Raw genomic sequence first — 114,028 nt, forward strand, 5'->3', positions numbered from 1 at the left:
AGATTTCCCATAGCGTAAGCTAGTAAGATCCCTGAAAGATGATCAGGTTGATAGGTTCGAGGTGGAAGCATGGTGACATGTGGAGCTGACGAATACTAATAGATCGAGGACTTAACCATATAATATGAAGCAATGTTATCTAGTTTTGAAAGAATATAAAAAACTTGTTGACTTTCAAAGTTAAATAAGTTACAATGATTCTTGTCTTAAATGAATACAGTCTGGTAATGATGGCAGAGAGGCCACACCCGTTCCCATACCGAACACGGAAGTTAAGCTCTCTAGCGCCGATGGTAGTTGGGACCTTGTCCCTGTGAGAGTAGGACGTTGCCAGGCAATTCGGAGGATTAGCTCAGCTGGGAGAGCACCTGCCTTACAAGCAGGGGGTCGGCGGTTCGATCCCGTCATCCTCCACCATATATGTCGGAGGGGTAGCGAAGTGGCTAAACGCGGCGGACTGTAAATCCGCTCCTTCGGGTTCGGCAGTTCGAATCTGCCCCCCTCCACCATTCTTAATTAATGGGCTATAGCCAAGCGGTAAGGCAACGGACTTTGACTCCGTCATGCGCTGGTTCGAATCCAGCTAGCCCAGCCATTAAGAGCCATTAGCTCAGTTGGTAGAGCATCTGACTTTTAATCAGAGGGTCGAAGGTTCGAGTCCTTCATGGCTCACCATTTTAACAAAATATGCGGGTGTGGCGGAATTGGCAGACGCACTAGACTTAGGATCTAGCGCCTTTGGCGTGGGGGTTCGACTCCCTTCACCCGCACTTTTAATAAAATAACTCATACATGTCTTGCGGAAGTAGTTCAGTGGTAGAATACAACCTTGCCAAGGTTGGGGTCGCGGGTTCGAATCCCGTCTTCCGCTCCAATTTTCAATATGACATGCCGGGGTGGCGGAACAGGCAGACGCACAGGACTTAAAATCCTGCGGTGGGTGACCACCGTGCGGGTTCGACCCCCGCCCTCGGCACCATATGCGCCCGTAGCTCAATTGGATAGAGCGTTTGACTACGGATCAAGAGGTTAGGGGTTCGACTCCTCTCGGGCGCGCTTTTATTAACGGGAAGTGGCTCAGCTTGGTAGAGCACCTGGTTTGGGACCAGGGGGTCGCAGGTTCAAATCCTGTCTTCCCGATATTCCCAAAAAACATGGGGCCTTAGCTCAGCTGGGAGAGCGCCTGCCTTGCACGCAGGAGGTCAGCGGTTCGATCCCGCTAGGCTCCACTTTATTTATTATATGTCTCGGAGGTATACCCAAGTTCGGCTGAAGGGATCGGTCTTGAAAACCGACAGGCGGTGAGAATCGCGCGGGGGTTCGAATCCCTCTACCTCCTCCATTTTCTTTTTAAGTGGTTTAGACATAAATAATAAAATATTTCTTTTTTCCTTCATGGAGGTATACCCAAGTTCGGCTGAAGGGATCGGTCTTGAAAACCGACAGGCGGCGAGAGTCGCGCGGGGGTTCGAATCCCTCTACCTCCTCCATTTTTTAAATTTTATATTGTCGCGGGGTGGAGCAGCACGGTAGCTCGTCGGGCTCATAACCCGAAGGTCGCAGGTTCAAATCCTGTCCCCGCAACCAAAATGGTCCCGTGGTGTAGTGGTTAACATGCCTGCCTGTCACGCAGGAGATCGCCGGTTCGACCCCGGTCGGGACCGCCATTTATGTTGGCTCGGTAGCTCAGTCGGTAGAGCAGAGGACTGAAAATCCTCGTGTCGGCGGTTCGATTCCGTCCCGAGCCACCATTTTTTTATGCCGGCTTAGCTCAATTGGTAGAGCAACTGACTTGTAATCAGTAGGTTGGGGGTTCAAGTCCTCTAGCCGGCATCCTTTAGGGGCATAGTTTAAAGGTAGAACTGAGGTCTCCAAAACCTCCAGTGTGGGTTCGATTCCTACTGCCCCTGTAAAGTATATGGGCCTATAGCTCAGCTGGTTAGAGCGCACGCCTGATAAGCGTGAGGTCGATGGTTCGAGTCCATTTAGGCCCACCATATATTATTCCGCAGTAGCTCAGTGGTAGAGCTATCGGCTGTTAACCGATCGGTCGTAGGTTCGAGTCCTACCTGCGGAGCCATGGCCCGTTGGTCAAGTGGTTAAGACACCGCCCTTTCACGGCGGTAACACGGGTTCGAATCCCGTACGGGTCATAAAAAAGAGTCAGCACATTGCTGACTCTTTTTTATTGTGCGTGAATCCTCCTTTATCAACTGATTTTCTTGAAATAAATAAAGGGATTTAGGAAAAGCTATGGTATGTATAAAAAGGAGGAGACAAAATGACACGAGTGAGAGACGTTATGAGTACTCATATTGTACAGTGTACAACGCTAGATAATGTATATGAGGCTGCTGTAAAGATGAAAGAAGAATCAATTGGATTGATTCCGGTTGTTGAAAATGAACAAGTTGTTGGGCTTGTTACGGACCGAGACTTAGTTGTTCGAGGAATTGCTGAGAAACATCCTGGATCTAATAAAATTACAAATGTAATGACAACAAACATTATTTCAGTTTCTCCAGACGATTCTATTGAAAAAGCTACAGAGTTAATGGCCCAGCATCAAATTAGACGATTACCAGTCGTTGAGAGTGATCAACTTGTTGGGATGTTAGCGCTAGGTGATTTAGCTATAAGAGAATCAGCAGATGATCAAGCTGGATTTGCTTTAAGTGAAATCTCGGAGCATACGGAATAAAGCAAGACTTTAATTAGTGGGATAAGTTACGTATAAAAATCAGATGCATTATACTAGTATATAGAATTAAGCTAATATGTTAGCATGATGTATCTGAGACATTATATAATAAGTATACAGTTAGTAATTTCGACAGTTTATTTAAATTTGTCATTCCTAATTTTAAATAAGAGAAAAAATGATATACTGATAGATATAAGTATTATGTTAGATTTCGAATATAACAATATTTATTATTAATGATGTAATAATGGATTAATATCTCCTATGTAGACAAAAGGGAAGGGGAATTATATGAAGGCTGTACAGCGCGATCCAAATTGGAATTTGGTTACAGATACATATATAGAGCCAAATAATTTCGCTGAATTATTTTCTTTGCTTGTACCTTGTCACCCAAAAGGTGAAGGGAAAGAACGAACTATATTAGTGTGGAAAGAAAAAGAATTTTATAAAGAAGAAAATTTAGCGGCATTTATCGTATATGGAATGAATAAAGCAAAGAATTTACCGCAGTTTCATAAAGATGAAATTCCAACTTTAGTACGTATTCTTCGCTTATGCCAAGAGATTGGTTGGTATGAAGAAGCAAATACTTTTATGGTAAATCAAGGACTAGCTGAGTTTGTTCACACTTCATTGGAATATGAAACGTGGGATCTTTTGACGCAGGCGGTTGCTTTAAACTATTTAATTATTAAATATCGTATTGGTGAATTAACTGATGGGGATGTAGAAATTTGGGATAGAGTTAAATTTAATGAGAAATGTATAACAGACTGTAAGCATTTATTATCCCATAAAGAAGTATTAGAATTTACATTCTTTTATATGTGTAAGAGAGCTAAGTCACTATCAAAAGAGCAATTAAATAGTGACATGATGAGTCTAGCGATGTATTGTAACACTTTTGTGTATGACTTATATACATATGATTTATTACGGAAGTATCGTAAGTGTACAGATTTTCTATCATATTATGGACCTAGTCAAGCGGTGTTAGCTTGCCAAAGAGCTGTACTTTCTCAAATTTCAGATCGATTAGACCCACTCAAGACTACTCATGTAGATGATTATTTATATGTAATGAAAGATATGATGGAGCATATGACGATAGGAATAATGGATCGATATGATCATTTTATCGGAAAGTTATTATCATATGTGCCATTTTTCGAAATGATCCAAGTTCCACAACATGCATATTATTGTGAAGAATTATTGTATATTTGTAAGGGCATTGCATATAAAGAAGAAATATTACGCAATTATTTATTTATACAATTACATGATTGTTTACCATCATTCTTTAAACTATTTCTTAAAAATAAGCGTTATGCAACGATTCATGATATTCTATTTTATTGGTGCGATGATGAACAGAGAATGAGCTTAGAGAGAAAATATAATCTTAGCTTTATTTATGAAAAATATGCTTGTGGGTAAAGAGCATTTTCTATATAAATAAAAAAGGATCTCACATAAACGTGAGATCCTTTTTTTGTTAGTAAAGCAAGGAGAATGTGATTAAGACGAGAAATAACATTCCATAAAGGAGAGATTGTGCCGTATAGCTTCCTTGTATACCAAAAAAAGTATTTATTTTTTTATATAAATTCAATATATATTTTAGCGGATTATCTTTGAAAGATTGGTACACAGTGTCTCCTCTTTCTAAGCTTCTTGTTCGTGTTTTTTGTTATTAGGGACATGAATGTACCTAGCTATGAATAATAAAATAGCCATAAAGAATACGGGAAATACGGTAGTTAAATAAAAACCATTACTAATAATATTTGTTATTAGCGCACTTAATAGAAAGATTGCATTATAAATATGGGCAATTTTTTGTTTTAGTTGAACTTGAAAGGCTTCCATCATAATTTCTAAAGCAACAAAAGCAATGATAATAGATAAAAATAAAGTATTTGTATTGTAAATGATTAAACAACAGATTAAGCCTAAAAAGGCTAAGTATTCAATTAAGAGAGGTATATTGCGTGGCATACAATTTACCTAACTAAATATGGCAGTGGGTTTACTGCATTTGTCTTTTCAAAATTCCATTCTCCATTGTGCAATTCAAAATGAAGATGTTGCCCGTATGAATGACCTGTGTTTCCCATATGACCTACTAATTGTCCAGCTTGTACTTGATCACCAGCTTGTACAGTGCGATCTTTCATGTGAGCATAGACTGTTGTATATAATTTCCCGTTTATTTGATGGGCGATGAACACAACATTGCCATAGCTAGCTGAATAATATGATTTCACGACTTTACCTGCAGCCGCTGCCTGGATAGAGACATTACCTGGAGCTGCGATATCTATACCATAATGCATTTGTTCCCAGCGCATATCAAAGGTTGAGCTAATTCTTCCTTGAGTAGGGAATTTGAAAACTGCTGGAATGGAAGTAGGTTGAGCTGTTTGAGTTTGTGATTGCGTTTGATTTTGCACCACATAATGCTTTGCCACATATCCGTATCCTGTGCCAAAACGAATTTTATACCAAGTTCCTACAGTTTCCACTACTTGTAATTGTGTACCATTTTGTAATGAACCAAGTAGTGCGCTACTTGTACTAGCGTTGCTACGTACATTAAGTTTAGGTGTTGCAACTGTGTATTTCGTATTATTTTGAACTGTGATGCCTTTTACTAAAGGCTGTGAACCATTGGATACGAATGCTTTTTGTACGTAACCTGCTTTGCCATTATGTGAAATTTTATACCACTCGCCTTGTTCTTCTTGAATGGTAACGAATTTCCCATTTGGTAATACATCTAAAATTGAAGATTCTAAATTAGGTTCAGAACGAACGTTTAATGCATTGGCATTGACGATATATTGATTATTAGATTGAAGTTTGTTTTTTAGTAGAATAGAATCTTTTTGTACGTAACCTACTTTATTATTAACAGATACTTTATACCAGCCATTAGTTGTTTCAAGTATATTCACTTTCGTATTAAAGCGAATTGTATCAATTGATGAGCTATTTGCGTTATCTTTTGTATGTAAGGCTACTTGATCGACTTTGACATATCCAGTTTTCACATTAGATAATTGTTCAGCGTTGGCTGTTTGTACATTTGTTTCTCCCATAGAAGGAAGTAAAGAAGCAATTGCGACAGTAGTTGCTGTTAAAGCAGTAGCTTTCATATTCATATAATAGAGACCTCCTCTAGTTGTATAGTTGTAATTTTATTATAGTATAAAGATATAATATAGTGGGTGTATTCACATAAATGTAATATGAAATCAATATAAAAATAAATTTTTTGAGGATAATGATTCCTTTTTATCCAATTTATTAGGATAATAATTTCTAAGATAGAATATAAGTATTATATGACTTAGTGATTTTGTTGACAATTGAGAAAATTAAAACAGTTGATGATGTCTTATTACGGTGTTATACTGACAGTGATAATTTTATAGTTTGCTAGGAGAGCTGGTGTTGCCAGCTGAGAGTAAGACCTTAAGTCTTTGATCCTTTTTATTACCTGATCTAGATTATGCTAGCGTAGGGAAGCAATTCGGACACTAATAATGAGTCCCCGTTTCTTTGCGTATAGAAACGGGGCTTTTTTATTTGAAAATTTCATATTGAAACCACTAGGGGTGCTTGTTGTGCTGAGAGAGGAATAATCCTTAACCCTTATAACACCTGATCTAGGTAATACTAGCGAAGGGAAGTGGAACAACGAATAAATTATAATTTTATTTGCTGTAACCACTTCTTATATAAAGAAGTGGTTTTTTATTTATATACACATACCGGAAGGGGATAGAGAAATGAAATTTTGCGATAGATTATTAGAAACTGTACAACCAGTTTGGGAGATGAGTCATAATCATCCGTTTGTAGTAGGTATGGGGGATGGTACGTTAGAAAAAGATAAGTTTCAGTATTATATTATTCAAGATTATTTATATCTGCTAGATTATGCAAAGCTATATGCTATTGGCGTTGTAAAGGCAACGAATCCACAAGTAATGGGGAAATTTGCTGAACAAATTGATGGAATATTAAATGGAGAAATGACAATCCATAAACAGTATGCAAAAAGACTTGGAATTTCTATAGAGGAGATAGAGTCTGCAAAGCCATCTGCTAAAAATTTAGCTTATACAAATTACATGATGTCTGTATCTCAAAATGGCACACTTGCAGAATTAATAGCAGCACTTCTTCCGTGTATGTGGAGCTACTGGGAAATTGGAAAGCGTTTAAATGATATTCCTGGAGCAAGGGATCATGAATTTTTTGGTGAGTGGATTCAAGGATATAGTTCTGAAGAGTACGGCAACCTCTGTATTTGGTTAATCGATTTATTAAATGAAATGGCAGTTGGAAAGTCTGAAAAAGAGCTAGACCGATTAGAGGAGATTTTCCTATATTCCAGTCGATTTGAATATTTATTCTGGGATATGTCCTATCGTAAGGAGATGTGGGGATTTGAGGAGCAAGAACATACTACAGTTTCATAATGTTTCTTTTCATTATGATGAGAAGCCAATCATCAATGAATTAAATGCTTCTATACAAGATAAAGAGTTTGTAAGTATTATCGGACCGAGTGGTTGCGGAAAAAGTACTTTATTTCGCCTTATTACAGGTTTGGAAGAAGCAAGTACGGGACAGATAGAGCTGACAGAAACAAAGAGCCACCCTGTAGGGTATATGCCCCAAAAAGATATGCTCTTGCCGTGGAGAACGATTATTGAGAATGCTGCCTTGCCGCTAGAGTGCCAAGGTGTACAGAAGAAAGAAGCACAAATAAAGGCAAAGGAACTGTTACAGAAATTTGGTTTACAAGGGTATGAGACAAAATATCCGAAAGATTTATCTGGTGGTATGAGACAACGCGTATCTTTTATTCGAACTTTATTAACAGGTGGAGAGATATTGCTCTTAGATGAACCGTTTAGCGCATTGGATGCTTTAACGAAGGCATCTTTGCAGGAATGGCTGTTTGAACAATGGAAAGAGTGGGAAAAAACAATTTTATTTATCACTCATGATGTGGAAGAAGCATTGTTTCTTTCTAATCGAATTTTCGTTGTAGAAAATCAACCGATAACTACTTTAACCGAGAGGATTGTACCGCTTGATCGTAATCGGACAAGAAAAGATTTATATAAGCCTGAAGTGTTAGCGCTTAAAGATGAGCTACTTAGTATGTTACAAAGGCAGGTACTTGTATAATGAGCCGTTTGAAAGAATTAATTCCTGCCCTTACGCTTTCTAGTATTTTACTTACTATGTGGGAAGTAGGAGCAAGAATTGTAGATGAAATGTACATTTTACCGTCACCATCTGCAATTGTAATGAAAATATGGAAACTAAAAGATATATTATTTACGGTTCATTTGCCGGCAACATTATATGTCGTTTTAATAGGTGTTGTTATTTCTGTTGTATTAGGTGTAGGGCTAGCGATGTTAATGAATGCGAGTTCATGGATGGAGAGAGCATTTTATCCATTATTAGTTGCTTCACAAACGATTCCTATTACAGCGCTCGCTCCGCTTTTCGTTTTATGGTTTGGATATACGATTTGGAGTAAGGTCGTTGTTACAGTTTTAATTACGTTTTTCCCAATTGCGGTCAATACGTATGACGGGCTACGCAGTACGAAAAAAGAATGGGAAGAGCTTTTAGTTACGTACGGGGCAACGAAAAAAGATGTTTTTCTTAAATTAAAATTGCCGTCTGCTCTTCCTTATTTTTTCTCAGCTTTAAAAATTGCAGTTCCGCTTAGTGTAATTGGGGCAGCAATTGGTGAATGGCTAGGAGCACAAGCGGGGCTAGGATATTTCAGTAAGAGAATGATGACACAGTTAGACGGAGCAGGTGTATTTGCACCCATTGTATTGTTATCATTATTAGCTATTTTCTTCGTCATCCTTATTTCGGTATTAGAAAAGAAATTCATTAGTTGGAGGAAGCATTCATGAAATTTTTAAAACGCATCTTTGTGTTTACATTATTAGTTGCAATGATTACTGGATGTTCTAGTAATTCAGCATCAGATAAGAGTAAAAAAGAAAAAGAAATAACGGTCATGCTGGATTGGTACCCAAATGCGGTACATAGCTTTATTTATGCAGCAATTGAAAAAGGTTACTTTAAAGAAGAAGGAGTAAAGGTGAATATTAAATTCCCTTCCAATCCGACTGACCCATTAACGTTAGCAGCTGCAGGAAAAGTAACGGTTGGCTTATATTATCAGCCAGATGTTGTTATGGCAAAAGCAAACGAACAAATTCCGGTGAAATCAATTGGAGCTGTCGTACGTTCCCCATTAAATCATGTTGTATCGCTGAAGTCTGCAGGCATTCAATCGCCAAAAGATTTAGAGGGGAAAACAGTTGGATATTCTGGAACACCTTTAAGTGAGATGTATTTAAAAACGATGGTAAAAGAAGCTGGGGGTAATCCAGATACAGTGAAAGTAGTCGATGTTGGCTTTGATTTAGTACCAGCATTAATTACGAAAAAAGTGGATGCGGTAACAGGGGCATACATTAACCATGAAGTACCTGTTATGCGTCATGAAGGTCATGAACCAGCATACTTTAATCCAGCAGATTATGGTGTACCGAATTATCATGAGCTTGTATTTGTAACGGGTGATAAAACGTTGAAAAAAGATAAAGAAGCGTTGCAAGCTTTCTTACGTGGTGCGAAAAAAGGTTATGATTTCATGAAGAAAAATCCAGATGAAGCATTAAATATTTTATTAAATCATCAAGAAAAAGAAAACTTCCCACTTGTACCAGAAGTTGAAAAAGAAAGCATGAAAATTTTATTAGAGAAGATGGAAACGAAAGATGAGCCATTCTTATCAGATTCAAAAGAGTCATGGGAGAAACAAAATAAATGGTTGAAAGACAAAGGAATGACGAAAGAAATCGTTCCAGCCAATGAGCTATTCGAAAACATTTTAAAGTAGGCGAATGAATATGAAAAATGAGCTTCATGTAATCTCAAATGGTCACATGTCATTCGAAGAGTTAGTGAGTGTAGCGATGCAAATCGAGAGCCAGATTGATTATTTGCATATTCGTGAGCGTGAAAAAAGTACGAAGGAATTGTATGAAGGGGTGGAAAGCCTTTTGAAAAAAGGCTTTCCAGCATCAAAGCTTGTTATCAATGATCGAATTGATATTGCTATTTTATTAAATATCCCGCGTGTACAGTTAGGGTACCGAAGCACAGATGTAAGGTCAGTGAAAGAAAAGTTTTCTTATTTGCATGTCGGTTATTCCGTACATTCTTTAGAAGAGGCGATAGAGGCTTTTAAGAACGGGGCTGATTCGCTCGTTTATGGTCATGTATTCCCGACAGAGTGTAAAAAAGGTGTGCCAGCGAGAGGGTTAGAGGAAATTTCGGACATTGCAAGGAGCTTATCGATACCAATTATAGCTATTGGAGGGATTACTCCTGAAAACACAAAGGATATTTTGGCAAGTGAAGTAAGTGGAATTGCTGTTATGTCTGGAATTGTAAGTAGTAGTAACCCATATAGCAAAGCGAAGTCTTATAAGGAATCAATAAGAAAGTGGGCGGAAAAACATGTGTAAGAAGTATGATGTAGCGATTATTGGCGGAGGTGTAATTGGTAGTTCAGTTGCACATTTTCTAGCAGAAAGAGGACATAAAGTAGCGATTGTAGAGAAGCAACAGATTGCATCTGAAGCCTCGAAAGCAGCTGCTGGTCTACTTGGTGTTCAGGCAGAATGGGATGCATATGATCCACTATTTGATCTTGCTAGAGAAAGCCGTGCTATATTTCCACAACTTGCAGCAGTTTTACGTGAAAAAACAGGTATCGATATTGGGTATGAAGAGAAAGGTATTTACCGCATTGCTCAAAATGAAGCGGAGAGAGAAAGAATTCTTCATATTATGGATTGGCAGCAGAAAACAGGTGAAGATTCTTACTTTCTAACGGGAGATCGTTTACGAGAGCAAGAGCCGTATCTATCTGAGTCAATTATAGGTGCTGTATATTATCCAAAAGATGGCCATGTTATTGCGCCAGAGCTTACGAAAGCATTTGCGCATTCTGCGGCAATTTCCGGTGCAGATATATATGAGCAAACAGAAGTGTTTGATATTCGTATTGAAAATAAGAAAGTGATTGGGATTGTTACAAGTGAAGGTATGATCTCGTGCGAGAAAGTTGTTATTGCCGGTGGTTCATGGAGCACGAAGTTACTAGGTTATTTTCACCGCGAATGGGGTACATATCCAGTTAAAGGAGAAGTAGTAGCAGTAAAAAGTAGAAAACAACTTTTAAAAGCACCTATTTTCCAAGAAAGATTTTACATTGCCCCAAAACGCGGCGGACGTTACGTAATTGGAGCAACGATGAAGCCACATACGTTCAATAAAACTGTGCACCCAGAAAGTATTACTTCTATATTAGAGCGTGCTTATACAATATTACCAGCTTTAAAAGAAGCAGAATGGGAAAGTACGTGGGCAGGGCTAAGACCACAATCGAATCATGAAGCTCCTTATATGGGAGAGCATGAAGAAATAAAAGGTTTATATGCTTGCACCGGCCATTATCGAAACGGTATTTTATTAAGTCCTGTTTCTGGTCAATATATGGCTGATTTAATAGAAGGAAAGCAAGAGAATCACTTGCTAGATTCATTGCTTTCTAAAACGGTTTAGAAAGGGGATGGAAGTTTGAATTTGAAAATTAATGGTAATCAAATTGAAGTGCCAGAGAGTGTAAAAACAGTAGCCGAGCTACTTACACATTTAGAGTTAGATAACAGAATTGTTGTAGTAGAGCGTAATAAAGATATTTTACAAAAAGATGATCATACAGATACATCTGTTTTTGATGGAGACCAAATTGAGATTGTAACTTTCGTAGGAGGCGGTTGATTATGTTAAACATTGGACCATTTTCATTTCATTCTAGACTTTTATTAGGAACAGGAAAATTCCCTGATTTTGATGTACAGCAAAAGGCAATTGATGTATCTGAGGCTGAAGTTTTAACCTTTGCAGTACGTCGTATGGATATATTTGATGCAAAGCAGCCTAATTTATTAGAGAAACTTGATGTGAAAAAATATACGTTATTACCGAATACAGCCGGAGCAAAAAATGCTGAAGAAGCAGTTCGTATTGCAAAATTAGCAAAAGCTTCAGGGCTTTGTGACATGATTAAAGTTGAAGTTATTGGTGATGATAGAACGTTATTACCTGATCCGGTAGAAACGTTAAAGGCATCTGAAATGTTACTAGAAGAAGGATTTATCGTACTTCCGTATACATCTGATGATGTTGTATTAGCACGTAAATTACAAGAACTTGGTGTGCATGCGATTATGCCAGGAGCATCACCAATCGGTTCAGGGCTTGGTATTGTAAATCCATTAAATTTAAGTTTTATTATTGAACAAGCGACAGTGCCAGTTATCGTTGACGCTGGTATCGGTAGCCCAGCTGATGCGGCATTTGCAATGGAATTAGGAGCGGATGGTGTGTTATTAAATACGGCTGTGTCAGGAGCAAAAGATCCCATTAAGATGGCACAAGCAATGAAATTAAGCATTGAGGCAGGACGTTTAGGCTTTGAAGCAGGTCGTATTGCACGTAAACGTTGTGCAACAGCAAGTAGTCCTTTAGAAGGAATGAGCGTAGTTGAATAATCGATATTCTCGCCAAGAATTATTTTCTCCGATTGGGGAGGAAGGCCAGCAAAAGATAAGAGAAAAGCATGTACTCATTATCGGCGCAGGCGCACTAGGTAGTGCAAATGCAGAAATGTTTGTAAGAGCAGGTGTTGGCACAGTAACAATTGTTGACCGTGATTATGTCGATTGGAGTAATTTACAAAGGCAGCAATTGTATGCAGAGAGTGATGTGGAAAATAATCTTCCGAAGGCTGTAGCAGCAAAGAAGCGTCTAGAAGAGATTAATAGTGAAGTAAGAGTAAAAGCGCTCGTTCAAGATGTAACAGCTGAGGAATTAGAAGAGCTTGTTACAAACGTTAATGTAATGATTGATGCAACTGATAATTTTGAAACGCGTTTCATTGTGAATGATATAGCACAAAAATATTCTATTCCATGGATTTACGGAGCATGTGTAGGGAGTTACGGCCTTTCTTACACAATCCTTCCTAGTAAAACGCCATGTTTATCTTGTTTATTACAATCGATTCCGCTTGGCGGGGCGACATGTGATACAGCGGGGATTATATCGCCTGCTGTATCTCTCGTCGTTTCTCATCAAGTAACGGAAGCTCTTAAACTATTAGTGGAAGATTACGAATCACTTCGAGATGGACTTGTATCGTTTGATGTATGGAAGAATGAATATTCATGTATGAATGTGCAAAAGCTTCGTAAACATAATTGCCCTTCGTGCGGAGAGAATGCATTATATCCTTATTTAAACAAAGAAAATACATCGAAAACAGCAGTTTTATGCGGGAGAAATACAGTTCAAATTAGACCACCTTATAAAGAGGAAATGGATTTTGAACGATACAAAGAGCTGCTGAATGATCGTGTAAATGATTTAAATGTAAATCCATATTTATTATCATTTTCTGTGGAAGAAAAGAGATTAGTTGCTTTTAAAGATGGTCGCGTACTTGTACATGGAACGAAAGATATAAGTGAAGCAAAAACAGTTTATCATCGTTATTTTGGATAGAAAAGGATGAGTGGGATGAAAGTAAATAAAGCTTTAACAATTGCAGGATCTGATAGCGGTGGCGGTGCCGGCATTCAAGCAGATTTAAAAACATTTCAAGAGCTTGGCGTGTATGGGATGACGGCTATTACGGCAATTACTGCTCAAAATACGCTTGGCGTTCAAGGGGTATATCCAGTTTCGTTAGAAGGTATTACGGAACAGTTGAATTCAATTGGTACGGATTTAACACCAGATGCTGTAAAAATAGGTATGTTATTTAGCAGCGAAATTATTCAAATTGTAGCAGAATATATTAATAAATTTGGCTGGAATAATATTGTACTAGACCCTGTTATGATTGCTAAGGGCGGAGCATCATTATTACAACAAGAAGCAGTACAAGCATTAAAAGAATATTTATTACCGGTAGCAACTGTTATCACACCGAATGTTCCAGAAGCAGAAGTGTTAACGGGGCTGGAAATTCATAACATTGAAGATAGTAAAGAAGCTGCAAAAGTACTGCATGAATTAGGTGCGAAATATGTACTTATGAAGGGCGGACATGCAGAATATCAAGGTAATGAAGTAATTGATTTACTCTTTGATGGAGAAAAGTTTATTGAATTTAGAAGTGAGCGAATTCCTTCAAAGCAAACACACGGAAGCGGCTGTACATTTGCTTCAGCAGTTACAGCAGGGCTTGCGAAAGGCTACTCAATGGAAGAGGCAGTTCAAGAGGCAAAACGATTTATTAGTATAGCAATTGAAGAGCCGTTGCATATTGGTAGTGGTCATGGACCGACGAATCATTTTGCATACAAAATGAATAAAGCACAAGTGTAAAGAAAAGAAAGTCAGTTTTATAACTGGCTTTTTTTCTGTTTACTTTTTCCAAATACAGGAGTAATATATCAGCCAGAATATATTTTTTGTAATACGCTGAGTCCAATTATATGGAGCGGAGGAACCAATTTGTGCAGTGTCACTCGGGGTGAATCTTTCAATTTTGAAAGTAGGGCTACTCTCAAAGTCCGAATCCGACAGCTAACTTCGTAAGCGTCTTGAGAGAGGACGGTGCCATGATGGATACATCACTTCATCGATCTGATTAGTATAGGGGAATATCAATCTACGTTTGAGTTCTTTTATGCTAAGGAGGATGAGGTACATGGAACTAACACTTATTTGTGTTGGAGAAGAAAGCAAGGTAAATAGTTTAATAGATTTAGTAGCATATCAACATGAGTTAATTATTGTCACAGCAAATGAAGAGATAGCGGCCGAAGTGAGGAATTGTGGATTTGATTGGACGTATAGTTGTAGTAAGGAGCAAGATTTTACTAGTATTTGTGAGTGTATTAAGAAGGTAATTTTACTAGGGGATGAGCTTCCAATCGTTAGCTTCTTCACAGAACACATTCGCTTTTCTTTTCAAGCACCTATTACTGTTGTTACAAGGAATAAACGATATCCAGCGAGGCTCTATGAAACAATTGGAGCTGCATTTGTCGTGTTTACGAATTGTGATAATATATCTTTTTTATTTTTTGAATAGGGTGGGTGAAAAGAAGATGAAGGTGTTGTTACTAGGAGATATAGCGAATCGTTGGGCGGTATCGGTAGAGCGAGTTCAAGAACTGGTGATGCTCGACCCCATTTTTCCAAAGCCCTATATCATACTGCCATCAAAAGACGCTTTATATTTAAAAACAGATGTTATCGAATATGAGCAACTACATGCAGAATTGTCACAAGTTTATATTCGCGGGAGAAATTTACGTACTTTTTTACGAGGAGAATAAATAGTGAAAAAAAAGAGCGAATGTTAAGTGCAACAAGCGATGCACTTCATGTCATTCGCTCTTTTTATTTCGTATTTAAAAGATCATTTCTATGAAAAAGCAAGAAAAGACGAGAAAATAGATGGAATAATATTAATAATACTTAATGTAAGCGTTTAAATAGATGGATATTTTCTTATTTTCAGTAATTTAGCTCTTTACAAGTGAAATATAGAGGAGTATATTTACTCTCATAAATCATTCATAAAATTTCCAAAAAAACCTAAAATCGCTGAGTTCCAGAAATGGAGCGGGGGAACCAATTTTGTGCATCGTCACTTGGGGTGAATCTTTCAGTTTTGAAAGTAGGGCTACTCTTTAGGCCCGAATCCGACAGCTAACCTCGTAAGCGTTTAGAGAGGAGGTTTACTTTTTGTTGTTCATTTTTTGAACACTGAGTAGAGCTCAGTGTTCTTTTTTAATATTTTTATGGTAAATTTTAACAATTAGAAATGAGGGATAGCTATGTTAGATGTTGTAATGATCGGGATTTTTGTTGTGTTAGTTGCATCAATGGTAAGTCTTGCAAGTTGGTCAGATAAAGTTGTGAAAGAAGGGAAGCAATCATGATGATTGCTTTATCGGTTATTGTTGCAGCAATTACGGTTTACTTAGTTTATGCATTATTAAATCCGGAAAAGTTTTAATTAGGAGGAGTCATTCATTATGATCTGGGTTGCAGTCGTTATTACAATGTTATTGTTTATTCTTGTGGCAAAGCCAACGGGAATTTATTTAGAGAAAGCTTTTCAAGGTAGTAAAAAGCTAGATAAAGTATTCGGGCCTTTTGAAAAACTTATTTTTAAAATTACAGGTGTAAAAGAATACAATCAAACGTGGAAACAGTACGCATTATCATTAGTTTTATTAAACGGATTTATGATTGTTGTCGTATATTTCATTTTCAGACTACAAGGAGTATTGCCATTAAATCCAGCGCATATTGAGGGAATGGAGCCTACGCTCGCTTTTAATACAGCAATTAGTTTTATGACTGATACAAACTTACAGCATTATAGCGGTGAAAATGGTTTATCTTATTTATCACAATTAATCGGAATTACATTTTTAATGTTTGCGGCACCGGCAACGACTTTAGCGCTCGTTATGGCATTTATAAGAGGACTTGCTGGAAAAGAACTCGGTAACTTTTTCGTAGATTTTACGAGAGCGTTAACGAGGGTGTTTCTACCTATCGCCTTTGTTACAGCGCTAGTCTTTGTTGCACTTGGTGTCCCACAAACGTTAGATGGGGCAGTGACAGCACAAACGATTGATGGTGTGAAGCAAAGTATAGTACGTGGGCCTGTTGCATCATTCGTGTCTATTAAGGAACTTGGGAATAACGGAGGTGGCTTCTTCGGGACAAACTCTACACATCCTTTTGAAAACCCAGGACAAATGAGCAATATTTTGCAAATGATGCTTATGATGTTATTGCCAACAGCACTTCCGTTTACGTACGGAAGAATGGTAGGAAATAAAAAACAAGGTCGCATCCTTTTCGTTTCACTATTCATGGTGTTTTTACTAGGATTTATAACGATTACGACATCTGAACTAAACGGGAATCCGGCATTAAATGCAATGGGTATTGAACATGTACAAGGAAGTACAGAAGGAAAAGAAGTAAGGTTCGGAACAGTATTTTCTTCACTATACGCAACAGTAACGACAGCTGCTGAAACCGGAGCCGTGAATACGATGCATGATACGTTAACACCAATTGGCGGTCTAGTCCCGCTCGTAAATATGATGTTAAATACAGTATACGGCGGCGTTGGAGCAGGCTTTGTGAACATTATTACGTATGCCATTATCGCAGTCTTTATATCTGGATTAATGGTTGGACGGACGCCAGAGTTTTTAGGTAAGAAAATTGAAGGTAAGGAAATGAAATTAATTGCAGTAACGATACTATTTCATCCACTGCTCATTTTAGGATTTTCAGCATTAGCTCTTTCAACAAGTTTAGGGACGGATGCGATCTCTAATTTAGGTTTCCATGGTTTAACGCAAGTTGTATACGAGTATACATCGTCAGCTGTGAATAATGGGTCTGGATTTGAAGGATTAGGGGATGCTACTACATTTTGGAATATTACGACCGGTTTAGTTATGTTTTTAGGACGTTATTTCAGTTTAGTTACGATGCTAGCTGTGGCAGCTTCGCTAAAAGAGAAGACGGTTGTACCAGAAACAGTTGGAACGTTCCGGACAGATAATGGTTTATTTGGAGGCATCTTTATTGGGACGATTGTAATTGTTGGTGCGTTAACATTCTTCCCAATGTTAGTATTAGGCCCAATTGCAGAATTTCTTACATTGAAGTAATGGAGGGTAAATGATGAGACCGGTAGTAGTAAAAGAAAAAAGAGTAAATGAGTCACACATACATGCGGTAGAAGATGAGGTTAGACAAGCGAAAACGATGGATCGTGATATCGTGAAACATGCGATGAAACAATCCGTTGCGAAATTGAATCCGAAAGTTATGATAAAGAATCCGATTATGTTCGTTGTAGAAATCGGGTTTGTCATTACGTTCATTTTATCGTTTTTTCCAAGTCATTCTAGTAGTATACCAGGATGGTTTAATATAACAGTTTCTCTCATTCTATTATTTACAGTTTTATTTGCGAACTTTGCAGAAGCGTTAGCAGAAGGTCGTGGTAAAGCGCAAGCTGATTCTTTAAAGCAGTCGAAGAAAGATGTGTTTGCAAATGTTGTAAAAGAAAATGGAGAAATCGTTCAAGTTTCAGCAACTGACCTTAGAAAAGATGACGTTGTTATTGTAAAGCAAGGTGAGATGATTCCAAGTGATGGTGAAGTCATTAAAGGATTAGCGTCTGTTGATGAATCTGCGATTACAGGGGAATCAGCACCTGTAATAAAAGAAGCGGGCGGTGATTTTTGTTCCGTAACAGGCGGTACGATGGTTGTAAGTGATGAGATTACGATTGTCATTACGAGTAATCCTGGTGAATCCTTTATTGATAAAATGATTTCGTTAGTAGAAGGAGCTGCTCGTCAAAAAACGCCGAATGAGATTGCTTTAAATACAGTATTAACGAGCTTAACTCTTATTTTCTTAATCGTTGTTGTGACGCTGCCAATTTTTACAAATTATTTAGGATTTCAAATTGATATAGCTGTACTTGTCGCGTTGTTAGTTTGTTTAATTCCAACGACAATTGGTGGGTTATTATCGGCAATTGGTATTGCCGGGATGGACCGCGTGACAAAGTTTAATGTGTTAGCGATGTCGGGTAAAGCAGTGGAAGCTGCGGGTGATATTAATACAATTATTTTAGATAAAACGGGTACGATTACTTTCGGGAATCGAATGGCTCATACATTATTACCTGTAGGAAATGAAACGATTGAGCAAGTTGGAAAGTGGGCCGCTATTAGTTCTGTTTTAGATGAAACACCAGAAGGTCGATCTGTAATTGAGCATGTGCAGGCGAAATCTATATCATATAATAAAGAACTTGCGGAACAAGGCGAGTTCATTCCATTTAAAGCAGAAACGAGAATGAGTGGTGTTGATTTACAGGACGGAACGAAAGTGAGAAAAGGTGCTGTAGGTAGCGTGATTGAATGGGTTAAATCACAAGGCGGAACAATTCCGAAAGATGTAAATCAAAAAGCAGATTTCATTTCAAAAGAGGGCGGAACACCACTTGTAGTTGCAGTAGATAATCGTATTTACGGTTTAATTTATTTAAAGGATACAGTAAAACCAGGTATGCGTGAGCGTTTTGAACAGTTGCGTCAAATGGGGATTAAAACGGTTATGTGTACAGGGGATAACCCATTAACAGCAGCAACGATTGCAAAAGAAGCAGGGGTAGATGAATTTGTTGCTGAGTGTAAGCCAGAAGATAAAATTGCGGTTATTAAAGCAGAGCAAGATAAAGGGAAACTTGTAGCGATGACAGGTGATGGTACAAATGATGCACCGGCATTAGCGCAAGCTGACGTTGGATTAGCAATGAATAGTGGTACGACAGCTGCGAAAGAAGCAGCGAATATGATTGATTTAGATTCGAACCCGACAAAAATTATTGAGGTTGTAGGAATCGGTAAGCAATTATTAATGACACGCGGTGCGTTAACGACGTTTAGTATTGCGAATGATATCGCAAAATATTTCGCTATCATTCCAGCGATGTTTACACTTGCGATTCCGCAAATGGAAGCATTGAACATTATGAAACTAACATCACCGCTGTCAGCGATTTTATCAGCATTACTATTTAATGCAGTTATTATTCCGTTACTCATTCCGTTAGCGATGAAGGGTATCGCATATAAACCGATGAGTTCAAATGCACTACTTGGCCGAAACCTACTTATTTATGGGCTTGGCGGAGTGATTGTACCGTTCATTGGAATTAAAGTAATTGATATCATTGTCGGATTGTTCATATAAGGAAGAGGGGAAAAAGATGGCGAAGAAACAAAGTATACTGTCACCAATCATCCGTATTACTTTTACATTTTTAGTTTTGTGCGGCCTTGTATACCCACTTATTGTTACTGGTATTGCACAAGCGGTAATGAAGGATAATGCGGATGGAAGTCTAATATATAATGATAAAAATGAAGTGATTGGTTCTACATTAATCGGTCAAAATTTCACAGATCCACGTTATTTTCATGGGCGTGTTTCTAGTATTGAATATAAGGCAGAAGCATCTGGTTCAAATAACTATGCACCGTCTAATCCAGATTTAGAGAAACGAGTAGAGAAAAGTATTGAAGAGTGGAAGAAACAAAACCCATCTGTTCCAGTTACAGAAGTGCCGATCGATTTAGTGACAAATTCAGGTTCAGGGCTAGATCCTGATATTAGTCCGAAGGCAGCTTCTGTACAGGTAGAGCGTATCTCGAAATTAACGAATATCCCGAAAGAAACGCTAGATCAATTGATTAAAGATCAAACGGAAGGTGCGGCACTTGGTTTATTTGGAGAGACCCGCGTAAATGTCTTAAAGTTAAATTTAGAGTTACAGAAAATAATGAAATAGTAACAGTGCTACCTCAATCTAATGGATTGAGGTAGTGTTGTTTCGAAAGAAAGGTTGTGTGTGTTTTGTATGCGGATGACTATAAACCGACGTTTCAAAGGCGAACGCCAGAGGAATATTTAGAATATATTCGTCAGCAAAATCGTGGGAAGTTAAAGCTATATGTAGGGGCTGCTCCAGGAGTAGGGAAAAGTTATAAAATGCTCTATGATGCTAGAGAGATGAAAAAGGACGGTATGGATATTGTAATTGGTTTAATTGAAACGCACGGGAGAAAAGAGACGGAAGAAGCAATTGCTGATTTAGAAAAAGTTCCTTTGAAAGAAATACAGTATAAAGGAAAAGTATTTTATGAGCTTGATGTGGAAGGCATTATAAAACGTGCACCGCAAGTTGTTGTGGTGGATGAACTTGCGCATAGTAATGTTCCTGGATCTAAAAATAAGAAACGCTATATGGATGTACAGGAATTGATAGATGCCGGTATATCCGTATTATCAGCGTTTAACATCCAACATTTAGAAAGCGTTCATGACATTGTAGCTCAAATTACAAATGTGAAAGTAAGAGAACGTATTCCAGATTTTATTTTGCAAAATGCGAATGAAATTCAGCTAGTTGATGCAACGCCGGAAGTACTTCGGAAGAGGTTAATAGACGGAAAGATATATAAAGAAGAAAAAATTCAGCAAAGCTTACAAAATTTCTTTACGCTTAATAATTTAGGAGCACTAAGAGAACTATCGCTTCGTGAAGTGGCCGATGACATGGACGAAAAGATTAGTCAGACAGTAATAGAACCGATCGGAGTAAAAGAAAAAATTCTCGTTTGTGTACAGTATAGTTCAACAGCAGGGAAGTTAATAAGACGGGGATGGCGCATGGCTGATCGGTTAAATGCTGAATTGTATGTATTAAATGTTGAAAGAGAAAATATAGACTCTCTTTCAGCTAGTAAAAAGCAAACGATTGAAGATTGGAAGGAGCTCACGAATCAATTTGATGCAAGATTTGTGTTAGAAGAAGCAAAAGGGAGAAAGCCAGCAGACGTTATTATTGAAGTCGCGAAAAGATTGCAAGTAACACAAATTTTACTTGGGCAATCAGCGAGAACGCGGTGGGAAGAAATTCGAAAAGGTTCGATTGTAAATGAAATTATGAGACAGACGAAACATATTGATATTCATATCGTTGCGGATCAAAGAGTTTAAAATAGAGCCGACCTTTCGGGGGCTCTATTTTGCTTTTTGTAAAGCATGAAAATGTAGCATTTTCATTGCGTATAAAATGATAAGTAGAAACATAATTGCACCTAGGAAGAAAATCCAAAAGTAGTTTTGGTTAAATAAAAGAAATCCACCTACAATAGGTCCAGTCCCCATACCGAGATAGCGGATGAAGTTGTACATGCCGATAGCTGTTGCGCGTTCTTGTACGAATTCTTCTGTTAATAAAGTAGTGTGAGTTGGCATAGAAAGTCCCATACTAAAACCGTACAAAGATGTAACGATAATGATGAATGGGATATTGATGCTATATGTGAAAGAGAATAAAACGACACATATAATATTGAAGAAACTCGTAATGAATAAAGCTTGCTTTGTTGTGAGTCGTTTTTGCAAAAACTTGTAGTAATAACTTCCTATCATAATAGAAAGAGACATTGGTACAAACATAAGACCAATTTCACTTGCAGCTAGATGAAATGAATTTGCTAAAATGCTCGGTAAAAAAACGAGAAAGCAAAAGTAAATACAAAATTGAATGAAACCAATAAGTGTAATAGAATATCCAGTTTTATTTTTTAAGATAAGCCAGTAATTCTTTTTTGTTTGTGGTTGTTTCATTACAGTTGGTTTTGTTTCTGGAAGTAGTGAAGTGTTTATAATTAATAAGAGAATGCCAAGTATAGATAAAAACAGAAATACGGATAAGTGGCCATTTATACTGCCGAGATAACCACCTATGAGAGGACCAATCGCAGGTGCGAGAGCAAGTAACATTTGATAGAGGCTCATTGCTTCTCCGAGTTCTTTTCCTTCAAACAAATCACCAATAATCGTTGCTGAAACTACAGGTATAGCCGCTATTCCTATAGCTTGAACAGCTCTAAAAAAGAGAAATAAATAAATGTTTGCCGAAAAAGCACATCCTATTGAACCAATTGTACTAATAATTAAACTAGGGATAAGGACAGACTTTCTTCCTTTTGTATCAATTAAAGGTCCATATATGAGCTGCATAATCGCAAGAACAAATGTGAAAAGTGAAACTGTTACATTTACAAGATAAAGAGAAGTGTGAAAAGAATTTTGAATCATCGGTAAGATAGGTGTGTAAATATTTTGAGCGAAGGAACCGAGTAGGGCACTCATACAGACAACATATAAAATGAAAGTTAGTTTAGATTTTTTCATCTTGTTAACCTCCTTGTGTTTTTGTTTCCTTGGAAACTAAATTTATTTTAACATGATTTTCTCACTTGTAAAGATGAAAAAATGGTTTTAAAATGGTATATAGTTAAATTGTTTCTTTGGAAACTTAGGAGGCGAACGGATTGAAGCGTGCAATGAAGCAAATGGAAATACTTTCGGACATTCGTACACTTTTGCATAAAAAAGAAGAACATTTAAAACGACAAAACGAGAAGTTTCTTTATGAGACGGGTGTAAGTAGTATGTCTTTATCTGAGTTACATGTAATCGAATGTATCGGAAAAAATGGTTTGATGAATGTAACGGCAATTACGACAGAAATGGGTATGACGAAGGGAGCAATCTCTAAAATTTGTACAAAGTTGTTTCAAAAGCAATTTGTTGAGAAGATGCAAATGTTAGATAATCAAAAAGAAATTTTCTTCCGCTTAACGGAAAGTGGAAATGAAATATATAAAGCTCATGAGAAATTGCATAAACAAGCTGAAGAAAAGTGGCTGTTACTTTTAGATAGATACACGAAAGAAGAACAAGATTTTATTCAAAGGTTCGTAAAGGATGTCTCCGATCATTTGGAAATATAATTGGAAGAAAAAATTCCATTTTCTCAAGTCTTTTAAATATAATTTCTGAAAGAACTCATATATAATAGAAAAAGATACTTAACATGGTGAATAATTAAAGAGTCAATATATATAGAGGAGAGAGTAACATGCTTGAAAATACAGGGTTAGTATTAGAAGGCGGCGGTATGCGTGGTGTATATACGGGCGGGATATTAGAATACTTTATGGAACAAGATTTATATTTTCCATATGTAATCGGTGTATCAGCGGGTGCTTGTCATGCAGCGTCGTATCTTTCCAGACAAAGAAATAGAAATAAAACGGTCAATATTGATTATGCATCACATCCAAAATATTTATCGTATAAAAATTTATGGAGAAAACGTCAGCTATTTGATATGGATTTCATTTTTCATGAAATTCCAGAAAAGCATGTGCCGTTTGATTTTGAAACATACTTTAATAGCCCAGAACGTTTTCTCGTAGGAACGACGGATTGTGAAACAGGACAGTCTGTTTATTTTGAAAAAGAAGGAACGAATGATGATGCACTAAATTTATTACAAGCGTCTAGTTCATTGCCTTTCATTGCACCAGTAGTAAATTATCGTGGTAAGCAACTGTTAGATGGTGGGATTTCTGATCCAATTCCAGTTCGTAAAGCACAGGAAGATGGATTTAAAAAATCAGTCGTAATTTTAACAAGAAATCACGGTTACGCGAAGAAAAAATCAAGATTTGGGTGGGTTGCCGCGAAAGCTTATAAAAAATATCCGAACCTTGTGAATACGATGCTAAATCGTTATGAAGTGTATAATGAAACACTTCACTACATTGAAAAAGAAGAACAGGCAGGTAATTTATTTGTTATTCGTCCAGAAGTACCGCTTCAAGTAGATCGTATGGAAAAGGATACGGCTAAATTACAAAGTTTATATGAGCAAGGCTATGAAGATGCAAAGAGACAGTTTGCAGATTTAAAGGCGTTCTTGCAAAAATAATAATTAGGCTGTGGAGATGGGATTCTCTGCAGTCTTTTTTATTATTGGTTTCGATACCGAATGTTGGTTATACACGTTTTTAGATTATGGTATAATATGGATAAAAGTATGTGGAGAGGTGATACATATGGAAAATGTATATAAAGGACTTAGACATACTGGTTTTACTATGATGTTTATTTTTGGTGGCGTATTTCTACTACGTTGGTTCATTCATGATGAAATGCTACTGGATCAGCTTATTGGGTGTAGTGTAGGGATGGTAATGGTTATGTCTTCAGTTTTCATTCAGAAGTATCGTAAAGAATTACAGGTAGAGGAGAAATATTAAAATGTTATAAGCTTCTTCATGTTTTGGAAGGAGCGTTATAGTTTGAATGATTGTTATAAAAGAAAAGTAGAGCATCGGATTTCGATGCTCTACTTTTTTAATGTGGTAAGAAAATCAATTGATAAGCAAACAAAATTCCAAATACATATACAAGTGGGTGAACAGCACGGAATTTACCTTTTGCTACTTTCATAAGTGGGTATGAAATAAATCCAAGTGCGATACCTGTTGCGATACTTGATGTCAGTGGCATGCTTAAGATTACTAAGAATGCTGGGAATGCTTCATCAAATGCGTCCCAATCGATGTGGCGAACTGAACCCATCATAAGGCTACCAACGATAATTAATGATGGTGCAGTAATAGCTGATACACCAGAAACGGCACTTACTAAAGGTCCAAAGAATGCTGCTAGAGCGAATAGAACAGCTACTGTAACAGTTGTTAAACCAGTACGACCACCAGCTGCAACGCCAGCAGAAGATTCAATGTAAGCTGTTGATGGTGTTGTTCCGAACATAGAACCAATTGTTGCTGAGAATGAGTCAGATAGAAGAGCTCGTCCAGCTTTTGGAAGCTTTCCGTCTTTCATAAATCCACCTTGTTGAGCAACACCAAGTAATGTACCTGTTGTATCGAATAGTGTAACAAGGAAGAATGAGAATACAACGCCGTATAATCCGTAGTTAATTACGTCAGATACAGCAGTAATTGGATTGGAAACGATAATTCCTTCTGGTAATCCAGGCATTGATGTAACGCCGTTTGAGAATGTTAATTGTCCTGTGAAGAAAGCAATAATACCAGTTAATAGCATACCGATAAATAGTGCGCCATTTACATTTAAAGACATAAGAACAATCGTAATTCCAAGTCCAGCTAATGCTAGTAGTACTGGAGCAGAGTGAAGATCACCAAGTCCAACTAAGTTTGCTTCATTTTTTGTAACGATACCTGTTAAACGTAAACCGATAAAGGCGATGAAAAGACCAATACCAGCAGTAATTGCATGTTTTAAGTTTTCAGGAATTGCTTCCATTAATTTTGTACGGAAAGATGTGAATGATAACAAAATTAAAATCATACCTGCTACGAATACAGCAGAGAATGCAATTGCGAAAGTCATGCCTTCATGAGCTTTTACAACAGAGTAAGAGAAGTAAGCATTTAATCCCATACCTGGTGCAATTGCGATTGGTAAGTTTGTAAAGATCGCCATAAATAATGTTCCGACAACAGCAGCGATAATGGTTGCTGTAAATGCTTGTTCGAATGGAACTCCTGCATCCCCAAGGATGACAGGGTTTACGACAATGATATATGCCATTGTTAAGAAGGTAATAATACCTGCCATAATTTCAGTTTTAATAGAAGTTTTATGTTTTGAAAGGTTAAACATATAAACATCCTTTCTGTTTACGAATAATTTTCACAACAGTTATATATAATATTCGTTTTTTAACTATTTTGCAATAGTTTTGCATAAAAAGTTTACAACAATTCATATTTTGTGTCTTAAATTCGAATATTAATCGTAATATGATGTGCGAATTTCAGTTTTTATTATGCACATTATAAGAAAAAGGAGTTGAAAGAAACTATGCCGCAGCAAAAAAACTTTGTAACAATGCCAGCGCAACATCAAAACAAACAGCCTGGCATTGAATCATTAATGAATCCTCTACCGCAGTTTGAAGATCCAAATTATAAAGGAAGCGAAAAGTTAAAAGGAAAGAATGTATTAATTACAGGTGGAGATAGCGGAATTGGACGAGCTGTTTCCATCGCTTTTGCGAAAGAGGGAGCAAATATTGCGATTGCGTATTTAGATGAGGAGGGAGATGCAAATGAGACGAAACAATATGTTGAGAAAGAAGGCGTAAAGTGTGTATTGTTGCCAGGTGATTTAAGTGATGAACAGCATTGTAAAGATATTGTACAAGAGACTGTCCGGCAGCTAGGTAGTTTAAATATTTTAGTAAATAATGTCGCGCAGCAATATCCGCAGCAAGGACTAGAGTATATTACAGCAGAACAGTTAGAAAAGACTTTTCGTATTAATATTTTTTCTTATTTTCATGTTACGAAAGCGGCACTTTCTCATTTAAAGCAAGGGGATGTCATTATAAATACGGCATCTATCGTTGCATATGAAGGAAATGAAACGTTAATTGATTATTCCGCAACGAAAGGAGCTATCGTTGCTTTCACAAGATCACTTTCTCAATCGTTAGTGCAAAAAGGGATTCGTGTAAATGGTGTTGCGCCAGGACCAATTTGGACACCACTTATTCCATCAAGCTTTGATGAGAAAAAAGTATCACAGTTTGGGAGCAATGTTCCGATGCAAAGACCTGGTCAACCATATGAATTAGCGCCAGCATATGTATATTTAGCGTCTAGTGATTCATCCTATGTTACCGGACAAATGATACATGTAAATGGGGGCGTTATTGTAAATGGATAGTTTTCATTTATAAGAGCAAAGTAAAGTTAATTCCACTTATTATAGTGAGCGCTAGGGGGGATATAGATGAAAAAAATTTGTTTCGTCATACTATTATTTTTCATCCTACCGGTTAGTGCTTTTGCTAATACAGATCATTTAATATTAGTGAATCTTACGACAAATCAGTTGTCTTTTTTTGAAAATGGAAATTATACAAAAACATTCCCCGTAACAACTGGAAGAGATCGTACACCTACACCTGAAGGTAATTTTTGTATTATAAATAAATATAAAAATAAAGAATACCATCGAAAAAAAATAGCTGGGGGTGCACCGAATAACCCTCTTGGTACGAGATGGCTTGGCCTAGATAAAAATGAATATGCGATTCATGGGACAAATCGGGAATGGACGATTGGAAGTAGGGAATCAAATGGGTGTATTCGCATGCATGACAGGGATATACAGTGGTTATATGATCGAGTCCATTTACAAACAAAAGTAATCATTTCTCGTTTTCATACGAGCCCCGAATATGAAGCGAATAAACTTGGTTACCGCGTTGTGAGTTGGAATGGTCGTAAAATAGAAGAAGAACAAATTGGTATACTTACGTTAGTAGACCGCGTGGATATATATTGGCAAGAACCAAATGGGCAGTTAACGAAAGTGAAAACGGTATTGCCAAACGAAAGATATGCAGTGTACTCAAAACGAAAAGATGGAATATATTATATAGGAAACAATTTGTATATTGTGGATGAAACAGGAGAAAAAATTCGTTATGAGCAAATTCCTTCTTCTATTTTAAGTAATATATATAAAAGGAAATATAATGTTCCGTAATGGCTACCGTATTATAGACGGTAGCTTATTTCTACTTTGAGTTTAACTGCAACTATTGTATTTTGCTGAATATAATACAGTACGGATAGGGGGGCGGTTACATTATGAAAAGTGAATTTGCATTTAAAGTTTTCTTAGTAACGACCTGTTTATTTATCGTGTATTTGTATGCGTTTCTCGTCTTTTCGTTTTATGTTCCATATGTTGATTTAATATTGTTCTTCGGATTTATTTGGGCGTTTGTTAAGGCGAGGGAAGGGGAGAAGAGTATCTATCGGCGTATTACCTTATGCGGGACGGCAGTTCTCGTTATTTTGTACTTTTTTATTATGCATGATTTTTGGAGGGGAATGTAAAAAAGCATACGAGTAATCGTATGCTTTTTATGTTTAATATTTTGGTTTAAAAGTATGACAACAAGTTTCTACACTCGTTGCTACAGAACTTTCTAGCGTCTCATTTGTTAAAACTGCATTTGTATACGAATTATTTTCAGTTTGACCCGATTCATCGGCATCTGGCTGAACGATAATCGCACTGGCTTGACAAAAGTTACCTTGTCCCCAAAATGAGCAATTGGAAACAGAGCATCTTACTTCTGGCATAAAACCCCCTCCTTATACATTAGTTTGGGGTTTTACACGCATTTCATGTATAGAAGGAGTTTCCTTTTCTCGTTATTTCTTTGTTTGTTCAAACCATTCTTTGAATTTGTCTTTTGATTGTTCTCCACTAATACGGCTTACTTCTTTACCGTCTTTAAAATGAATAATTGTCGGTGTTCCTTGGATATTGTATTTATCCCAAGGCTCGTTTAAATTTTCAATATCAATTACTTTCATATCAACATTTAAATCTTTCGCTAAAGGTACGACAATAGGAGAGACCTTTTGACAATGAACGCAAGAGGTTTGATAGAAGTAAATCGTTTGTTCTTTTTTATCTTCTATATTTTTATTGAGATCTTCAAGAGAAATTTTATTTGAGTAGTAACCTTTTTCATCTGTCGATGCATTTTTCTTTTCCATTTGTGTTACAGCAAAGATTGCCGCAAATAAGACGATAATAATACCGCCAAATATAAGCATTTTTTTCATTCTTTCATCTCCTTATTTGTTTTTGATGACAATAAAGCTACAAACAGCGATTGTAATAAAGCCGATAAGTGCTAAAAACGGGATTGTCACAAAGCCGAACCAGTTTATGTATTCTCCCGTACATGGTACGCGGCCGCAAGCTGCCCCTGCAGCTGAAAATGCTGCGACTTTTTGAATTGCATAGTGATATAAAGAAATACAAGCACCAATACTTGCGATTGGTAAAGAATAACTTGCGATGCGATAATCTTTTTTTACTACAGCGATACCGAGCCATAAAACGAATGGATACATGAAAATACGTTGATACCAACAAAGGACACAAGGTTCAAATTTCATGATTTCGGAAAAGTACAGACTTCCTAGTGTCGCAATAAAAGAAGCTCCCCACGCGGTAAATAAAGCATATTCTTGCTTTTTTTCTCGTTCCATATTTTATACCTCTCTTATAATAGTTACATACTAAATTATAGTATGAAGTGGTACAGAAAAGAAAGAAAAAATATGTTTATCAATAAAAGTTTTATAAGGGGAAACTTTTATTGATATGAACATTTTAAAAAAGCGCTATCCTCCAGAAGAGGATAGCGCTATATTTTACATTTGAATTTGCTCTACTTCTTCTATATGTGACTTTTGGGATGCGTGGTCAATATATTGAAATAGGAGCTGCAATTGTTTATCAACTTCTGGCAGTTCTTTACTGTATTGATAAGCGTGTAAAAAATGCTCAATACGCTTAGAAAATAATTGATCGTTCGTTTGAACCATAAGAACGAGTAATTTATCCCAATTACAGCAATACGTGTAATAGAGAGCTTTATCATAGTCATTATATGTTTGCACTGTGTACCCTCCTTACCGAGAGTTATATATAGTGTGTGATAAGTAAGGAGAAATACACTTGAAAGAATTTGTTAAGAAAAAAAGTGAATGAAAAAAAACGAGGTGTTTCCTCGTTTTTTAAGCTTTTGGCATTGGCGTAGGTGTTGGTTTTCCGTATCCTTCTTTATATTTATTGTCGATATAGTTACGAATTTCAAGCGTTGATTTTCCTTTTTGTTTCATCGAAGCCGATTCAACTGCAATTTCTAGGCAATTGACGCAAGTCGTTGCATGGGAATCCCAAACAACTTCACCATTCTTTTTAATTTCACGAATAAAGCAATTTTTATTATTTTTATGTCCTACACTTTCACCGCAACCGCAGTAACATGGAATCCAATCTAATAGCTCTGCATTTTGTCCAGCGACAGTGTAGATATCTTTCATTTGTGGATCAAGCTTGTCTAGGAAGGTAGGGAGTGTGTCGACTCCTTTTGTTTTCTCTTGAATGTCAGCTTGCTGAGTGTGCGATGCATGGTCGTGCTCTTCTTTTGATTCAGATGATTTTTTTTCATTAGTACTAGTAGCTCCGCATCCAGCAAGAATTAAACTCAGTACTGCAAGTAAAGAAAATACATATTTCTTCATACGCTTGTCCCCTTTACAAATGTATTAATCAAATTGTATCAGAGATTATGGTGTGTCGGGTGAAGATTTTTTTGACCGATTTTTGAAATGCCATCGTAGTGAATGGAATACAAATAAAATCGGGATATAAGCGTATACAATATATAAGCCAGCTTGAGATAGGACTGTGTTTAATGTGTTGATACCTTCACGGTTTGTGAAAAACAAGGATGAAATAAATATAGCAGCGATAAAAAATGGTAATGTAATTTTAAATGGTATATGAAAAGACTTTTTACTAATGCAACAAGAAGACCAAATTGTTAAACAAATATTAGGTAAAATAATAAGATACCATAGGAAAATAATAATGTACTCAAACCTTTGGATAAAAGGAACTTTAATGATTTTTAGCATCGTTAATGTTGGCCAAATTGTATGATGGAGTTGCCCTGGGCTATAGTACATAAGGGAAACGATGGCTAGTATTACGTATAGAATTGTCGTAAAAGCAATACCACCATGTGCCCATTTATTTAACGATTTTCCTTTTTTAATAAATGGATAAAAAACAAGGATTGCTTCAAATCCAAGAAATTCTAATGCAGATGCTTTGGCTGAAGTTAGAATTTCTAAAGGTGAATGATTTAGAATTGGGAAAATGTTACGGACATGTGCATATTTCATCGGAAAAACTAAGAATAACAGGACGAAAATCGGTATGATAACGCCCCAAAAACAAATTCCAGTTACAGAACGAAAACCGCCCCTAATTATGTAATAAGCTACAAGTAAAAATAGTAAAGTTAATTTCCACGGTTTAATTGTAGGAAAGACCCAAACTTGAATAACTTCAATATACGTACGAAGAACAGTAAGGCAAAATAATAAAAGGTATGCGGCAAAGCATATGGAAAAAATTTTTCCAATCCATTTTCCGAAACATGTCGTATGAATATTCATTAAATCATTATCTTTTTCTAACATTTTAAGCATACAAAATAAAACGATATGAGTTGCAATACCGGCGATAATAAGAGAAATCCAAGCATCATAACCGGCAAATTGCGCAATTATCCTTTGGTATCCCAACACTCCTACTCCAATTTGAAGGGAGTGTAATAGAAGGAATGTGAAATAAGGGGAAACAGTATGTGTTTTATCTTGTCCAGCCATGATAGCACCTCACTATTCGCCGATACCAGATTGTACGACATTAATTTTTACATTAACAGCAATGTCTACGTTAGGATACATATCTTGAATTTGTTTCATGCTCCATTTTCTTGAATGACTACGAATTTCTTCACGTATTCCTATTGGATCGATTTTATTTTCTTGGAATTGTTTTATTAATTCGTTTAAATCCTTTTCAAGCATTTTTTCTATATGTCTTTTTACGTAAGTTACATTTTTACCCTTTGATAAATCAAGCCAGCTAGGGGCATTTTTTACAAGTCCATTTAACTTTAAGTGTATGTTAACTTTCGGAATATCACCGTTTGACGAAAGAGAGCATACACTATTTCCAGATAAGTTTTGAGTAGCAATTACTCCTTTATGTTTACCTTGACGTATCGGAACTTCGTAACGTCCATTTTTCGTTGGATTAATGAGTAATTTAAATAAAAAAGACCTTTTCCTATCCGTATACATAGCGACTTTATCTTTTTTTAAAAAAGCGAGCCCTTTAATAGAAGCAGATTTGTCTTCTGATACTTGAATGTAAGGAAGAAATGGATCACATCCAGATGAATAGAAGTTATATAAAAAAATATTTAAAGCTGTCCGAGGGATTGTCTCGGTTTTTATATTTTGTTCCAGTAATTCAGATAGATATAGAGATCCATTTGTTCTCACATGTTTCAGTAATTCTTCTGATGAACCATCTACAAGTGCTAGTTGTACATCACGGCCAATGTTAGGATCACGTTGTAAGTTGTTAATAACATCCCCAAGTCCATGTTCGCCAAATGCTTTTCCAAATAGGACAACACGCATTTGACCTACAGCAATCGTATGTGGAGATTTGGCGTTTAGAAGGGAAGAGATTGTTTCAATTGTACCTGCATGAGTGGATTGAGTTTCGGGTTTAGATTGTACGCCTTTTGTGTAATCCGGATATAAAATTGTTCCGCGAAATTTTTTGTTTTTTGTTATATCGAATCCACCTACGTGAATCATTCGCTGTGTATCAACTATATGAGCTTCTGTACAACCAGATTGGAAAATTAAAATGATAATGAAAAAGCATAAAAAAATATTTTTCATTTTTCCTCACCGTCACGTTTTTCTTTCGCTTTGTTTGGATCATAGCGCCATTTCTTTTTGGGCCTTAAAAAAGAAGCGCGTTCAGCAGTTTGACTAAATGGAAGACGAAGGAGTCCTTCAGCTGTACCTAAACCGCGAAATGGGTATAAAGGTAATAAATAAGGTGATCCAAGTGATTTTAAGTGAATTAAATGAGCTAATATGAATACAAATCCGACGATAAGACCTACACCACCAAATGCTCCAGCTAAAATGATGAGAGGGAATCGTAATATCCGGATTGTAGAAGACATTTTTACTGTCGGTGTTGTAAAAGAGGCTAGTGCAGACAACGCAACAGCAATTAATAAGATGGTGCTCGTTAAAGCAGCTTCAACAGATGCTTGCCCAATTACAATTCCACCAACAATACCAATCGTTTGGCCGACTTTAGTCGGTAAACGGGCCCCAGCTTCGCGCAGTAATTCGATTGTAATTTCTAAAAAAAGTGCCTCTAAAACAGGTGGAAATGGTACATTGGCTCGGGAATAAATAATCGGTCCAAGTAAATCAGCTGGAATCATTTGATAGTGATACGTTAATACAGCTGTATAAATAGCTGATGAAAATAAAGAGAATGCTGCTCCGAAAAAGCGAACTAATCTAAGAAATGAGCCAGCTATCCATGGTAAATAATAATCTTCTGGAGAGACGAAGAAATCGAGTAATGTCGCTGGTCCAGCTAATGCATAGGGTGAACCGTCTGTTAAAATGACAACTCCTCCATTCAGTAATGCATAAACGGAGCGATCTAAACGCTCTGTAGGTAGTAAAACAGGGAAGGGAGAGTTGCTATTATCACTAATAAGCTGTTCAACTAGAGTTGCATCAAAAGGGTAATCAAAATCAATATCTTGTAGACGTTGCATTGCGGTGTTAATATGCTGTTCATTTGTAATTCCTTCGATGTAAGCAACTACGATTTTGGTTTTTGACATAGAACCAATGCTAACTTCCTTGAAAATTAATTGCTCGGTTACGATATTTCGGCGTAATAAATGTATATTTATATCAACATTTTCAACAAAACCAACTTTAGGGCCAATAACACTATATTCATTTTCTGTGTCATTTACTAAACGAGTTCCTAAAACGGTACTCTCGGCGCGTAGAAGTGCATACGCTGCTTGCCCTGAACCTTTTTTTAGTTGTAATAATACGTATCCACCTAATAATTTCTCACGAATATCATCAATGGACGGATTGATGAGGATGTCTTCAATAGATACGACATTTAAGATGTCATCAATATGTTGAATCTCGTCTAATTTATTTTTTATAGGTGCTAAAATGAATCGCTTAATAATAAGTGATTCTACTGTAGATTTATAATAAAACAAACATAATGTCCCATCTTCTATAATGTTATAAGAAGAAAAGTCGCTTGATTTTTTCATCGCATGGATAAAATCTGGAATAGAACAGAAGGTTTGTTTTTTCTTTTTAGATGATAAATGAAACATTTTCCCACCCCCTAACGTATATCATTTACTTGTGTTAGTTTTTGGGAAAGACGGGAATTTATACTTAAAAATTGAAAGTTCATAAACAAAAGGAAGAGTATAAAAAACTCTTCCTTTTGTTGTATTAATTTGTTTTCTTTTCTTTAATCGACTTTACTAATTTAATCATTTCAGCTCGTATATCTTCTTTTTTTACATTTAATTTTTCGGCAATTTGTTTCATATCCATTCCGTCTTTTTTCATTTTTAGCACATCATCAAGGGGAGTATTACTTTTTTGAGAGATGATTGTTAATACCGTGAGCTGACGTAAACCGATATTATATTCTTTCATTTTTTGCTTTAGTCCGTCTGGTGTTGATTTTTGCATATTTGCTAATTGTTGCAGTAGTGCTTTTTTTGTTTCTTTATTCATATGATGCTTTTTCAACTTACTTGGATCTACCCCGAAATGCTCGGCTGTTTTCTCCCAAGAATTATTTTGCTTATAGTAAGCTAAAACGTCTTTTATTTCTTTTTTACTCATTTTTGCAATGTGGGCAGCTTTCCAAATTTCATGTTTGTTATAGCCGAGTTTTTCGAGCGACTGCATTTCTTCTTCTGAAATTGGTTTATGATGATGCAATGTTACTTCTTTTGGCGTAGCAGCGGAAGCAGGGAAGGTAGATATCCCGCATAATAATGCTGCCATAGTCATACTTACTACGATTTTTTTGTACATGTAAACTCCTCCTAGATGGATAATGTGGAAAACTTTACACATATCATTTCCATAAAATATGAAATACTTGTGAACAAATCAAGTTTTTTTATTCACAGTATGAACTGAAGTTTTTGGAAGTTTTCCAACATAAAACATTGATTAATAGTAAAAAACTAAGGTATAATCGAAATTGAAAATCAATATCAATAATAAATGTATACATATAGATAAAAATAAGGGAGAGAAAAATATGACTACATATACTTCCATCGCAAATGTAATTAAAGAAAGACGTTCTGTTCGTACATTTACAGATAAAGCAGTAGACAAAGAGTTATTAATTGAACTATTAAACGACGCAACATGGGCACCGAATCATAAACACCGTGAACCATGGAATTGTAAATTATACATTGGAGAAGGCCGTCAGAAATTAGTAGACGCAGTATTAAATTCTTTCACAGAAGAAGAAAGAGCAAAACGCGGTAAAATTTTATCGGATCGTTTCTTAAGCACACCTGCACAAATTGTTGTATATATAAATGAAGATCCACGTCAAATTCAACGTGATGAAGATTACGCTGCAACATGTGCATTTATGCAAAACTTCCAACTTCTTGCTTGGGAACGTGGATTAGGTTGTGTTTGGAAATCAGGCGGATTAAACTACAATCCACTATTTATAGAAGGACTCGGTTTAACTAGAGGTCAACGCATCGTTGGAATTCTTCACCTTGGCTATTTTGATAAAGCACCAGAAGGAAAAGCTCGTACGCCAATTACGGAGAAGATGGAGATTATTGAAGGTTAATAGATGAGACATTCTCGTTTTTTATGAGGGTGTCTTTTTATTATGCAATCAATCCTCATGAAAGCTTGTTCTCAATCATACACTTTCTTAAGGGAAAGTGTAAGGAGGGAAAATAATGAGAGCAAGTGACGATAAAGCACTGCAATATGCGATAGCGGAAATTACGGAAATTGCGACTGGATTTGGGCTTGATTTTTATCCGATGCGTTATGAAATATGTCCAGCGGAAATTATTTATACATTTGGTGCATATGGGATGCCGACGCGTTTTTCACATTGGAGTTTTGGAAAACAGTTTTTCAGAATGAAATTACAATACGATTTAGGTCTTAGCAAAATATACGAACTCGTTATTAACTCTGATCCATGTTATGCCTTTTTATTAGATACGAACTCGTTAATTCAAAATAAATTAATCGTAGCACACGTGTTAGCGCACTGTGATTTCTTTAAAAATAACATTCGTTTTTCAAATACGAAGCGAGATATGGTAGAAAGTATGTCAGCAACAGCTGAACGGGTGAAAGCATATGAGCATAAGTACGGAAAAGAAGAGGTAGAAACATTTTTAGATGCCGTACTTGCTATTCAAGAGCATATTGATCCGTCGCTTATGCGTCCAAAACTTGCGTGGAGTATTGATGATTTAGAAGAGGAAGAAGTAGAAAAGAAAAAGGCATCGCAATACGATGATTTATGGAATTTAGATAATCGAAATAAAAAACAGGAACGCTCCAATGTACGTAAAAAGAAGAAAATCCCACCGCAACCAGAAAAAGATTTACTCCTCTTTATTGAAGAATATAGCCGTGAGTTAGAAGATTGGCAGCGAGACATATTAACGATGATGCGTGAAGAAATGTTATATTTCTGGCCGCAGCTTGAAACAAAGATCATGAACGAAGGCTGGGCGTCCTTCTGGCATCAACGTATACTTCGTGAAATGGACTTAACATCTGATGAAGCAATTGAATTTGCGAAATTAAATGCAGGCGTTGTACAGCCATCAAAAACGAGCATTAATCCATACTACCTCGGTATTAAAATGTTTGAAGATATTGAAGAACGTTACAACAACCCGACAGAAGAAATGAAGCGACGAGGTGTCAAACCAGGATCTGGTCGAGACAAAATCTTTGAAGTACGCGAAATCGAATGGGACGTATCGTTTTTAAGAAACTACTTAAATAAAGATCTCGTAATGAGAGAAGATATGTACTTATTCCAGCGCCAAGGAAAAGAATATAAAGTAATAGATAAAGAGTGGGAACATGTACGTGATCAGCTCGTAAATATGCGTACAAATGGTGGCTTCCCGTACTTAGTAGTAGAAGACGGAGACTACTTAAAGAACGGAGAATTGTATATTAAACATAGTTACGAAGGAATCGAGCTCGATTTAAAATACTTAGAAAAGGTATTACCATATCTGCATCAACTGTGGGGAAGAACAGTGCATATGGAGTCGATTGTGGAGAGTAAGGGTGTTGTGTTTTCTTATGATGGGAAGATGGTGCATCGGAAGTATGTGTGAAGGAAAGAACGGACATAGAATGCTATGTCCGTTCTTTTTTATTTGGAACAAAGTCAAATATGCTATTCTTGAAAAAGGGAGTTACATAGAGAAATGGAGAGATTCAAATGAGCAAAGTAGGGGTATGCAAGGTGGATATTACGCCGCCTATAGGTATTGATTTTGTCGGATACCATAGAGAAACAGGAATAAATAATATTGAAGAACATATTTATGGGACGGTTTTTGTATTTGAAAAAGATGAAATGAAAACTGTGTTTATAAGTATTGATAATATTGGAATGTTAGTAGAAGATACGAATATGATTCGCGAGCGAGTAGCAAGTAGGCTTCATGTTCCATTTGAGCGAATAACAGTTGTTTATACACATACACACTCTGGTCCCGAAACTGTTGGTGAGCAACCTTTAGTAAGGTCGTATAAAACGATTTTAGTAAATACTGTGGTGCAAGGTGCTGTTACTGCGAATAACAACTTGAAGCAATGTGAAGTGGGCTGGGGTGTTACGGCAGGTGATATTGGAGTAAACCGAAGAGAGAGAACATCTGATGGAAGAGCAAAGATGGGAACAAATATAGGGGGTGTTGTAGATAAACGAATTGGGATGTTAGCGATAAGGGATGCTAAAACGAGGGGTTTATCTGGAATTATAGTATTTTGTACTGCACATCCGAATGTTTTAAAAGGTGATAGTGATGTATTATCAGCAGATTATCCGGGAATGACGAGAGAGATTCTTGAGAAAATTGTAAACTGTCCTGTTATTATTGTGCAAGGTGCTGCTGGAAATGTGAATGCGAAATATCGCGGTTCAAGAGAAGCATTAAAGAAAATGGCTTACACACTTAGTGGACATGTATTAACGATGTTGCCAACAGTTACATACAGCCCAATTGTAAATGTAAGAACAGTTTCGAGTACGATGCAAATGAAGTTGAAAGATATTCCTGAAATGAATGAGATACGAAGCATGGCTCAATTAGCTGAGAAACAGTGGGGTGTGAATACGGATGAATGGCTTACTATCGTTTTAGAGAAATATAAGCAAGGTATTCGGCAGTTACGTATTGATTTAGAAGTGCAACTGTTTCAAATTAATGATGGTATATTCTCTGGTATACCGATGGAACCTTTTTCAGAGACTGCGTTAGAAATGAAAGAGAGTCTTCAAAATGAACTAGCTTTCTTTGGTGGATATACGAACGGATATATTGGTTACTTACCAACGAAGGAAGAATTCGCATATGGTGGATATGAAGTGGAATTAAGCCCTGTAGTGTATGGACCGGTTACGAATTTATTGATGCCACTGGAGGAAAATACTGCGGAGCTGATTGTGAAGAAGGTTACGGGTTTATGTAATAAAGTGAACCTTTAATGAGACAGATTTTTGAACGCAGAGTAAAGAATATGATAATTGTGTGATTTTGTTAAGTCAACGTAATTAATAATGATTATCATTATTAATTACGTTGACTTCTAAAAAAAGAAAAACTAGAATTTATAAAGGGATCTTCAATTGTTTGCTATCATTTGTATAGGAGGTAAGTTATGTTGGATAGCTTTATTTCTATAAGATGTAGGTTGGCTCTTTATAGTTTTGGTGTTCTTTTTATCTTTTTTTGTACAGTATTTTTGCTGAATCAGAAGGTGTATGCAGAAGATATATCGTGGACATCAGTTTCAAATGAGGGAGAACGTGTACTTTTTCAAGAACAATCTTTGTATAGTAATGATCGAAGGGGAGAAGATCTTGTTTCACCTTCATTTGAAGGGCGTAAACATGGTGGGGAAGAGTCGGAGCCTTTTCGGAAATCGAATAACAGACAATGTGTTTAATAATCTTAAAAAATGGTCTGAATAAATATAATAAGCTTTTATGGATTTTATGTTGTGTATTGGTCATCATCATAATGTCTAGTTCTATAGCAAATAATGAAAAGAAGTTTAGTAAGGTTGTTAATTCTGTAACTTTTCATGTGAAAAATAAAGAAAAACAGCCAATAAAAGATTTTGAAATTATACTTATGAAAGACGAATCACCTCAGCCCAGTAGAGAAATTGGGATCTCAATAGGGAAAACAGACGAAGAAGGAAAAGTTATTTGGAGGAATGTGAGAACGGGAAAATATATCGTATTTTTGCCAAATAAAGAGACGCAGATGGTTATGATTAATGACAGAGATGAAACGAAAAAAATAAACATATCATTGTAGAAAACGAATACGTTGGGATCCGTTTTTTCAGGTTGTGACATTAAAGAATTTTACGTGGAATGGATCTATCCTTATGTGAAGAAGCTATTGATTTTGAAAATTTAAATACAGGTGTATTTCAGTTATTAAAAACGTGTATTTATACATTGGTTTAGTCGTACAGAGAGTTATAGAACTATACGTAAAAGAACTTGGAGATATCTAAGTTCTTTTTTATCTTGCTATTTACCGGGCAGTAAGCCCCCACCTCAAAATTCAGCGGAAGCACAGAAGTTAGGTGGGGGATCAACTGTCCGTAAAAGCCCGATTGGTGAGGGCTGATTAAAGTTTCACTTTATTTGTTTCAAATTTGTGAAAAAAAGACATATTAATTGAAATTAAATTTTTTATAATTTATTATATACCCATACAGGTATAGGTTTTTCGTATGTGATACATGAGAAAATTAAATAATAAATAATATGGAGGTTTAAAATATGTCCAGAAAAATAGTTGTAGTAGGCGGAGTTGCCGGTGGAGCCTCAGTAGCTGCAAGGCTTCGTCGATTAAGTGAAGAAGATGAAATTATTATGGTGGAGCGCGGTGAGTATATTTCATTCGCAAATTGTGGATTACCATACTATATTGGCGGTGTCATTACAGAAAGACAAAAGTTATTAGTACAAACTGTTGAAAGAATGTCGAAGCGTTTTAATTTGGATATACGTGTATTGAGTGAAGTAGTAAAGATTAATAAAGAAGAAAAAACAATTACGATAAAGAATGTAACGACAAATGAAACATATAACGAGGCATACGATGTGTTAATTCTTTCACCAGGGGCAAAACCAATTGTTCCATCTATTCCAGGGATTGAAGAAGCGAAAGCACTGTTTACGTTACGAAATGTACCGGATACTGATCGTATTAAAGCGTATATTGATGAGAAGAAACCACGTCATGCGACGGTGATTGGTGGCGGATTTATTGGAGTGGAAATGGTTGAAAACTTAAGAGAACGAGGAATTGATGTTACTCTCGTAGAGATGGCGAATCAAGTAATGCCACCAATCGATTATGAAATGGCAGCATATGTGCATGAGCATATGAAAAATCACGATGTTGAGCTTGTTTTTGAAGATGGTGTAGATGCGTTAGAAGAGAGCGGGGCTGTTGTACGTTTAAAAAGTGGCTCAGTTATACAAACAGATATGCTTATTTTAGCAATTGGTGTACAACCAGAGAGTAGTTTAGCGAAGGGTGCAGGGTTAGCACTAGGAGTTAGAGGAACGATAAAGGTAAATGAGAAATTTCAAACGTCTGACCCACATATATATGCCATTGGTGATGCGATTGAAGTAAAAGATTTTGTTACTGAAACAGAAACGATGATTCCTTTAGCGTGGCCGGCTAATCGTCAAGGTCGTATGTTAGCAGATATTATTCATGGTCATACGGATTCTTTATATAAAGGTACGCTCGGAACTTCTGTAGCTAAAGTTTTTGATCTAACAGTTGCTACGACTGGAGTAAATGAGAAAATATTAAAACGATTAAATATACCCTATGAGGTAGTACATGTGCAGGCAAATTCTCATGCGGGATACTACCCGAATGCTACGCCAGTGCTAATAAAATTAATTTTTAATAAAGATAGCGGAAAAATTTATGGAGCACAGGCGTTAGGACGTGACGGTGTAGATAAGCGTATGGATGTTATCGCAACGGCAATAAAAGCAAATTTAACTGTACTTGATTTGCCAGATTTAGAATTATCATATGCCCCGCCATATTCTTCTGCAAAAGACCCAGTAAACATGGTAGGGTATGCAGCAAGTAATATAGTAGATGGTTTTGTGGACACAGTACAATGGCATGAGATAGATCGTATTGTTGAAAATGGTGGATATCTTATTGATGTTCGAGAGCCTAATGAACTAAAGCAAGGAATGATTAAAGGCTCTATTAATATTCCGTTAGATGAATTACGTGATCGTTTGGATGAAGTGCCAGTAGATAAAGATATATATATTACTTGCCAACTCGGTATGAGAGGGTATGTTGCAGCACGCATGTTAATGGAAAAAGGATATAAGGTAAAGAATGTAGATGGTGGTTTTAAATTGTATGGGACAGTATTACCAGAACGTATTGCATATTGATATTTTTTCATCTTCCATTTCAAAATTTGGTGGAAGATGAAAGCCTATAGATGAAGGTTTCGCTTTGTGTTTTGTGAATGTATAAAATAAAATTTTAAAATAGGGGTTTACAAAATACCCTACAGGGTATAATATATTGTCATAAGTTATAAATAGTGACATAATGGTAATGAGGTGATTATACAATGGAATATAATCAAGATATGAAAAATAGATTGAAACGTATTGAAGGTCAAGTTCGTGGCGTGCTTCGTATGATGGAAGAAGGAAAAGATTGCCGAGAGGTTATTACACAGTTAACGGCATCTCGTTCTGCACTTGATCGTACAATTGGCCTCGTTGTTGGAACAAATTTAGAGCAATGTTTACGTGAACAGTTTGAAAGTGGTAATGGTTCAAATGAAGAATTAATTAAAGAAGCTGTTCAATTACTTGTAAAAAGCCGATAATCTGTCAAACGTAAGTGTTGACAGATTTTCAAAAACATTTTATTATACCCCTACAGGTATATGTATATAAGTTGTGGAGGAATCGACTATGAGTATAAAAGTGGATATGAGTTTAGATTGCAAAGGTTTGGCTTGTCCGATGCCGATTGTGAAAACGAAGAAGGCGATAGAAGGATTAGCATCAGGGCAAGTGATTGAAGTTAAGGCAACAGATAAAGGGTCTACTGTAGATATAAAAAGTTGGGCCAATAAAGTAGGGCATCAATATATCGGTACAAAACACGAGGGCGATATTTTGATGCATTACGTTAGAAAAGCACATGAGCATGAAGTGAATGAAGTTGTGAAATATCCTCATACAATTACGAATACAGAGTTGGAAGAGATATTAGTAAGTGGTGAAGAGTGTACTGTATTAGATGTTCGTGAAGCAGCGGAATTCGCTTTTGGTCATATTCCATCTGCTACTTCGATGCCGTTAGGTGAACTAGAAAGTCTAGTCTTAGATAAGACGAAGAAAATTTATGTTGTTTGCCGAACTGGTAATCGCAGTGATGTAGCTTGCCAAATGTTGAAAGAGAAAGGTTATACAAATGTGAAAAATGTTATTCCCGGTATGATAGAGTGGCAAGGGAATATAGAGAATTAAATTTTTTTAAATAAAAATATACCTCAGGGGGTAAGAAGATGGAAGTTAAATCATTACAAGCAAAAGATGTTGCAGAGAAAGTTTTATTCGGAGAGTTGTTTATTTTAGATGTTCGTAATGAGACGGATTATGAAGATTGGAAAATTGAAGGGAAACAAATCTCATCTATAAATAAACCGTATTTTGATTTGTTAGATGGTGTAGATTATATTGTAAGTGAATTACCTAAAGATAAAGATGTTTTAGTAGTATGTGCAAAAGAAGGGTCTTCTATATTTGTGGCAGAGCAATTAACAGAGGCTGGATTAGAAAATATTTATTATTTAGCTGGTGGTATGAAGGCTTGGAGTGAATATGTAAAGCCTATAAAAGTTGGAGATTTAAAAAATGGCGGAAGTATGTACCAGTTTAACCGCCTTGGAAAAGGCTGTTTATCTTATATGGTCGTTTCAAACGGTGAAGCAGCAGTTATTGATGCAATAAGAACAGTTGAAGCGTATGAACAATTTGCGAAAGAGAATGACGTTACGATTACGAATGTAATGGATACACATTTACATGCAGACCATATTTCTGGAGGACGTAAGTTAGCGGAAAAAGTAGGGGGTACGTATTGGTTACCGCCAAAAGATGCGGAGGAAGTTGTTTTCTCATATGAACCGCTCGTTGAAGGATCTGTTATTACGGTGGGGGGTACTAAAATTGAAATTGATGCATTATACTCACCGGGGCATACGATTGGAAGTACGTCATTTATTGTAGATGATTCCTATTTATTATCAGGCGATATTTTATTTGTAGATTCCATCGGGCGTCCAGATCTTGCTGGGAAGGCTGAAGATTGGGTAAGTGATTTACGTAATACTTTATATAGCCGATATAAAGAACTATCTCAAAGTTTAATTGTGTTACCGGCTCATTATTCAAAAATAAGTGAAATGGACGAAAGTGGTATTGTTAGTGCAAAATTAAAAGATTTATTTGAGCATAATGCAGGATTAAATATTGAGGATGAGGGAGAGTTCCGTAAAGTTGTAACAGAAAACTTACCACCTCAGCCAAATGCATATGAAGAAATCCGTCAAACGAATATGGGTAAAATTCACCCGAGTGTGGATGAAGAGCGTGAAATGGAGATTGGTCCAAATCGCTGTGCAGTTCACAAATAAATAAATAAATAAATAAACGAATGAATGAAAAATGGAGGAATAGATGATGAATGTAAAACAAGTATTAGATGCGAAAGATTTAGCATGTCCAATGCCGATTGTAAGAACGAAGAAGGCAATGGAAGCATTACAATCGGGGGAAGTATTAGAAGTACACGTAACAGATAAAGGTGCGATTAAAGATATTCCAGCATGGTCACAAAAAGGCGGTCATGAAGTGTTAAAACACACGGAAGAAGATGGTGAATTAAAGTTCTGGATCAAGAAAGCATAGCATCTCAATAATAGGCGGAGGAGCACATCATCTGCTTATTATTGAAAGTAAAGAGGATAATCATATATGTTCTATATAGTTATACCCCTAATAGTATTGGTACTGGGAAGTTTAGTAAAACGTTACATTCCCGTTTTAAATGTTGCATATATTTCGTTAGAACAAGTAAGGAAAATTGAAAGTGTTATTGTAGATGTACGAAATTATACAGAGAGCGACAGTGATAACAATTCTAGAATTATGTGTATACCATATGCGTATTTAAAACGGTATTATCATGAAATACCAAATAAGCCTTTGCATCTTATTGTTCATAATAAAGTGGATCGGAATTTAAGTATACGCTTTTTAAGAAAGAAGGGGTTCCATATTCAAAGTTATAGTATGTATTTGGATAGGAAAAAAGTATAGAAGGAGTTTGAATAGCTTTATGGATGTGAAGACAATATTGAATATAGTCTTAATTGTACTTGTATCGTGGTTTATTATTTCTCGCTTCTTACCAGTTAGAGGAGTAAAAAATATTTCAGGGAAAGAATTAAAACGTATGATGGGGCAAAAGAATAAACAATTTATTGATGTGCGAACAGCTGGTGAGTATAGAGGGAACAATATTAAAGGGTTTCGGAATATCCCATTAAATGAACTAGCTAATAAGGCGCAACAATTAGATAAACAGAAAGAAGTTATTGTTCTTTGTCAAAGCGGAATGAGAAGTAAACAAGCAGCGAAAATGTTAAAAAAATTAGGATTTCAGCATGTTATCAATGTTTCAGGCGGGATGAATGGTTTGTGAGGAGGAAATGTAAAATGAAAGAAATGACAGCAAAAGAATTAGAAGAAAAATTGTTACGTAAAGAAGCGGTAAATATCGTAGACGTACGTGAAGTAGAAGAAGTAGCTGAAGGGAAAATCCCAGAAGCGTGTAACATTCCACTAGGACTGTTAGAATTTCGTATGCATGAGTTGGATAAAAAGAAAGAGTATATTATCGTTTGTCGTTCTGGCGGAAGAAGTGCAAGGGCAGTTCAGTTTTTAGAAGGTTACGGTTTTCGAGTGATTAATATGGTAGGTGGTATGTTAGCGTGGGAAGGTAAAGTAGAATAGGGCGAGACGATTTTTTATAAAAATAAAAATACCCCTATAGGTAATTGGAGGGAGAACAACATGGAACAACAGAAGAAAACAACAATCGTTTTATTTAGCGGAGATTATGATAAAGCGATGGCTGCTTATATTATTGCAAATGGTGCAGCTGCTTATGATCAAGAGGTAACTATTTTTCATACTTTCTGGGGATTAAATGCTTTAAGGAAAGATGAACATGTAGAGGTAAAGAAAACTTTCATAGAAAAAGTGTTTGGAAAGATGATGCCACGCGGCGCTGATAAGATGGGATTATCAAAAATGAATTTTGCAGGTATGGGACCAAAGATGATTAAAGGTATTATGAAAAAACATAATGCGATGCCATTACCAGATTTAATTGATTTGGCGAAAGAACAGGGGATCAAACTTGTAGCTTGTCAAATGACAGTAGATTTATTAGGGTTAAAAGAGGAAGAGATTATGGAAGGGGTAGAGTTTGCAGGAGTAGGAGCTTATTTAGCAGATGCTTCGGATGGGAATGTGAACTTATTCATTTAAATCACCTTCTTTTTAGAAGGCGGGGGATATAAGATGAGTTTAGTCGTATTACTTTTTATAATTGGGTTTATAGGATCGTTTATATCAGGAATGGTTGGAATTGGCGGTGCGATTATTAATTATCCGATGATTTTATACATTCCGGTATTACTAGGATTTACTGGCTATACTGCACATGAAGTGAGTGGTATTACAGCGGTGCAAGTATTCTTTGCAACTTTTGCAGGGGCATGGGCTTATCGGAAAAGTAATGATATGGATAAAACGCTCGTTGTGTATATGGGAGCTAGTATATTAATAGGAAGTTTTATAGGTAGTTTTGGTGCTAATGCATTAGAGGAACATACGGTCAATGTTGTTTATGCAGCGTTAGCAACAATTGCTGCTATTATGATGTTCGTACCGAAACGAAATAATGGTGATGAACTGAAATATAATAAATGGTTAGCAAGCTTGTTAGCGTTTATTGTAGGTGGAGCATCAGGTATTATAGGTGCTGGAGGTTCGTTCCTTTTAGTTCCAATTATGCTAGTCATTTTAAAATTGCCAATACGTAGAACAATAGCAACATCTATTGCTATTACGTTTATTTCCTCAGTAGGGATTACAACTGGAAAAGTAATAACTGGGCAAGTAGTTGTAATGCCAGCTCTTATTATTGCGATTGCAAGTATCTTTGCTGCGCCGCTTGGAGCGCGAGTTGGGAAAAGGATCAATCAAAAAGCACTACAATATATGTTATCGATTTTGATTGTAGGAACTGCTGTTAAAATGTGGATTGATATGATATCGAAATAAAAGGATGGTGCTGCTTGCAGCCCATCCTTTTATTTATGCCCAAATCACTTTCATTAAGTTTTTGTATTCGTCATTTGCTAATTTATATAGCATTCTCGTATGTTCAAAGACAAGCGCTGGATTAAAGTTTGGTTCTGAGAATGCAAGAGATGTTGAAATATCAATTGCATTTTGCTTGTTTAATGTGAATTTTGCAAATCGATAAGATGTGTTTAATTCATTAATAACGTGCAAAATATCATTTGTTGCTGTTGCATCAGGTACGTGAGCAACATTGAAGCAGTATATATCTACAGTAGGATGTTCGTTTTGGAAAGCAGCGATAAGTTGAATTTTTGCGCCAGCTTCTGTCTCTAACCCTACTGAAAAATGAACAGAACCATCATTTTCATCTATATTTTCTTCCATGTATATATCGTTGGATTTTAAGTAGTCTTTAAAATCTGAGATGTTATGTTTTACTGCAGCTTTCATATGTATGAGCCCCCTGATAATTGGAATAGATTGCTACTATTTATTATAATTTAAAAATATTAAAAAAGATAGTTAGAAAGTTCTGATTTTTAATTGTGAAGAAATAAAAAGAAGCAGTACTCTACCTCCATAGAGAACTGCTTCTTTATTATTCATTGTCGTTAGACGATGTTTCTTTGTCTTCATTGCTATTTTTTGATTCATTGTTACTTGATTCGCGTTCACTTGAATTTTCAGACTTAGATTCTTTTGTTTTCTCTGTACTTGTTTTTTTCGAATCAGAGTCTGTTTTTGTATATGCAGGTAATCCAAGATGAGTACGAAGATCATTTGTAACTTTTGCTAATTCTTTTTTATCTGGGTTGTAGAAATATGTTCGGCCGCCACCAGCAGATTTGCTACATGTATCGTCGCCTTTTTCCATATAGCAGTCGTCACCTTGGATTTGTAATTTCTCAATTGAAGAATCCGCCCCATATTTATAGAATGAAAGCATATCATCAAATGTTAAGTTTGTAACGAATTGTCCGTTAATATCATCAATGATATTACCAACTTTTGTTACAGATCCAACGCTTGTTAGTTTCTCTAAAATTGCTTCAATAACGAGCTGTTGGCGTTGTCCACGCATTGCATCACTATCGATGTGGCGCGTTCTAGCAAGAGCAAGAGCTTCTTCACTATTTAGTTTTTGAACGCCTTTCTTCAGGTGAATTGCATCAGCGTTATCATTACTATCTTGTTCAGTAAATTCAACTGGTACATCAACTTCAATACCGCCTAAATCGTCGACAATTTTCATAAATGATTTGAAGTTAAACTTTACAAAGTAATCAACAGGAACATTTAGTAATTTTTCAACTGCATCAATACTCGCTTGTGGTCCACCATCTTTTCCGTTTTTAGTAGAACCATATGCATGAGCGTGTGTAATTTTATCTTTTTTCTTTTCCACTGGAATATACGTATATGTATCTCGTGGAATACTTAATAGTTTTACAGTTTTGCTATCTTTATTAAACGTTGCAAGCAATAGTGCGTCCGTTCTTATAGCTTCACCATATTCTTTTCCTCGGACATCGCTTTCATCAACACCCATTACTAAGACAGAGACATTGTTTGTAATAGGTTTTACAGCTTTATCACGTAAATCAGATTTATCACCGCGTGCTAAATCGTGTGCGGCATTTCGAACAGCAGAAGATGCTTTATTTACTAAAAACCAAGTATAACCGCCACCTACTATTAAAAAGAATAGAATAACGCTTATAATAATTTTTATTTTTTTCTTACTTTTTTTCGGTTTACTGCGTGTATTTTCTTGCAAAGATGGGTTTTGCTCCATTTCCTGTACTCCTTCATTTGGATTGAAATACGACACTCATATCCACTTATTATAATGAAATTTAGCGAAAAAAAACATTACAAAACATTTACATTTCGTAAAAATTCAATATATTTATAAAAAGTCAGATATTCTATATTATATTTTTCAGATGTAGAATAAGTATAAGTTGTTTTAGTAGAAATGAAAATATGTATTGTGAGAAAGTGATAGAGAAGTAAGATTTGTTGAAATATAGCCAAGAAGAAACGAGTAGGTTTACTTATTTCTTCTATATAATAAAGAAGAAATTTACGGATAAAGGAGAGAGCATAATGAATCATACATCATTCCGAGCAATTGTTGTGAACGAAACAGAAAGTAAGCAGTTTGTAAGAAACGTTGTAGCGAGAGAAGTAAGTAGTTTACCTGAAGGGGACGTATTCATACAGGTTCATTATTCCTCATTAAATTATAAAGATGCTCTTTCAGCCACAGGTAATAAAGGTGTTACGAGAATATATCCTCATACGCCAGGAATTGATGCAGCAGGAGTGGTTGTGAGTAGTAAAGATGCTACCATTAAGGCAGGAGATCAAGTCATTGTAACGGGATATGATTTAGGGATGAATACTTCTGGTGGTTTCGGAGAGTATATTCGCGTGCCGGCGTCTTGGATTGTTCCTTTACCAGAGGAAATGTCATTAAAAGAAAGTATGATGTACGGGACAGCAGGTTTTACAGCTGCTTTATCAGTATATAAGCTTATTGGAGCAGGTATAACGCCAAGTATGGGAGATGTACTAGTAACGGGTGCTACAGGGGGCGTAGGGAGTGTAGCTGTTAGTATTTTAAGTAAATTAGGATTTAACGTAGTAGGAGCGACAGGGAAAATGGAAGAGGAAGAGATGCTACTACGTCTAGGAGCGAAAAAAGTGATTCATCGCGCGGAATTGAATGATGAATCAGGAAGACCAATGCTTCAAGGAATATACGCTGGGGTTATCGATACTGTAGGTGGACATATGTTAGGAACAGCTTTAAAAACGGTAAAGTATGGTGGTTGTGTAACGACGTGCGGTAATGTGGCAGGACAGGAATTACAAACGACGGTATATCCGTTTATTTTGCGAGGTATAAGCCTGTTAGGAATAGATTCTGTGCAATGTCCAGTCGATGTGAGAAGAGATGTGTGGACGCTCTTAGCAAATGAATGGGGAAATAAAGAGTTACGATCTTATACAGAAGAATGTACATTAGAAGAGTTAGATGAAAAGTTTACACTTATATTGCAAGGAAGGTTAAAAGGAAGAACAGTTATAAATATGAAATGAAAAAAGAGACGCTTACATTAGCGTCTCTTTCCTATTATAATGATTGTTTTAAATTGATTTTACCTTGTTCACCTAAAACACCATCAGCAATATTTACAGCGTGATCACCAATACGCTCTAAGTTGCTTACCATATCAACGTAGATGATACTTGCATCACCTGAACAGCTACGTTCGTTTAGACGTAATACGTGACGTTTACGAAGAACACGTTCCATTTGGTCAATTTTACGTTCTTTTGCAATAACCGTTTGAGCTAGTTCAGTGTCGAAGTTTGTTAAAGCATTAATTGCATCTTGTAATGTTGAGATTGTTAACTCAAGCATTTCATTTAATTCAGCTAGTGCTTCGTTTGATAGGGAAACACGGTTTGAAATTTGGAAATCAACAAGTTCTACAAGGTTTTCTACATGATCACCGACACGTTCAATATCGCCAACAACACCTGCTAGAACTGAATGCTTCTCAGAGTCTGTTGGTGAAAGTGGCTTTTCTGATAGTAAAACTAAATACTCGGTAATTTTTTTATCTAAATTGTTAATAGCTCCTTCTAATTGAGTAGCCATGTCAGCGTGTTTTTTATCTTGTGTGTTTAAAAATTGGTTTGCTTCTTTTAATCCATGTAATGAAAACTCAGCCATACGAATAATCTCTTTTTGTGCTTCAGTTAAAGCGATAGCTGGAGATTGTTCAATAAAGATTGGATTTAAATGTTGCGGTTTGAAATCAATAGCAGCATCTTCCCCGCGAATAATTTTCGTTACAATCCATGCTAATACAGCGATGAATGGGAACTGAATAATTGTATTCGTTACGTTAAATGTTCCGTGTGCAAATGCAATTGTCATTTCTGGATTTAAGTTTAATGACGTTTGGAAGTATTGAATTAAATTTGTAAAAGGTATTAATAAAATTGTAAAGATGATTGTACCGACAATATTAAAGATAACGTGAACTAATGCTGCGCGTCTTGCAGCAATTGAAGTACCGATTGCTGCTAATACAGCTGTAATTGTTGTACCGATGTTATCACCAAATAATACAGGAAGGGCAGCTTGTAAATCGATTGCACCTTGACCGAATAGTTCTTGTAAAATACCGATTGTTGCACTTGAGCTTTGTACAATTAAAGTGAAGACTGTACCAACAACAATACCTAGAATTGGATTATCACTCATGCTAACCGTTAATTCTTGGAATGATTCTAAAGAGCGAAGAGGCTTCATACCTGTGCTCATTAGTTCTAAACCGAAGAATAACATACCAAAACCGAATATAACTTGACCTAAAGAATGTACTTTTTTATTTTTAAAGAAGAATAGTAAGATAGCTCCAACTGCCATAATTGGAAGAGCATATTCTCCGATTTTAATTCCGATAATAAATGCAGTAACTGTCGTTCCGATGTTCGCACCCATAATAACACCAATTGCTTGTCTTAATGTCATAAATCCGGCACTTACAAGTCCGACTGTTAAAGCGGTTGTTCCTGAACTTGATTGGATTAATACGGTAACTAACATACCTGCTAGTACACCCATCAGTGGGTTTGTTGTAAAGCGATCTAGAATATCGCGAAGACGATCTCCAGCTGCTTGTTGCAGTCCATCGCCCATGTATTTAATTCCGAATAAGAAAATACCTAATCCACCAATGAACTGGAAGATCATATCTTGAACATTGTATTCCACGCATTCCACTCCTTAAATTTCATGTACGATGTAATTATTAACTAAACCGTGAGCCACTGTAAACGATTTATCAGTAAAATTTACACTAAATTTACAAAGGGATAAAAAGTTTACAATTCTTTAAAGAAACAGCTGTATTTTATTGGTTTTTATCTTTTGTAAATCGTATTTTTGTAAAAAAATCACACTTTTTAGAAAAGTGATGTTCGGTTGAATATCAAAGAAAGTGTCTGCGAGTTCATCGTATATTTTTTGATGAAAGTTAAAAAAATATGTAGGGAAATGCATGTAGTTTTATAACGTCAAAAATACGTAAAAAAGCCACTGGAATTATCCAGCAGCTTTTTCCGTATTTTTATCACCATGCTTTTGTTTTTTTACACTTGTAATGTAAATGAACAGGAAAGCAATAAGTAGTAGAGAGGAATAACGATATACAGTTGCGTAGTTTGTAAAATGTGCAATGAATCCAAAAATAATCGCGCCAGCACCAATGCCAAGGTCAAATGCTGAGAAGAATGTAGCTGTTGCGACTCCTCGTCGGTGCGGTGCTACTCGGTCGATCATCCACGCTTGTAGTGCAGGTTGAATGGCTCCGAAACCACTTCCGTAGCATGCTGCTGCAATAATTAAGCTTGGAATGGTAGTTGTATACGATAATAAAATAATCCCTGCAAACGTAATAATAACTCCTGGAATAATTACGAATGAATGACCTTTCGCATCATATAGCTTTCCGGAAAATGGACGAGTAACAGCGATTGCAAGTGCATTAAATAAGAAGAAGAGGCTTATATCAGCAATGCCGACTTCCGTAGCAAATAACGTAATAAAGCTTCCGATTCCCCCGTACATTAATGTAATACATAATATTAATAATGAAGGAAGTAAAGCTTTGCGCTCAATAAATCCATCGAGAAAGGTACCAGATGTTTGCTTTGGTGGTTGTGGTGATTTTTTAATTTGAAGTAGTTTCGTTAATATTAATGAAACAATTGTACAGGAAAGTGCACATAAAAAAAGAATCGTGAAGTTATATGTTTGCATAAGCCAAAGTCCGATAAGTGGGCCGAGCGCCATTGCAATCGTTCCAGAAAGGCCGAAATATCCCATGCCCTCACCGCGGCGAGCTTGCGGAATTAAATCGGAAACGACAGTTCCATATGTAGTCGTTGTAATACCAAAACCGGCTCCGTGTAAAATTCGAACGGCAAGCAATAGGAAAACCGTTGAAGCGAAAAGATAACTACCCATAGCGAGTAAACAAATAGCAGTGCCAATCATTAAAATGATTTTTTTGCTGAATTTTTGTAAGGCATTTCCAGTTAGCGGTCTAACAAAAAGTGCCGCAACAGTAAACATACCGACAACAAATCCAATATTGGAACTTGTACCTCCAATTTCTTTCACATAAACAGGTAAAGTCGGAATTAACATTTGAAATCCTAAAAACATACATAAGTTTGCTAGAATTAGCGCGACAAATTCTTTCGTCCATAACGGTTCTCGTTTTACGAGTATTGCTTCTCCCATATATTCATCCCCTATATAAAAATTTCTCTTTTCTTTCGAGTATATGTATTGGCCAATGTAACAGTCAAGGAAGGTGCCTTGAAAACGTACAACAATTTTCGAGGTAAAAAACTGACAAATTTGTGGAAAGACTACACAACTATGAAAAAAAGATGTAAAGTATAGATGTATAGACTGGTAGTTGTTATGAATGATAGAAATTGTTTTTTCTTTAACGAAAGCGGATTCAAAAAGTAGTGAATGAGAAGGGGATATATACTTTTTCACTACATATATTTGAAAAGGTTTACAATATGATGAAGAAAGAGGCGTGTACATATGAGACGATTAGGTATTTCTATTTATCCAGAACATTCAACAGTAGAGAAAGATAAAGAGTATTTAACATTAGCAAGTAAATATGGATTTAATCGTGTATTCACATGTTTATTATCTGTAGATGGTGAAAAAGAAAAAATTATAGAAGAGTTTAAAGAAACGATTTCTCATGCAAATGCATTAGGATTCCAAGTGTTAGTTGATATTAGTCCAGCTGTTTTTGAGCAATTAGGTATTTCATATAACGATTTATCGTTTTTCCATGAACTAGGTGCGTACGGTATTCGTTTAGATGTTGGTTTCTCAGGATTAGAAGAATCAATTATGACTTACAATCCGTATGGCTTAAAAATTGAGATTAATATGAGTAACGGTACGAAGTATGTAGATAATATTATGAGCCATAGACCAAATCGTGAAAATTTAATTGGGTGCCATAATTTTTATCCGCATCGTTATTCTGGATTATCATACAATCATTTCATTACATGCTCGAAACAATTTAAAGATTACGGTATGAGAACAGCTGCTTTTATTTCATCATTTGATGCAACATATGGACCTTGGCCAGTAACAGAAGGATTATGTACGTTAGAGCAGCATCGTGAATTACCAATGACAACACAAGCGAAGCATTTATTTGCAACAGAATTAATTGATGATGTTATTATTGCGAACGCTTATGCATCAGAAGAAGAATTACAAGCACTAGGTGCATTAAATAAAGAGAAACAAACATTTGATATAGAGTTATATGATACAACGACAGAACTAGAAAGAATTATCGTATTAGACGAACCTCATTTTTATCGCGGGGATGTATCTGAATATATGATTCGCTCTACACAAAGCCGTGTGAAATATAAAAAAGAAGAGTTTAAACCTCATAATACACGTGAAATTAAGCGCGGCGATCTTCTAATTGATAATGAGCAATATGGCCAATATAAAGGTGAATTGCAAATTGCATTAAAAGATATGGTGAATACAGGAAAAACAAATGTAGTTGGTCGAATTGTAGAAGAAGAGATTTTCTTATTAGATTATTTACAAGCATGGGATAAATTCGGATTTACATTAAAGAGATAGATAAAATAAAAGGGAAAAACTACTGACTTCAGCAGCTTTTTCCTTTTTATATATATAGTGAGAGGAAGAGCTATGACAAAGGTGCATCAGCGATTAATTTCTATTTTAGAGGAGTTTTTAGAAGAGAAATCGATGTTAAATCGAGCTTTTTTAGCGAGCCGTTTACATGTATCAACGAAGACGATTCAAAAAGATATAAAATTATTAAATGATATATTGGAAGAAAACGGAGCGAAAATTGAATCGCAAAGAGGGACTGGATACGAGCTAGAAATTATACAAACGAAGAAGTTTGAAGAGTTTTGTGTGAGTCTATTTCAAAAACAGACGGAAAAAATCCCAACTTCTTATGAAGAAAGGATAGCGTACATTCTGCAACGTATTTTAACCACCGAGGGATATGTGAAGCTTTCACAGTTAGCAGAGGAGATTTATGTAAGTAAATCGACTGTAAATTTAATTATGAAAGATGTTACAGATATATGTGGGCGCTATCAATTACAAATTGAAAAGAGACCGTATTATGGTATACGTATTGTGGGAGAGGAGTTTCATATTCGTTCTTGTTTATCACAATATGGTTTACCGCGTTATGACCATACTCCGTTTCATGAGCAATTTGAGCAGAGTGATACATATGTATCGTTACCTCATATACCGCTTATCCGTTCGGTTATATTAAAGTATATCGAGGGAGGGACGATATATTTATCAGATATAGAAATTGATAATTTAGTCATTCATATTGCAATTGCATTAAAGCGTTGTGAAGATCAGCATTATATGAAAGGACTAAATGAGGAACAAGCTGAACTTATAATAAAGAAAGAATATGCAATTGCGAAACAGATTGTAGGGGATTTAGAGAAAGAGTTGCATCTTTCATTTCCAGAAGAAGAAGTTTTATATGTGACAATGCATTTATTAAGTACTGCTGTCACATCGAAAGATCGTTATGAAAATGTGGAAGAACTATTAGGGAAAGATTTATATGCATTCATGCAACATATTCTTTTTAAAGTAGCGGAAGAACGGAATCTTGTTTTTTATTATGATGAAGAATTATTATTTGGATTTGGTGTTCATTTAAAAACGTTATTAAACCGTTTGAAGTATAAGTTAAATACGAGAAACCCTCTTTTGGCAGAAGTGAAAAAGAATTATCCGTATGCTTTTGAAATTGCGGTTCTCGTTGGGGATATAATTGGTGAATATACAGGTGAGTCGATTCCGGAAAGTGAAATTGGTTATATTGCCATTCACTTCGGCGGAGCAATGAGCCGTTTACAGGAACAAAATCAAAAGAAGAGATGTTTATTAGTTTGTGCGACTGGTCAAGGAAGCGCCCAGCTATTGAAATATAAAATTTTATCACAGTTCCGAGATAAATTAGAAATTGTAGGGATTACAGGTTACTATCAATTGAAAGTGGAAGATCTGTATAAAGAAAAGATAGATTGTATTATTAGTACGATTCATATACCAAGTGGTTTACCTGTACCTATTATAAAAGTAAACTCAATATTTGATGATAAAGAGATTAAGTCAATTGGTCAGCAGTTGTTTACGCATGTGAATAATAGTGTACAGCAATATATGAAGGAAGATTTAATCTTTTTAAATCATAGTGCTTCTACGAAGGAAGAGGTTATCCAATTTTTATGTGAGAAAGCTGCTGAGAAAAACTATGTGCCAGAACACTTTTATGACTCTGTTATGGAAAGAGAGAATACATCTCCTACAGCGGTTGGAAATTTAGTTGCAATTCCACATCCGATGCAGTTATTAAGTGCGGAAACATTTTTGATGTTTTGTACACTTGAAAAAGCTGTTGATTGGGGAGATAAGAAAGTACAAGTTATTATTTTATTTAGTGTAAAGCGCAATAATAATGAGGATTTACAACGTCTTTATGATTTTTTATATGATATTATGTCTAGTCAAAGTACGATAGAGAAATTAACGCATGCTGAAGGTATTGAAGATTTCCAAGAGGTATTACTATCTATATAAGAAAAGTATGTAAAAACTTCCGTTACACAACGGAAGTTTTTTATGTTTAATTGTATGCGTTTTCATAATAAGGTAAAAGCATAGAAAAAAGATAGCTTGGGGGAATTTAAAATGGCTGATATGCAAACTCCATTTGCATTAATTTTACATGGTGGCAACGCGAGAAGTGCAGCGCTTGAAGCAATTGCTTTTGCAAGACAAGGAGATTTTGAGAATGCGAGTGAAAAGATGACACTTGCTAGTGAAGAAATTTCAGCAGCTCATCGCATTCAAACGGACTTAATTCAAGAAGAAGCAAGAGGAAATCATGCAGAAATCAGTTTACTGTTAGTACATGCACAAGATCATTTAATGAATGCAATTACAGTGAAAGAACTTGCGGAAGAATTTATTACTCTTCATAAACGAATGGAAGAGAAAGTGATAGCATAAGATGTACATTTTACTATGTTGTGCAGCAGGCATGTCAACGAGTATGGTCGTAAGAAAAATGCAAGAAGAAGCAAACAAGCAAGGAAAGAATTATAAAATTAAGGCGGTTGATTCAGAACTAGTGAAGCTTGAAATTAAGGAAGCTGATGTTGTTTTGATCGGGCCGCAAGTGAAATATTTATTTCCAGCCGTACAGTTTCTTGCAAATTCATACGATATACCAGTTGCAATTATAGACCAACGAGATTATGGCATGTGTGATGGTTTGAAAGTACTGAAACAAGCAGAACAATTAGTTTTAGCATAATTATATTTTTTTAAATATAAACATTATAATGTTATAACTTTATTTCGTTCTTTCATAGAAAAGAGAAAGAGGAGGGGTTTTGATGAATGGTTTTATGAGTTTTATGGAACAAAAGATTATGCCAACAACGCAAAAGATTGCCGGACAGCGACATTTATTAGCAATTCGAAACGGGGTTATTTCTACATTACCGTTAACGATTGTCGGATCATTTTTCGTTATCTTTTTAAACTTACCAATTGATGCATATATGGAGTGGATTGCACCGTTTCGCCATATTTTAGATATTCCATTCCGATTTACAGTAGGACTAATGGCGTTATACGCAGCATTTGGGGTAGGGGCTTCGCTCGCGAACTTTTATCAGCTCAATCAGTTAAGTGCAGGGTTATTATCTGTACTCGCCTTTTTACTAGCATCGGTTGAACCAATTCAAATTACGAAAGCTGTACCAGGTGTTATTGATGCAGGTAGATATATTTCAGTAGGAACATTAAGTGCGACATCTTTATTTGGCGCAATTGTTACAGCTTTAATTGCAGTAGAAATTTATCACTTTATGATTAAGCATAATATCTCAATTAAATTACCAGATAGTGTACCACCAGCAGTTTCAAATTCGTTTGCAGCATTAATTCCAACGTTAGCAGTTATTCTTTTATTCTGGGGCATTCGCTACGGTTTGAAATTTGATGTAAATACAACAATCACATATTTAATCGCACCACTAAAATCAGTATTAGTAGGAAATAATTTATTCGGCGGTTTATTAACAGTATTCTTAATCGTATTCTTCTGGTCATTCGGTATACATGGCCCTGCGATTTTAGGACCGATCATTCGTCCGATGTGGGATTCAGCAATTCTTGAAAATATGGAAGTATTCACAGCTACAGGAAATGCACATCAATTACCAAACTTATTTACAGAGCAATTTATTCAATGGTTCGTATGGATTGGCGGATCAGGCTCAACGTTAGCTTTAGTAATTATGTTTATGTTCTCTAAATCTAAGTTCCTAAAAGAATTAGGTAGATTATCATTTGTGCCAGGTTTATTCAATATTAACGAACCGATTATTTTCGGGGCACCAATTGTAATGAATCCAATCTTAATTATTCCGTTCGTTATTACACCGTTAGTGACAACGACAGTATCATATTTCGCAGTTGTTTCAGGTATGATTCCATTGATGATGGCGAAACTGCCATTTACGATGTTAGCACCAATTGCAGCGGTTATTAGTACGGACTGGACAATTATGGCTGGTGTACTTGTACTTGTTAACTTTGTTATCTCATTCGTTATTTACTATCCGTTCTTCAAAATGTATGAGAAACAACAATTAGCAGGAGAGGAGAAAGAAAAATGCTCGGAGCAATTATCATCTTAATTACATTTGTAGCAGGGCAGTGTATTGCACATTATTCAAAATGGGTACAAAGTAAATCGTTATTAGTTTTACTATTAGTATCAATTGTATTTATCGGTTGTTCAATGGGTGCATATGTAATGTTAGGATTGCAATCACCGTACGTAATTATTGTACCGACAATTTTATGTGCAACATGTTTATCTGCAAAATATAGATTTACGAGCATGGCATTAATACAACGTGTGAAGGAGATGCAAAAGCATGGAGCGTAAATTAGGAATTTCACTTTATCCAGAGCATTCAACGAAAGAAAAAGATATGGCATACATTTCGGCAGCGGCACGCCACGGTTTTTCAAGAATATTCACATGCCTATTGTCTGTGAATCGTCCGAAAGAAGAAATTGTAGCTGAATTTAAAGAAATTATTCATCATGCGAAAGATAACAATATGGAAGTTATTTTAGATGTAGCTCCGGCAGTATTTGATCAACTTGGTATTAGTTATAGTGATCTATCATTCTTCGCAGAGTTAGGTGCAGACGGTATTCGATTAGATTTAGGATTTGACGGATTAACTGAAGCGAAAATGACAAATAACCCGTACGGCTTAAAAATTGAGCTAAACGTAAGTAACGATATTGCATACTTAGAAAATATTCTTTCGCATCAAGCGAATAAGTCAGCTTTAATCGGTTGTCATAACTTCTATCCGCAAAAATTTACTGGACTTCCATACGAATATTTCATTCGCTGTAGTGAACGCTTTAAAAAACATGGTATTCGCACGGCAGCGTTTATTACGTCACATGCAGCTAACATCGGCCCATGGGATATTAACGACGGATTATGTACATTAGAAGAGCATCGTAACTTACCGATTGAAGTACAAGCGAAACATTTATGGGCGACAGGGCTTATTGATGACGTTATTATCGGAAATGCTTATGCGAGTGAAGAAGAGTTAGAGAAACTAGGAAACTTAAATCGTTACATGTTACAGTTAAAGGTACACTTTGTAGACGAGGTGACTGAAGTAGAGAAGAGAGCCACGCTGCAAGAATTACACGTAAGACGCGGTGACATAACAGAATATATGGTACGTTCTACAGAAGTACGTAAAAAGTATAAAGACTATGACTTCCCAGTGCGCAAAAGTGTACTACAGGAAAGAGGGCAAGTTGTAATTGGTAACAACTCATTTGGTAAGTATAAAGGCGAACTACAAATCATTCTAAAAGAAATGCCGATAGATGAAAGGAAAAATATTGTCGGTACAATTGCGGAAGAAGAGTTATTCTTACTAGATTATGTAGGAGCTTGGACGCAGTTTACTTGTGTGGAATAGGGGAGTATAGGAGGCTGTCCAAATTTTGGGCAGCCTTTTTATCATAAAGTACTTTTTAATGTCAAAGTTTGTCGGTAAATCGACATTTCTTGTTTAATCGTTGATATATTATAAGTTACGATAGATATATTCGAAAAATCGTTGATATATTGTAGGTTACGATAGATATATTTGAAAAATCGTTGATATAATTTCAGATAGAAGTATATTTTCTTTAGAAGGAGCGCAAAAAGAGTCAGCCTCAATGAGACTGACTCTTTTTATACGAACTAGTTTAATACTTTAACTGTAACTGTTTTACGTCCCCAGTTACTTGATGTACCTTTGTCTGGCATTAAAACGTCGATTTTGTTTCCTTTAATAGCTCCACCAGTATCACCAGCGATTGCTACTCCGTAACCTTCAACCCATACTTTTGAACCTAATGGAATGACACTTGGATCAACTGCGATTAGTTTCATGTTTGGATTAGCTGTTAAGTTGTGACCTAAAGCTGATTTTACTTGGTCGCCTGCTTTATAACCATTTTCAAGTGGATCTGCTGTGTAAGCTGTTGCTACAACGCGTAACTCACGAGAAGATGATGGTGCACTTGTTTCAGTTTTTTTTGCAACAGGTTGTTGTGTAGCTGGTTTTTGAGCTTTAGCCGCTTCACGAGCTTTAGCTGCTTCTTGAGCCTCAGCTGCTTCTTGAGCTTTAGCTGCTTCTTGAGCTTTAGCTGCTTCACGAGCTTTAGCTGCCTCTTGAGCTTTAGCCGCTGCTTGAGCTTCAGCTGCTTCTTGAGCTTTAGCTGCTTCACGAGCTTTAGCTGCTTCTTGAGCCTTAGCTTCTGCTTGAGCTTCAGCTGCTTCTTGAGCTTTAGCTTCTGCCTGAGCTTTAGCTGCCTCTTGAGCCTTAGCTGCTTCACGAGCTTTAGCCGCTGCTTGAGCTTCAGCTGCTTCGCGAGCTTTAGTTGCTTCCTCCGCTTTAGCTTTTGCTTGCGTTTCAGCTACTTCACGAGCTTTAGTTGTTGCCACGGCTTTAGCTGTATCTTGAACTGTAGTTGTTTTTTCAGCTTTAACTACTGGTTGAACTTTAACTGGAGCTTTACCTGTTAAGTAAGGAACGTGAACGTAAGCTGTTTTTCCGTTATATTCAAATTGGATCCAACCATTTTCAACTTGGTGTGTTGTTTCGATTACGTCATCTTGTTTCAATTTCCCAAGAATCTCTGAGTCTGTGTTTGCACCAGCACGTACGTTTAATACGTTAGCTGTTACGTAGTAAGTGTCTTTTGTGTAGTCAGCGCTAATGAAAGCTTCTTTACCGCTATTCAATTTCACTTTTGACCATCCGTTTTCTGTATGTAAAACGTTAACTTTATATCCATCTAATAATTTTCCTACAACTTTTGATTCAGTAGTTGGGTTTTCTCGTACATTTAGTACATCAGTCGTTACGATTGTTTCTGCTTTAGCAGATGTTGTGAAAATCCCAAGACCAAAAACCGCTGCTGTTGCTATACCCATAAATTTTTTCATAATAGCCTCCATTGCATTTGTTTTCGTTGACCTCATTATAGCAACCATTATTTTCTTATTTGCGAAAAACATAGAATTACAAAGCTTTCGTAACGGGGCATTAATATTCTGTAATAATTCCAGTAATATCCTAAAAGCGCTTTCTTATAGTTTTTAGGGGAGGTTTGAGCATATAATGCATAAAAAAGGTAGTATTTCAATTTCTGATAGGTTAATATTATTTCTATAGTGTTACGTAATTGTTTCGTAACTATTACAAAAATGACGTATTTTGCTGTTGGAACAGAAAAGTAGTTATGCAAAAATAACTATTTTAGTTGTGGAGAAATAGAAATGAGGTAAAATTTAATAAAATATCGCTATAATTGTTACAAAATAAGTCGAGGTATGGAAAAAATTACGCCTTGATTTTCGACTTTCACATAGTATTTTTGCAATAATAGGATTCTATAATAGATTTAGTAGGTTAAAATAATTAAAGGTGTTTATAACGTGAAACATATATAATAGAAGAAACACGATTTAATAGATAAATAAAAAACGTAGGAGTGTAAACTCCTACGTTTTTGTTTATTCATATCGTAAACATTCAATTGGATCCAGTTTTGCAGCTTTGTTAGCTGGCAGTAAACCGAATATAATACCGATTAACATGGAGATACCTACTGCAAGAAGTCCAAGTTCTTTTGAGACAACGAGTGGCCATCCAGCAAAGATTGAGACGATCCAAGCGAAGAAGATACCGAGCATGAAACCGATGAAACCACCGAGTCCTGTTAAAATACAAGATTCAATTAAGAATTGTGTTAATACTTTACCACGCGTTGCACCAAGAGCTTTACGAATACCGATTTCACGTGTGCGTTCTGTTACAGATACAAGCATGATGTTCATTACACCGATACCACCGACAAGTAAGGAGATAGCGGCAATACCACCGAATACCATCTTCATCATACCGATTGATTCATCTAATTGCTTCGTAAATTCACCTAAGTCTTGTGCTTCGAATTTGTGCTCAAATTTAGGAGCTTTCATTTCGTTTAAAACAGAAACGGCTTGTTTTTCTACACTTTTGCGCTCTGTCGGAGAGGTCATTGTTAATCTTACAGAGTCATACTCAGTTACTCCCGAAATGACAGGGGCATTTTCAAGTGATGTATAACCTTCAGGCATAGGCATTCCGAAGTCGTTTTTCGTTTGGTATACACCGACTATTTTATACGGCTTTCCTTTTATATCTGTGTATTGATTTGATTCCCAACCACTAAATAATTTGTTGAAAGCTTCTTCATTTAATATAACAGCAGGGATTGCTTGGTTTAACTCACTGTCGTTTAATTCACGACCGTGAACTAATTTTATTTTCGAATCTGTCATAAAGGCGCCTGTTCCACCTTTTAAATCAAGATTTACATCTTTTGAACCAGCAGATGCTTTTACTTTCATACTTACATCTGGATACACATCTTTAACGCCTGGTACAGTTTGCAGGCGGTTTAGCATATCAGCTGTAATTTTGGCATTATCTGTTCCATAGTCAGGATTGTTATAGTAAATCGTTACTTCGTTATCTTTTCCTTGGCCTAACTCTTTTTTAAACTTTGCATTTGTACCATCACCCATTGAAATGATAGTAATAATGGCACTAATACCGATAATAATACCTAACATCGTTAAAATAGAGCGCATTTTATGAGCAAAGATAGAGGAAAGGGCCATGCGTATATTTTCACTCGTGTTCAAAATTAACCTCTCCAATCTTGGACGATATTTCCGTCACGAATTACAATTTGGCGCGCTGCTGCTTCCCCAATTTCACGATCGTGGGTAATCATAATGATTGTTGAGCCTTGTTTATTTAATTCGTAAAAGAGGTCCATAATTTGTGTACTTGTTTTCGTATCAAGTGCCCCCGTCGGTTCATCGGCTAAGATAAATTTCGGGTTATTTACGATTGCGCGTGCAACAGCGACACGCTGTTTTTGTCCACCTGATAGTTCGTTCGGCAGGTGAGTAGCACGATCAGCTAAACCTACTTTTGTTAAAGCAGCTAATGAGCGCTCGCGCCTTTCTTTTTTATCGACTCCAGCGTAAATAAGAGGGAGCTCTACATTTTGAAGTGCTGAAAGTCTCGGTAATAACATAAAGTTTTGGAATACGAATCCGATTTCTTTATTACGAACATGTGCAAGTTCTGTTTCAGACATGTTTGAAATGTTTTGCCCAGCTAGTTCGTACGTACCTGTCGTTGGTTTATCTAAACAACCGATAATGTTCATTAATGTTGATTTACCAGAACCAGATGGTCCCATAATAGAAGTGAATTCTCCTTGGTTCAGTGTTACGTCAATTCCGTGTAATATTTGAACGGACTCTGCACCATTTTGGAAGGATTTCGTGATGCCTTTTAAGTTAATCATTCAACGACAACCTCCATACCATCTTTTAAGTCTTTTTCCGGTTTAGAGATAATTTGTTCTCCTTTTTTCACTCCAGAAACTTTTGCTTCGCTATCTGTCTCGAATTCAACAGTAACTGCTTGTTCTTTCGCTTTACCGTCTTTTATGACGAAGACAACATTTTTGTCACCTTTTTTCAAGATGCTGCTTTTCGGAACAATTGTACCAGTTGCTTCGCCAGATTTACTCGTTACGTAAACGTGGAAGCCGTTTTGTAATTCTTCACTATTATCTAATGTGACAGTGAATTGATAGTTAGAAACTGTTTTGTTTTCGTCCATGCTCTTTAATGGTGTAGAACCGATTTCTGTTACTTTTCCTGTCCAAGTCTTACCAGCGACCGTTTTTGAAGAAACAGTTACTTCTTGCCCAACTTTCATACTAGCAAGCTCATATTCAGAAAGTTGACCTTTTACTTTAAATGGGCCAGCGTGACGAAGTGTAATACCGCTCATACCTGTTTTTTCATCAGCAATTTTTACGATATCATCAATTACGCCATCAGCAGGACTCGTTACAGAAAGTGTGTTTACTCTCTCTTTTGCAGCTTTAATCATTTCATCAGATTTTTCAACTTCAAACTTTTTCATTTCAAGCTGTGATTCTAATTGTTGTACCTCGATTTCTGATGCTTTTAATGCTTCAGCCGGAAGACCTGCATTTTTATCTTTTTGCAGTTTTTGTTTCGCTGCATCAATTTGTTTTTGGAACAATGTTACTTCTTTTTGTGCAATTTTCTTTTGCATTTCTGCTTCTGTTACACCTTGTTTAGCAGCAGGGTCATTGTATTTAAAAAGAAGTTGCCCTTTTTTTACTTCATCGCCTTTTTTTACAGCTAATTCATACGTTCCTTTTGTTGGATCAAATGAAATTGTTTCGATGCCGTTTGGAATAACTTCACCGCCAAATTTTTGCGCGTTTTCAATTTGTTTTTCTGTTACTTTATATCCGCTATATGCCATTGCTACTTCTGAACCGCCGCCAGCAAATGCAAAGTATGATCCAGCTGCAATTCCGATTGCTACTACACTAGTAATTAACACTTTATTTTTCTTCTTCATCTATTTATCACCTTTTCGTTCGTTTTAGTATCTACATTCAGTATAGAAGAGGTGAAGAATCTGACAAATCGTTTTAGCTTACAATAACCTTACAGTTTTGTAAGGTATGAATATGTAAATGTAAGGTAGAGGTTGTCTTATTGTAAGCAAATGAATTGACGCGTGTTTTTTTCTTACAATAATATTGTATGAAGGAGAGGAGGAAGGAAGATGGAAGCTTATTTTAGTGCGCATCCATTAAAACCGTTTATTCCCTACTCAAGGCAACATGCCATTATATTATTTATTATGTTGGTGGGAATCGTTTTTTTATATCAATACCAAGATGTATTACGTCAAAATGAGTGGAATATAACGGTTCGATATGCGATTGCAATTTTATTTATAGGGAGTGAAATTGGACTGCATATGTGGGAGTGGAAAGCAGGGATTTTTGAGCTAGCCACTTCATTACCGTTTGAGTTATGTACGATTAGTTTATTATTAGCGTCGATTATGATCGTAACGAAAAGTTACCGCATATATGAGATTGTATTTTTCACGGGAATTATTGGTGCATCACAAGCTATTTTAACGCCAAACTTGCAGTATGCTTTTCCGCATTTTCGTTTCATTGAATATTTTATCGCGCATATATTGCTCATTTGGGCACCACTCTTTATGACTTGGGTGGAAGGATATCGTCCGACAGTACAATCTATTAAACGCACAATGATATTTTTAAACATATTGATTCCAATTGTTTCGTTTGTAAATTATAAAACAGGCGGTAATTATATGTTTTTAGCTCATAAGCCAGAAACAGCTTCATTACTTGATATGTTAGGACCGCATCCTTACTATATTATTTCATTAGAACTCGCAGCGCTTATTGGATGTTTTATTTTGTATATGCCGTTTGCGAAAAGAGAAGGGCATACGCATAAAGAATCACTAGGATCATAACCTAGTGATTTTTTTGTGTGAATATTTACAATTCAGAAAATTAAGAATAAAATTAGAGAGTAAATTATATAAAGAGAGAAGGGAAAACGTGGTCAAAAAAGTTTTTCTGAATGGGATGGAAGTGACGATTCAATTTCTTATTTCGATTTTGGGGATTATTATGTTAGGGGCTCTGCCGAAATTGTTTTATGGATTTAAGCTGGATGTATCAAAGTACATACAGAGTTTAAAAGAAGTGTTTGTGAACTTAATGGATATTTCTAATTTGCAATATGTGAGAGGTAAATTTTTATTTCCGCAGCTGTTCGTCCATTATAAAGAAACGATTATTATTTTTTTAGCTGCTTTTTTTATTTCATTATTTGTAGCATTTTGTATTGTTTATGTAATTATGAGTAGTTCACCGCGTATACAACATCGAATTAAATCATTTCTTATCTTTCTAGAATCCATTCCAGATATCCTTCTTATTTTAGTATCACAAATTTTAGTTGTATGGTTTTTTAAACAAACAGGTTTTTTACCTTTTCAAATTGCTTCAATTGGCGGCGAGTCGATTAGGGGGTTGCCAATATTGTGTTTGAGCATCCCGACTACGATTATGTTTGTAAAAATGGTCGTGCTTCGTTTTGAAAATGAACTAGAAAAAGATTATGTACTATTTGCTAAGGCGAAAGGGCTGGGGCGCTTTCATATTTTAAATCGTCATATTTTACGAAATGTGTTGCTTAGTACATTATTCTTTGCGAAAACGAATATTTTTTTTATGTTATCTAATTTATATATTATAGAATGGATTTTTAATACGGGTGGTATTTTTATGTTTTTGAAATCGTATGAGGGTATTAGAGTTGAAGTTTTTATCGTGAGTGTACTGCTTATTTATATTCCGATTTTTATTTTATTTAAATTGTTTCATTATCTCATTCCGGCTGCGATGAAGGAGAGATTATAATATGTGGACGTATATAAAACGTGATAAAAGATTTTGGATAAGCATTGGGTTTCTTCTCCTATTAGTTCTTTTGAGCATCGGAAATACGTTATGGAATGATGGACATATTAGACAAGTTACATTGCAATATGACGCGGATGAAAATCCACAAGTGCCACCTTTTTCACCTTCATTACAATTTTTACTTGGGACAGATCGGAAAGGGTATGACCTGTTACATTTAGTCATTGAAGGCGCGAAATGGACGATTGGTATATCTATTTTAATTGCGGCACTTAGAATGGTAATAGGTGTATTTTTCGGTGTCGTGCTCGGAGCGTACATAAAAAGAGGATTTTCAAAAATTGAGTCTTTTTTTGATAGTTTTACAGTTATTCCGACAGTTATGATTGCGTATTTTTTTCTTCAATTTGCAAGTACATTTGGAAGTGGGGAGGAAACGACAACCTTTTTTGAAAGGGCTTCGTTTCAAGTTGTCTTACTTGTAATGCTTGTAATGCCAGTTATTGCACTGTATGTTGCGAAGGAAGTTCGTAAATTGCGAACGGAGGAATTTGTTGATGCCGCGCGCATATTAGGTGGATCGAGAAGACATATTGTTATAAAGCATCTTTTCCCGCATCTTTATATGACGTTTATACTTGTATTTTTTCAGCAGTTTACGCAGACTCTTACTATTTTACTGCACTTAGGGTTACTAGAAATATTCTTTGGCGGAACGGTTAAGTTTTTAGGACCGATAGAAGAAATAGAATCTTACACACATGAATGGTCAGGGTTAATTGGAGTCTATTTTAGATCATTAACAGTGAATCCGTGGATCCCTCTCGTTCCGATTACATTTTTTGGACTTACTATTTTTTCAGGAAATATGATTGTAAAAAGTATCGAAGAGGCGATGATGAAAGTAAGGTTGGGAGGAGAGCTAAAGAAGGATGTTGCAGAAGGGGAACAATCTGTTGTGCAGTCGAAAGAAGAGTTATTTACTTTTAAGCATACGATGTGAAAATAAAAAGCAGCAAGCATGTATCTCATGCTTGCTGCTTTTCTTTATTTTGTAGAAACTTCGCCTTCAGCTTCTGTTTGCGGAATAAAGTATCCAATTATACCACCGATGATGGCTGGGATAATCCAGCCAATTCCTAAATTATAAAAAGGAATGGTGTGTACAATATTAGCAATAAAGTTTGGTATCATTCCCACATTATCAAGTGCATGAATACAACTAATAAGGAATGCTGCGATCATTGCCCCGATGTAGACAGAAGGTTTACGTTTCGTATATTTATCGATAAATGATACGAAAATTAAAATGATTGTAATTGGATATAGAATAATTAATACAGGCAAAGTAATTTTAATTAGTAAACTTAATCCTAAGTTTGAAATAATGAAGCTAAAAATACAAACGTATAGTACGAGCTTTTTGTAAGAAACATTTGTTAATACTGTTGCAAAATAGTTGGCAAATGCACTTACAACACCAATTGCTGTCGTTAAACAAGCGAAGATAATGGCGATGCTTAATAAAACATTACCGCTTGTCCCAAAGAAGCGGTACATAACAGTCGCTAATAGTTGACCACCGTTCTCGAATTGTCCTAAGTTGCCGTTTGAAGCACCGATATAACCGAGTAAGAAGTACACAATTGTTAAGAATAGAGCTGCAATGCTTCCGCAAATGATTGTATATTTTGCGATAGATTTCTTCTCTTGTATACCATTTTGGCGAATTGCATTTACAACAATTGTTGATAGTACGAGTGCACCGATTGCATCTAACGTTAAAAATCCTTCAAGAAATCCTTTGAAAAATGGAATTTCTTTATAGTCACCAATAGGTTCTGTAAATGTTCCTGGTGAAAGAATCGCTTTTGTTGCCATAATTGCAATAATTCCAAGTAAAATTGGTGTTAATATTTTTCCGATATGATCTACTAATTTTGATGGATTTAATGATAAGAAGTAGACGACTGTAAAGAAAATCGCACTAAAGATTAACATAGAGTACCATTGGTCCGGGAAAAGTGGTGCAATCCCAATTTCATAAGATACAGATCCAGTTCGTGGAATAACAAATAGTGGGCCAATTGAAAGATAAATAATGATAGCGAATATTGATGCGAATTTTGGATGAACACGGCTTGCTAAAGTGTTAAAACTACCGCCGGCTAGGGCAACAGCAACGATAGCTAGTAAAGATAAACCGACGTCTGTAATAATAAATCCTGTAATGGAGATCCACATGTTCTCTCCAGAAGAAAGTCCAAGGAGTGGCGGGAAAATCATATTACCAGCACCGAAGAAAACTGCGAATAGTAATAAACTAATCGAAAGTATTTGCGCTGGTTTTAAAGTTGTACGCATATAAAGAAAATCCTCCTAATGAGTGTTTTTGTCGAAAATTCAAATAATTTGTCGAGTAACTGTTATTATTTTAAAGGTCTGATGACTAGAAAGCAATAGGGAATTTTGAAAAAATTAAAAAATAATGCATTAAATCGAATAAATATACTATTTGTATGTTTAATAAGAAGGATTTAACTTTAAACGTAAAAAAAACACATATCGCTAGGATACGTGTGTTAAAAATAAATCTTTCGATCGCGTTCTTCTTTTAAAATTTCAACTGCTTCTCGGAAACGTTGTGAATGGACAATTTCTCGTTCACGTAAAAAGCGTAAGCTGTCATTTATGTCGGGATCGTCTGATTGGTTAATAAGCCATTGATATGTGGCACGTGCTTTTTCTTCAGCGGCAATATCTTCGTATAAATCAGCAATTGGATCACCTTTAGCCTGTATATAGGTTGCAGTAAATGGAACACCAGCCGCGTTATGGTAATGAAGTGCGCTGTCATGGTCGACGTAATGAGGATCAAGACCAGCTGCCTTCATCTGTTCAGGAGTCGCATCTTTTGTTAGTTTATAAACCATCGTAGCAATCATTTCAAGATGCGCAAATTCTTCTGTACCAATATCGGTAAGGAGGCCAATGACTTTATCAGGAATTGTATAACGTTGATTTAAGTAACGGAGTGCAGCAGCTAACTCTCCATCTGCACCGCCATATTGTTCAATCAATAATTTTGCAAGTGCTGGATTACAAGTTCCTACTTTAACAGGGTATTGTAATTTTTTTTCATAAATCCACATAGTTTCTCTCCTTTATATTTGCCATGGCCAAGGACCTTTGCTCCATTCCCAAGGGGCATTAGAATAGCTATTTCCATACTGTTGAAGTGGTCCATATTTTTCTTCCATCTGTTGTTTTAGTACTCTTCGTTTATAGGAAAAGTCATTAAATTGATTAATAGCTGCTGTATCGTCTGGGTGGGTGTCTAAGTAAAGCGTTAGTTCGACTAGTACAAAGTCTAATTCTTGGAGATTCTCTAAAAGTCGATAATATTCTTCTGGTAGTGGCTGGTTCACGTCAGTCGTCACCGCCCTTTTTTATAAGGATTTTCGTAATAATCATAAAAAACAGGCCATAAAGTTCCTTTTTGTAGTGCTTCTTTCGGTGAGAATTGTGGTAAATTTGGCGGTTGAAAACCTAAATATAAATTAGGAGGGGTAGAGTAATATTTTTTACCAATAGGAGGACAAGGATCTTGAGGACTATGGTATGGCACATATGATTTCATATATTTATCCATTAATAAACCTCCCTATATTCTTCATCACTACGTATTGTATTCAGACATAATAGGCATTTATGACACATATAAAAAGGTAATAGGTACAGGGGGAATGAATGTGGAGCAATGTATTGTATTAGAAGTGAAGAATTTAAAGGAAACTTTGTATTTTTATGAAGGGATTTTAGGAATTAAACCTAGTTTAGAAAGACCTCAATTAGATGTAACGGGAGTTTGGTATGATTCTGATTCAAAGAGAATTAGTTTTGTCATGAATCGCATGTTAGGTGGGCGGGAAAAAGGTGTTACAGATTCATGCGAGGTTTTAACATTTATGATTTCTAACATAGAGAAATTGAAAAAGAAGCTAGCGTTTTATGAAATTTTATATACAGAAAATGAATGTGCCAAGAGTATTGTAGTACAAGACCCAGATGGATATAAACTTCAAGTGGTGGAGAAGGATGAATAAACGGAGGGGATTTGGTGGAGAGAAATTATGAAGAAAGCGCGTTGTTTGAGCATCAATTTTGGCTAAAAGTGCTGAGTGATCATGCGCAATTTTTACTTGATGCGTTAGCTCCGAAGGAAAAAGAAGATATAAAAAAAGCGACTTATTTTGTTGAGCTATTTACAAATCTGTTAAATAAAGTTCGTAATGTGAATCTCGTGGCATTTTCCAAAGAGGCGGAACAAGCCGCTAAGGAAATACGAATGTTTAAATTAAATATTATACAGAAACAGTTGGAAGGAAAAATTACTATTCATTTTACGCCGACTTTTATTAATCATATGGTAAACGAAGTGGAAGAGTATATAACGGTTTTAGAGTTTTTGAAGAAGGGAGAAGTTCCACCTGTTTTTCATGAACTGCATTATCATCTCGTTTGGTTAACAGATGCAGCTGGTCATGCAGGCTCTATTTCTGGTGGGTTAGATCTTGTTGAAAAAAGATTAAAAGAGAAAAGTGAAGAATTCGAGAAGCACTTTGAACAATTTTATTTGAAGGCAGTTGAAATGACGGGATATTTAAGAACAGAGCTTCATCATTTTCCTGCATTAAAGAAGTTTACAAAAGATGTGTCACTTGAACTAAAATTATTTTCGCATTTTTTACATGAAGTGGAAGAATTGGAGTTATCAAATGAAATATTAAGTGCATTATCAGCGAGAATGGCAGATCATATGGCAAGAGAAGAATGTTATTATTTATTAAAATTAGCCCAATCATCTGGACTCGAAATGCCGAAATGTAATCCGCTTTAAAGAAAAAGAGGTCAATTTTATTTGGCCTCTTTTTCTGTTTTATTGTCTCTTTTTATTTTTGCTTGTTCAATACTTGCCTGTAATGTCTCCATAATATTGATGATGTTTGGAGCAGGAGAGATGGTTTCCGTTTTTTCTTGTTCTTCAATTTTATTTTCGATTAATTCGGTAAGAGCTTCTTTATATTCGTCTGTATATAACTCTTGCTCGAAAGGGTTTGTAAGATGGTGGATTAAATTAATAGCTGCGGTGAGTTCTTGTTTTTGAATCGGATAATTTTCGTTACTTGGTAAGTTAGGTATATTTGTTATATCGCGAATTTCATTAGGATAGTGAATAGTTTGCAACATAAGTCCATCTTCAAAGTTACGGATAATAGCTAAATGTTGTTTTTTTCTAATGGAAATATAGATAAGACCAAGTTTATTCGTACGTTCAAGAGCTTCTTTTAATAATAGATACGATTTTTCGTGTCCTGGAGTGGGACCTATAAAATAAGAACGATCATAGAGAACAGAATCAATTTCGTTATTTTGGATAAAAGATATAATACGAATAGATCGTGGTTCGTGAGCTTTTTGCAACGCAGATAATTCTTTTTCATCCATAATAATGTACTTATGAGGTGCGTATTCATAGGCTTTTACAATATCTTTATCATCGACTTCTTCATCTGTACAATCGGGAGCGAATTTTTTATATTTAATAGGTGTTAAGCATTCTTTATGGAGGCTTAAAAATTTTATATCGTTTTCATCTACGGCGCTATATAGTTTAATTCCTATATTTAATAGTCCAAGTGAAAGTGCACCTTTCCATACTGTATGCAAATGAGGCCTCTCCTTTCATTCAAAAATGATTATGTATATTATGAGATAGTAAGAAATTTCCTATACGTTTTTTGTTTTTTATGTAAGGGTAAGCAGAAGGGATTGGAATATAAAATATATTGACAAGCCCTCTAAAATATTTTAATGTGATTGTATAAAATTGTGTATATAAAGGGGAGTAACTTATTACAGTAAAGTCGTCATTACAGGGAGAAACCCTCGGCTTTATTGGCAACGTTTCGTTGTTAGTGAGACCTTTACCAGCAATGGTAAAGGCCCCTTATTGTCTTTTTTAAGACCCTTACCATATTTGGTAGGGGCCTTTTTGTATACAAAGAGAGGAGAAATAAAAATGAAAAAACTTATTAGTAGATTAAGAGTTGTATTTCATGTTCGCCGATTTGTTCCATTCCTATTTGACTTTTTTACTTCAAAAGAGGTTTCAATAAAGAAGAAAATCTTATCCATTGCTTTTTTAGTTGGTTATGTAGCGATGCCGCTCGATTTAATTCCAGACTTCTTACCGTTCATCGGTATTTTAGATGATATTGGGATTGTGTTATTTATTTTGAACCGAATTGTAAAAATGGCGCCAGTTCAATTACAAGAAAAGCATAATGTGAACGTAGGATAGGAGTTAAAATATGGAGCAAATTATTTTAGATATAATTGAGTTTTTAAAGCAGTTTTCTTATTTTGGAGTTGTATTGGCTTTAACGTTTGAATTTATTCCGGCAGAAGTCGTTTTGCCTATGGTTGGGTATTGGGTATACGAGGGAGATATGAATTTTTGGCTAGCTGTATTAGCTGGAACACTTGGCGGAACGACAGGACCGTTAACGTTATATGCACTCGGTTATTACGGTGGTCGTCCTCTATTAATAAAGTACGGGAAATACTTCTTTATTAAAGAAGAACAAATTCAAAAAGCAGATGATTTCTTTGAGAAATATGGACCAGTTGTAGCATTTGTTGGACGCTTTGTACCTGGCGTTCGAACGCTTATTTCTGTTCCATGTGGTATGGCGAAAATGAACATATGGAAATTTAGTATCTATACATTTGTAGCAATGTTCCCGTTAACAACTTTATATGTCTATTTTGGAATGAAATTAGGTCCGCATTGGGAAAAAGCGGCGGATGTTGTGGGGCAATATATGCTACCGATATTACTAGTCGTCGTTATCGTTGTCGGCGGTATTTTAATCTATAAATTTATGAAAAAAAGAAACAGAACGGAATCTATCTAGTCATTGGTATTGGTATTTGTATATTTTTTGAAAATAGATGAATAGTACAGGCAAAAGACTCTGAAGGACATACACATATAGGGAATATAAAAGAGAGAGGGGAAACAACTATGTCTTGTGAGTGCTCAGGGGCAGCATTAACTTGTTGTCCAGATAAAAATTATGTACAAGATAAAGTGTGTAGTCCGTGGTCTGCTACTGTAGTTGCAACAGCAATTGATAATGTTCTCTATACAAATAATATTAACCAAAACGTAGTGGGGACTGGTTTTGTTAAATATGATGTTGGACCAGGACCAATTACTGTAGAGGCGCTTGATTCTGCTGGTACTGTAATAGATACACAAACATTAAACCCAGGAACGAGTATCGGGTTTACGTATCGGCGTTTTGATATTATACAAGTTGTGTTACCTGCAACGCCTGCTGGAACGTATCAGGGAGAATTTTGTATTACAACACGTTATCCACTTTCATAGCAGAATAGGAGAGGATCAAAATGGGAATGAGAAGTTCCAGTTTGTCTTGTTGTTCTAATAAAACGCTTGTACAAGATCAAGTATGTACAGACTGGTCTATTACAGGTGCTGGTACTCAAATTGTATATACAAATAATATTACGCAAGAAGTATATGGTTCAGGTTACGTGAAATATGATGTAGGTGCGGCTCCAATTACAGTTGATTTTTTAGTAGGTGCTACAGTAGTTGATACAATTACTGTACAGCCGCAAAGTAGTGGTACTTTCACTGTACGATATTTTACTACTGTCCAAATCACTACGACAGGAACAACTGTGAATCAAGGCGAGTTTTGTATTACAGTACGTTATCCAATTTCATAAAAAGCATACCGTAAATGGTATGCTTTTTTGATTGAGAAAGTAATGAAATTGGTATTCTATAAGCAGCATGTAAATTGGCAACAGTACTTGCCTTCTAAATATAGTGAAGGATTATGTTGGATATTAGCAATACTAACTGACTGTAAGTCTTTTCCTGTGTACGATATTGTATTACCAGGAAACATAGTGAAAATATTGGTTACTGCTCCAACGATTTCAATTGTAATTGCTTCTGTGCTGCTAGTACTATTGTAAACCGAGACAGTACCTGATATAGGTAGTATTCCATCACTTTGCCACAGTATCATCGATTGTGATGCACCTTTGGCAGAGGGCATGGTGTTATTCGTTATGAGGAAATTTCCTGCAAATTCATTCGTTACTCGCTCGCAATTTGGATTTGGAGGAGGGGTCGATGGACAAGGGTCTGGGCAAATGATAGATAAAGGAGCAAAACAGCCAATGTTTTTTTTATTCTTCAATACACCCCCCTCCTTTTTAAGTAGTCTTTTACTACTATTAAATGTAGAAGCATGGCCGATGTGTTAAAAAAAGAAGAAAATGTGAAAAATTAAGATTGTCTAATAGGCTTAAAACTTAAATTATTATTCATGTTATAGAAAAGATTATATGTGAATAAACAAGGGAAAAGAATGCTCAGACTCTTTTAGACAAAAAGTGGTTGTATACAATAGTAAGAAGAATGTTGGAGTTAATCTTTAATTAACTGTATATTTACAAAAATCTAATAAAATTCATTTATTATTTAAACGACATTAATATGCTTTAGATAAAATAGCCCTTGTAATGAATCGATTATTATGAGGAGGATTCACGTGGACAGAACTGCTTTACGAAAAGTAAAAGGTCTTATTGGATTATTAATGGTTTTTGTATTAGCATTTGTATCATTTCCGTGGAGTACATCAGTTAAAGCGGAAGAGAAGAAGCAAGAAAAGGTACCTAGTGAAAAGAAGATCGTTTTTCCAGTTGTAAGTGATGTACATATTAAAAATAGTGGAACGGATGATACGTTTCGCTGGAAACGAGCGATTGAACAGCTCAATACGCTTGCACCAAAGCAAGATGCATTTGTTATCGTAGGTGATTTCACAGATACAGGGTCACTGCAGCAATATGATCGTTTCATGCAAGTGTATAATGAAAATGCAAATAAAGATGCGGTGCGAATGAATTCTCTTGGTAACCATGATTATTGGAACGGTTTATCTGTAGAGGGCGCACAGAAGCGTTTCTTAGAAAAAACAGGAATGGAATCGATTTATTATCATAAAGTGGTGAAAGGGTATCACTTCCTTGTTATGTCGCCAGAAAATGGGACAACACACGGATATTATTCAGACAAGCAAATTAATTGGTTAAAAGAAGAGATGGCGAAAGCACAAAAAGATGACCCAGAAAAACCGATTTTCGTATTTTTACATCAACACATTAAAGAGACAGTATACGGTAGTCATGAATGGGGAACGCAAGATAGTGCAAAAATTAATGCGGTATTAAAAGAATATCCGCAGGCTATTACGTTTTCAGGTCATTCACATTATCCGCTAGATGATCCAAGATCGATTCATCAAAAAGACTTTACATCCGTTGGTACATCTTCTATAAGTTACATGGAAGTTGAAGGTGGTAAAGTACAGGGGAATATCCCGCCAGGAGCTAGTACATTAAGCCAAGGTTTATTAGTAGAAGTAGATGATGAAGAAGTAACGATTAATCGTCGTGATTTCCATACAAATTCTTGGACAGGTGAGCCTTGGAAAATTAAATTACCAGCAAAGAAAGAAACTTTTACACATGTAGAAGATCGTGATAAAGAAAAACCATCTTTTTCGACAGATGCGAAGTTATCAGTATCAAATGTAACAGAAAATGCAGCAACAGTAACATTCCCACAAGCGTTGGATAACCTTCTTGTTCACTCTTATCGTGTACAAGCTAGAGATAAGCAAACGGGCGAAATAAAGAATAAATTGTTAGCATTCTCAGAGTTTTATCGTGATCCAGTACCAAAAGATCTTACGTTTACGCTTGCAGGATTAGATGGTGGAAAAACATATACGCTTGAAGTAGTTGCAATCGATTCGTTCGGTAATGAAAGCGCGCAGCCTTTAACAGCAGAAGTTACTACGAAAAAAGATAATATTGATCCGAATGTAAAAGTGCCAAAGGCAGATGTTTTTGATGTAAATTTCTTAGATGGTACATTTAAAGATAATTCATCGTTTGGAACGAAGGGCGATGTGAAAGGGAATGTATCTATAGCATACGATAAAGCTTTAAAAACAAATGTAATGAAATTGAATGGACAAGCTAATACATTTGGATACCTTCCATTTTCAGCAGCACAAAAAGAGAAAGTAGCAAATACGTTCACGCTAGAAACTGTATTTTCAATGAATGAAATTCGCGGACAAGGTATTTTACAAAATACAGAGAGCGGCGGAATTGGCTTTGAATCTACAGGAAGTGGAAATGTTGAATTGTGGGCTCATATTGGTGGCAGTTATAAACGTGTTGGTGTTCAATTAGAAGCAAATAAAACGTATCACTTAACAGGAACGTATAACGGAAGTGAAGTAGCTATTTATGTCGATGGTAAAAAAGCAAATAGCCAACCAGCTAAAGGGAAAGTGTCTCATCCGAACGTACCGTTTGCATTTGGAGCTGACCCTGATAGTAACGGAAATGGTGGTATTCCGTTGAACGGACAAATTGCGCTTGCAAGATTATATAGTAAAGCGTTAAGTTCTTCGGAAGTATTAGCGGCGTACAATGAGTTTTCTAACCGCACAAAGTTAGAGCAAGTGAACGCGTTATATGAAGAGCTTGGGAAAGTGAAAGAAGTGTTAGCTGGTACGTATGAGTTTGGTGATAAGCCAGGTCAATATTCAAAGGAAGCATTTCAAGAATTAGAGAAAAGCTATAATAATGCAAAGCAAGCATTTGAAAATGTAGGGAGTACGGGAGAGCAAATCGTTCAAACGTATAACGAATTAAAAACAGCTAATGTAACATTTGTACAATCTAAAGTAGTAGAACAACCGAAAACACCGAAAGAAAAATTACAAATCAATATTGAATCTGCAAAAGCAGTAGTGAAAAAAGCGCAAGATGCAAATGTAACGGACGGTTCAGTGAAAGCACTGAGTCAAAAAATTACAGTGGCCGAAACTGTAGTGAAAGATGTAAAAGTAAAAGATGCACAGGTAGAAACGATGAATCGTACATTAGAGTATACGATTTCACTTGTTGAAAAAAGCATAAACAAATAAGAGAGAAGAAAAGAAGCTTATCATGATAGGCTTCTTTTTTGTTATACTAAAAATAGCATAGAAAAAAGGAGCGAATAATTTGGAAGAGAAAAAGCTAAAAAGAATTCTTGAATATGTATGGATCGCGGTTGTGCTCCTTGTAGGATATTATTTCTTAAAAGAAAAAAGTATATGGGTTCTATTCTTAATGACGTTTTTATTAGCAGGTTTAGGCACGTTATTTATTAACTTCTTTTTTGATAGTTTAAATGCATGGAAGAAGAAAAAGAAGGGAACGAAGTAAAGGAGGGAACATATGCAAAAGTGGAAGCTTATATATCAGGTGATTATTTTCCTATTGCTTGTAGGTATTGGCGTTTTTAAATACGCAACACCAATAGGAAATTGGGCATCGTTTACAGCTTGCATCGGCATATTTTTCATTTTACAATCGTTAACGAAAAAATATAATAGTACAGAAAGATAGCTCGCCGCTAAAACGGCGAGCTATTTTGTTATGCTTTTTTCTGTTCATCATTCGTTTTTTCGGTAGCTAAATGGCTATGCTTTCTAGAATAGAAGAAATAGAAGCATAATCCGACTATAAGCCAAACGGCAAAGCTAATCCATGTTGTTTTAGACAAATTGATCATTAAATATAAGCAGCAAAGAATCGCGACAACTGGTAGTACAGGTACGAAAGGTGTGCGGAATCCGCGTTTTAAGTCAGGGTGTGTTTTTCGTAAAATAAGTACTGCGCAGCAAACGAATGTAAAGGCTGTTAATGTCCCGATGTTTACTAAATTCGCTAATACATGCAGGTCTAAAAGTCCTGCTAATAAAGCGGCAACAACACCAGTGATCCACGTGTTTAATAAAGGGATTTTCACTCTTTTATTTACACGTGCTAACGCTTTTGGAAGTAAACCGTCACGGCTCATCGCATACGAAACGCGAACTTGTCCATACATAACGACTAAGAGAACGGTTGTCATTCCAGTCATCGCTCCAACAGCGAGTAGTCCTGCAATAGTATCTTCACCAACGAAATGTAAGGCAAACGCAACTGGATCAGAAACATCTAATTGTGTATAAGGAACCATACCTGTTAAAACGAAAGATACGATCATATATAAAACAGTACAAATAAGAAGGGAACCGATAATGCCGATTGGTAAGTCGCGCTGTGGTTTTTTCGTTTCTTCCGCAGCGGTTGCGATTGCATCAAAGCCTAAGAAGGCGAAGAATACAGTGGCAGCTCCAGTAATAATACCGTCGTATCCGAATGGAATGAACGGCGTCCAATTTTCAGGTTTTACATATTTTGCACCTGCTACGATAAAGGCGATAATAACAGCTAGCTTGATAAGAACCATAATATTATTAATGCGTGCGCTTTCTCGTATACCAAAACTTAAAAGACCCGTAATGATGAGTAAAATACAAACAGCTGGTAAATCGATGAGACCACCTTTTCCTACGCCAGGGGCCGAGGCGATAATGTCGGGCAGATGGACGTTAAATCCTTGTAGTAAAGATTGTAAATAACCAGACCAACCGACAGCTACTGCTGCGACTGCTAGTAAATATTCGAGCATTAAACACCATCCGACGATGAAGGCGACGACTTCTCCGACTGTCATGTATGCGTAAGTATACACACTTCCTGAGACAGGAATAGAAGAAGCAAATTCGGCATAACAAAAGGCTACACAAGCACAAGTAAATGCAGCAATAAGAAATGATAGCATAATACCAGGACCAGAATGTTTCGCTGCAACAATACCTGTTAATACAAATATCCCTGTCCCAATTACGGCGCCAATTCCTAAAAACGTTAAATCAAGTGCGGTTAATGTTCTTTGTAGTTGCCGTGGTGATTCAGTACTAAGCGCTTTTTTTCGTAATAATGACTTCACTTTGGACTCTCCCCCTGTTTTTCATTTCCATAACCGCGAATGTAGTAGGAGCCCACTAGAAAAGAGTATGTAAGTAAATGGAGGTACAGTTATGGTATATAGTTTTTGGAATTGCTGGGTTCATTTTATTATAATTCAGAATATTTTGTCAAATAGAAATGTGACAAATAAAATGCGAATGAATAGGGGAAACTACTTGCAGGAATGGACGGGGATTACCAATCTATTCGGATGGAGAAAACCCACTGATTAAAGTTAAAGTAGGAGAAGATGCTATGCTATTTTATTTTGAACTTGTCGTCATTTTACTTTGTACGAAATTAGCTGGTGATATTAGTGTGAGACTCGGCCAGCCTTCTGTACTTGGGAAATTAATTGTTGGTATTATTATCGGTCCAGCTGTACTCGGTATTATTAATAGTTCTGAACTTATTGATGAACTGAGTGAGATTGGTGTTTTACTACTTATGTTTATGGCGGGGCTTGAAACAGATTTAGAAGAATTAAATCGGAATTTGAAATCATCATTCGCAGTAGCGGCTGGTGGAATTATTTTTCCTTTCATCGGTGGTTATGTAACAGGATTGCTGTTTGGATTAATACAATCTCATGCCATTTTTTTAGGGTTATTACTTTGTGCAACGTCGGTTAGTATTACGGTGCAAACGTTACGTGATTTAGGGAAAATGAATACGAGAGAAAGTACAACGATTTTAGGTGCAGCCGTATTTGATGATGTCATCGTCGTTATTTTATTAGCGTTTGTTATGAGCTTTTTAGGAACGCAAGATGTGAATATAACACTTGTTATCGTAAAGAAAATTATTTTCTTTGTCAGCATTGTTTTTATCGCATGGAAAGTTGTTCCGTGGATTATGAAAATGCTTGTGCCACTTCGTGTAACAGAAGCGTTAATTAGCGCAGCTCTTATTATTTGTTTTTCTTTTTCATATTATAGTGAAATGATGGGGATTGCAGGTATTATTGGAGCATTTGCAGCTGGAATTGCCATTTCGCAAACAGAGTATAAGCACGAGGTAGAACATAAAATTGAACCGATTGCATATGCGATATTTGTGCCAGTGTTCTTCGTAAGTATTGGAATGGAAATTACATTTCAAGGTATCGGAAGTCAGCTTTGGTTCATTATCATCATGACGCTTATTGCGATTTTCACAAAGTTAATTGGATCAGGTTTAGGAGCAAGACTAACAGGATTCAACCTTCAATCTTCTATTAGTATTGGTGCGGGAATGGTATCGCGTGGTGAAGTAGCACTTATTATTGCAGCAAATGGACTGGCGGCGAATTTACTAGCGAAAGAAAATTTCACAGCGATTGTTATTGTTGTTATATTAACGACGATTATTACGCCGCCGCTTTTAAAGAAATATTTCGTGTAAAGAGGAAGAGCTTATCTGAAGTAGGTAAGCTCTTTTTTTATTGGAAAAGCAATAGTCATGTGGCATGAAAGGTTTGTAATTATGGTAAAATCTATGTATGTGATATGACAAGGAGAGGGAAGTGTTTGAGGATTACGAAGGGAAAGATTATAGGTGTAATTATACTTCTTTTATTGTGCATACCATTTACTGCATGGAAAGAATCAAAAGTGAAAGATTTTCCGGTTTCTATTTTCTCGGAAGAAGCAGATGGTGAGTACGACCAGAAGCTGAAATATACTGCTTTTTTACCTGATGTTGCGATTTGGATGAACGGTTGGGAAAAGAAGTGGACAGAAGGGGAAAGAACTGTTTATCAAAAAGGGAATCGCATTGTAAATGTGTTTCATCCTCCTGGTGATGATGGTTTTTACCTTCTTGAAGCAAGAGAAAATAAGTGAACGCAACCGTAAGAAGTGGAGGTTAAATAGTGAAAGCTTCAACATTACTATTTAAAATTGAAAGTAATATGGATCAATTTTCACCAGCTGAAAAAAAGGTTGCCATGTACATAATGGAGAATGCAGAGATTGTTCCGAACTTAACGACGAAAGAAGTGTCAACGAATGCAGGCGCAAGTGAGGCGAGTGTTGTTCGCTTTTGTAAATCGATTGGAATCGGAAGTTTTAAAGCATTTAAAATCGCGCTCGTTCGTGAATTAACGATTGCTGATTATAATATTAATGATTTTTCAGTGATGAATACGGAAGATGGACCGTATGACTTGTTTAATAAAGTTACATATGTGAATAAAGCTGCAATTGAGGCGAGCGTGACGGCGATAGATAAGAAGGAGCTTGAGAAAGCAGCAGATCGTATTGTAAATGCGGATAAAATTATATTTTACGGAGTAGGTGGATCAGCAACTCCGGCGATGGACGGGGCTTATAAATTTACAAGGCTCGGATTTACTGCAATGATGCTATCTGATTTTCATATGATGTTACCGCTTGTGATGAATTTAAAAGAGGGCGATATATTCGTAGCGATTTCAACATCTGGTCGTACGAAAGATGTACTTGAAATGGCACAATATGCGAAGAGACAAGGTGCAACAGTTATTGCGATTACGAAGCTTGATCAATCATCGCCGTTATATAAAGAGGCGGATATTCGTCTTTGTATGCCAGATGTAGAACAAGATCATCGTATTGCAAGTATTGCTTCAAGAATGACGCAATTGAACATGATAGATGCTCTATATGTGATTACCTTTAATCGTATTGGTAATAAAGTGCTGGATCAATTTATGGAAACAAGAGAAGAAGCTTTGCGATTACGGAAGCTGAAATGAGAAGATGGGGAAACCCATCTTTTTTTTGGATACGGACGGACATAAATTCGTCATGAAAAGAAATGAAATTTCATAAAATAATAAAGTGATATTGATTTTAAATTTCTTAAAGTTATAATGAAAGTATGAAATTAAATTTCAAAGTAGGTGGGAATATGTTAGAGAATTTATCGACAGAACATCGCAATGAGAAGACGATGAATTTAGATGAGATGAACATAAAAGAAGTTCTGCAAAGTATGAATGAAGAAGATCGAACTGTTGCATTAGCAGTTGAAAAAGAGATAGAACATATTGAAAAGGTTGTGCGGGTTGTTATTCAATCTTTTGAAGAAGAGGGCCGATTAATTTACATTGGGGCTGGCACGAGTGGCCGTTTAGGTATTTTGGACGCAGTGGAATGCCCGCCGACATTTGGCACAGATGATAAAATGGTGCAAGGATTTATAGCAGGTGGATTGAAAGCGTTTACTAAAGCGGTGGAAGGTGCCGAAGATCGCGAAGAGTTAGCAGAAGAAGATTTAAAAAGTATTGGATTAAACGAGAAAGATACTGTAATTGGAATTGCGGCAAGTGGCCGAACTCCTTATGTAATTGGCGGCTTGAAGTACGCGAATAGCGTGGGAGCGAGTACAGCTAGTATCTCTTGTAATAAAAATGCTGAAATAAGTAAATATGCAAAACTAAATGTGGAAGTAGAAACAGGCGCAGAAATTTTAACAGGTTCAACGCGGTTGAAGGCTGGTACAGCGCAAAAATTAGTACTGAATATGATTTCAACAGCTTCTATGATTGGTGTTGGAAAAGTATATAAAAATTTAATGGTAGATGTGCAATCTACGAATGAAAAGTTAGTAGAACGATCAAAACGAATTATTGTGGAAGCAACAGGGGTTAGTTATGAAGTAGCAGCAGAGCATTATGAAAAAGCAGAACGTAACGTGAAAGCTGCGATTGTTATGGTGCTATTGCAGTGTGAGTATGGGGAAGCACTGGAGAAACTAAAAGAAGCAAAAGGGTTTGTGAAGAAGGCATTATAAAATAATAGGGAGGGGGATTCTATTATGAAGAAAGAAGAGAGAATGGCGAAAGAAATTTCAGAGCAACTTGGGGGAGTAAAAAATATTCGTGGCATTGCTCATTGTATGACGAGATTACGATTAACGCTTCATGATGAAAGTAAAGTAAACATGGACCTTTTGAAAAAGGTAGAAGGGGTTATGGGCGTTATTGAAGATGAGACGCTTCAAGTTGTTGTTGGTCCAGGAACGGTAAATAAAGTAGCAGCTGAGATGGAAGGTTTAACGGGACTCCGAATTGGTGAGGTGGCAGATCATCACCTTGAAGATCTTGGGCAAGAGATGAAGTCAGAGATTAAGAAGAAAAATAATACACCAGTGAAAAACTTTTTAAGAAAAATAGGAAGTATCTTTATTCCATTAATTCCGGGTCTTGTTGCATCAGGTATTATAAACGGGGTTGCTAACTTTGCGAAAAACGCAGGTGCTGATCCGAATGCAACTTGGCTACAAATGTTACTACTTATTGGTGGCGGTATCTTTACATTCTTAGGCATTTTAGTCGGCTGGAATACAGCGAAAGAGTTTGGCGGGACGCCAGTTCTTGGGGCAATTGCTGGTATTTTAATTTTCAACCCGGCAATGGCGAATGTAAAATTATTTGGTGAAGCGCTCGTACCCGGACGGGGCGGATTATTTGCAGTTATTTTTGCAGCATGGCTTATGGTTGTAGTGGAAAGACAAGTTCGAAAAGCTGTACCAAATGCAGTTGATATTATTATAACGCCGCTTATTACTGTGTTAGTCGTAAGTATCGTAACGATGTTAGCAATTCAGCCGGTAGCAGGTTTCTTATCTGAAGGAATTACAAACGGAATTAATGGCATTTTAAATATTGGCGGAGCGTTTGCGGGAGCAGTACTTGCTGGAACATTTTTACCGCTCGTTATGGTCGGATTACATCACGGTTTAACACCGATTCACATGGAGTTTATTAATCAAACGCACGTAACGCCTTTATTACCGGTACTTGCAATGGCTGGCGCTGGGCAAGTAGGAGCAGCGATTGCTATTTTTGTAAAAACAAAAAACAAACGACTTCGTAACGTAATTAAAGGGGCATTACCAGTTGGATTTTTAGGAATTGGTGAACCGTTATTATACGGGGTTACATTACCACTGGGAAAACCGTTTCTTACAGCTTGTTTAGGAGCAGCAGTTGGCGGTGCGTTCCAAGCAGTTATGAAAACAGCTGCACTCGGAATTGGTGTATCAGGATTATCATTAATTCCGTTAATTGCTGATAATAAATATTTATTATATTTCCTTGGGTTAGTAGTGGCATATACGTTCGGATTCATCTTGACGTACTTCTTCGGATTTAAAGAAGAAATGGCAGAAAACATATAGAGAAAGGGATTCCTTTCTCTTTTTCTATTTATAGAAAGGGAGATTCATATGATCGGAGTTTCAATTTACCTTGCAAAAGAACGAGTAAAGAAGCAAGAAGAGTGGCTAAAAGTAGCGAAAGCAAATGGATTTACATCTATTTTTACATCACTTCATATTCCAGAGGATGATCCTGGTACGTATAAAGAGTTAATTCAAATACTTGGGAAGCAAGCTCTTGAAAATGAAATGGAGTTAATGGTCGATGTTTCTCCAAAATCGTTACACCATTTAGGAATGACGTATGAAAATGTAGAGGAGCTATTGGAATGGGGTATTACTGGCTTACGGATGGATTATGGCATCACGCCGAAAGAAATTGCACGCGTATCCCATAAAATGAAAGTAGCTTTAAATGCGAGCACAATTACAGATTCATTTTGGAAAGAGTTACTTTCGGAAAATATAAGAGTAAAGAATGTAGAAGCGTGGCATAATTTTTATCCGCGTCCAGAAACAGGACTAGCGAAGTCCTTTTTACAAAAACAAAACCAATACTTGCATAAGTGCGGAATAAAAACGATGGCATTTATTCCAGGAGATCGTGAAAAACGTGGTCCACTATATGAAGGCTTACCGACGCTAGAAAAGCATCGTTATATGAGACCGCTCGAAGCGTACTTAGAACTTGTACAAGATTGTGGTGTCGATAAAGTGTTAATCGGGGATATAAGCGGACGTGTAGAAAGTGTACAAGAGATAGCGAGTGCGAGTAGAGGGATTATTCCGCTGCGATACGAGCCATTGATAGAGAAAAGTGAAGTGTTAAAAATGGTAGAACAAGTGCATACAAATAGACTAGATCCAGCCCGTGATGTCATTCGGTCTGTACAATCACGAGAAGAACATAAAGTGATTGTACAGCCGATGAATGCAATTGTAAGAAAGAAAGGCAGCATTACAATTGATAATGAATTGTACGGTAGATATGCAGGAGAGATGCAAGTTGCTGTACATGATTTGCCTGTAGATGAGAAAGTGAACGTTGTTGGCATCGTTGTAGAAGAGGATATATCTTTATTGCCGTATGTTGGTGCTGGAAAAATGTTTCAACTTTTTTGTGCGATAGAGTAAAAGCTTGAATTAGCGCTATTTTGTAAGAAAACATTATCCGTAAAAGGGATAATGTTTTTTGTTTTCTTTAAAAAAGTATTTGACGAATGAAATGAAATACCGTATTGTTTTGACTTGTAAATAAAAGTTCACCATAACAAAACAAAAAGGAGAGTTCAAAATGAATCAACATATTGGGAATTTAATGATTCGTATCGTGTTAGGAGTAACATTCTTTGCACATGGTTTAGCGAAGTTTCAATCAGGTATCGATAATGTAGCAGGATGGTTTACAAGCATCGGCTTACCAGGCGGTCTTGCATATGGCGTAGCAACAGTTGAATTAGTTGGTGGTATATTATTAATTATCGGTTTAGGCGTAAGATATGTAGGATTGTTATTCGCTCTTATTTTAGCTGGAGCTATCGTAAAGGTAAATGGAGCAGCAGGATTATTAGGAGACGGAAAGAATCCAGGGTATGAATTAGATCTTGCCTTATTAGCAATGGGTGCGTATTTATTCGTTGTAAAAGCAGAAGGGTATGTAGATCGTTTCTTAAAAGAGAAAGTAATGAAAACGAAGTAAACTTTATTTATAAATTGTTGACTTGAATCATTATTGTAACTATAATGATTACAACATATAGATTAAGAATAAAACAATTTAAATATTTTTTTGCACAAGTTGTAATTGTAATGGTTACAACTTGTGCAAAAATAAATGAAACAGGAGGAAGTAACATGTCTAAATCAAATTTAGAAATAATTCGAAGTACATATGAAGGATCAACTTCTTCGAATGCAAAACATTTAGCAGAAGCCCTCTCTGAAAAAGCAGAATGGACAGAGGCAGAAGGGTTCCCGTACGGTGGGACTTATATAGGTGTAGAAGCGATCATGGAAAATGTATTTAGCCGATTAGGATCAGAATGGGATGATTATAAAGCAAGTGTAAATACATACCATGAGGTAAACGGAAAAGATGTAATTATTGCTGAAGGTATATATTCTGGAGTTTATAAAAAAACGGGAAAATCATTTGAAGCAGAATTTGTTCATGTATGGCAACTTGAGAATGGAAAAATTGTGAAGTTTAAGCAATATGTAGATAGTCATATTGTTAGGGAAGCGATGAAGAGCTAATGCTTTTTAAATGGATCGTAGGTATATCCATTACAATTATAGTCATTATCTCGTCTATAGTTGGTGGAAAGAAATTGCTTGCATATGTAGAAAAAGAAAATAAAAATATTCAAACCCAGCAAGCTACAATTGAAAAAGAGAAGAAAGTTGCAGAAGAATCTCCACAAGTTAGTGAAGGTGAAATTATTTCTACTATGCATAAAATGGTGCACCAAAAGGTAAAATCCTCTGAAAAATGGGGATTTGTAGAAATGACGAAAAAGGAAATTTCTAATGTGAAAAGAGATATTGAAAATAGTACAGGTTTTCGATATAAAATGAAGTTATTTTCTATTATAAATAGATGGGAAAAAGGAGACTTTTCTCAAACGGTTGAGGAGCACAACTTTTTATGGAGCCTTCAAGGTGGAGATACTGGCAAGGCAACAGAACGTTTATCGCCAGAAGAAGAAAAACAGTATATAAAAGAAATGAAGAATAAATAAAAAACATCGCCAACTAAGATGACGATGTTTTTTCATTAAGAATGTTTTCGTAATAAAGCTCCAGTTGGTTGAACAATCACTGTTTTGAAATGAGAGAATAAATAACATCCTGTCACAACGATCATTGTTCCTACAATTTGTATCCACGTTAGTTCTTCACCGAGGAAAAGAAATGCTAAAATAGCTGTAAAAATTGGATTGAAGTTTAGAAAAATACCTGATGTAGTTGCTCCTAATTTTTGTACGCCAATATTCCAAAATACCATGCAAAGAACTGTGGAAATAAGCCCTGTATATAAAAGTGAAGTTATGAAAGAAGTATTTATATTTGTAACAGTGAAGCTCCCTATATTAAATGGCAGTAATAAAATAACGCCGAAAATACCAGAGTATAGCGTCGCCATAAGTGGTGTCGTTGTCTTTGTTGCCCATTTACTACAAACAGAATAGATTCCCCAAATACAAACAGCCGCAATCATCCATAAATCGCCACTATTAAAATGTAGTGAAAATAAAAGGGCAAAGTTACCTTTTAATAGGACGAGGATAACCCCGAAGAATGAAAGAATCATAGATAAAATTTGAAGTGTATTTACTTTTTCTTTTAGAAATAAGACAGAAAATAGTGCAATGGAAATCGCGTTTAATGTAGAAATAAGCCCTACATTTGTTGCGGATGTTTTTTCTAATGCTAGAAATTGAAAGATGTTAAAAAGAGCAACCCCTGAAATTCCCATCAATATTAACGGGAGTATCGCAGCGCGTGGTGGAATGATTTTCTTTTCTTTAAACCAAACCATTGGTAATAAACAAACAATCGCAATTATCCATCTTAAACTTGTAAGTGTCATTGGAGACGCGTGATCAACGAGTGATTTCCCAACGACGAAATTTCCTCCCCATAATAAGCTCGTTAATAATAGTAAAAAGACATAAAAATAAGGCATATTAAAATCCCCTTTGTTGTAATCAATGTGAATTGTAAATAATTTTAACATTTTTCTTTATTGTGTAATATATTCTTTTGTATAATGGATAAAAGTCGATAAAATGTTTTGTTGTAGAAGCTATTTAAAGAAAGATATTCAATTTTATATAAGTTATAAGGTGTTTTTTCGAATAATCATCGGTAAGAAAAAGGGGGATTATAATGGAATCGTCTGTTATTAAAGTGTTAGATGATTTAGATGTACAAATTTTAGATATATTGCAGAAGGAATCACAAGTAAGTAATGCAGAGCTTGCGCGACGTGTTAATTTATCACCAGCTGCAATGCATGCAAGAATTAAACGGTTAGATGGAGAAGGGTTCATTGATAAGCAAGTAGCTATTTTAAATCAAGAGAAGCTTGGTTTTGACTTGTTATGCTTCATTTTTATGAGTACGAATATTCATCAATCGGATAAACTTGAAGTGTTGGAAAAAGAATTAGAAGCGATGCCGGAAGTATTAGAATGTCACTGTTTAACAGGGGAGTATGATTATTTATTAAAGGTTGCAAATCGTGATCGTAAAGAGCTGGAGCAGTTTATTAGAAAGCTAAATAAGCTTGGTATTACAAGGATACAGACGAGTTTAGCACTTCGTGAAATTAAATATTCGACGGTATTACCGATACGAAATGAGGAACCGAGCATCGATTAGATTGCTTGGTTTTTTGTTTGTATAAAGTGATTGACGAGAAGAAAAGAGAGATGTATTATTATATAAAATTATGTATTAAAATTCATTTTGTGTTATAAATATTAATATCGGGGGCAAGGGGATAGCATATGAAAATCTGTAATGCGGTTACGAGTGATGTGAAAGAAATTTATAGTCTCATTGAAGTTTATGCAAAAGAGGGAGTGGTTTTACCGCGTTCTCTTTTATCTCTCTATCAATACTTACAATGTTTGTATGTTGTGAAAGAAGAGGGGGAAATCGTTGGAGTTGCTGGTTTACATGTATTAGGGGAGGACCTTGCAGAAGTACGATCATTAGTCGTTTCGCATACATATGCAGGAAAAGGTATCGGACGTATGTTAGTAAACCATGTAATAAATGAGGCAGCGAAAATAAAAGTGAGTAGAGTTATTTCTTTAACATATGAAACGGAATTTTTTCAAAAGTGCGGGTTTGATTTTGTGAATAGAGATGCATTGCCAGAGAAAGTATGGATTGATTGTAGACATTGTCCAAAGGTTGATTATTGTGATGAGGTGGCAATGATTCGGTATGTTGGGTGAAGCAAAAGAAATAAGAGCAGCTAGCAAAAGCTAACTGCTCTATTTAAGGGATCTCTCCAAGGGGGAGTGGAGAAAATATTATGTTACTAGCAGTATTGACAGATTATTGGGAAATATACAAATCGGATGAAAGAAATTTTAAATAAACTTTCGGCATTGACAGTTTTTAAAATATTCATGTACAATACACATGAATGACATTCAGTCATTTTTAAAAATAGCAGGATGTAATTTGCTTGGAAACAGAACAAATATAAATGGTAAATGAGGATGATAGTTGTTTTTATATAGTAGAGATGAAAGAATATATTTTTTTAAAACAAAAATGACTGATAGTCAGTCATAAGAGGTGAGAGGTATGAAAAATAAAGCTTGGTTATATGTCATATTAACATGTATCTTTGAAGTTTTTTGGGTGTTTGGTTTTAATACGGCCAATACGTGGTGGCATTGGATTATCATTTTAGGAGTTATCGCTGTTGATTTTCACTTCCTTTCTAAAGCGTGTGAACATCTTGCAACAGGAACCGTATATGCTGTGTTCGCCGGAGCTGGTACGGTAGGTACGTTCTTAATGGATGTATTCCTTTTCGGTGGAAGTTTCAGTGTAGGGAAATTATTCTTTATCGTGATGGTTGTAGCTGGCGTTATCGGTTTAAAGCTAGCTGATAATAAAGAAGAAACTGTGGAAGGAGCTGCTTAAAGATGGGTTGGTTTTTCGTATTTTGTGCTGCAATTAGTGAAATAGTCGGTGTGATTGGCCTTAAAATGTATAGTAAAGATAAAACGTTAGCAAATGGGGCACTTTATATAGGTGGCTTTGCTACATCCTTCGCATTCTTGTATACATCTTTCTTATTCTTACAAGTAAGTGTCGCGTATGCGGTTTGGATTGGTATTGGAACAGCGGGAGCCGTTTTATTAAACATGTTCCTGTTTGGTGAGTCGAAAAGTAAAGCGCGTATCATTAGTGTGGCTCTTATTGTATGCGGAGTGACAGGATTAAAGGCTCTTTCGTAAAGATATACTGTATCTCCTAACAAGTTGTTAGGAGATTTTTATTGTAAAAAGTACACGATAATTGACAGTATAGCTAGTTATTCTATAAAATGAGTGACAGTCATTCAATACGTGTTTGAAAGGATTTAGATGATGAATAAAAAAGAAAAAATTGTCTATGCAGCGATTGAAGTGTTTCAGGAAAAGGGCGTTGAAAAAACGAAGATTTCTGATATCGTGAAATTGGCTGGCATTGCACAAGGCACTTTCTATTTATATTTTCCTTCTAAGTTATCTGTTATGCCTGCAATAGCAGAGGTGATGGTTGAAAAGATGATACTTGCGGTGAAAGAGAAAGTGCAAAATGATGCGCCTTTCTCAAGTAAAGTTACGCAAGTAATAGATGCGGTATTTCATTTCATAGAGGAATATCGTGAAATACAAGCTTTAATGTATGCGGGTCTTGCATCTACAGAACATATAAAAGAATGGGAAGCTGTGTATGAGCCTCTTTATATGTGGCTAAGTGAATTTTTAAGTGAGGCGAAAGAAGCCGGTGAAATTCGTGAGTCGGTACACGCAGAGCGAACAGCGAAGTTATTTATTGCTCTTGTTGAATCAGCAGCGGAACAAGTTTATTTATATGATCATAAAGATGATGAGCAAGTCGAGCTACAAAAGGCAGAAGTACTAGATTTTTTAACACATGCACTACATATAAAGAAATAGTGGGATGAACCTGTCTGAAAAGGTAGGTTCATTTTTGAGGAAAACTGAATGATAGTCATTCACCTAATACTTATGTATGTGTGAAAGGATAGAGTGAAATTCTAATGAGTGGGACATCTTCACTCATTATTAGCCCATAAATAGCAGGATAAAGAAAAAGCTTCTTGGGCATTATTTTTTGAGAGGAATTTACGGGAAGAGGTGTTAAAAGTGAAGAAACCGATAAAAGAACAAAAGATGGTATTGGTCATTCTTTTGAGTAATATATTTATCGCTTTTTTAGGGATTGGATTAATTATTCCGGTTATGCCGTCTTTTATGAATGATATGCATTTAACAGGGAAGACGATGGGGTATCTCGTTGCAGTATTCGCAATGGCTCAGCTTATTGCTTCACCTATTACAGGCCGGTGGGTCGACCTTTACGGTAGAAAGAAAATGATAATCATTGGATTATTTATTTTTGGTGTTTCAGAGCTTCTTTTCGGATTAGGAACAGATGTATGGATGCTTTATGTAGCAAGGGTGTTAGGCGGAATTAGTGCTGCGTTTATTATGCCTGGTGTTACGGCGTATGTTGCGGATATTACATCTATCCAAGAACGTCCAAAAGCGATGGGATATTTATCTGCGGCGATTAGTACTGGGTTTATTATAGGGCCTGGAATTGGCGGATTTATTGCAGAGTACGGTATACGTGTGCCGTTTTTCGTTGCAGCAGCAATTGCTTTTATAGCATGTGTCATTTCGATCTTTATTTTAAAAGAGCCGTTAACGAAAGAAGAGCTTGCAGAGATTTCTTCTAATACGAAAGAATCAAGCTTTATTGGTGATTTAAAGAAATCATTACATCCAATGTATGCAATCGCATTTATTATCGTATTTGTACTTGCATTCGGCTTATCAGCGTATGAAACTGTGTTTAGTCTGTTTTCTGATCATAAGTTTGGGTTCACACCGAAAGATATTGCGGCAATTATTACAATTAGTTCAATCTTTGGGGTAGTTGTGCAAGTATTTATGTTTGGCAAATTGGTCGATATGTTCGGTGAAAAAGTGTTAATTCAAATCTGTTTAATTGTAGGTGCAGTATTAGCATTCGTTTCTACTGTAGTGTTTAATTATTGGATTGTACTTCTCGTTACGTGCTTTATTTTCCTTGCATTTGATTTACTTCGTCCAGCTTTAACGACGTTTTTATCGAAAGCTGCTGGAAAAGAGCAAGGATTCGTTGCTGGTATGAACTCGACTTATACGAGTTTAGGAAATATAGCAGGACCAGCGATGGGCGGAATATTATTTGATATGAATATTCATTATCCATATGCATTTTCAGGAGTTGTCTTAATAGTTGGTCTCGCTATTACATTTATGTGGAGAGAGAAACAGCTAGCTGAAAGTTTTGCGAAGTAATAAAACCCCTTACGATGGTAAGGGGTTTTTGGTTTATAAGCTTAATCCAAACCGTTTTAATTCAATAAATATCCCCTCTAATTGCTTTCCTTTATCCGTTAATGTGTACTCTACACGAGGCGGAACTTCTGGATATACTTTTCTCGTGATAATGCCTTGAGCTTCTAATTCTTTTAGTCGAAGCGATAATGTTTTCGGACTAATTCCGTCCATTGATTTTTGTAAATCACTAAAGCGTAATGTTCCTTCGATAAGAAGGTCACGGATGATTAAAAACGTCCATTTTGTACGAATTACATCAAGCGTTTTAGCGATAGGACAAGGTATGCCAGGTAAACCTTTCGTTAATTCAACTGGATTTATGTCGTTCATGGAACTAGCCTCCATAAAAATTTTTTGAATGAATTTGCTTTATAGTATCACAAAACTATATTTTTGGTAACTATATGAAAAAAATATCACTACTTCCATAAAGGAAGTTAGTGCATATACAATAGCAATACGAAATACAAAGGTTTTTATGAGGGGGAGGTGATTTCCATGAGTATAAAAAAGTTGTTTGCGTGCCTTAGTTTTTTTGTCATTTGTATTGTGCTTGTAGCTTGCAGTGGTGAACAAAAAAACGAAATTCAGTTATTAAAAGAAACGCCTAAGCCAAAAACAATGACAATTGATCATTCACTAAGTAAAATGGAAGCGACCGAAATCGTTCATGCAGCGCAGCGTTTTTATGCATTTTGGGATACAGGTAAAGAGGAGCTTATTCCGCAGACTGTTACTGAAAATTTCTTCGATAATACGTTGCCAAAAGGGCGACCACAAGGTGTTGAAGGGTTAAAATTTGCAGCGGAAAATTTTCGTAAAGTCGTTCCTAATATACATTGCGAGATTGAAGAGTTATTAGTCGTCGATGATAAAGTAACAGCTCGTCTTTCTTTTACAGGAACGCATAACGGTAAAAATATTAGCTTTTCTGCAATAGATATTTTGCATGTGAAAGACGGAAAGATTACGGAAGACTGGCATTTAGAAGATAATCTTACGTTGAAACAGCAACTTGGGTTAATAAGTGAGGAATAGAGTAGGGGAGAGAAAAACGATGAAAAATATATTTATTATAAATGGACATGAAAAATACGGTACAAAGGAAGGACGATTAAATAAAACGTTAGTAGATCATATGGTGACGGTATTAAGCGAGAACCATCAAGTGAAAACAACAACGATTCAAGATGGATACAATATAAAAGAAGAACAAGATAAATTTTTATGGGCTGATGTTGTGATTTATCAAACACCTATTTATTGGTTTAGTGTTCCAGGATTATTTAAAACGTATATGGATGAAGTGTATGAATACGGTTTGTTCTTTAAAGGTGCAGATGAATATGGAACAGGTGGTTTATTAACAGAGAAAGAGTATATGTTCTCTACAACTTGGAATGCACCTGAAAATTCATTTGGAGATAAGACGAAGTTCTTTGAAGGGGAAAGTCTAGAATCAACGCTTAGTCATTTACACCGCGTGCAGAAGTTTCTTGGGATGAGTCCGTTAAAGAGTTTTGCTTGTTATGATGTGGTGAAGAATCCGGATATTGAGCAATATTTATTGAACTTGAAAGATCACTTAGATGAAGTAATTAAATAATAGTTTATATTTGTATGTGAAGAAGGTACTACTATGGATGTAGTACCTTCTCCTTTTATAATGAATCGCATTTTAAGACATGGATGGCTGTATCCATAACTTTGCAAAATTTGCCCAACCGAATGAATCAATTGTTACATTTTTTAAAGAAGAAGGATATGTTTTTCTTTTTAAAACGTGATAGTTAAATAAAATGATGTGTTCTGTTTGTAAAAATTCTTCGATCTCATACATGAGCTCGTAGCGCTTTTCTTTATTTACTTCTAATAAAAATGTATCAAGTAAACAGTTAATTTGTTTTTCATAGTGCGGGTCCATGAACCGACTTACGAAGCAGCTTTTATTTTTAAATACATTTAAGAATGCAAGTTCATGATCAGCAGCAAACACTTCTCCCATGAAAATAATATCGGCATGTTGATCGATAGAACGGTTCATATAATCTGAAACGAGAAATGGGTGAAGCTCTACTTGTATACCTAAACTTTCACATCGTTCTTTTAAGAAATATGCATCATTTGCACTATCTTTAAATGCGAAGAAGTAAATATGTATCGTCTCTCCATTATAAGTGCTCTTTTTTAAATACTCTTTCGCTTTTTCTAAAGAGTAAGATCTTTTAGAAGCTTGGCGACTTCTTTCAGGGGAAAAGCTTGATGCAGCAATTGTTCGTCTACCCTCTATGCTACGAAGTATCGTTTCAACATCATATAGTTCTCTCCAAGCCTTTCGAAAGTAAATGTCGTGATGAGGACCAGGTTTTGTAAAGTTGAATCCAGCATAAATACAACCTATTTCTTCTATTTGTATATCATGCCTTTCATTTTCTTCTTCATTTGGTAGTTCATAATCAGCATCGATTTGCACATGATCAGGAATACTCCAAAATTCAATACGGTCTAATAAAGCGCGCTCTTTAAAATAATGAGAGAATGCTTCGAGTACGATATTGTCTTCAGAGTAATGAGTAAGTTTGAAAGGTCCGGTACCTATATAATGATGATTTTCGATACTCACTTCACGCGGTAAAATTGCTAGTTGTATGGAACTTACATAGTGTAAGAAAAAAAGGTTGGGTTTTGCTAAATGGAACCTTATTTGCAGTGGTGATGGCGTTTCAATTTGAACAATTTCTTCTGTTAACCATTCGAAAGGAGAGTGAACTTCTTTTAGTCTTTCAAATGAAAATTGTACATCTTTAGAAGTTAAAACTGTTTCGTTATGAAAATGTACATCCTTTCGTAAATAAAAGGTCCATGTAAGCCCGTCTTCACTTAATTCCCACGTATGCGCAATGTGCGGCTCCATTTTTTCCGTAACATCGTTATAAATGACTAACGTATCAAAAATTTGACTCGTAAGATGGCTCTCCGTAGTTACAGCGACAAAAGCCGGATCTAATGGGAATATCTTTCTCGATATAGGAATTTTTAATATGTCGTACATATCATTTGAAGGCTCGTATCCAAAATGATGATGTAGTTTATTTTCTATCTTTTTTTGAAGTGCAAGGGGTAGGGGTTCTTTTAAAAGAAGAAAGATATCTTTTAATTTTTCTTGCGCTAACAGTTCATCTGTATAGGATTCAATCGCTTCTACGAAATTATGTGAAAATAGAATTTCCGTTTTATTTCCACGGCCTCGCCCTGGAGTCCAGCTAATTAATTGTTCCTCGCTCATTTTCTTTAATAAGATCTTTACGTTTTTCGTACTGCAATATAAAACATCCGCTAATTCTTGTAAGCTATTTCGCATATGTTGTTGATCTTGTGCATGTAGTCTTAGTCTAATGTAATAGTCCATAATTTTCATATATACACTTCCTTCTAATATAAAAGGGGAAACTCTTTAGAATATTCTAACCTTTTTCTTCCTTTTTTTCAAAGTAAAATAAGTAAGCATAAGGAGGGGGAAACAATGGGATTTTGGAGTATGCATCGAAATATAAAAATTAGAATTATAACTTCGTTTTTAACACGTACTGTATCCACGATGATTTTTCCATTTATGGCGATTTATTTTTCAATAAAGTTAGGTAGTGCGATTGCTGGTGCGTTACTACTTATTAATGTCATAGCTTCGTTAGTAATTGGTTTATACGGTGGATATGTTGGAGACCGGCTTGGTCGTAAAAAGGTGATGATTATCGGTCAAAGTATACAAGTCATTTCCATTGCTTGTATGGGAGTTGCGAATTCGGATTATGTAGATTCACCTTGGTTAACATTTATCTTTATGCTAGTGAATAGTTTAGGATCTGGACTTATGAATCCTGCGACAGAGGCGATGTTAATTGATGTGAGTACACCGGAAAATCGAAAAGTGATGTACAGCATTAACTACTGGGCAATTAACTTATCCATTGCGATTGGAGCGATATTTGGAGGACTACTATTTGAAAACTATAGATTACAATTGTTTCTCGCATTAACGCTTGTTGCAATTATTACTTTATATGTGATGGCTGTATATATGGAAGAAGTGTATGTAGCTAGAAAAACGGTGGAGAAGAAAAATATATTAAAAGATATGGCGGATAGTTATAAAGTCGTAATGAAAGATAGAGCGTTTTTAATTTTTTGTGCAGCAAGTATATGTACGTTATCTTTAGAGTTTCAGATTAATAATTATTTAGGAGTACGCTTGCAGCAAGAATTTGAAACGGTGCACTTTTTATTCGGGAATGGTGTTACGTTTGATTTAACAGGTATTCGCATGCTGAGCTGGATTTCAGCAGAAAATACAATTTTAGTTGTGTTATGTTCGGCGCTTCTTATTAAAATGTTGAAACGCTTCAATGATTTGAAAATCTTATATGTCGGCTTATTCATTTATACAATTGGATTTACAATACTCGGAACGAGCAATAGCTTATGGATTTTATTAATTGCAGGGCTTTTCCAAACGGTAGGCGAGATGATGTATGTGCCAGTGCGTCAATCTATTATGGCAGATATGGTGCCGAATGAGGCGAGAGGTTCATATATGGCGATTAACGGAATGGTTTTTCAAGTGGCAAAAATGAACGGGGCATTAGGTGTTATGCTAGGTTCATTTATCGCATCTTGGGGCATGAGTGCTCTGTACTTTATCGTTGGTATGAGCAGTATTTTATTATTTATGAAGGCGATAGGGAAAGAGAAGTATGAGAGGCAGATTTCTCAGATTGGATAAAACTATATGAAAAGCGATGCTGAGAATCGCTTTTCATATGAATTTTAAAACGGATCAACTTCAGCTAAATTTGGAGTAGTATTCGGCTGTAGCAAAAGGTTTTTTAATGTGCCTACTTCAGAGAGAGCGACTAATATGTAGCCACTAATTAGAACAATAAGCCCGATGACGCGTAACGTTTGTAAGCTCACTTCACGATTATTTGTTTCTGTAGGATTTGGGGGCGTTGAAGGTGGAGTATTATTCATAATAGGGCTCCCATCTTTTTATTTTGTATGTGTGAAATCATTATTTAACTTATGGATAGGAATCGTATAGTCATTTTCACTATATGAGAACTGCCTATGAAAAGTGATTAGAAGTTTTGGAGCGAAAAAAGAGGGTGTATGAAAAGATCATTAAAAATAAGATTCTTTTTTGTTTTTCATACAAATAAAAAGGTTAATCAAAGTAGCTAAATAGCTACTTTGATTAACCTCTAATAACTATCTCAATATACGTAACGATTCTTCAATAAACGCTGGGATGTCTTCTGGTTGTCTACTTGTGACCAGCTGATTTTGGCATACAACTACTTCTTTATCGTGAAAGTTTCCGCCGGCGTTTTTTAAATCGACTTCAATAGATTTATATCCAGTGACATCACGTCCTTCAAGTGTTTGTGCAGTGATGAGTAGCTGAGGTCCGTGACAAATAGCGAAAACAGGTTTTTCCGCATCCATAAATGCTTTACTAAAGCGAACGAAACGCTCATCTGCACGAAGTATATCTGGAGAAAATCCGCCTGGTATGAAGAGTGCATCAAAGTTTTCTGGAGAAACATTATCGATACCTTTATCAATTACGACTTCGCTTTTTCCTTGTTTACCGTGTACTGTTTTACCTTTTTCTGCTTCAATAGTTGTTAATTCATATCCCTTTTGCTTAAAAGCTTCTGCTGGCTCTGTGTATTCTGTGTCCTCGAAATAATCCGTTATTAAAATAGCAATTTTTTTACTCATTCTAATCCGCTCCTTACATTATATTATCGATTCCAAAATCGTCCTTGGGCAATGCCTTCTATAAATGATTCAATTGAAGTGTTTGCTAAGTTGTAAATTCCTGCCCCATCTAATTTAATTTTACTATTGTCCAAAGAATGAGGATTACTAAGGACATAGGCTATCGGTTTAAAATGTTTAAAAGTAGTTTCTGCAAATTCTAAAACAGGGGGGTGAATGACAGACTCACTACTAAACACTAATACTGCGTCAAAAAGGGAAGAGTCTGTTGTTGTATAAGTATCAGTTACTTTAATGGAATCATTGAACTGATAAATTTTATTATCTACGATGCTATAGTTAATTCGATGCTGTGCAAAAGCTTGAATCCATTCGGACAGAAGGGAGACGCTTGGGTCACCATTTAATACAATTGCAACATTTTTAGAATCAGCTTTAAAAATAGTATTGGACATACTTAGTGCAGGTGATTTTGCATCTGAATTTACTTCGCGATTTTCCTTAGGCAAGGGAGCTCCAATAATGTTAGCGACTTCTTGTGCTAATTGACGATCGACATGATTCAGTAGAGCAATTACATTTGCCTTCACCATGTCTGATTTACACTTCCCAACTTCAAAGCAAAAAGCTTCTTTTATATGCTGCTTTTCAATAGGGCTCATACTATTGTAGAAAAGTTTAGCTTGCGAATAAAAGTTAAGGAAGCTTTTACTGCGCCCCCTAATTTTATGTCCATCAATCTTTTCTTGATAATGCTCATATCCGCCCTGTTCAGCTTGCACGGTTGCTGGTTGATTGTCATTTAAGCCATTAGGATGATAGCTTGTTTGACCGCGATGAATTTGCATTTGATGCATACCATCACGTTGATTATTATGAAAAGGACATACGGGCTGATTAATAGGGATTTGATGGAAATTAGGACCTCCTAAACGAGATAATTGTGTATCTGTATAGGAGAATAATCTTCCTTGCAGAAGAGGGTCATTTGAAAAATCAATACCTGGTACGACATGACCAGGGTGGAAAGCTACCTGCTCCGTTTCCGCAAAGAAGTTATCAACATTTTTGTTCAATGTCATTTTACCAACTAGTTTTACAGGAACTTCTTCTTCCGGCCATAATTTCGTTGGATCTAAAATATCAAAATCAAATGTATGCTCATCTTCTTCTGGAATTAGCTGTAATCCGAGCTCCCATTCCGGATAATCCCCTTTTTCAATTGCTTCATATAAATCTTGACGATGGAAATCAGGATTTTTCCCAGCAATCTTTTGAGCCTCATCCCATACTAATGAATGAACTCCAAGAGCAGGTTTCCAGTGAAATTTTACGAAGTGGGCTTTTCCTTCTTTATTAATAAGTCGAAATGTATGAACCCCAAAACCTTCCATCATTCGTAAACTACGCGGAATTGCGCGATCACTCATCTGCCACATAACCATATGAGTAGACTCGGGATTATGCGCAACAAAATCCCAAAATGTATCATGAGCGCTAGCTCCCTGAGGAATATCATTATGTGGTTCTGGTTTAACTGCATGGACAAAATCAGGAAATTTAATAGCATCTTGGATAAAGAATACTGGCATATTATTACCTACTAAATCGTAGTTTCCTTCATCTGTATAAAATTTTGTGGCGAATCCGCGTACATCTCTTACTGTGTCGTTGGATCCTTTAGAACCTTGAACGGTTGAGAAACGTACAAATACAGGTGTTTTCTTTGAAGGATTAGTAAGAAAATCTGCTTTCGTATATGCTTCTAACGATTCATAAAGCTGAAAATAACCATGAGCGCCAACTCCGCGTGCATGAACAATTCTTTCGGGAATTCGTTCGTGATCAAAATGGGTCATTTTCTCGCGAAAGTGGAAATCCTCCATTAAGGTTGGGCCTCTTAAGCCCATCTTTAAAGAAAATTCATCTTCAGCTATTTTTACCCCTTGGTTTGTTGTTAAAGCATGTTTGCGTTGATTATCCGTAACGTGGTGTTCCAATTGCTCCATTTTTTTATTCACAATATAGGCCCCTCCTTTACTCTGTTAATTAATAGATACCCTTTTTATTAGGACGTAAACATGTATTATCGTTTTTGTATGTAAAAATCAAAAAATATCGGTTGTTTCAGTGATTCTTGTTTGAGGAAGAAAAATAAAAAAGCCAAGGAGAAAAATTATTCGCTCCTTGGCTTTTAAGATATTTCTTGTCGTTAAAATGCGGAAATTCGTTGCTTCGTTTTTGGTACAATAATAAATTTGATCCAGAGTAACCCGATAATCATAATGATAAGGGTATGTAAAAATTGGCCCGTAGTAATGAGTATAACAATTGAAAATATAATGAGCTGAATGCTTAGCAATATAAAGATTAAGCGAAGAAATTGATTCATTCGTTTTTCAGTATCAATTGGATATAATGCTACAATAATATTTCCCGAAAAATATTTCCATAGGGAACGGAGCTGCATAGAAATCATATATAGGACGATGTAAGTGATAGCGCCCTTTACATATATGTTTGGGATAAAATATAAGGCGAAGGCACCAATCAAGCCTAAGCGAATATATATACCGAAATAATCATTCCCGCGTAAAAATGCGAGTGTATGTAAATAGAAGAAAGTTGCTCGTTTTTTATGTAATAAAGGTTCAATCCAAGTTGTAAGCCATTTTCTTTTATTTACTTGCTTATTTAGTTGCGGAACATCAGTGAAGATGCTAGCAAATTGATAAAAACGAACGTTCATTTTTTCTTCTTGCTCAATTATGTAATCCCACGGTATTCGTTTTGTAGGCTGTTTGTTCGTGTATAGAAGCAGGAAAGCAAGTAGTAAGAGTAATCCGCCCAATATGAGAACATTTGCTGCATAAAACAGCATATAAATGACTAGGGCGTTACAAGTAATACGAATGATCAGCCATATATTTTTTTCGTGACGATCACGCCACATCCAATGTATGTATATGTTCCAAGCTTTCGTAACCATTAAAACGATAAAGATTGTACATAAGAAAGGTACAGTTAATTGTAATGATTGAAGTGCAAGTGGAACGAGAATAAGGAACGTAAATAATAATGGGAAAAGCTGAATGATGTAATTATATAGAAGAGATTTTTTGAAATAAGAAGTTAATTTCTCTTCTAGTGCTAGTAAATAGACAGCGTCAGGTTTTTGAATAAATGTACGAATAGGGCATCTCGTTATAATGAATGTAAGTACAATCGTGATGAGTAGTAAAGATATTCCTTTAGAAGGAGATGTTTTTAGAAACTGGGCATAGTAGTATGCGCCAACGCATGAAATAAAGATAAAGCTATATAGTAAACCGTTAATCATACGTGCAAAGTATGTAATGATATTTTGCATATGTTGTTGGAAACGGCTGCTCCATAGTGATTCGATTGACATGTTTTTCACCTCTTTGTTCTATTATATATGTTTTGCAAAAGAAAAAACGAGCAAATTGCGTTATGCAACTTGCCCGTTTTTCTTTTCGTTATTTTTTTTCTGATCACGATTCATTAATGGATAGAAAGCAAAGCCGATTACGAATAAACCAATTCCGAGAAGGAACGTTTTTATATCGGCTGCACCCGTTTTAATAACCCATAGTGCGTAGCAAAGTGCAATTACTGCAACTATACCGTCAGTAATTCTTGCCCGCATTTCATTTTTATACGTTTCACCAGTAGCGACTAGTTTTAACTGGAAGATTGGTGAAACGAGATATGGAATGAGATAGGCGAGTGTTGATACGGTAATAACGAATGTATAAGCTTCCGCAATTGTTCCTGATAATGTTGAGAATAAGAACACTTGCGACATAATGTTTGTTAATCGTAATGAATAAATTGGACTTCCTTTTTTGTTTGTTTTTGCGAAGAAGGAAGGGAAGAAACCTTCTTTTGCTGCTTGATATGGTACTTCTGAGCTTAATAAAATCCAGCCTAAAATCGAACCGAACAGGGAAGTAAGAGCAAGTAATGCCATCAGTTTTCCGCCGCCGTGACCCATTGCAGCATTTAATGCATCTGCTAACGGACGTTCTGAGGCTTGTAATTTATCAACGTGAAGTACACCCATTGTTAAAATTGTAATTCCTAAGTAAATCGCAACTGTAACAAGTAATCCAGCAACTGTTGCACGTTTTACTGTTTTTGGAGAAACAGCACGGTTTGATAAAAGAACGGCTGATTCAATTCCGATAAATGCCCAAAGCGTCGTAAGAGCAGCTAAATTTACTTGTGAAAGAAGGCCGTGTGATACACCTGATTTATCGATCATCGGTGTGTACCATTGTCCAAACTTAGAAGCTTCGAATGCAAATAAAGTAACGACGATGAATAAAAGGAATCCAGTTACTTTCGTTGTTGTTGCTAAGAAGTTTAGCTTTCCAGCTCCGCTTACACCATTCGTTAATATAATATGAGTTCCCCAAAGTAAGATGGAACAAATGGTAAATGTAATTAGTTTTCCGACTTCTACGTTAAACGAACCGATTGAAAATAGTAGTCGTGTATCTTTCATAATTGGGAAGAAGAGTGATAAATATCCCGCAAATGATGTAATGATGGCAACGTTACTTGCCCAGTTTGCAACCCAATACCCCCATACCATACTGAAACCAGCCATTTTTTTCTTTTTTGGTGATGAGAATAAAGCATATGCATGACTTTGTGGTCCTGTCGTTAAATCAGGACGACGAATTGCTAAATTACCGAAAACAAGAGCTAGCATTAAAACACCAAACCCTGTAGTTAACCAAGCTAAAGTGACACCGAGAGGGCTTGCTGTTTGTGCCAACGTACTTGGCACCATGAAAATCCCAGCGCCAACCATATTACCGACAACGAAAGCTGTTAGTACCCAAAAGCCCCATTTTTTTTGTTGCATAGAAAATACCTCCAAAGTTAGTATAACCAAGTCATGCGAGGAGATATGTATGTCTTCCTGAGTCAGGAAGAGAAGTCCCAAACAAAACAAAAAAAGCACGTAATTTGCCGCTACATGCTTTCTATCTTATAAGAAACCCACGACATACCTCTCGATAGCTCTCCACAAACGAAACGTTTGTGACAGTTCTGCACTTATTAAATGCAGACCCAGCAAGCGTGCATGGTGGACACGGGCTTACTTCGGCAATCATTCCTTTCTCATTCCTTCATCAATGCCACTACATCTCCAGAAATGATACTCTTAATGACTGCAACCTCTACCTCACCGAGATACGAATGAGGATTTAAATATTAAATTAACGTATTTAAGAGTAACAAATGTATTTTTATACGTCAATGGATATAGTAATAATCAGATTATAGAGAAGAGTTTGTGATTAAAAGGGAGAGGGATTGTTATGTAATATTGAATTTTCATAATATAATAAATGTTATTGACGCTAGAAGATTGAGGAGGGGATGAAGTATATGTCTGTATGTCATAAACATTCAGTAATAGGTGTGCTAGATTCGGGAGTTGGGGGATTAACAGTTGCGAGCGAAATTATAAGACAATTGCCTAAAGAGAGCATTTATTATATTGGTGATAATGAGCGTTGTCCGTATGGGCCAAGAAGTGTAGAAGAGGTACAATCTTTCGTATTTGAAATGGTTGAGTTTCTCAAACAGTTTCCGTTAAAGGCTCTAGTTGTAGCATGTAATACTGCTGCAGCTGCTACATTGGCTGCGTTGCAAGAAGCACTTTCTATTCCGGTTATTGGCGTTATACATCCGGGAGCAAGAGCGGCTATTAAAGTGACAAAGAAAGGGAAAATCGGAGTAATTGGAACTGTAGGTACGATACAGTCTAATATGTACGAAAAAGCATTGCATGAGCTTGATACATATTTGAAAGTGCATAGTCATGCGTGCCCGAATTTAGCTACAGTTGTAGAAAATCGATTAGAAGATACCGCATATGTCACGCAGCAAGTGAAACAAGCTTTACTTCCATTAACGAAAGAAGATATAGATACGTTAATTCTTGGGTGTACGCATTATCCACTTTTAGAGTCCTATATTAAAAAGGAACTAGGAGAGGATGTAACGATTATTAGTTCTGCAGAAGAAACAGCGATAGAGTTAAGCACAATTTTACAGCACAAAGGAATTCTGGCTGACAATCTGAATCCGAAGCATCGATTTTTTACAACAGGCTCTGTTTCTTCATTTGAACATATCGCTGAGCGTTGGCTAGGGTATCAAATTTCTGTAGATTGTGTGGATTTACCTGTAAAGAATGCTCGCATCTGTAACTAGGATTTATTAAAGTACTTTTTGTTCCATAAATTAGGTTAGTTGCATAAGAAGGAGAAAATGCACTTTTAATTGAAAGGATTAAGGTCATTTCAATTAAAGGAGAGATTGGATTATGGAATTATCAAGGTCTCAACTATTTGCTTTAGAGTATATTTCAAAATATGCAGAGAACGAAAAACGCGAGGCGAAAGCAACAATTAATCATATACTTAACATGTCTAATATTACAGATGAAATGTTTGAAGAAGCTGTCGCTAATTTAAAATCTCATGCAAGGATCGCTTTACACTTTCATCCAGACAGACTAGATTCGAATATGAAAAATATTGCTGAAGCACTGCTTGAGCAAGGGAGATATAAAAGTCAGTTTGAAACATTGCTATCTAACGGAAGCGTATCTGCTTATCCTGGCGGTGAACGTGACCTTTGGGAAAAGAGAATATTTGGAGGCGCATATCAGCTTGAGGGCGTAACGAATGATCAACGGCCAAAGTATGGAGCGCTAAATTTAATGTTACATCCAGAGGGGCCCGCGCCGCGTTTTGGATCATGTTACTTTCTCTTATCTCCAAAAGTTTCTTCTCGCTCTACATATACGTATTTAGATTCGCATCAAGATCCAAAAGAAAAGGGGACTTATGAAGAGTTTGATATGATTTTAGCTGCTCTTTTGGAAGAGACGTTTGTAAGAGATTTTGCAATTGGGGAAGGGAATTTGACTCCAACAAGATTCATCCATCATTTACTGGCTAATCTGGAAAGGCCGTTTATAGAATTAGTAAACAAAGAGTCAGCTCGCAATCTTAACCATTATATTGAAGCACAGATTCATGGAGAGATTTCTCTTAAAGAAGACGTGGAGGCGCTTGTTGTAGATCCTTCATTTAAGGGGACGGATGTAGGGAGAACTTTAGAAGAAATTTGTATGAAGTACGCTATTGATTTGTATTGGCATATGGGTTTTGTACTTATGGTAGACGACGTTCCAATGAATTTTAGAGGTTCCAAAATGCCATCTTTAGCAAGGCGTATTGCACGGAATAATTGTATCGATGCCAATATAATTGGCTCTGCTGTAGTGGATTTGAAACGCAATCCATTATCTTGGAGTGATCGTGGAACTTATGAGGAAGTACTTCAGGAATTAAAATTATTATGGCATGTTTTAGTTCGATTTGGAAAACCAAATCGGAAGTAGAACGAAATACTCTGTTTTTTGGGAGTATATATAGAAAAGAAGCTGATCTAAAAATAGATCAGCTTCTTTTTATAAGATTAAACTAAGTTTAATACAGTTACTTTTTCACGTGTCATAGACTCAAGGCTCTTACGAATACCTTGTGCGCCCATACCTGAACCTTTTACACCGATGAATGGGAAGTGGTCAGGGCCGCGCTCTGTGCGTCCGTTAATTTGAACAGAACCAGTTTCGATTTTGTTAGCAATTGCAAATGCTTTGTTAATGTCTTTTGTGAAGACACTTGCTTGCAGACCGAACTCTGATTTGTTAGCAATTTCAATTGCTTGCTCATCTGAAGAAACGCGGATGATTGGAAGGATTGGGCCAAATGGCTCTTCCCAAGCAACTTTCATTTCTTCTGTTACGTGGTCGATTAATGTTGGGTAAATTAAGTTACGCTCACGTTTGTTACCGATAACGATTGTAGCACCTTTTTCAACAGCGTCGTCAACTAAGCCTTGAACGAAGTCAGCAGATTTGTCGTCGATTAATGGAACGATTGTGCTGTCTTGTTCTGGAGATCCAACTGATAGTTTAGCTACTTGCTCTTTTACTAAGCTAACAAGCTCGTCTGCTACGTTTTCGTGTACAAGTACACGTTTAATAGCTGTACAACGTTGACCAGAGTAAGAGAATGCACCGCTTACGATATGGTTTGCAGCATCTTGTAAGTCAGCATCTTCACGAACGATACCAGGGTCTTTACCACCAAGTTCTAATACAAGTGGAATCATTGAAGCTTTTTTCGCTAAATGTTTACCTGTGTTTGTACCACCTGTGAACGATACCATATTGATACCTTCGTGCTCTACTAAGTAGTCACCAATTACAGAACCACGTCCTGTCGCTACGTTTACAAGACCTTTTGGAAGGCCTGCTTTATGAAGTGCTTCAACCATTTTAATACCACTAATTGCACCTTGAGTTGCTGGTTTGAAAATAACAGCGTTACCCATAATTAATGCTGGTGCAAGTTTTGCAGCGGATAAGTTTACTGGGTAGTTAAACGGTGCGATTGCTAATACAACACCAAGTGGTGCGCGTTGGATGATCGCAAGTTTAGATTTTGTACCGCCCGGGAAGCTATCGCCCATCATGCTTTCTCCGTGCATATGTAAAGCTTCTTCGATCGTGTAACGAATGAAGTCAGCTGTACGAACAACTTCTTTTTTCGCATCTTTATAGCCTTTACCGACTTCTTTCATAATCATATCGGCAATTTCATCTTGCATATTTACGAGCTCATCAGCCCATTTATATAAATACTTTGCGCGATCTTGTAGAGAAGCTTCCGCCCATGATTTTTGAGCTTCTTTTGCAGATGCAATTGCTTCATCTACTTCTCCGCGAGTAATTGCTTGTACTTGTCCAATTACTTCGTGTAAGTATGGAGATGGAATTTCGATTGTTTCTCCTGAAGAGCTTTCTCTCCATTCTCCATTTAAATAAAATTTGTACGTATTGCTAGTTGTCATGATTAGTCCTCCTAAAATAGCAACTTGTAAGAGTGAGTATAAGGTGATTGTATGGGGTTTGATAACATTTTTCAAATGAAATATTTGTGAAAACGATTTCTTATGAAGTTTTTATTTTGTATGCCCTTTCTTACAGAGCATTCCCTTATTTCGAAATGATGGATCAGATATTTTTATTCAATTTGTAAAAAAATAATTGACAGAATACTCAATAAAGTTATAAGATTATAAATGGAAAATAAATGAAGGGGGTGTGCGTAATGATTGTAATCGTAAATGTAATGGATTTAGCTCTGTTAAATGGCAGAAAACATTTATATCATTACGCAACCCGTGCGGATATATAGGGCATTTTTGTCTTATAAAAAGCGTACGTTGCGTATATCGTAACGTACGCTTTTATGCATTTTTGTGCATATCGTCAAGCGGCGGTATGCTTTTTTTTGTTTATTTTCCATGTTACTAAATAAAACTTTGGAAGGTGGAAAAATGTGATGAGATTGTATGGGTTACGAAATGTAAATGTAATGGGTCTGGATAGCGGATAAAGAAATGAGAAATAAACGAGAACGAGAAGGGAGAGATTACATTGTTTTCAGTATTACTAAAGTTAAAGTGGTTTTTTAAGGAGCACTGGAAGAGATATAGTATCGCCATTGGAGCTCTTTTAATTGTGAATATAGTGGAAGTTATCCCCCCGAAAGTGTTAGGGGTTACGATAGATAATATAAAAACAGGAACGTTATCGAACGAAGCTATTATACAGTCTATTCTTATTTTAATTGGGGTTACGATAGTTGGATATGGCCTCACTTTCGTATGGCAACATCAATTGTTTGGCGGTGCATTCGTGCTTGAGAAAACGATGCGCTCTAAATTTATGGGGCATTTACTTAAGATGACGCCGACTTTTTACCAAAAAAATCGTACTGGTGATTTAATGGCGAGAGCAACGAATGATTTAAAAGCAATCGCTATGACAGCTGGTTTCGGTATATTAACGCTCGTGGATTCGAGTTTATATATGCTTACGATTGTCTTTATGATGGGATTTACAATTAGTTGGGAGCTTACATTTGCGGCACTTATACCACTTCCAATTATGGCGTATGCGATGAATATATATGGAAAGAAATTGCATGAAAGATTTACAGTTGCGCAAGATGCGTTCGGTGATATGAATGATAAAGTACTTGAGTCAATCGCTGGTGTGCGCGTTATTCGCGCATACGTACAAGAAAATGCAGATCAAGAAAGATTTCATCAGTTAGGGGATGACGTCTACGAAAAGAATATGAAAGTAGCTAGAATTGATGCACTATTCCAACCAACTGTGAAAATGCTTGTCGGATTGAGTTATTTAATTGGTTTAGTATATGGCGCATATCTTGTATTTCAATCAAAGGTGACACTTGGTGAACTTGTTTCCTTTAACGTGTATTTAGGGATGATGATTTGGCCGATGTTTGCAATTGGGGAATTAATTAATGTTATGCAAAGAGGAAATGCATCACTCGACCGTGTAAATGAAACGTTAGCGTATGAACCAGATGTAAAGGATCCGAAACATCCAAAGCTTGTACAAGAGCCGGATTATATTCAGTTTGATGATGTTACCTTTTCATATCCTTCATCAACTGAAACAAATTTAAAAAAGGTTTCGTTTACATTAAAACAAGGGGAAACGCTTGGGGTTGTTGGAAAAACCGGAAGCGGAAAAACGACGCTTGTACGTCAGCTTCTTCGCCAATATCCGCTTGGAGATGGGGATATTGCAGTCTCTGATGTGACATTAGATAAAATGACGAATGAAAATGTACTTGGGTGGATTGGTTATGTACCGCAGGAACATATTTTATTCTCAAAAACAGCGCGGGAAAATATTTTATTCGGAAATAGGGAAGCGACGGAAGAAGAACTTGAGAAAGCGATTGAAATTGCGGCGTTTAAAAAGGATTTAGAGTTTTTGCCAGAAGGGTTAGAAACGCTTGTTGGAGAGAAAGGTGTTTCTTTATCAGGAGGGCAAAAACAAAGGATTTCAATTGCACGAGCTGTTATTCAAAATCCAGAAATTTTAATTTTGGACGATTCTTTATCAGCTGTTGATGCTCGTACGGAAGCGGCGATTATTGAAAATATAAGAACAGAGAGAAGCGGAAAGACGACGATTATTACGACGCACCGTTTATCTGCCGTACAACATGCGGATTGGATTCTCGTTATGGATGAGGGAGAAGTAATGGAAGAAGGTACGCATGATCAGCTTATCCAAAAGGGAGGCTGGTATGCGGAGCAGTTTGAAAGACAACAAGGTGAAAGTGAAAGTGCGGATAGTGGGGTGAAAATATGAGCGTTTCAAAACGATTGTTTCAATACGCAATGAAAGTAAAAGGGACGATTTTTGCAGCGATGCTAATGTTATTTATTTTCGTCATTGCAGAGCTTGCTGGTCCTTTCGTCGCGAAAACGATGATTGACGATCATATCGTTGGAATAGAGAAACCTTGGTATGAAACAGAAAAGAGTGAAGAGGCTGTTTCGTATAATGGAGCCTTTTATAAGAGAAGTGATCGCTTTGAACAAGGTGAGAAAAAAGGAAAAGAAGTACGCGTGATGCAAGTCGGTTTTCAATATTACTTTGTGCCGAATAAAGTGAATGCTGAAGGATCACGTACTGTAAAAGGTGATATGATTACCGTTCAAAATGGTAAGGCGGTGCAAGTGTATAAAGCGAAAGCATTAACGAAAGAAGAAGTGTTTGCGTTTTATAAACCAGAAATAAACCGACTATTATTACTTGGTGGAGGCTATTTCGCTTTATTAGTAGTCGTTTCATTGTTTGCATATGGAAAGCAGTTTTTCTTGCAAAAAGCGGCGAACAAAATTATTCAAATTATGAGGGAAGATGTCTTTTCTCATATCCAAACGTTGCCGATTCGGTATTTTGATCATTTACCGGCGGGGAAAATTGTATCGCGCGTGACGAATGATACGGAAGCCATTCGTGATCTATACGTAACGGTACTTGCGACATTCGTTTCTAGTATCATCTATATTATTGGGATATTTGCCGCGCTATTTTTACTCGATGTAAAATTGGCGACGTTATGTTTACTTATTATCCCGATTTTAATTGTTTGGGCCATTTTATATAGAAAATATGCGTCTGTATACAATCATAAAATGCGTTCGCGTTTATCTGATATTAACGGAACAGTGAATGAATCCATTCAAGGGATGCCAATTATTCAAGCGTTCCGTCAAGAACGTGAAACGAAAAAAGAGTTTGAAGAATTAAATGGCGATTATTTTAAGTATCAAAATAAAATTTTAAATTTAAATGCAGCTACTTCTCATAATTTAGTAGCCGTATTAAGAAATATTGCTTTTACAGGTGTGATCTGGTATTTCGGTGGTGCTTCATTAAGTGCTACAGGCGTTATTTCGCTAGGGATACTGTATGCGTTCGTTGATTATTTAACACGATTGTTCTCACCGATTACAAATATGGTGAATCAGCTTGCTAACTTAGAACAATCGCGCGTTGCATCCGAGCGCGTTTTCGAACTGTTAGAGGAAAAGGGAGAGACAGTAGAAGAAGAGCGTATGCCTCGCTTACAAGGAAATGTGAAGTTTGATAATGTGTCATTTTCTTATAATGGAAAAGATGAAGTGTTAAAAAATATTTCATTTGAAGCGAAACAAGGCGAGACAGTCGCACTTGTCGGTCATACTGGCTCAGGAAAAAGTTCCATTATGAATGTACTCTTTCAGTTTTACGAGTTTGAAAAAGGAAAGCTTACAATTGATGGTCATGATGTAAAAGAGATGCCGAAACAAGCAACTCGTGAACATATGGGAATCGTACTGCAAGACCCGTTTTTATTTAGCGGAACAGTAGCGTCTAATGTTAGTTTAGAGAATGAAAAGATTTCAAAAGAGCGCATCGTAAAAGCATTGCGTGATGTAGGTGCTGAAAGATTTGCGAACAATATAAATGAAGAAATTACAGAGAAAGGAAGTACACTTTCAACCGGAGAACGTCAGCTTATATCGTTTGCTAGGGCGCTCGCTTTTGACCCAGCCATTTTAATATTAGATGAAGCTACGTCGAGTATCGATACAGAAACAGAGGCGATGATTCAACAAGCGCTAGAAGTTGTGAAAAAAGGAAGAACGACATTTATTATTGCTCACCGTCTTTCAACAATTAAAAGTGCAGATCAAATTATCGTGCTTGATAGAGGGACGATTTTAGAAAAAGGGTCTCATGATGAATTAATGAAAAAGCGCGGGCGTTATTACGATATGTACAAAACGCAAATGGAAGGGAATCAGAGTGCTTAATAGGTATGGGGAGGAACTTGTGATTTTCACAAGTTCTTTTTTAGTGAATCAGGGCAATTAAATAAGAAGTATTATTTTACCTTTCGTACAATAAATGCTATATTAAAAAATGTTACTTATTTTTTGTATGTAGAATTATTTTTCCTTTTTGTTTGATTATGAAGAAAAAGGATAAACTAAATAAGAACATTTTCATTGAAAAATTGTTCAAGATTGCATACAATCAATATAGTTTTTAAATTCCTATCAGAATACTTGGAGGATTATCATCATGAAGAAATTATTTTCAGTGCTTGCAGTAACTACATTAGCGATCGGGATTGTAGCCGGCTGCGGTAAAGAAGAGAAAAAAGATACAGCTAGTCAAGACGCATTACAAAAGATTAAACAAAGCGGCGAACTTGTAATTGGTACAGAAGGTACATACCCACCATTTACGTTCCACGATTCAAGCAATAAATTAACTGGATTTGACGTTGAATTAGCAGAAGAAGTTGCAAAACGTTTAGGAGTAAAACCTGTATTTAAAGAAACACAATGGGATAGCTTACTTGCTGGTTTAGATGCGAAACGCTTTGATATGGTTGCAAACGAAGTTGGTATTCGTGAAGACCGTCAAAAGAAATATGATTTCTCTAAACCATACGTTTCATCTTCAGCGGCATTAGTTATCGCAAAAGATAAAGATAAACCTGCTACATTTGCTGATGTAAAAGGATTAAAAGGAGCACAATCTTTAACAAGTAACTATGCAGATATCGCTAAGAAAAACGGTGCAGAAATTATTGGTGTAGAAGGATTTAGCCAAGCAGCAGAACTATTAGCTTCAGGACGCGTTGATTTCACAATCAATGATAAATTATCAGTGTTAAATTATTTAGAAACGAAAAAAGATGCGAAAATTAAAATTGTAGATACAGAAAAAGAAGCTTCAGAAAGTGGATTCTTATTCCGTAAAGGTAGCACTAAGCTTGTACAAGAAGTAGATAAAGCGTTAGAAGATATGAAAAAAGACGGTACGTATGACAAAATAACGAAAAAATGGTTTGGTGAAAATGTATCTAAGTAGTGCATTGATTTCAGATCGATTGTCTACTTGGATAGATATTATGCAGACTTCCTTCATGCCTATGCTGAAGGAAGCTGTTTTTACGACAATTCCATTAACGCTTATTACATTTATTATCGGTCTTATACTGGCAACGTTAACGGCGCTTGCACGTATTTCAGGTAGTCGTATTTTACAATGGATTGCTCGTATCTATGTATCTATCATTCGCGGAACGCCACTTCTTGTACAGTTATTTATTATTTTCTATGGTCTGCCAACTCTTAATGTTGAAGTTGAGCCATATACAGCAGCAGTTGTTGGATTTTCATTAAATGTCGGTGCATATGCATCTGAAATTATTCGTGCTTCTATTCTTTCGATTCCGAAAGGGCAGTGGGAAGCAGCTTATACAATTGGGATGACATATCCGCAAGCGTTAAAACGTGTTATTTTACCGCAAGCAACGCGTGTATCAATTCCGCCGCTTTCGAATACATTTATTAGCTTAGTGAAAGATACTTCATTAGCATCGTTAATTTTAGTAACAGAAATGTTCCGAAAAGCGCAGGAAATTGCGGCAATGAACTATGAGTTTTTAATTGTTTATTTTGAAGCAGGTCTTATTTATTGGGTTATTTGTTTCTTATTATCAATCGTACAACAGATGTTAGAAAAGCGCTCAGAACGCTACACATTAAAATAATCCTTTTACAAAAGGAGTTTTTGTTTTTATGATTTCAATTCAGCACTTACAAAAAAGTTTCGGAGAT

General features: G+C 36.1%; 123 protein-coding genes, 20 tRNA genes, 2 rRNA genes, 1 pseudogene and 5 riboswitches (1 of these 151 cut by a window edge). Of the genes and pseudogenes, 109 read left to right on the forward strand and 37 right to left on the reverse strand.

What is annotated here, in order from left to right; translation table 11 throughout:
* The 24 genes from AC0L0O_RS26070 to AC0L0O_RS26185 form a co-directional block, all read left to right on the forward strand.
* Window positions 1–119 (forward strand): 23S ribosomal RNA (locus tag AC0L0O_RS26070); the annotation flags it as partial.
* A gap of 101 nt (window positions 120–220) precedes the next feature.
* Window positions 221–336 (forward strand): 5S ribosomal RNA (rrf, locus tag AC0L0O_RS26075).
* A gap of 5 nt (window positions 337–341) precedes the next feature.
* Window positions 342–417, forward strand: a tRNA-Val gene (locus AC0L0O_RS26080).
* Between the two features lie 8 nt (window positions 418–425).
* Window positions 426–509 (forward strand) — tRNA-Tyr (locus AC0L0O_RS26085).
* Between the two features lie 11 nt (window positions 510–520).
* Window positions 521–595, forward strand: a tRNA-Gln gene (locus tag AC0L0O_RS26090).
* 4 nt (window positions 596–599) lie between these two features.
* Window positions 600–675, forward strand: a tRNA-Lys gene (locus AC0L0O_RS26095).
* Between the two features lie 14 nt (window positions 676–689).
* Window positions 690–770: transfer RNA gene (locus AC0L0O_RS26100), tRNA-Leu, on the forward strand.
* Window positions 771–799: 29 nt separating this feature from the next.
* Window positions 800–874 (forward strand) — tRNA-Gly (locus AC0L0O_RS26105).
* Window positions 875–890: 16 nt separating this feature from the next.
* Window positions 891–979 (forward strand) — tRNA-Leu (locus AC0L0O_RS26110).
* A 3-nt stretch (window positions 980–982) separates the two neighbouring features.
* Window positions 983–1,056: transfer RNA gene (locus tag AC0L0O_RS26115), tRNA-Arg, on the forward strand.
* A 10-nt stretch (window positions 1,057–1,066) separates the two neighbouring features.
* Window positions 1,067–1,140: transfer RNA gene (locus tag AC0L0O_RS26120), tRNA-Pro, on the forward strand.
* Between the two features lie 16 nt (window positions 1,141–1,156).
* Window positions 1,157–1,229: transfer RNA gene (locus AC0L0O_RS26125), tRNA-Ala, on the forward strand.
* A gap of 20 nt (window positions 1,230–1,249) precedes the next feature.
* Window positions 1,250–1,342, forward strand: a tRNA-Ser gene (locus tag AC0L0O_RS26130).
* A gap of 55 nt (window positions 1,343–1,397) precedes the next feature.
* Window positions 1,398–1,490, forward strand: a tRNA-Ser gene (locus tag AC0L0O_RS26135).
* A gap of 20 nt (window positions 1,491–1,510) precedes the next feature.
* Window positions 1,511–1,587: transfer RNA gene (locus AC0L0O_RS26140), tRNA-Met, on the forward strand.
* A gap of 4 nt (window positions 1,588–1,591) precedes the next feature.
* Window positions 1,592–1,667: transfer RNA gene (locus AC0L0O_RS26145), tRNA-Asp, on the forward strand.
* Window positions 1,668–1,675: 8 nt separating this feature from the next.
* Window positions 1,676–1,751, forward strand: a tRNA-Phe gene (locus AC0L0O_RS26150).
* A 9-nt stretch (window positions 1,752–1,760) separates the two neighbouring features.
* Window positions 1,761–1,833: transfer RNA gene (locus tag AC0L0O_RS26155), tRNA-Thr, on the forward strand.
* Window positions 1,834–1,839: 6 nt separating this feature from the next.
* A tRNA-Trp gene (locus tag AC0L0O_RS26160) sits at window positions 1,840–1,910 on the forward strand.
* 10 nt (window positions 1,911–1,920) lie between these two features.
* Window positions 1,921–1,997 (forward strand) — tRNA-Ile (locus tag AC0L0O_RS26165).
* An 8-nt stretch (window positions 1,998–2,005) separates the two neighbouring features.
* Window positions 2,006–2,080, forward strand: a tRNA-Asn gene (locus tag AC0L0O_RS26170).
* A 1-nt stretch (window position 2,081) separates the two neighbouring features.
* Window positions 2,082–2,153, forward strand: a tRNA-Glu gene (locus tag AC0L0O_RS26175).
* Window positions 2,154–2,281: 128 nt separating this feature from the next.
* Window positions 2,282–2,701, forward strand: a complete 420-nt coding sequence (locus tag AC0L0O_RS26180; RefSeq protein WP_000199028.1) for a CBS domain-containing protein — start codon at window positions 2,282–2,284, stop codon at window positions 2,699–2,701.
* A 294-nt stretch (window positions 2,702–2,995) separates the two neighbouring features.
* Window positions 2,996–4,147, forward strand: coding sequence for a DUF3965 domain-containing protein (locus tag AC0L0O_RS26185; protein ID WP_000648923.1), 1,152 nt, complete (start codon window positions 2,996–2,998; stop codon window positions 4,145–4,147).
* Between the two features lie 228 nt (window positions 4,148–4,375).
* Here AC0L0O_RS26185 and AC0L0O_RS26190 read toward each other — a convergent pair whose 3' ends face one another.
* On the reverse strand, window positions 4,376–4,708 hold the full coding sequence (locus tag AC0L0O_RS26190; RefSeq protein WP_001137826.1) for a hypothetical protein: 333 nt from the start codon (window positions 4,706–4,708) through the stop codon (window positions 4,376–4,378).
* 5 nt (window positions 4,709–4,713) lie between these two features.
* Entirely contained in the window at window positions 4,714–5,874 is a 1,161-nt protein-coding gene (locus tag AC0L0O_RS26195) for an SH3 domain-containing protein (protein ID WP_001056063.1), read from the reverse strand.
* A 269-nt stretch (window positions 5,875–6,143) separates the two neighbouring features.
* Window positions 6,144–6,256: riboswitch (TPP riboswitch) on the forward strand.
* Between the two features lie 60 nt (window positions 6,257–6,316).
* Window positions 6,317–6,420: riboswitch (TPP riboswitch) on the forward strand.
* An 84-nt stretch (window positions 6,421–6,504) separates the two neighbouring features.
* On the opposite strand from AC0L0O_RS26195, the gene tenA reads away from it, so the two are divergent.
* The 18 genes from tenA (at window position 6,505) to kdpDN (ending at window position 21,478) form a co-directional block, all read left to right on the forward strand.
* Window positions 6,505–7,200, forward strand: a complete 696-nt coding sequence (gene tenA / locus AC0L0O_RS26200; RefSeq protein ID WP_000666826.1) for a thiaminase II — start codon at window positions 6,505–6,507, stop codon at window positions 7,198–7,200.
* Window positions 7,169–7,918 carry an ABC transporter ATP-binding protein gene (locus AC0L0O_RS26205; RefSeq protein WP_001256812.1) on the forward strand — a complete coding sequence of 250 codons (750 nt, stop codon included), beginning with the start codon at window positions 7,169–7,171 and terminating at the stop codon, window positions 7,916–7,918. Before tenA ends, AC0L0O_RS26205 begins: the two co-directional genes overlap by 32 nt.
* Complete coding sequence (locus AC0L0O_RS26210; RefSeq protein ID WP_000088663.1) at window positions 7,918–8,670, forward strand: ABC transporter permease; 753 nt, start codon at window positions 7,918–7,920, stop codon at window positions 8,668–8,670. Before AC0L0O_RS26205 ends, AC0L0O_RS26210 begins: the two co-directional genes overlap by 1 nt.
* On the forward strand, window positions 8,667–9,668 hold the full coding sequence (locus AC0L0O_RS26215; RefSeq protein ID WP_134189347.1) for an ABC transporter substrate-binding protein: 1,002 nt from the start codon (window positions 8,667–8,669) through the stop codon (window positions 9,666–9,668). The genes AC0L0O_RS26210 and AC0L0O_RS26215 overlap by 4 nt, the downstream gene beginning before the upstream one ends.
* Window positions 9,669–9,678: 10 nt before the next feature.
* Window positions 9,679–10,299 carry a thiazole tautomerase TenI gene (gene tenI, locus AC0L0O_RS26220; protein ID WP_000787189.1) on the forward strand — a complete coding sequence of 207 codons (621 nt, stop codon included), beginning with the start codon at window positions 9,679–9,681 and terminating at the stop codon, window positions 10,297–10,299.
* Window positions 10,292–11,401, forward strand: a complete 1,110-nt coding sequence (gene thiO, locus AC0L0O_RS26225; protein ID WP_000335173.1) for a glycine oxidase ThiO — start codon at window positions 10,292–10,294, stop codon at window positions 11,399–11,401. The genes tenI and thiO overlap by 8 nt, the downstream gene beginning before the upstream one ends.
* A gap of 15 nt (window positions 11,402–11,416) precedes the next feature.
* Window positions 11,417–11,620: a sulfur carrier protein ThiS gene (thiS, locus tag AC0L0O_RS26230; protein ID WP_001049505.1), complete on the forward strand. Its 204-nt coding sequence runs from the start codon at window positions 11,417–11,419 to the stop codon at window positions 11,618–11,620.
* Window positions 11,621–11,622: 2 nt separating this feature from the next.
* A complete protein-coding gene (gene thiG / locus AC0L0O_RS26235; RefSeq protein WP_000931995.1) occupies window positions 11,623–12,393 on the forward strand; it encodes a thiazole synthase in 771 nt (256 codons plus the stop codon).
* Window positions 12,386–13,405 (forward strand): thiazole biosynthesis adenylyltransferase ThiF, encoded by a 1,020-nt coding sequence (thiF, locus tag AC0L0O_RS26240; RefSeq protein WP_001065438.1) that lies wholly within the window; start codon window positions 12,386–12,388, stop codon window positions 13,403–13,405. The genes thiG and thiF overlap by 8 nt, the downstream gene beginning before the upstream one ends.
* A 6-nt stretch (window positions 13,406–13,411) precedes the next feature.
* Entirely contained in the window at window positions 13,412–14,233 is an 822-nt protein-coding gene (gene thiD / locus AC0L0O_RS26245) for a bifunctional hydroxymethylpyrimidine kinase/phosphomethylpyrimidine kinase (protein ID WP_002035802.1), read from the forward strand.
* Window positions 14,234–14,317: 84 nt separating this feature from the next.
* A riboswitch (cyclic di-AMP (ydaO/yuaA leader) is annotated at window positions 14,318–14,465 on the forward strand.
* A gap of 93 nt (window positions 14,466–14,558) precedes the next feature.
* Window positions 14,559–14,945, forward strand: a complete 387-nt coding sequence (locus AC0L0O_RS26250; RefSeq protein WP_000424080.1) for a hypothetical protein — start codon at window positions 14,559–14,561, stop codon at window positions 14,943–14,945.
* Window positions 14,946–14,961: 16 nt separating this feature from the next.
* On the forward strand, window positions 14,962–15,192 hold the full coding sequence (locus AC0L0O_RS26255; RefSeq protein WP_000866306.1) for a hypothetical protein: 231 nt from the start codon (window positions 14,962–14,964) through the stop codon (window positions 15,190–15,192).
* 259 nt (window positions 15,193–15,451) lie between these two features.
* Window positions 15,452–15,597, forward strand: a riboswitch (cyclic di-AMP (ydaO/yuaA leader).
* A 99-nt stretch (window positions 15,598–15,696) separates the two neighbouring features.
* Window positions 15,697–15,801: a SipW-dependent-type signal peptide-containing protein gene (locus AC0L0O_RS26260; RefSeq protein WP_000887892.1), complete on the forward strand. Its 105-nt coding sequence runs from the start codon at window positions 15,697–15,699 to the stop codon at window positions 15,799–15,801.
* Window positions 15,798–15,878: a K(+)-transporting ATPase subunit F gene (gene kdpF, locus AC0L0O_RS26265; protein ID WP_000972378.1), complete on the forward strand. Its 81-nt coding sequence runs from the start codon at window positions 15,798–15,800 to the stop codon at window positions 15,876–15,878. Before AC0L0O_RS26260 ends, kdpF begins: the two co-directional genes overlap by 4 nt.
* Window positions 15,879–15,897: 19 nt before the next feature.
* Window positions 15,898–17,565, forward strand: coding sequence for a potassium-transporting ATPase subunit KdpA (gene kdpA, locus AC0L0O_RS26270; RefSeq protein ID WP_001985233.1), 1,668 nt, complete (start codon window positions 15,898–15,900; stop codon window positions 17,563–17,565).
* A 13-nt stretch (window positions 17,566–17,578) separates the two neighbouring features.
* Complete coding sequence (kdpB, locus tag AC0L0O_RS26275) at window positions 17,579–19,669, forward strand: potassium-transporting ATPase subunit KdpB (protein ID WP_473786181.1); 2,091 nt, start codon at window positions 17,579–17,581, stop codon at window positions 19,667–19,669.
* A 16-nt stretch (window positions 19,670–19,685) separates the two neighbouring features.
* Window positions 19,686–20,267, forward strand: coding sequence for a K(+)-transporting ATPase subunit C (kdpC, locus tag AC0L0O_RS26280; protein WP_001085567.1), 582 nt, complete (start codon window positions 19,686–19,688; stop codon window positions 20,265–20,267).
* Window positions 20,268–20,323: 56 nt separating this feature from the next.
* The gene (gene kdpDN, locus AC0L0O_RS26285) at window positions 20,324–21,478 is read left to right on the forward strand and encodes a KdpD-like non-kinase potassium sensor (protein ID WP_079998618.1); all 1,155 of its coding nucleotides are present in this window, start codon (window positions 20,324–20,326) and stop codon (window positions 21,476–21,478) included.
* A 24-nt stretch (window positions 21,479–21,502) separates the two neighbouring features.
* On the opposite strand, the gene AC0L0O_RS26290 is transcribed toward kdpDN, so the two are convergent.
* Complete coding sequence (locus tag AC0L0O_RS26290; protein ID WP_473786182.1) at window positions 21,503–22,684, reverse strand: MFS transporter; 1,182 nt, start codon at window positions 22,682–22,684, stop codon at window positions 21,503–21,505.
* A 140-nt stretch (window positions 22,685–22,824) separates the two neighbouring features.
* Here AC0L0O_RS26290 and AC0L0O_RS26295 point away from each other — a divergent pair, with 140 nt between their 5' ends.
* The 3 genes from AC0L0O_RS26295 (at window position 22,825) to AC0L0O_RS26305 (ending at window position 24,600) form a co-directional block, all read left to right on the forward strand.
* Window positions 22,825–23,286: a MarR family transcriptional regulator gene (locus tag AC0L0O_RS26295; RefSeq protein ID WP_000816972.1), complete on the forward strand. Its 462-nt coding sequence runs from the start codon at window positions 22,825–22,827 to the stop codon at window positions 23,284–23,286.
* A 128-nt stretch (window positions 23,287–23,414) separates the two neighbouring features.
* Window positions 23,415–24,269 (forward strand): patatin-like phospholipase family protein, encoded by an 855-nt coding sequence (locus tag AC0L0O_RS26300; RefSeq protein WP_000892682.1) that lies wholly within the window; start codon window positions 23,415–23,417, stop codon window positions 24,267–24,269.
* 127 nt (window positions 24,270–24,396) lie between these two features.
* Window positions 24,397–24,600: a hypothetical protein gene (locus tag AC0L0O_RS26305; protein WP_000432826.1), complete on the forward strand. Its 204-nt coding sequence runs from the start codon at window positions 24,397–24,399 to the stop codon at window positions 24,598–24,600.
* Window positions 24,601–24,697: 97 nt separating this feature from the next.
* Here the strand turns inward: AC0L0O_RS26305 and AC0L0O_RS26310 are convergent, their stop codons facing one another.
* Entirely contained in the window at window positions 24,698–25,999 is a 1,302-nt protein-coding gene (locus tag AC0L0O_RS26310) for an NCS2 family permease (protein WP_000482728.1), read from the reverse strand.
* Window positions 26,000–26,200: 201 nt separating this feature from the next.
* Between AC0L0O_RS26310 and AC0L0O_RS26315 the strand changes: the two genes are divergently transcribed.
* From AC0L0O_RS26315 to AC0L0O_RS26325, 3 genes are all read left to right on the forward strand, one after another.
* Window positions 26,201–27,067, forward strand: coding sequence for an SDR family oxidoreductase (locus tag AC0L0O_RS26315; protein ID WP_001136280.1), 867 nt, complete (start codon window positions 26,201–26,203; stop codon window positions 27,065–27,067).
* 66 nt (window positions 27,068–27,133) lie between these two features.
* Window positions 27,134–27,895: a L,D-transpeptidase gene (locus tag AC0L0O_RS26320; RefSeq protein WP_000717598.1), complete on the forward strand. Its 762-nt coding sequence runs from the start codon at window positions 27,134–27,136 to the stop codon at window positions 27,893–27,895.
* A 104-nt stretch (window positions 27,896–27,999) separates the two neighbouring features.
* Window positions 28,000–28,251, forward strand: coding sequence for a hypothetical protein (locus AC0L0O_RS26325; RefSeq protein WP_000834195.1), 252 nt, complete (start codon window positions 28,000–28,002; stop codon window positions 28,249–28,251).
* 33 nt (window positions 28,252–28,284) lie between these two features.
* On the opposite strand, the gene AC0L0O_RS26330 is transcribed toward AC0L0O_RS26325, so the two are convergent.
* The 9 genes from AC0L0O_RS26330 to AC0L0O_RS26370 form a co-directional block, all read right to left on the reverse strand.
* Window positions 28,285–28,500, reverse strand: a complete 216-nt coding sequence (locus AC0L0O_RS26330) for a DUF1540 domain-containing protein (RefSeq protein ID WP_001115478.1) — start codon at window positions 28,498–28,500, stop codon at window positions 28,285–28,287.
* 72 nt (window positions 28,501–28,572) lie between these two features.
* Window positions 28,573–28,992 (reverse strand): thioredoxin family protein, encoded by a 420-nt coding sequence (locus tag AC0L0O_RS26335; RefSeq protein WP_000738459.1) that lies wholly within the window; start codon window positions 28,990–28,992, stop codon window positions 28,573–28,575.
* A 12-nt stretch (window positions 28,993–29,004) separates the two neighbouring features.
* The gene (locus AC0L0O_RS26340) at window positions 29,005–29,424 is read right to left on the reverse strand and encodes a disulfide formation protein C (RefSeq protein ID WP_000439084.1); all 420 of its coding nucleotides are present in this window, start codon (window positions 29,422–29,424) and stop codon (window positions 29,005–29,007) included.
* A gap of 165 nt (window positions 29,425–29,589) precedes the next feature.
* Window positions 29,590–29,838 carry a YhdB family protein gene (locus AC0L0O_RS26345; protein ID WP_001195458.1) on the reverse strand — a complete coding sequence of 83 codons (249 nt, stop codon included), beginning with the start codon at window positions 29,836–29,838 and terminating at the stop codon, window positions 29,590–29,592.
* Between the two features lie 117 nt (window positions 29,839–29,955).
* Window positions 29,956–30,465: a PCYCGC domain-containing protein gene (locus AC0L0O_RS26350; protein ID WP_000761019.1), complete on the reverse strand. Its 510-nt coding sequence runs from the start codon at window positions 30,463–30,465 to the stop codon at window positions 29,956–29,958.
* Window positions 30,466–30,510: 45 nt separating this feature from the next.
* The gene (locus AC0L0O_RS26355) at window positions 30,511–31,620 is read right to left on the reverse strand and encodes a GerAB/ArcD/ProY family transporter (protein ID WP_000918577.1); all 1,110 of its coding nucleotides are present in this window, start codon (window positions 31,618–31,620) and stop codon (window positions 30,511–30,513) included.
* Between the two features lie 12 nt (window positions 31,621–31,632).
* On the reverse strand, window positions 31,633–32,715 hold the full coding sequence (gerYC, locus tag AC0L0O_RS26360) for a spore germination protein GerYC (protein WP_000789227.1): 1,083 nt from the start codon (window positions 32,713–32,715) through the stop codon (window positions 31,633–31,635).
* Window positions 32,712–34,217: a spore germination protein GerYA gene (gerYA, locus tag AC0L0O_RS26365; protein ID WP_000468881.1), complete on the reverse strand. Its 1,506-nt coding sequence runs from the start codon at window positions 34,215–34,217 to the stop codon at window positions 32,712–32,714. The genes gerYC and gerYA overlap by 4 nt, the downstream gene beginning before the upstream one ends.
* A 124-nt stretch (window positions 34,218–34,341) precedes the next feature.
* Window positions 34,342–34,938, reverse strand: coding sequence for a hypothetical protein (locus AC0L0O_RS26370; protein WP_000277035.1), 597 nt, complete (start codon window positions 34,936–34,938; stop codon window positions 34,342–34,344).
* Between the two features lie 232 nt (window positions 34,939–35,170).
* Here AC0L0O_RS26370 and AC0L0O_RS26375 point away from each other — a divergent pair, with 232 nt between their 5' ends.
* From AC0L0O_RS26375 to AC0L0O_RS26445, 15 genes and pseudogenes are all read left to right on the forward strand, one after another.
* Window positions 35,171–35,731, forward strand: coding sequence for a nitroreductase family protein (locus AC0L0O_RS26375; RefSeq protein ID WP_000214810.1), 561 nt, complete (start codon window positions 35,171–35,173; stop codon window positions 35,729–35,731).
* A 115-nt stretch (window positions 35,732–35,846) separates the two neighbouring features.
* The gene (spoVR, locus tag AC0L0O_RS26380; protein WP_001202710.1) at window positions 35,847–37,265 is read left to right on the forward strand and encodes a stage V sporulation protein SpoVR; all 1,419 of its coding nucleotides are present in this window, start codon (window positions 35,847–35,849) and stop codon (window positions 37,263–37,265) included.
* Window positions 37,266–37,372: 107 nt separating this feature from the next.
* On the forward strand, window positions 37,373–38,644 hold the full coding sequence (locus AC0L0O_RS26385; RefSeq protein ID WP_473786183.1) for a neutral/alkaline non-lysosomal ceramidase N-terminal domain-containing protein: 1,272 nt from the start codon (window positions 37,373–37,375) through the stop codon (window positions 38,642–38,644).
* Window positions 38,645–38,817: 173 nt separating this feature from the next.
* Window positions 38,818–39,063, forward strand: a pseudogene (locus AC0L0O_RS26390) (trypsin-like serine peptidase); the annotation flags it as partial.
* Between the two features lie 32 nt (window positions 39,064–39,095).
* Window positions 39,096–39,482, forward strand: a complete 387-nt coding sequence (locus tag AC0L0O_RS26395; RefSeq protein ID WP_000335658.1) for a DUF2606 family protein — start codon at window positions 39,096–39,098, stop codon at window positions 39,480–39,482.
* A 476-nt stretch (window positions 39,483–39,958) separates the two neighbouring features.
* Window positions 39,959–41,623, forward strand: a complete 1,665-nt coding sequence (cdr, locus tag AC0L0O_RS26400) for a CoA-disulfide reductase (protein WP_473786184.1) — start codon at window positions 39,959–39,961, stop codon at window positions 41,621–41,623.
* Between the two features lie 185 nt (window positions 41,624–41,808).
* Window positions 41,809–42,072, forward strand: coding sequence for a metal-sensitive transcriptional regulator (locus AC0L0O_RS26405; RefSeq protein ID WP_000456206.1), 264 nt, complete (start codon window positions 41,809–41,811; stop codon window positions 42,070–42,072).
* Between the two features lie 88 nt (window positions 42,073–42,160).
* Entirely contained in the window at window positions 42,161–42,721 is a 561-nt protein-coding gene (locus tag AC0L0O_RS26410) for a sulfurtransferase TusA family protein (protein WP_042511707.1), read from the forward strand.
* A 38-nt stretch (window positions 42,722–42,759) separates the two neighbouring features.
* Window positions 42,760–43,890, forward strand: coding sequence for an MBL fold metallo-hydrolase (locus AC0L0O_RS26415; RefSeq protein WP_473786185.1), 1,131 nt, complete (start codon window positions 42,760–42,762; stop codon window positions 43,888–43,890).
* 43 nt (window positions 43,891–43,933) lie between these two features.
* A complete protein-coding gene (locus AC0L0O_RS26420) occupies window positions 43,934–44,164 on the forward strand; it encodes a sulfurtransferase TusA family protein (protein ID WP_003293150.1) in 231 nt (76 codons plus the stop codon).
* A 66-nt stretch (window positions 44,165–44,230) separates the two neighbouring features.
* Window positions 44,231–44,575, forward strand: a complete 345-nt coding sequence (locus AC0L0O_RS26425) for a hypothetical protein (RefSeq protein WP_000499413.1) — start codon at window positions 44,231–44,233, stop codon at window positions 44,573–44,575.
* A gap of 25 nt (window positions 44,576–44,600) precedes the next feature.
* The gene (locus AC0L0O_RS26430; protein ID WP_101195892.1) at window positions 44,601–44,960 is read left to right on the forward strand and encodes a rhodanese-like domain-containing protein; all 360 of its coding nucleotides are present in this window, start codon (window positions 44,601–44,603) and stop codon (window positions 44,958–44,960) included.
* A gap of 14 nt (window positions 44,961–44,974) precedes the next feature.
* The gene (locus AC0L0O_RS26435) at window positions 44,975–45,271 is read left to right on the forward strand and encodes a rhodanese-like domain-containing protein (protein WP_000661795.1); all 297 of its coding nucleotides are present in this window, start codon (window positions 44,975–44,977) and stop codon (window positions 45,269–45,271) included.
* Between the two features lie 60 nt (window positions 45,272–45,331).
* A complete protein-coding gene (locus tag AC0L0O_RS26440; RefSeq protein WP_000437722.1) occupies window positions 45,332–45,811 on the forward strand; it encodes a DsrE/DsrF/DrsH-like family protein in 480 nt (159 codons plus the stop codon).
* A gap of 33 nt (window positions 45,812–45,844) precedes the next feature.
* Window positions 45,845–46,609, forward strand: a complete 765-nt coding sequence (locus tag AC0L0O_RS26445) for a sulfite exporter TauE/SafE family protein (protein WP_000060724.1) — start codon at window positions 45,845–45,847, stop codon at window positions 46,607–46,609.
* A 33-nt stretch (window positions 46,610–46,642) separates the two neighbouring features.
* Here AC0L0O_RS26445 and AC0L0O_RS26450 read toward each other — a convergent pair whose 3' ends face one another.
* Window positions 46,643–47,083, reverse strand: coding sequence for a hypothetical protein (locus AC0L0O_RS26450; RefSeq protein WP_000642359.1), 441 nt, complete (start codon window positions 47,081–47,083; stop codon window positions 46,643–46,645).
* Window positions 47,084–47,231: 148 nt separating this feature from the next.
* Window positions 47,232–48,428, reverse strand: coding sequence for an LCP family protein (locus AC0L0O_RS26455; RefSeq protein WP_000437416.1), 1,197 nt, complete (start codon window positions 48,426–48,428; stop codon window positions 47,232–47,234).
* Between the two features lie 314 nt (window positions 48,429–48,742).
* On the opposite strand from AC0L0O_RS26455, the gene AC0L0O_RS26460 reads away from it, so the two are divergent.
* On the forward strand, window positions 48,743–49,741 hold the full coding sequence (locus tag AC0L0O_RS26460) for a YhdH/YhfP family quinone oxidoreductase (RefSeq protein WP_001016984.1): 999 nt from the start codon (window positions 48,743–48,745) through the stop codon (window positions 49,739–49,741).
* A 34-nt stretch (window positions 49,742–49,775) separates the two neighbouring features.
* Here AC0L0O_RS26460 and AC0L0O_RS26465 read toward each other — a convergent pair whose 3' ends face one another.
* Both AC0L0O_RS26465 and AC0L0O_RS26470 read right to left on the reverse strand, forming a co-directional pair.
* On the reverse strand, window positions 49,776–51,431 hold the full coding sequence (locus AC0L0O_RS26465; RefSeq protein ID WP_000456255.1) for a Na/Pi cotransporter family protein: 1,656 nt from the start codon (window positions 51,429–51,431) through the stop codon (window positions 49,776–49,778).
* Window positions 51,432–51,761: 330 nt separating this feature from the next.
* Complete coding sequence (locus tag AC0L0O_RS26470) at window positions 51,762–52,964, reverse strand: MFS transporter (protein WP_000503261.1); 1,203 nt, start codon at window positions 52,962–52,964, stop codon at window positions 51,762–51,764.
* A 318-nt stretch (window positions 52,965–53,282) separates the two neighbouring features.
* Here AC0L0O_RS26470 and AC0L0O_RS26475 point away from each other — a divergent pair, with 318 nt between their 5' ends.
* The 7 genes from AC0L0O_RS26475 to AC0L0O_RS26505 all read left to right on the forward strand — a co-directional run bounded on the left by AC0L0O_RS26475 (window position 53,283) and on the right by AC0L0O_RS26505 (window position 59,845).
* On the forward strand, window positions 53,283–54,371 hold the full coding sequence (locus AC0L0O_RS26475; RefSeq protein ID WP_001253330.1) for a DUF871 domain-containing protein: 1,089 nt from the start codon (window positions 53,283–53,285) through the stop codon (window positions 54,369–54,371).
* A 72-nt stretch (window positions 54,372–54,443) separates the two neighbouring features.
* Complete coding sequence (locus tag AC0L0O_RS26480; RefSeq protein ID WP_000169822.1) at window positions 54,444–56,384, forward strand: BglG family transcription antiterminator; 1,941 nt, start codon at window positions 54,444–54,446, stop codon at window positions 56,382–56,384.
* A gap of 111 nt (window positions 56,385–56,495) precedes the next feature.
* On the forward strand, window positions 56,496–56,816 hold the full coding sequence (locus AC0L0O_RS26485; protein WP_000774627.1) for a PTS lactose/cellobiose transporter subunit IIA: 321 nt from the start codon (window positions 56,496–56,498) through the stop codon (window positions 56,814–56,816).
* A gap of 1 nt (window position 56,817) precedes the next feature.
* Window positions 56,818–57,123, forward strand: a complete 306-nt coding sequence (locus tag AC0L0O_RS26490) for a PTS sugar transporter subunit IIB (RefSeq protein WP_000275655.1) — start codon at window positions 56,818–56,820, stop codon at window positions 57,121–57,123.
* A gap of 82 nt (window positions 57,124–57,205) precedes the next feature.
* Complete coding sequence (locus tag AC0L0O_RS26495; RefSeq protein ID WP_001013051.1) at window positions 57,206–58,516, forward strand: PTS sugar transporter subunit IIC; 1,311 nt, start codon at window positions 57,206–57,208, stop codon at window positions 58,514–58,516.
* Window positions 58,492–58,770, forward strand: a complete 279-nt coding sequence (locus AC0L0O_RS26500) for a hypothetical protein (RefSeq protein ID WP_000900033.1) — start codon at window positions 58,492–58,494, stop codon at window positions 58,768–58,770. Before AC0L0O_RS26495 ends, AC0L0O_RS26500 begins: the two co-directional genes overlap by 25 nt.
* Window positions 58,760–59,845 carry a DUF871 domain-containing protein gene (locus tag AC0L0O_RS26505; protein ID WP_000440038.1) on the forward strand — a complete coding sequence of 362 codons (1,086 nt, stop codon included), beginning with the start codon at window positions 58,760–58,762 and terminating at the stop codon, window positions 59,843–59,845. The genes AC0L0O_RS26500 and AC0L0O_RS26505 overlap by 11 nt, the downstream gene beginning before the upstream one ends.
* Window positions 59,846–60,114: 269 nt before the next feature.
* On the opposite strand, the gene entC is transcribed toward AC0L0O_RS26505, so the two are convergent.
* From entC to AC0L0O_RS26525, 4 genes are all read right to left on the reverse strand, one after another.
* A complete protein-coding gene (entC, locus tag AC0L0O_RS26510; RefSeq protein WP_473786203.1) occupies window positions 60,115–61,488 on the reverse strand; it encodes a cell wall-binding protein EntC in 1,374 nt (457 codons plus the stop codon).
* Between the two features lie 447 nt (window positions 61,489–61,935).
* Window positions 61,936–63,087, reverse strand: coding sequence for an ABC transporter permease (locus AC0L0O_RS26515; RefSeq protein ID WP_472926255.1), 1,152 nt, complete (start codon window positions 63,085–63,087; stop codon window positions 61,936–61,938).
* Between the two features lie 26 nt (window positions 63,088–63,113).
* Complete coding sequence (locus tag AC0L0O_RS26520) at window positions 63,114–63,788, reverse strand: ABC transporter ATP-binding protein (RefSeq protein WP_000609099.1); 675 nt, start codon at window positions 63,786–63,788, stop codon at window positions 63,114–63,116.
* On the reverse strand, window positions 63,785–64,888 hold the full coding sequence (locus AC0L0O_RS26525) for an efflux RND transporter periplasmic adaptor subunit (RefSeq protein WP_428889807.1): 1,104 nt from the start codon (window positions 64,886–64,888) through the stop codon (window positions 63,785–63,787). Before AC0L0O_RS26525 ends, AC0L0O_RS26520 begins: the two co-directional genes overlap by 4 nt.
* Window positions 64,889–65,098: 210 nt before the next feature.
* Between AC0L0O_RS26525 and AC0L0O_RS26530 the strand changes: the two genes are divergently transcribed.
* From AC0L0O_RS26530 to AC0L0O_RS26540, 3 genes are all read left to right on the forward strand, one after another.
* Window positions 65,099–65,833: a YwaF family protein gene (locus AC0L0O_RS26530; protein ID WP_000388693.1), complete on the forward strand. Its 735-nt coding sequence runs from the start codon at window positions 65,099–65,101 to the stop codon at window positions 65,831–65,833.
* A gap of 88 nt (window positions 65,834–65,921) precedes the next feature.
* On the forward strand, window positions 65,922–66,788 hold the full coding sequence (locus AC0L0O_RS26535) for an ABC transporter permease subunit (RefSeq protein ID WP_000239698.1): 867 nt from the start codon (window positions 65,922–65,924) through the stop codon (window positions 66,786–66,788).
* Between the two features lies 1 nt (window position 66,789).
* Complete coding sequence (locus tag AC0L0O_RS26540) at window positions 66,790–67,794, forward strand: ABC transporter permease (RefSeq protein ID WP_000269971.1); 1,005 nt, start codon at window positions 66,790–66,792, stop codon at window positions 67,792–67,794.
* 44 nt (window positions 67,795–67,838) lie between these two features.
* On the opposite strand, the gene brnQ2 is transcribed toward AC0L0O_RS26540, so the two are convergent.
* From brnQ2 to AC0L0O_RS26560, 4 genes are all read right to left on the reverse strand, one after another.
* The gene (brnQ2, locus tag AC0L0O_RS26545) at window positions 67,839–69,155 is read right to left on the reverse strand and encodes a branched-chain amino acid transport system II carrier protein BrnQ2 (protein WP_473786186.1); all 1,317 of its coding nucleotides are present in this window, start codon (window positions 69,153–69,155) and stop codon (window positions 67,839–67,841) included.
* 218 nt (window positions 69,156–69,373) lie between these two features.
* Window positions 69,374–69,943, reverse strand: coding sequence for a spore coat protein CotJC (gene cotJC / locus AC0L0O_RS26550; RefSeq protein ID WP_000265278.1), 570 nt, complete (start codon window positions 69,941–69,943; stop codon window positions 69,374–69,376).
* Window positions 69,944–69,955: 12 nt separating this feature from the next.
* A complete protein-coding gene (gene cotJB, locus AC0L0O_RS26555) occupies window positions 69,956–70,219 on the reverse strand; it encodes a spore coat protein CotJB (RefSeq protein ID WP_001075543.1) in 264 nt (87 codons plus the stop codon).
* An 8-nt stretch (window positions 70,220–70,227) separates the two neighbouring features.
* Complete coding sequence (locus AC0L0O_RS26560) at window positions 70,228–70,443, reverse strand: spore coat associated protein CotJA (protein WP_000362188.1); 216 nt, start codon at window positions 70,441–70,443, stop codon at window positions 70,228–70,230.
* A 94-nt stretch (window positions 70,444–70,537) separates the two neighbouring features.
* Here AC0L0O_RS26560 and AC0L0O_RS26565 point away from each other — a divergent pair, with 94 nt between their 5' ends.
* Entirely contained in the window at window positions 70,538–70,897 is a 360-nt protein-coding gene (locus AC0L0O_RS26565; protein WP_075396513.1) for a VOC family protein, read from the forward strand.
* Between the two features lie 14 nt (window positions 70,898–70,911).
* Window positions 70,912–71,691, forward strand: a complete 780-nt coding sequence (locus AC0L0O_RS26570) for a DUF2935 domain-containing protein (RefSeq protein ID WP_000440963.1) — start codon at window positions 70,912–70,914, stop codon at window positions 71,689–71,691.
* A 17-nt stretch (window positions 71,692–71,708) separates the two neighbouring features.
* Here AC0L0O_RS26570 and ku read toward each other — a convergent pair whose 3' ends face one another.
* Window positions 71,709–72,521: a non-homologous end joining protein Ku gene (gene ku, locus AC0L0O_RS26575; RefSeq protein ID WP_000557719.1), complete on the reverse strand. Its 813-nt coding sequence runs from the start codon at window positions 72,519–72,521 to the stop codon at window positions 71,709–71,711.
* A gap of 352 nt (window positions 72,522–72,873) precedes the next feature.
* On the opposite strand from ku, the gene AC0L0O_RS26580 reads away from it, so the two are divergent.
* The 4 genes from AC0L0O_RS26580 to AC0L0O_RS26595 all read left to right on the forward strand — a co-directional run bounded on the left by AC0L0O_RS26580 (window position 72,874) and on the right by AC0L0O_RS26595 (window position 74,615).
* Window positions 72,874–73,155, forward strand: a complete 282-nt coding sequence (locus AC0L0O_RS26580) for a YkvA family protein (RefSeq protein ID WP_000733844.1) — start codon at window positions 72,874–72,876, stop codon at window positions 73,153–73,155.
* Window positions 73,156–73,165: 10 nt separating this feature from the next.
* Window positions 73,166–73,771, forward strand: coding sequence for a DedA family protein (locus AC0L0O_RS26585; RefSeq protein WP_000435019.1), 606 nt, complete (start codon window positions 73,166–73,168; stop codon window positions 73,769–73,771).
* Window positions 73,772–73,881: 110 nt separating this feature from the next.
* On the forward strand, window positions 73,882–74,250 hold the full coding sequence (locus AC0L0O_RS26590; protein WP_001277529.1) for a DUF3992 domain-containing protein: 369 nt from the start codon (window positions 73,882–73,884) through the stop codon (window positions 74,248–74,250).
* Between the two features lie 20 nt (window positions 74,251–74,270).
* The gene (locus tag AC0L0O_RS26595; RefSeq protein ID WP_000525811.1) at window positions 74,271–74,615 is read left to right on the forward strand and encodes a DUF3992 domain-containing protein; all 345 of its coding nucleotides are present in this window, start codon (window positions 74,271–74,273) and stop codon (window positions 74,613–74,615) included.
* Between the two features lie 56 nt (window positions 74,616–74,671).
* Here AC0L0O_RS26595 and AC0L0O_RS26600 read toward each other — a convergent pair whose 3' ends face one another.
* Entirely contained in the window at window positions 74,672–75,055 is a 384-nt protein-coding gene (locus AC0L0O_RS26600) for an S-Ena type endospore appendage (RefSeq protein ID WP_227455518.1), read from the reverse strand.
* On the opposite strand from AC0L0O_RS26600, the gene AC0L0O_RS26605 reads away from it, so the two are divergent.
* From AC0L0O_RS26605 to AC0L0O_RS26620, 4 genes are all read left to right on the forward strand, one after another.
* A complete protein-coding gene (locus AC0L0O_RS26605) occupies window positions 74,952–75,164 on the forward strand; it encodes a hypothetical protein (RefSeq protein WP_003287198.1) in 213 nt (70 codons plus the stop codon). The genes AC0L0O_RS26600 and AC0L0O_RS26605 overlap by 104 nt on opposite strands.
* A gap of 287 nt (window positions 75,165–75,451) precedes the next feature.
* The gene (locus AC0L0O_RS26610; protein ID WP_375361678.1) at window positions 75,452–77,911 is read left to right on the forward strand and encodes a LamG-like jellyroll fold domain-containing protein; all 2,460 of its coding nucleotides are present in this window, start codon (window positions 75,452–75,454) and stop codon (window positions 77,909–77,911) included.
* A gap of 79 nt (window positions 77,912–77,990) precedes the next feature.
* Window positions 77,991–78,194, forward strand: coding sequence for a hypothetical protein (locus tag AC0L0O_RS26615; protein WP_000391504.1), 204 nt, complete (start codon window positions 77,991–77,993; stop codon window positions 78,192–78,194).
* Window positions 78,195–78,206: 12 nt separating this feature from the next.
* Window positions 78,207–78,377, forward strand: a complete 171-nt coding sequence (locus AC0L0O_RS26620) for a hypothetical protein (RefSeq protein ID WP_001174845.1) — start codon at window positions 78,207–78,209, stop codon at window positions 78,375–78,377.
* Window positions 78,378–78,405: 28 nt separating this feature from the next.
* Here AC0L0O_RS26620 and AC0L0O_RS26625 read toward each other — a convergent pair whose 3' ends face one another.
* On the reverse strand, window positions 78,406–79,809 hold the full coding sequence (locus AC0L0O_RS26625; protein ID WP_000838741.1) for an amino acid permease: 1,404 nt from the start codon (window positions 79,807–79,809) through the stop codon (window positions 78,406–78,408).
* 275 nt (window positions 79,810–80,084) lie between these two features.
* On the opposite strand from AC0L0O_RS26625, the gene AC0L0O_RS26630 reads away from it, so the two are divergent.
* The 9 genes from AC0L0O_RS26630 (at window position 80,085) to AC0L0O_RS26670 (ending at window position 87,694) form a co-directional block, all read left to right on the forward strand.
* Entirely contained in the window at window positions 80,085–81,212 is a 1,128-nt protein-coding gene (locus AC0L0O_RS26630; protein WP_000899806.1) for a cation:proton antiporter, read from the forward strand.
* A 125-nt stretch (window positions 81,213–81,337) separates the two neighbouring features.
* Complete coding sequence (locus tag AC0L0O_RS26635; RefSeq protein ID WP_001223243.1) at window positions 81,338–81,652, forward strand: hypothetical protein; 315 nt, start codon at window positions 81,338–81,340, stop codon at window positions 81,650–81,652.
* Between the two features lie 29 nt (window positions 81,653–81,681).
* Window positions 81,682–82,545 (forward strand): MurR/RpiR family transcriptional regulator, encoded by an 864-nt coding sequence (locus tag AC0L0O_RS26640; RefSeq protein WP_473786187.1) that lies wholly within the window; start codon window positions 81,682–81,684, stop codon window positions 82,543–82,545.
* Window positions 82,546–82,700: 155 nt separating this feature from the next.
* Window positions 82,701–83,585 (forward strand): N-acetylmuramic acid 6-phosphate etherase, encoded by an 885-nt coding sequence (murQ, locus tag AC0L0O_RS26645; RefSeq protein ID WP_000892331.1) that lies wholly within the window; start codon window positions 82,701–82,703, stop codon window positions 83,583–83,585.
* A 24-nt stretch (window positions 83,586–83,609) separates the two neighbouring features.
* Entirely contained in the window at window positions 83,610–84,974 is a 1,365-nt protein-coding gene (locus AC0L0O_RS26650; RefSeq protein ID WP_075396515.1) for a PTS transporter subunit EIIC, read from the forward strand.
* Between the two features lie 48 nt (window positions 84,975–85,022).
* Entirely contained in the window at window positions 85,023–86,087 is a 1,065-nt protein-coding gene (locus AC0L0O_RS26655) for a DUF871 domain-containing protein (protein WP_000580601.1), read from the forward strand.
* Between the two features lie 160 nt (window positions 86,088–86,247).
* Window positions 86,248–86,652, forward strand: coding sequence for a DoxX family protein (locus AC0L0O_RS26660; RefSeq protein WP_001071563.1), 405 nt, complete (start codon window positions 86,248–86,250; stop codon window positions 86,650–86,652).
* A gap of 155 nt (window positions 86,653–86,807) precedes the next feature.
* The gene (locus tag AC0L0O_RS26665; protein WP_000045919.1) at window positions 86,808–87,209 is read left to right on the forward strand and encodes a nuclear transport factor 2 family protein; all 402 of its coding nucleotides are present in this window, start codon (window positions 86,808–86,810) and stop codon (window positions 87,207–87,209) included.
* The gene (locus AC0L0O_RS26670) at window positions 87,209–87,694 is read left to right on the forward strand and encodes a PRK06770 family protein (RefSeq protein WP_075396516.1); all 486 of its coding nucleotides are present in this window, start codon (window positions 87,209–87,211) and stop codon (window positions 87,692–87,694) included. The genes AC0L0O_RS26665 and AC0L0O_RS26670 overlap by 1 nt, the downstream gene beginning before the upstream one ends.
* A gap of 35 nt (window positions 87,695–87,729) precedes the next feature.
* Here AC0L0O_RS26670 and AC0L0O_RS26675 read toward each other — a convergent pair whose 3' ends face one another.
* Entirely contained in the window at window positions 87,730–88,641 is a 912-nt protein-coding gene (locus AC0L0O_RS26675; RefSeq protein WP_001146248.1) for a DMT family transporter, read from the reverse strand.
* A gap of 203 nt (window positions 88,642–88,844) precedes the next feature.
* On the opposite strand from AC0L0O_RS26675, the gene AC0L0O_RS26680 reads away from it, so the two are divergent.
* The 6 genes from AC0L0O_RS26680 (at window position 88,845) to AC0L0O_RS26705 (ending at window position 93,064) form a co-directional block, all read left to right on the forward strand.
* Window positions 88,845–89,339, forward strand: a complete 495-nt coding sequence (locus tag AC0L0O_RS26680) for an Lrp/AsnC family transcriptional regulator (RefSeq protein WP_000446106.1) — start codon at window positions 88,845–88,847, stop codon at window positions 89,337–89,339.
* 128 nt (window positions 89,340–89,467) lie between these two features.
* Window positions 89,468–89,923 carry an N-acetyltransferase gene (locus AC0L0O_RS26685; protein ID WP_000686682.1) on the forward strand — a complete coding sequence of 152 codons (456 nt, stop codon included), beginning with the start codon at window positions 89,468–89,470 and terminating at the stop codon, window positions 89,921–89,923.
* A gap of 358 nt (window positions 89,924–90,281) precedes the next feature.
* Entirely contained in the window at window positions 90,282–90,626 is a 345-nt protein-coding gene (locus AC0L0O_RS26690) for a DMT family transporter (RefSeq protein ID WP_000790630.1), read from the forward strand.
* A gap of 2 nt (window positions 90,627–90,628) precedes the next feature.
* A complete protein-coding gene (locus tag AC0L0O_RS26695; RefSeq protein ID WP_000539674.1) occupies window positions 90,629–90,943 on the forward strand; it encodes a DMT family transporter in 315 nt (104 codons plus the stop codon).
* 129 nt (window positions 90,944–91,072) lie between these two features.
* On the forward strand, window positions 91,073–91,651 hold the full coding sequence (locus tag AC0L0O_RS26700; RefSeq protein ID WP_000981271.1) for a TetR/AcrR family transcriptional regulator: 579 nt from the start codon (window positions 91,073–91,075) through the stop codon (window positions 91,649–91,651).
* A gap of 210 nt (window positions 91,652–91,861) precedes the next feature.
* On the forward strand, window positions 91,862–93,064 hold the full coding sequence (locus AC0L0O_RS26705; protein ID WP_000742949.1) for an MFS transporter: 1,203 nt from the start codon (window positions 91,862–91,864) through the stop codon (window positions 93,062–93,064).
* Window positions 93,065–93,097: 33 nt separating this feature from the next.
* On the opposite strand, the gene AC0L0O_RS26710 is transcribed toward AC0L0O_RS26705, so the two are convergent.
* On the reverse strand, window positions 93,098–93,436 hold the full coding sequence (locus AC0L0O_RS26710; RefSeq protein ID WP_000997914.1) for a winged helix-turn-helix transcriptional regulator: 339 nt from the start codon (window positions 93,434–93,436) through the stop codon (window positions 93,098–93,100).
* Window positions 93,437–93,604: 168 nt separating this feature from the next.
* Here AC0L0O_RS26710 and AC0L0O_RS26715 point away from each other — a divergent pair, with 168 nt between their 5' ends.
* Window positions 93,605–94,144: an ester cyclase gene (locus AC0L0O_RS26715; RefSeq protein ID WP_000023411.1), complete on the forward strand. Its 540-nt coding sequence runs from the start codon at window positions 93,605–93,607 to the stop codon at window positions 94,142–94,144.
* 19 nt (window positions 94,145–94,163) lie between these two features.
* The gene (locus tag AC0L0O_RS26720) at window positions 94,164–94,712 is read left to right on the forward strand and encodes an NAD(P)H-dependent oxidoreductase (RefSeq protein WP_000789166.1); all 549 of its coding nucleotides are present in this window, start codon (window positions 94,164–94,166) and stop codon (window positions 94,710–94,712) included.
* A 72-nt stretch (window positions 94,713–94,784) separates the two neighbouring features.
* Here AC0L0O_RS26720 and AC0L0O_RS26725 read toward each other — a convergent pair whose 3' ends face one another.
* Complete coding sequence (locus AC0L0O_RS26725) at window positions 94,785–96,545, reverse strand: SgrR family transcriptional regulator (protein WP_473786204.1); 1,761 nt, start codon at window positions 96,543–96,545, stop codon at window positions 94,785–94,787.
* Between the two features lie 84 nt (window positions 96,546–96,629).
* Between AC0L0O_RS26725 and AC0L0O_RS26730 the strand changes: the two genes are divergently transcribed.
* Window positions 96,630–97,886 carry an MDR family MFS transporter gene (locus tag AC0L0O_RS26730; protein WP_000508211.1) on the forward strand — a complete coding sequence of 419 codons (1,257 nt, stop codon included), beginning with the start codon at window positions 96,630–96,632 and terminating at the stop codon, window positions 97,884–97,886.
* A 44-nt stretch (window positions 97,887–97,930) separates the two neighbouring features.
* Here AC0L0O_RS26730 and AC0L0O_RS26735 read toward each other — a convergent pair whose 3' ends face one another.
* From AC0L0O_RS26735 to AC0L0O_RS26755, 5 genes are all read right to left on the reverse strand, one after another.
* Complete coding sequence (locus AC0L0O_RS26735) at window positions 97,931–98,134, reverse strand: hypothetical protein (protein ID WP_001066490.1); 204 nt, start codon at window positions 98,132–98,134, stop codon at window positions 97,931–97,933.
* A gap of 237 nt (window positions 98,135–98,371) precedes the next feature.
* On the reverse strand, window positions 98,372–98,887 hold the full coding sequence (locus AC0L0O_RS26740) for a type 1 glutamine amidotransferase domain-containing protein (RefSeq protein WP_000037521.1): 516 nt from the start codon (window positions 98,885–98,887) through the stop codon (window positions 98,372–98,374).
* A 23-nt stretch (window positions 98,888–98,910) separates the two neighbouring features.
* A complete protein-coding gene (locus tag AC0L0O_RS26745) occupies window positions 98,911–100,908 on the reverse strand; it encodes a catalase (RefSeq protein ID WP_473786188.1) in 1,998 nt (665 codons plus the stop codon).
* Between the two features lie 191 nt (window positions 100,909–101,099).
* Entirely contained in the window at window positions 101,100–102,299 is a 1,200-nt protein-coding gene (locus AC0L0O_RS26750; RefSeq protein WP_000021418.1) for an ABC transporter permease, read from the reverse strand.
* 60 nt (window positions 102,300–102,359) lie between these two features.
* The gene (locus tag AC0L0O_RS26755) at window positions 102,360–103,784 is read right to left on the reverse strand and encodes an amino acid permease (protein WP_001186286.1); all 1,425 of its coding nucleotides are present in this window, start codon (window positions 103,782–103,784) and stop codon (window positions 102,360–102,362) included.
* A gap of 147 nt (window positions 103,785–103,931) precedes the next feature.
* Window positions 103,932–104,114, reverse strand: a riboswitch (Lysine riboswitch).
* A gap of 200 nt (window positions 104,115–104,314) precedes the next feature.
* Between AC0L0O_RS26755 and racE the strand changes: the two genes are divergently transcribed.
* Complete coding sequence (gene racE / locus AC0L0O_RS26760) at window positions 104,315–105,145, forward strand: glutamate racemase (RefSeq protein WP_000109661.1); 831 nt, start codon at window positions 104,315–104,317, stop codon at window positions 105,143–105,145.
* Between the two features lie 112 nt (window positions 105,146–105,257).
* Window positions 105,258–106,343, forward strand: a complete 1,086-nt coding sequence (locus AC0L0O_RS26765; protein ID WP_000423699.1) for a DUF3626 domain-containing protein — start codon at window positions 105,258–105,260, stop codon at window positions 106,341–106,343.
* A gap of 77 nt (window positions 106,344–106,420) precedes the next feature.
* Here AC0L0O_RS26765 and gapN read toward each other — a convergent pair whose 3' ends face one another.
* A complete protein-coding gene (gene gapN, locus AC0L0O_RS26770) occupies window positions 106,421–107,860 on the reverse strand; it encodes an NADP-dependent glyceraldehyde-3-phosphate dehydrogenase (protein ID WP_428889823.1) in 1,440 nt (479 codons plus the stop codon).
* A 589-nt stretch (window positions 107,861–108,449) separates the two neighbouring features.
* Here gapN and AC0L0O_RS26775 point away from each other — a divergent pair.
* From AC0L0O_RS26775 to AC0L0O_RS26795, 5 genes are all read left to right on the forward strand, one after another.
* Window positions 108,450–110,210 carry an ABC transporter ATP-binding protein gene (locus tag AC0L0O_RS26775; RefSeq protein WP_000493194.1) on the forward strand — a complete coding sequence of 587 codons (1,761 nt, stop codon included), beginning with the start codon at window positions 108,450–108,452 and terminating at the stop codon, window positions 110,208–110,210.
* Window positions 110,207–112,207 carry an ABC transporter ATP-binding protein gene (locus tag AC0L0O_RS26780; RefSeq protein ID WP_437249044.1) on the forward strand — a complete coding sequence of 667 codons (2,001 nt, stop codon included), beginning with the start codon at window positions 110,207–110,209 and terminating at the stop codon, window positions 112,205–112,207. Before AC0L0O_RS26775 ends, AC0L0O_RS26780 begins: the two co-directional genes overlap by 4 nt.
* A gap of 271 nt (window positions 112,208–112,478) precedes the next feature.
* Complete coding sequence (locus AC0L0O_RS26785; RefSeq protein WP_000732844.1) at window positions 112,479–113,276, forward strand: amino acid ABC transporter substrate-binding protein; 798 nt, start codon at window positions 112,479–112,481, stop codon at window positions 113,274–113,276.
* Entirely contained in the window at window positions 113,263–113,961 is a 699-nt protein-coding gene (locus AC0L0O_RS26790) for an amino acid ABC transporter permease (protein ID WP_000281494.1), read from the forward strand. Before AC0L0O_RS26785 ends, AC0L0O_RS26790 begins: the two co-directional genes overlap by 14 nt.
* 28 nt (window positions 113,962–113,989) lie before the next feature.
* Window positions 113,990–114,028, forward strand: the 5' end (the start) of a protein-coding gene (locus tag AC0L0O_RS26795) for an amino acid ABC transporter ATP-binding protein (protein WP_000623605.1). Its footprint extends 696 nt past the window's final position; only the first 39 of its 735 coding nucleotides appear in the window; its start codon is at window positions 113,990–113,992; the stop codon falls past the right edge of the window.

This window comes from Bacillus sp. GS3m_15504 (assembly GCF_055825275.1).

Coding starts and splice junctions, on each gene's coding strand:
- kdpF (WP_000972378.1), top strand. CDS start 15,798: ATGATGATTGCTTTATCGGTTATTGTTGCAGCAATTACGGTTTACTTA.
- AC0L0O_RS26530 (WP_000388693.1), top strand. CDS start 65,099: ATGGAAGCTTATTTTAGTGCGCATCCATTAAAACCGTTTATTCCCTAC.
- thiD (WP_002035802.1), top strand. CDS start 13,412: ATGAGTGGGATGAAAGTAAATAAAGCTTTAACAATTGCAGGATCTGAT.
- AC0L0O_RS26780 (WP_437249044.1), top strand. CDS start 110,207: ATGAGCGTTTCAAAACGATTGTTTCAATACGCAATGAAAGTAAAAGGG.
- AC0L0O_RS26370 (WP_000277035.1), bottom strand. CDS start 34,938: ATGTACAAAAAAATCGTAGTAAGTATGACTATGGCAGCATTATTATGC.
- AC0L0O_RS26665 (WP_000045919.1), top strand. CDS start 86,808: ATGTCTAAATCAAATTTAGAAATAATTCGAAGTACATATGAAGGATCA.
- AC0L0O_RS26210 (WP_000088663.1), top strand. CDS start 7,918: ATGAGCCGTTTGAAAGAATTAATTCCTGCCCTTACGCTTTCTAGTATT.
- AC0L0O_RS26765 (WP_000423699.1), top strand. CDS start 105,258: ATGGAATTATCAAGGTCTCAACTATTTGCTTTAGAGTATATTTCAAAA.
- AC0L0O_RS26730 (WP_000508211.1), top strand. CDS start 96,630: ATGGGATTTTGGAGTATGCATCGAAATATAAAAATTAGAATTATAACT.
- AC0L0O_RS26425 (WP_000499413.1), top strand. CDS start 44,231: ATGTTCTATATAGTTATACCCCTAATAGTATTGGTACTGGGAAGTTTA.
- AC0L0O_RS26350 (WP_000761019.1), bottom strand. CDS start 30,465: ATGAAGAAATATGTATTTTCTTTACTTGCAGTACTGAGTTTAATTCTT.
- tenI (WP_000787189.1), top strand. CDS start 9,679: ATGAAAAATGAGCTTCATGTAATCTCAAATGGTCACATGTCATTCGAA.
- AC0L0O_RS26580 (WP_000733844.1), top strand. CDS start 72,874: ATGAAAAAACTTATTAGTAGATTAAGAGTTGTATTTCATGTTCGCCGA.
- AC0L0O_RS26395 (WP_000335658.1), top strand. CDS start 39,096: ATGTGTTTAATAATCTTAAAAAATGGTCTGAATAAATATAATAAGCTT.
- AC0L0O_RS26655 (WP_000580601.1), top strand. CDS start 85,023: ATGATCGGAGTTTCAATTTACCTTGCAAAAGAACGAGTAAAGAAGCAA.
- AC0L0O_RS26540 (WP_000269971.1), top strand. CDS start 66,790: ATGTGGACGTATATAAAACGTGATAAAAGATTTTGGATAAGCATTGGG.
- AC0L0O_RS26415 (WP_473786185.1), top strand. CDS start 42,760: ATGGAAGTTAAATCATTACAAGCAAAAGATGTTGCAGAGAAAGTTTTA.
- AC0L0O_RS26785 (WP_000732844.1), top strand. CDS start 112,479: ATGAAGAAATTATTTTCAGTGCTTGCAGTAACTACATTAGCGATCGGG.
- AC0L0O_RS26505 (WP_000440038.1), top strand. CDS start 58,760: ATGGAGCGTAAATTAGGAATTTCACTTTATCCAGAGCATTCAACGAAA.
- AC0L0O_RS26450 (WP_000642359.1), bottom strand. CDS start 47,083: ATGAAAGCTGCAGTAAAACATAACATCTCAGATTTTAAAGACTACTTA.
- AC0L0O_RS26375 (WP_000214810.1), top strand. CDS start 35,171: ATGACTACATATACTTCCATCGCAAATGTAATTAAAGAAAGACGTTCT.
- AC0L0O_RS26695 (WP_000539674.1), top strand. CDS start 90,629: ATGGGTTGGTTTTTCGTATTTTGTGCTGCAATTAGTGAAATAGTCGGT.
- AC0L0O_RS26690 (WP_000790630.1), top strand. CDS start 90,282: ATGAAAAATAAAGCTTGGTTATATGTCATATTAACATGTATCTTTGAA.
- AC0L0O_RS26585 (WP_000435019.1), top strand. CDS start 73,166: ATGGAGCAAATTATTTTAGATATAATTGAGTTTTTAAAGCAGTTTTCT.
- AC0L0O_RS26340 (WP_000439084.1), bottom strand. CDS start 29,424: ATGGAACGAGAAAAAAAGCAAGAATATGCTTTATTTACCGCGTGGGGA.
- AC0L0O_RS26460 (WP_001016984.1), top strand. CDS start 48,743: ATGAATCATACATCATTCCGAGCAATTGTTGTGAACGAAACAGAAAGT.
- AC0L0O_RS26290 (WP_473786182.1), bottom strand. CDS start 22,684: ATGAAAAAATCTAAACTAACTTTCATTTTATATGTTGTCTGTATGAGT.
- AC0L0O_RS26630 (WP_000899806.1), top strand. CDS start 80,085: ATGCTATTTTATTTTGAACTTGTCGTCATTTTACTTTGTACGAAATTA.
- AC0L0O_RS26495 (WP_001013051.1), top strand. CDS start 57,206: ATGAATGGTTTTATGAGTTTTATGGAACAAAAGATTATGCCAACAACG.
- AC0L0O_RS26710 (WP_000997914.1), bottom strand. CDS start 93,436: ATGAACGACATAAATCCAGTTGAATTAACGAAAGGTTTACCTGGCATA.
- AC0L0O_RS26685 (WP_000686682.1), top strand. CDS start 89,468: ATGAAAATCTGTAATGCGGTTACGAGTGATGTGAAAGAAATTTATAGT.
- AC0L0O_RS26195 (WP_001056063.1), bottom strand. CDS start 5,874: ATGAATATGAAAGCTACTGCTTTAACAGCAACTACTGTCGCAATTGCT.
- AC0L0O_RS26190 (WP_001137826.1), bottom strand. CDS start 4,708: ATGCCACGCAATATACCTCTCTTAATTGAATACTTAGCCTTTTTAGGC.
- AC0L0O_RS26455 (WP_000437416.1), bottom strand. CDS start 48,428: ATGGAGCAAAACCCATCTTTGCAAGAAAATACACGCAGTAAACCGAAA.
- AC0L0O_RS26500 (WP_000900033.1), top strand. CDS start 58,492: ATGCTCGGAGCAATTATCATCTTAATTACATTTGTAGCAGGGCAGTGT.
- AC0L0O_RS26310 (WP_000482728.1), bottom strand. CDS start 25,999: ATGTTTAACCTTTCAAAACATAAAACTTCTATTAAAACTGAAATTATG.
- AC0L0O_RS26790 (WP_000281494.1), top strand. CDS start 113,263: ATGTATCTAAGTAGTGCATTGATTTCAGATCGATTGTCTACTTGGATA.
- gerYA (WP_000468881.1), bottom strand. CDS start 34,217: ATGTTTCATTTATCATCTAAAAAGAAAAAACAAACCTTCTGTTCTATT.
- AC0L0O_RS26260 (WP_000887892.1), top strand. CDS start 15,697: ATGTTAGATGTTGTAATGATCGGGATTTTTGTTGTGTTAGTTGCATCA.
- AC0L0O_RS26735 (WP_001066490.1), bottom strand. CDS start 98,134: ATGAATAATACTCCACCTTCAACGCCCCCAAATCCTACAGAAACAAAT.
- AC0L0O_RS26185 (WP_000648923.1), top strand. CDS start 2,996: ATGAAGGCTGTACAGCGCGATCCAAATTGGAATTTGGTTACAGATACA.
- thiG (WP_000931995.1), top strand. CDS start 11,623: ATGTTAAACATTGGACCATTTTCATTTCATTCTAGACTTTTATTAGGA.
- kdpB (WP_473786181.1), top strand. CDS start 17,579: ATGAGACCGGTAGTAGTAAAAGAAAAAAGAGTAAATGAGTCACACATA.
- AC0L0O_RS26485 (WP_000774627.1), top strand. CDS start 56,496: ATGGCTGATATGCAAACTCCATTTGCATTAATTTTACATGGTGGCAAC.
- AC0L0O_RS26420 (WP_003293150.1), top strand. CDS start 43,934: ATGATGAATGTAAAACAAGTATTAGATGCGAAAGATTTAGCATGTCCA.
- AC0L0O_RS26470 (WP_000503261.1), bottom strand. CDS start 52,964: ATGGGAGAAGCAATACTCGTAAAACGAGAACCGTTATGGACGAAAGAA.
- AC0L0O_RS26480 (WP_000169822.1), top strand. CDS start 54,444: ATGACAAAGGTGCATCAGCGATTAATTTCTATTTTAGAGGAGTTTTTA.
- AC0L0O_RS26300 (WP_000892682.1), top strand. CDS start 23,415: ATGCTTGAAAATACAGGGTTAGTATTAGAAGGCGGCGGTATGCGTGGT.
- gapN (WP_428889823.1), bottom strand. CDS start 107,860: ATGACAACTAGCAATACGTACAAATTTTATTTAAATGGAGAATGGAGA.
- AC0L0O_RS26355 (WP_000918577.1), bottom strand. CDS start 31,620: ATGGCTGGACAAGATAAAACACATACTGTTTCCCCTTATTTCACATTC.
- tenA (WP_000666826.1), top strand. CDS start 6,505: ATGAAATTTTGCGATAGATTATTAGAAACTGTACAACCAGTTTGGGAG.
- AC0L0O_RS26385 (WP_473786183.1), top strand. CDS start 37,373: ATGAGCAAAGTAGGGGTATGCAAGGTGGATATTACGCCGCCTATAGGT.
- AC0L0O_RS26320 (WP_000717598.1), top strand. CDS start 27,134: ATGAAAAAAATTTGTTTCGTCATACTATTATTTTTCATCCTACCGGTT.
- AC0L0O_RS26255 (WP_000866306.1), top strand. CDS start 14,962: ATGAAGGTGTTGTTACTAGGAGATATAGCGAATCGTTGGGCGGTATCG.
- AC0L0O_RS26650 (WP_075396515.1), top strand. CDS start 83,610: ATGAAGAAAGAAGAGAGAATGGCGAAAGAAATTTCAGAGCAACTTGGG.
- AC0L0O_RS26410 (WP_042511707.1), top strand. CDS start 42,161: ATGAGTATAAAAGTGGATATGAGTTTAGATTGCAAAGGTTTGGCTTGT.
- AC0L0O_RS26670 (WP_075396516.1), top strand. CDS start 87,209: ATGCTTTTTAAATGGATCGTAGGTATATCCATTACAATTATAGTCATT.
- racE (WP_000109661.1), top strand. CDS start 104,315: ATGTCTGTATGTCATAAACATTCAGTAATAGGTGTGCTAGATTCGGGA.
- AC0L0O_RS26560 (WP_000362188.1), bottom strand. CDS start 70,443: ATGGATAAATATATGAAATCATATGTGCCATACCATAGTCCTCAAGAT.
- AC0L0O_RS26335 (WP_000738459.1), bottom strand. CDS start 28,992: ATGAAAAAAATGCTTATATTTGGCGGTATTATTATCGTCTTATTTGCG.
- AC0L0O_RS26475 (WP_001253330.1), top strand. CDS start 53,283: ATGAGACGATTAGGTATTTCTATTTATCCAGAACATTCAACAGTAGAG.
- kdpA (WP_001985233.1), top strand. CDS start 15,898: ATGATCTGGGTTGCAGTCGTTATTACAATGTTATTGTTTATTCTTGTG.
- gerYC (WP_000789227.1), bottom strand. CDS start 32,715: ATGAAAAATATTTTTTTATGCTTTTTCATTATCATTTTAATTTTCCAA.
- AC0L0O_RS26755 (WP_001186286.1), bottom strand. CDS start 103,784: ATGCAACAAAAAAAATGGGGCTTTTGGGTACTAACAGCTTTCGTTGTC.
- AC0L0O_RS26520 (WP_000609099.1), bottom strand. CDS start 63,788: ATGATTAACTTAAAAGGCATCACGAAATCCTTCCAAAATGGTGCAGAG.
- cotJC (WP_000265278.1), bottom strand. CDS start 69,943: ATGTGGATTTATGAAAAAAAATTACAATACCCTGTTAAAGTAGGAACT.
- AC0L0O_RS26565 (WP_075396513.1), top strand. CDS start 70,538: ATGAATGTGGAGCAATGTATTGTATTAGAAGTGAAGAATTTAAAGGAA.
- AC0L0O_RS26330 (WP_001115478.1), bottom strand. CDS start 28,500: ATGCCAGAAGTAAGATGCTCTGTTTCCAATTGCTCATTTTGGGGACAA.
- AC0L0O_RS26720 (WP_000789166.1), top strand. CDS start 94,164: ATGAAAAATATATTTATTATAAATGGACATGAAAAATACGGTACAAAG.
- AC0L0O_RS26750 (WP_000021418.1), bottom strand. CDS start 102,299: ATGTCAATCGAATCACTATGGAGCAGCCGTTTCCAACAACATATGCAA.
- AC0L0O_RS26250 (WP_000424080.1), top strand. CDS start 14,559: ATGGAACTAACACTTATTTGTGTTGGAGAAGAAAGCAAGGTAAATAGT.
- AC0L0O_RS26605 (WP_003287198.1), top strand. CDS start 74,952: ATGGTGTTATTCGTTATGAGGAAATTTCCTGCAAATTCATTCGTTACT.
- AC0L0O_RS26435 (WP_000661795.1), top strand. CDS start 44,975: ATGAAAGAAATGACAGCAAAAGAATTAGAAGAAAAATTGTTACGTAAA.
- AC0L0O_RS26515 (WP_472926255.1), bottom strand. CDS start 63,087: ATGGCCCTTTCCTCTATCTTTGCTCATAAAATGCGCTCTATTTTAACG.
- AC0L0O_RS26325 (WP_000834195.1), top strand. CDS start 28,000: ATGAAAAGTGAATTTGCATTTAAAGTTTTCTTAGTAACGACCTGTTTA.
- spoVR (WP_001202710.1), top strand. CDS start 35,847: ATGAGAGCAAGTGACGATAAAGCACTGCAATATGCGATAGCGGAAATT.
- AC0L0O_RS26405 (WP_000456206.1), top strand. CDS start 41,809: ATGGAATATAATCAAGATATGAAAAATAGATTGAAACGTATTGAAGGT.
- AC0L0O_RS26660 (WP_001071563.1), top strand. CDS start 86,248: ATGAATCAACATATTGGGAATTTAATGATTCGTATCGTGTTAGGAGTA.
- AC0L0O_RS26445 (WP_000060724.1), top strand. CDS start 45,845: ATGAGTTTAGTCGTATTACTTTTTATAATTGGGTTTATAGGATCGTTT.
- AC0L0O_RS26700 (WP_000981271.1), top strand. CDS start 91,073: ATGATGAATAAAAAAGAAAAAATTGTCTATGCAGCGATTGAAGTGTTT.
- AC0L0O_RS26715 (WP_000023411.1), top strand. CDS start 93,605: ATGAGTATAAAAAAGTTGTTTGCGTGCCTTAGTTTTTTTGTCATTTGT.
- kdpC (WP_001085567.1), top strand. CDS start 19,686: ATGGCGAAGAAACAAAGTATACTGTCACCAATCATCCGTATTACTTTT.
- AC0L0O_RS26675 (WP_001146248.1), bottom strand. CDS start 88,641: ATGCCTTATTTTTATGTCTTTTTACTATTATTAACGAGCTTATTATGG.
- AC0L0O_RS26525 (WP_428889807.1), bottom strand. CDS start 64,888: ATGAAGAAGAAAAATAAAGTGTTAATTACTAGTGTAGTAGCAATCGGA.
- AC0L0O_RS26595 (WP_000525811.1), top strand. CDS start 74,271: ATGGGAATGAGAAGTTCCAGTTTGTCTTGTTGTTCTAATAAAACGCTT.
- AC0L0O_RS26180 (WP_000199028.1), top strand. CDS start 2,282: ATGACACGAGTGAGAGACGTTATGAGTACTCATATTGTACAGTGTACA.
- AC0L0O_RS26490 (WP_000275655.1), top strand. CDS start 56,818: ATGTACATTTTACTATGTTGTGCAGCAGGCATGTCAACGAGTATGGTC.
- AC0L0O_RS26315 (WP_001136280.1), top strand. CDS start 26,201: ATGCCGCAGCAAAAAAACTTTGTAACAATGCCAGCGCAACATCAAAAC.
- AC0L0O_RS26620 (WP_001174845.1), top strand. CDS start 78,207: ATGCAAAAGTGGAAGCTTATATATCAGGTGATTATTTTCCTATTGCTT.
- AC0L0O_RS26215 (WP_134189347.1), top strand. CDS start 8,667: ATGAAATTTTTAAAACGCATCTTTGTGTTTACATTATTAGTTGCAATG.
- AC0L0O_RS26740 (WP_000037521.1), bottom strand. CDS start 98,887: ATGAGTAAAAAAATTGCTATTTTAATAACGGATTATTTCGAGGACACA.
- AC0L0O_RS26305 (WP_000432826.1), top strand. CDS start 24,397: ATGGAAAATGTATATAAAGGACTTAGACATACTGGTTTTACTATGATG.
- AC0L0O_RS26440 (WP_000437722.1), top strand. CDS start 45,332: ATGGAACAACAGAAGAAAACAACAATCGTTTTATTTAGCGGAGATTAT.
- AC0L0O_RS26680 (WP_000446106.1), top strand. CDS start 88,845: ATGGAATCGTCTGTTATTAAAGTGTTAGATGATTTAGATGTACAAATT.
- brnQ2 (WP_473786186.1), bottom strand. CDS start 69,155: ATGCGTACAACTTTAAAACCAGCGCAAATACTTTCGATTAGTTTATTA.
- cdr (WP_473786184.1), top strand. CDS start 39,959: ATGTCCAGAAAAATAGTTGTAGTAGGCGGAGTTGCCGGTGGAGCCTCA.
- murQ (WP_000892331.1), top strand. CDS start 82,701: ATGTTAGAGAATTTATCGACAGAACATCGCAATGAGAAGACGATGAAT.
- AC0L0O_RS26590 (WP_001277529.1), top strand. CDS start 73,882: ATGTCTTGTGAGTGCTCAGGGGCAGCATTAACTTGTTGTCCAGATAAA.
- thiO (WP_000335173.1), top strand. CDS start 10,292: ATGTGTAAGAAGTATGATGTAGCGATTATTGGCGGAGGTGTAATTGGT.